The sequence below is a fragment of the Bradyrhizobium sp. B097 genome (assembly GCF_038957035.1).
GTDB lineage: Bacteria > Pseudomonadota > Alphaproteobacteria > Rhizobiales > Xanthobacteraceae > Bradyrhizobium.
Window position 1 is genome coordinate 8,139,222 of the sequence record NZ_CP152412.1, and the last position, 115,343, is coordinate 8,254,564.

Annotated in this window: 96 protein-coding genes and 2 pseudogenes (1 of these 98 only partly in view); 24 read left to right on the plus strand and 74 right to left on the minus strand. The window is 61.6% G+C overall.

Annotated elements, in window-relative coordinates:
* The first annotated feature begins 313 nt into the window (after window positions 1–313).
* A complete protein-coding gene (locus AAFG07_RS37470; protein WP_342724631.1) occupies window positions 314–2,503 on the plus strand; it encodes a tetratricopeptide repeat protein in 2,190 nt (729 codons plus the stop codon).
* A gap of 188 nt (window positions 2,504–2,691) precedes the next feature.
* On the opposite strand, the gene AAFG07_RS37475 is transcribed toward AAFG07_RS37470, so the two are convergent.
* From AAFG07_RS37475 to AAFG07_RS37555, 17 genes are all read right to left on the minus strand, one after another.
* Window positions 2,692–4,074, minus strand: coding sequence for a tetratricopeptide repeat-containing glycosyltransferase family protein (locus AAFG07_RS37475; protein WP_342724632.1), 1,383 nt, complete (start codon window positions 4,072–4,074; stop codon window positions 2,692–2,694).
* Between the two features lie 89 nt (window positions 4,075–4,163).
* Window positions 4,164–16,577 (minus strand): calcium-binding protein, encoded by a 12,414-nt coding sequence (locus AAFG07_RS37480; RefSeq protein ID WP_342724633.1) that lies wholly within the window; start codon window positions 16,575–16,577, stop codon window positions 4,164–4,166.
* A 180-nt stretch (window positions 16,578–16,757) separates the two neighbouring features.
* Window positions 16,758–16,985, minus strand: coding sequence for a hypothetical protein (locus AAFG07_RS37485; RefSeq protein ID WP_342724634.1), 228 nt, complete (start codon window positions 16,983–16,985; stop codon window positions 16,758–16,760).
* 5 nt (window positions 16,986–16,990) lie between these two features.
* Window positions 16,991–18,448, minus strand: a complete 1,458-nt coding sequence (locus AAFG07_RS37490; protein ID WP_342724635.1) for an HlyD family type I secretion periplasmic adaptor subunit — start codon at window positions 18,446–18,448, stop codon at window positions 16,991–16,993.
* Entirely contained in the window at window positions 18,435–20,561 is a 2,127-nt protein-coding gene (locus tag AAFG07_RS37495; protein ID WP_342724636.1) for a type I secretion system permease/ATPase, read from the minus strand. Before AAFG07_RS37495 ends, AAFG07_RS37490 begins: the two co-directional genes overlap by 14 nt.
* 1,211 nt (window positions 20,562–21,772) lie before the next feature.
* Window positions 21,773–21,982 (minus strand): antibiotic biosynthesis monooxygenase, encoded by a 210-nt coding sequence (locus tag AAFG07_RS37500; protein ID WP_342724637.1) that lies wholly within the window; start codon window positions 21,980–21,982, stop codon window positions 21,773–21,775.
* 247 nt (window positions 21,983–22,229) lie between these two features.
* Window positions 22,230–22,772: a carboxymuconolactone decarboxylase family protein gene (locus AAFG07_RS37505; RefSeq protein ID WP_342724638.1), complete on the minus strand. Its 543-nt coding sequence runs from the start codon at window positions 22,770–22,772 to the stop codon at window positions 22,230–22,232.
* Between the two features lie 105 nt (window positions 22,773–22,877).
* Window positions 22,878–23,303: a nuclear transport factor 2 family protein gene (locus AAFG07_RS37510; RefSeq protein ID WP_342724639.1), complete on the minus strand. Its 426-nt coding sequence runs from the start codon at window positions 23,301–23,303 to the stop codon at window positions 22,878–22,880.
* A 255-nt stretch (window positions 23,304–23,558) separates the two neighbouring features.
* Complete coding sequence (locus tag AAFG07_RS37515; RefSeq protein WP_342724640.1) at window positions 23,559–24,533, minus strand: AraC family transcriptional regulator; 975 nt, start codon at window positions 24,531–24,533, stop codon at window positions 23,559–23,561.
* A 153-nt stretch (window positions 24,534–24,686) separates the two neighbouring features.
* Window positions 24,687–25,037, minus strand: a complete 351-nt coding sequence (locus AAFG07_RS37520; protein ID WP_342724641.1) for a YciI family protein — start codon at window positions 25,035–25,037, stop codon at window positions 24,687–24,689.
* 9 nt (window positions 25,038–25,046) lie between these two features.
* Entirely contained in the window at window positions 25,047–28,532 is a 3,486-nt protein-coding gene (locus AAFG07_RS37525; protein ID WP_342724642.1) for an indolepyruvate ferredoxin oxidoreductase family protein, read from the minus strand.
* A gap of 42 nt (window positions 28,533–28,574) precedes the next feature.
* The gene (locus AAFG07_RS37530; protein WP_342724643.1) at window positions 28,575–29,972 is read right to left on the minus strand and encodes an FAD-linked oxidase C-terminal domain-containing protein; all 1,398 of its coding nucleotides are present in this window, start codon (window positions 29,970–29,972) and stop codon (window positions 28,575–28,577) included.
* A complete protein-coding gene (locus tag AAFG07_RS37535; RefSeq protein ID WP_342724644.1) occupies window positions 29,972–30,736 on the minus strand; it encodes an ABC transporter ATP-binding protein in 765 nt (254 codons plus the stop codon). The genes AAFG07_RS37530 and AAFG07_RS37535 overlap by 1 nt, the downstream gene beginning before the upstream one ends.
* Window positions 30,733–32,502, minus strand: a complete 1,770-nt coding sequence (locus AAFG07_RS37540) for a branched-chain amino acid ABC transporter ATP-binding protein/permease (protein WP_342724645.1) — start codon at window positions 32,500–32,502, stop codon at window positions 30,733–30,735. Before AAFG07_RS37540 ends, AAFG07_RS37535 begins: the two co-directional genes overlap by 4 nt.
* Complete coding sequence (locus tag AAFG07_RS37545) at window positions 32,499–33,458, minus strand: branched-chain amino acid ABC transporter permease (protein WP_342724646.1); 960 nt, start codon at window positions 33,456–33,458, stop codon at window positions 32,499–32,501. The genes AAFG07_RS37540 and AAFG07_RS37545 overlap by 4 nt, the downstream gene beginning before the upstream one ends.
* Window positions 33,459–33,585: 127 nt before the next feature.
* Window positions 33,586–34,728: an ABC transporter substrate-binding protein gene (locus AAFG07_RS37550; protein WP_342724647.1), complete on the minus strand. Its 1,143-nt coding sequence runs from the start codon at window positions 34,726–34,728 to the stop codon at window positions 33,586–33,588.
* Window positions 34,729–35,209: 481 nt separating this feature from the next.
* Window positions 35,210–35,713 (minus strand): MarR family transcriptional regulator, encoded by a 504-nt coding sequence (locus AAFG07_RS37555; protein ID WP_342724648.1) that lies wholly within the window; start codon window positions 35,711–35,713, stop codon window positions 35,210–35,212.
* 231 nt (window positions 35,714–35,944) lie between these two features.
* Here AAFG07_RS37555 and AAFG07_RS37560 point away from each other — a divergent pair, with 231 nt between their 5' ends.
* A complete protein-coding gene (locus AAFG07_RS37560; protein ID WP_342724649.1) occupies window positions 35,945–36,547 on the plus strand; it encodes a TetR/AcrR family transcriptional regulator in 603 nt (200 codons plus the stop codon).
* Between the two features lie 170 nt (window positions 36,548–36,717).
* Here AAFG07_RS37560 and AAFG07_RS37565 read toward each other — a convergent pair whose 3' ends face one another.
* From AAFG07_RS37565 to AAFG07_RS37575, 3 genes are all read right to left on the minus strand, one after another.
* A complete protein-coding gene (locus tag AAFG07_RS37565; protein WP_342724650.1) occupies window positions 36,718–37,929 on the minus strand; it encodes an alpha-hydroxy acid oxidase in 1,212 nt (403 codons plus the stop codon).
* A 130-nt stretch (window positions 37,930–38,059) separates the two neighbouring features.
* Complete coding sequence (locus AAFG07_RS37570; protein ID WP_342724651.1) at window positions 38,060–38,578, minus strand: aromatic-ring-hydroxylating dioxygenase subunit beta; 519 nt, start codon at window positions 38,576–38,578, stop codon at window positions 38,060–38,062.
* An 8-nt stretch (window positions 38,579–38,586) separates the two neighbouring features.
* A complete protein-coding gene (locus tag AAFG07_RS37575) occupies window positions 38,587–39,843 on the minus strand; it encodes an aromatic ring-hydroxylating dioxygenase subunit alpha (RefSeq protein ID WP_342724652.1) in 1,257 nt (418 codons plus the stop codon).
* Between the two features lie 526 nt (window positions 39,844–40,369).
* On the opposite strand from AAFG07_RS37575, the gene AAFG07_RS37580 reads away from it, so the two are divergent.
* Entirely contained in the window at window positions 40,370–40,627 is a 258-nt protein-coding gene (locus tag AAFG07_RS37580) for a hypothetical protein (RefSeq protein ID WP_342729357.1), read from the plus strand.
* Window positions 40,628–40,700: 73 nt separating this feature from the next.
* Here the strand turns inward: AAFG07_RS37580 and AAFG07_RS37585 are convergent, their stop codons facing one another.
* Window positions 40,701–41,624: a Ku protein gene (locus AAFG07_RS37585; RefSeq protein ID WP_342724653.1), complete on the minus strand. Its 924-nt coding sequence runs from the start codon at window positions 41,622–41,624 to the stop codon at window positions 40,701–40,703.
* Window positions 41,625–41,801: 177 nt separating this feature from the next.
* Here AAFG07_RS37585 and AAFG07_RS37590 point away from each other — a divergent pair, with 177 nt between their 5' ends.
* The 3 genes from AAFG07_RS37590 to AAFG07_RS37600 are packed head-to-tail and all read left to right on the plus strand — an operon-like array spanning window position 41,802 to window position 43,390.
* Window positions 41,802–42,170, plus strand: a complete 369-nt coding sequence (locus AAFG07_RS37590) for a hypothetical protein (protein ID WP_342724654.1) — start codon at window positions 41,802–41,804, stop codon at window positions 42,168–42,170.
* A 45-nt stretch (window positions 42,171–42,215) separates the two neighbouring features.
* The gene (locus AAFG07_RS37595; RefSeq protein ID WP_342724655.1) at window positions 42,216–42,665 is read left to right on the plus strand and encodes a hypothetical protein; all 450 of its coding nucleotides are present in this window, start codon (window positions 42,216–42,218) and stop codon (window positions 42,663–42,665) included.
* The gene (locus AAFG07_RS37600) at window positions 42,665–43,390 is read left to right on the plus strand and encodes an SOS response-associated peptidase family protein (RefSeq protein WP_342729359.1); all 726 of its coding nucleotides are present in this window, start codon (window positions 42,665–42,667) and stop codon (window positions 43,388–43,390) included. The genes AAFG07_RS37595 and AAFG07_RS37600 overlap by 1 nt, the downstream gene beginning before the upstream one ends.
* A gap of 239 nt (window positions 43,391–43,629) precedes the next feature.
* Here AAFG07_RS37600 and AAFG07_RS37605 read toward each other — a convergent pair whose 3' ends face one another.
* The 14 genes from AAFG07_RS37605 to AAFG07_RS37670 all read right to left on the minus strand — a co-directional run bounded on the left by AAFG07_RS37605 (window position 43,630) and on the right by AAFG07_RS37670 (window position 56,523).
* Window positions 43,630–44,073 (minus strand): nuclear transport factor 2 family protein, encoded by a 444-nt coding sequence (locus tag AAFG07_RS37605; protein ID WP_342724656.1) that lies wholly within the window; start codon window positions 44,071–44,073, stop codon window positions 43,630–43,632.
* Between the two features lie 40 nt (window positions 44,074–44,113).
* Window positions 44,114–44,851, minus strand: coding sequence for an alpha/beta fold hydrolase (locus AAFG07_RS37610; protein ID WP_342724657.1), 738 nt, complete (start codon window positions 44,849–44,851; stop codon window positions 44,114–44,116).
* A gap of 85 nt (window positions 44,852–44,936) precedes the next feature.
* The gene (locus AAFG07_RS37615) at window positions 44,937–45,887 is read right to left on the minus strand and encodes a transporter (RefSeq protein ID WP_342724658.1); all 951 of its coding nucleotides are present in this window, start codon (window positions 45,885–45,887) and stop codon (window positions 44,937–44,939) included.
* Window positions 45,888–46,083: 196 nt separating this feature from the next.
* Window positions 46,084–47,082, minus strand: coding sequence for an AraC family transcriptional regulator (locus AAFG07_RS37620; RefSeq protein WP_342724659.1), 999 nt, complete (start codon window positions 47,080–47,082; stop codon window positions 46,084–46,086).
* 255 nt (window positions 47,083–47,337) lie between these two features.
* The gene (locus AAFG07_RS37625) at window positions 47,338–48,666 is read right to left on the minus strand and encodes an amidase family protein (RefSeq protein WP_342724660.1); all 1,329 of its coding nucleotides are present in this window, start codon (window positions 48,664–48,666) and stop codon (window positions 47,338–47,340) included.
* 29 nt (window positions 48,667–48,695) lie between these two features.
* On the minus strand, window positions 48,696–49,379 hold the full coding sequence (locus AAFG07_RS37630) for a DUF2848 domain-containing protein (protein ID WP_342729360.1): 684 nt from the start codon (window positions 49,377–49,379) through the stop codon (window positions 48,696–48,698).
* Window positions 49,363–50,055 (minus strand): ATP-binding cassette domain-containing protein, encoded by a 693-nt coding sequence (locus tag AAFG07_RS37635; RefSeq protein ID WP_342724661.1) that lies wholly within the window; start codon window positions 50,053–50,055, stop codon window positions 49,363–49,365. The genes AAFG07_RS37630 and AAFG07_RS37635 overlap by 17 nt, the downstream gene beginning before the upstream one ends.
* Entirely contained in the window at window positions 50,055–50,801 is a 747-nt protein-coding gene (locus AAFG07_RS37640) for an ATP-binding cassette domain-containing protein (protein WP_342724662.1), read from the minus strand. Before AAFG07_RS37640 ends, AAFG07_RS37635 begins: the two co-directional genes overlap by 1 nt.
* Entirely contained in the window at window positions 50,798–51,721 is a 924-nt protein-coding gene (locus AAFG07_RS37645; protein WP_342724663.1) for a branched-chain amino acid ABC transporter permease, read from the minus strand. Before AAFG07_RS37645 ends, AAFG07_RS37640 begins: the two co-directional genes overlap by 4 nt.
* Window positions 51,721–52,620, minus strand: coding sequence for a branched-chain amino acid ABC transporter permease (locus tag AAFG07_RS37650; RefSeq protein ID WP_342724664.1), 900 nt, complete (start codon window positions 52,618–52,620; stop codon window positions 51,721–51,723). The genes AAFG07_RS37645 and AAFG07_RS37650 overlap by 1 nt, the downstream gene beginning before the upstream one ends.
* Before the next feature lie 46 nt (window positions 52,621–52,666).
* A complete protein-coding gene (locus AAFG07_RS37655) occupies window positions 52,667–53,932 on the minus strand; it encodes an ABC transporter substrate-binding protein (RefSeq protein WP_342724665.1) in 1,266 nt (421 codons plus the stop codon).
* Window positions 53,933–54,116: 184 nt separating this feature from the next.
* Window positions 54,117–54,497 (minus strand): cupin, encoded by a 381-nt coding sequence (locus tag AAFG07_RS37660; RefSeq protein ID WP_342724666.1) that lies wholly within the window; start codon window positions 54,495–54,497, stop codon window positions 54,117–54,119.
* Window positions 54,498–54,514: 17 nt separating this feature from the next.
* A complete protein-coding gene (locus tag AAFG07_RS37665; protein ID WP_342724667.1) occupies window positions 54,515–55,984 on the minus strand; it encodes a 4-hydroxyphenylacetate 3-hydroxylase N-terminal domain-containing protein in 1,470 nt (489 codons plus the stop codon).
* A 20-nt stretch (window positions 55,985–56,004) separates the two neighbouring features.
* Window positions 56,005–56,523, minus strand: a complete 519-nt coding sequence (locus AAFG07_RS37670; protein ID WP_342724668.1) for a flavin reductase family protein — start codon at window positions 56,521–56,523, stop codon at window positions 56,005–56,007.
* Window positions 56,524–56,691: 168 nt separating this feature from the next.
* Here AAFG07_RS37670 and AAFG07_RS37675 point away from each other — a divergent pair, with 168 nt between their 5' ends.
* Window positions 56,692–57,282, plus strand: coding sequence for a MarR family transcriptional regulator (locus tag AAFG07_RS37675; RefSeq protein WP_342724669.1), 591 nt, complete (start codon window positions 56,692–56,694; stop codon window positions 57,280–57,282).
* A 1,052-nt stretch (window positions 57,283–58,334) separates the two neighbouring features.
* On the opposite strand, the gene AAFG07_RS37680 is transcribed toward AAFG07_RS37675, so the two are convergent.
* On the minus strand, window positions 58,335–59,246 hold the full coding sequence (locus AAFG07_RS37680; protein WP_342724670.1) for an HNH endonuclease: 912 nt from the start codon (window positions 59,244–59,246) through the stop codon (window positions 58,335–58,337).
* 507 nt (window positions 59,247–59,753) lie between these two features.
* Here AAFG07_RS37680 and AAFG07_RS37685 point away from each other — a divergent pair.
* A complete protein-coding gene (locus AAFG07_RS37685; protein WP_342724671.1) occupies window positions 59,754–60,527 on the plus strand; it encodes a GIY-YIG nuclease family protein in 774 nt (257 codons plus the stop codon).
* Window positions 60,528–60,566: 39 nt separating this feature from the next.
* Here the strand turns inward: AAFG07_RS37685 and AAFG07_RS37690 are convergent, their stop codons facing one another.
* From AAFG07_RS37690 to AAFG07_RS37700, 3 genes are all read right to left on the minus strand, one after another.
* The gene (locus AAFG07_RS37690; protein ID WP_342724672.1) at window positions 60,567–61,433 is read right to left on the minus strand and encodes an ATP-binding protein; all 867 of its coding nucleotides are present in this window, start codon (window positions 61,431–61,433) and stop codon (window positions 60,567–60,569) included.
* A 137-nt stretch (window positions 61,434–61,570) separates the two neighbouring features.
* Complete coding sequence (locus tag AAFG07_RS37695; RefSeq protein ID WP_342724673.1) at window positions 61,571–62,470, minus strand: hypothetical protein; 900 nt, start codon at window positions 62,468–62,470, stop codon at window positions 61,571–61,573.
* A gap of 254 nt (window positions 62,471–62,724) precedes the next feature.
* Window positions 62,725–63,051, minus strand: a complete 327-nt coding sequence (locus tag AAFG07_RS37700) for a hypothetical protein (protein WP_342724674.1) — start codon at window positions 63,049–63,051, stop codon at window positions 62,725–62,727.
* A 430-nt stretch (window positions 63,052–63,481) separates the two neighbouring features.
* Between AAFG07_RS37700 and AAFG07_RS37705 the strand changes: the two genes are divergently transcribed.
* The 4 genes and pseudogenes from AAFG07_RS37705 to AAFG07_RS37720 all read left to right on the plus strand — a co-directional run bounded on the left by AAFG07_RS37705 (window position 63,482) and on the right by AAFG07_RS37720 (window position 66,668).
* A complete protein-coding gene (locus AAFG07_RS37705) occupies window positions 63,482–63,643 on the plus strand; it encodes a hypothetical protein (protein ID WP_342724675.1) in 162 nt (53 codons plus the stop codon).
* Window positions 63,644–63,919: 276 nt separating this feature from the next.
* Window positions 63,920–65,410: pseudogene (istA, locus tag AAFG07_RS37710) on the plus strand (IS21 family transposase); the annotation flags it as partial.
* 8 nt (window positions 65,411–65,418) lie between these two features.
* Entirely contained in the window at window positions 65,419–66,282 is an 864-nt protein-coding gene (gene istB, locus AAFG07_RS37715; protein ID WP_176539598.1) for an IS21-like element helper ATPase IstB, read from the plus strand.
* Window positions 66,279–66,668, plus strand: coding sequence for a hypothetical protein (locus tag AAFG07_RS37720; protein WP_342724676.1), 390 nt, complete (start codon window positions 66,279–66,281; stop codon window positions 66,666–66,668). Before istB ends, AAFG07_RS37720 begins: the two co-directional genes overlap by 4 nt.
* 225 nt (window positions 66,669–66,893) lie before the next feature.
* Here the strand turns inward: AAFG07_RS37720 and AAFG07_RS37725 are convergent, their stop codons facing one another.
* From AAFG07_RS37725 to AAFG07_RS37735, 3 genes are all read right to left on the minus strand, one after another.
* A complete protein-coding gene (locus tag AAFG07_RS37725) occupies window positions 66,894–72,998 on the minus strand; it encodes an AAA family ATPase (protein WP_342724677.1) in 6,105 nt (2,034 codons plus the stop codon).
* A gap of 165 nt (window positions 72,999–73,163) precedes the next feature.
* Window positions 73,164–73,532 (minus strand): response regulator, encoded by a 369-nt coding sequence (locus AAFG07_RS37730; RefSeq protein WP_342724678.1) that lies wholly within the window; start codon window positions 73,530–73,532, stop codon window positions 73,164–73,166.
* A 117-nt stretch (window positions 73,533–73,649) separates the two neighbouring features.
* On the minus strand, window positions 73,650–73,793 hold the full coding sequence (locus tag AAFG07_RS37735; protein ID WP_342724679.1) for a hypothetical protein: 144 nt from the start codon (window positions 73,791–73,793) through the stop codon (window positions 73,650–73,652).
* Window positions 73,794–73,907: 114 nt separating this feature from the next.
* On the opposite strand from AAFG07_RS37735, the gene AAFG07_RS37740 reads away from it, so the two are divergent.
* Both AAFG07_RS37740 and AAFG07_RS37745 read left to right on the plus strand, forming a co-directional pair.
* Window positions 73,908–74,654 carry a HAMP domain-containing sensor histidine kinase gene (locus AAFG07_RS37740; RefSeq protein ID WP_342724680.1) on the plus strand — a complete coding sequence of 249 codons (747 nt, stop codon included), beginning with the start codon at window positions 73,908–73,910 and terminating at the stop codon, window positions 74,652–74,654.
* Between the two features lie 132 nt (window positions 74,655–74,786).
* Entirely contained in the window at window positions 74,787–75,428 is a 642-nt protein-coding gene (locus AAFG07_RS37745) for a response regulator transcription factor (protein WP_342724681.1), read from the plus strand.
* Window positions 75,429–75,474: 46 nt separating this feature from the next.
* On the opposite strand, the gene AAFG07_RS37750 is transcribed toward AAFG07_RS37745, so the two are convergent.
* The 9 genes and pseudogenes from AAFG07_RS37750 to AAFG07_RS37790 all read right to left on the minus strand — a co-directional run bounded on the left by AAFG07_RS37750 (window position 75,475) and on the right by AAFG07_RS37790 (window position 83,583).
* Window positions 75,475–75,768, minus strand: a complete 294-nt coding sequence (locus AAFG07_RS37750; RefSeq protein WP_342724682.1) for a DUF1330 domain-containing protein — start codon at window positions 75,766–75,768, stop codon at window positions 75,475–75,477.
* A 35-nt stretch (window positions 75,769–75,803) separates the two neighbouring features.
* Window positions 75,804–76,319 carry a peptide-methionine (S)-S-oxide reductase MsrA gene (gene msrA, locus AAFG07_RS37755; RefSeq protein WP_342724683.1) on the minus strand — a complete coding sequence of 172 codons (516 nt, stop codon included), beginning with the start codon at window positions 76,317–76,319 and terminating at the stop codon, window positions 75,804–75,806.
* Between the two features lie 14 nt (window positions 76,320–76,333).
* Window positions 76,334–78,130, minus strand: coding sequence for a succinate dehydrogenase flavoprotein subunit (sdhA, locus tag AAFG07_RS37760; RefSeq protein ID WP_342724684.1), 1,797 nt, complete (start codon window positions 78,128–78,130; stop codon window positions 76,334–76,336).
* 104 nt (window positions 78,131–78,234) lie between these two features.
* The gene (locus tag AAFG07_RS37765) at window positions 78,235–79,236 is read right to left on the minus strand and encodes a mandelate racemase/muconate lactonizing enzyme family protein (protein WP_342724685.1); all 1,002 of its coding nucleotides are present in this window, start codon (window positions 79,234–79,236) and stop codon (window positions 78,235–78,237) included.
* A gap of 54 nt (window positions 79,237–79,290) precedes the next feature.
* Complete coding sequence (locus AAFG07_RS37770) at window positions 79,291–79,719, minus strand: cupin domain-containing protein (RefSeq protein WP_342724686.1); 429 nt, start codon at window positions 79,717–79,719, stop codon at window positions 79,291–79,293.
* A 35-nt stretch (window positions 79,720–79,754) separates the two neighbouring features.
* Window positions 79,755–80,180 (minus strand): OsmC family protein, encoded by a 426-nt coding sequence (locus AAFG07_RS37775; protein ID WP_342724687.1) that lies wholly within the window; start codon window positions 80,178–80,180, stop codon window positions 79,755–79,757.
* A 62-nt stretch (window positions 80,181–80,242) separates the two neighbouring features.
* A pseudogene (locus AAFG07_RS37780) lies at window positions 80,243–81,132 on the minus strand (enoyl-CoA hydratase/isomerase family protein).
* A gap of 20 nt (window positions 81,133–81,152) precedes the next feature.
* Window positions 81,153–82,418, minus strand: coding sequence for an epoxide hydrolase (locus AAFG07_RS37785; protein ID WP_342729361.1), 1,266 nt, complete (start codon window positions 82,416–82,418; stop codon window positions 81,153–81,155).
* Between the two features lie 112 nt (window positions 82,419–82,530).
* Window positions 82,531–83,583 carry an alpha/beta hydrolase gene (locus AAFG07_RS37790; RefSeq protein ID WP_342724688.1) on the minus strand — a complete coding sequence of 351 codons (1,053 nt, stop codon included), beginning with the start codon at window positions 83,581–83,583 and terminating at the stop codon, window positions 82,531–82,533.
* A 320-nt stretch (window positions 83,584–83,903) separates the two neighbouring features.
* Between AAFG07_RS37790 and AAFG07_RS37795 the strand changes: the two genes are divergently transcribed.
* The 5 genes from AAFG07_RS37795 (at window position 83,904) to AAFG07_RS37815 (ending at window position 87,768) form a co-directional block, all read left to right on the plus strand.
* Window positions 83,904–84,617 carry a type 1 glutamine amidotransferase domain-containing protein gene (locus tag AAFG07_RS37795; protein ID WP_342724689.1) on the plus strand — a complete coding sequence of 238 codons (714 nt, stop codon included), beginning with the start codon at window positions 83,904–83,906 and terminating at the stop codon, window positions 84,615–84,617.
* 93 nt (window positions 84,618–84,710) lie between these two features.
* Window positions 84,711–85,556, plus strand: a complete 846-nt coding sequence (locus AAFG07_RS37800; protein ID WP_342724690.1) for an enoyl-CoA hydratase/isomerase family protein — start codon at window positions 84,711–84,713, stop codon at window positions 85,554–85,556.
* Window positions 85,557–85,612: 56 nt separating this feature from the next.
* Window positions 85,613–86,035, plus strand: coding sequence for a heme-binding protein (locus AAFG07_RS37805; RefSeq protein WP_342724691.1), 423 nt, complete (start codon window positions 85,613–85,615; stop codon window positions 86,033–86,035).
* A 24-nt stretch (window positions 86,036–86,059) separates the two neighbouring features.
* Window positions 86,060–86,635, plus strand: a complete 576-nt coding sequence (locus AAFG07_RS37810) for a VOC family protein (RefSeq protein ID WP_342724692.1) — start codon at window positions 86,060–86,062, stop codon at window positions 86,633–86,635.
* A 125-nt stretch (window positions 86,636–86,760) separates the two neighbouring features.
* Complete coding sequence (locus AAFG07_RS37815; protein ID WP_342724693.1) at window positions 86,761–87,768, plus strand: alpha/beta hydrolase; 1,008 nt, start codon at window positions 86,761–86,763, stop codon at window positions 87,766–87,768.
* Window positions 87,769–88,557: 789 nt separating this feature from the next.
* Here AAFG07_RS37815 and dhaK read toward each other — a convergent pair.
* The 15 genes from dhaK to AAFG07_RS37890 form a co-directional block, all read right to left on the minus strand.
* Complete coding sequence (dhaK, locus tag AAFG07_RS37820; RefSeq protein WP_342724694.1) at window positions 88,558–89,541, minus strand: dihydroxyacetone kinase subunit DhaK; 984 nt, start codon at window positions 89,539–89,541, stop codon at window positions 88,558–88,560.
* A gap of 133 nt (window positions 89,542–89,674) precedes the next feature.
* The gene (locus tag AAFG07_RS37825) at window positions 89,675–90,097 is read right to left on the minus strand and encodes a hypothetical protein (RefSeq protein ID WP_173643818.1); all 423 of its coding nucleotides are present in this window, start codon (window positions 90,095–90,097) and stop codon (window positions 89,675–89,677) included.
* The gene (gene ptsP, locus AAFG07_RS37830) at window positions 90,090–91,709 is read right to left on the minus strand and encodes a phosphoenolpyruvate--protein phosphotransferase (protein WP_342724695.1); all 1,620 of its coding nucleotides are present in this window, start codon (window positions 91,707–91,709) and stop codon (window positions 90,090–90,092) included. Before ptsP ends, AAFG07_RS37825 begins: the two co-directional genes overlap by 8 nt.
* Window position 91,710: 1 nt before the next feature.
* Complete coding sequence (locus AAFG07_RS37835; protein ID WP_342724696.1) at window positions 91,711–92,022, minus strand: HPr family phosphocarrier protein; 312 nt, start codon at window positions 92,020–92,022, stop codon at window positions 91,711–91,713.
* Window positions 92,023–92,044: 22 nt separating this feature from the next.
* Window positions 92,045–92,437 (minus strand): dihydroxyacetone kinase phosphoryl donor subunit DhaM, encoded by a 393-nt coding sequence (gene dhaM, locus AAFG07_RS37840; protein ID WP_092118687.1) that lies wholly within the window; start codon window positions 92,435–92,437, stop codon window positions 92,045–92,047.
* Window positions 92,434–93,057, minus strand: coding sequence for a dihydroxyacetone kinase subunit DhaL (dhaL, locus tag AAFG07_RS37845; RefSeq protein ID WP_342724697.1), 624 nt, complete (start codon window positions 93,055–93,057; stop codon window positions 92,434–92,436). The genes dhaM and dhaL overlap by 4 nt, the downstream gene beginning before the upstream one ends.
* A 21-nt stretch (window positions 93,058–93,078) precedes the next feature.
* Window positions 93,079–94,104 carry an ABC transporter ATP-binding protein gene (locus AAFG07_RS37850; protein WP_207835005.1) on the minus strand — a complete coding sequence of 342 codons (1,026 nt, stop codon included), beginning with the start codon at window positions 94,102–94,104 and terminating at the stop codon, window positions 93,079–93,081.
* Entirely contained in the window at window positions 94,097–95,194 is a 1,098-nt protein-coding gene (locus tag AAFG07_RS37855) for an ABC transporter ATP-binding protein (RefSeq protein ID WP_342724698.1), read from the minus strand. Before AAFG07_RS37855 ends, AAFG07_RS37850 begins: the two co-directional genes overlap by 8 nt.
* 4 nt (window positions 95,195–95,198) lie before the next feature.
* A complete protein-coding gene (locus AAFG07_RS37860) occupies window positions 95,199–95,414 on the minus strand; it encodes a hypothetical protein (protein WP_342724699.1) in 216 nt (71 codons plus the stop codon).
* Complete coding sequence (locus tag AAFG07_RS37865; protein ID WP_342724700.1) at window positions 95,411–96,373, minus strand: carbohydrate ABC transporter permease; 963 nt, start codon at window positions 96,371–96,373, stop codon at window positions 95,411–95,413. Before AAFG07_RS37865 ends, AAFG07_RS37860 begins: the two co-directional genes overlap by 4 nt.
* The gene (locus tag AAFG07_RS37870; RefSeq protein ID WP_342724701.1) at window positions 96,370–97,344 is read right to left on the minus strand and encodes a sugar ABC transporter permease; all 975 of its coding nucleotides are present in this window, start codon (window positions 97,342–97,344) and stop codon (window positions 96,370–96,372) included. Before AAFG07_RS37870 ends, AAFG07_RS37865 begins: the two co-directional genes overlap by 4 nt.
* A gap of 73 nt (window positions 97,345–97,417) precedes the next feature.
* Window positions 97,418–98,776, minus strand: a complete 1,359-nt coding sequence (locus AAFG07_RS37875; RefSeq protein WP_342724702.1) for an extracellular solute-binding protein — start codon at window positions 98,774–98,776, stop codon at window positions 97,418–97,420.
* A gap of 515 nt (window positions 98,777–99,291) precedes the next feature.
* Window positions 99,292–99,678, minus strand: coding sequence for a cytochrome c (locus AAFG07_RS37880; RefSeq protein WP_342724703.1), 387 nt, complete (start codon window positions 99,676–99,678; stop codon window positions 99,292–99,294).
* A gap of 13 nt (window positions 99,679–99,691) precedes the next feature.
* Window positions 99,692–101,647 carry a thiamine pyrophosphate-dependent enzyme gene (locus tag AAFG07_RS37885; protein ID WP_342724704.1) on the minus strand — a complete coding sequence of 652 codons (1,956 nt, stop codon included), beginning with the start codon at window positions 101,645–101,647 and terminating at the stop codon, window positions 99,692–99,694.
* A 165-nt stretch (window positions 101,648–101,812) separates the two neighbouring features.
* Window positions 101,813–102,277, minus strand: a complete 465-nt coding sequence (locus tag AAFG07_RS37890) for a RidA family protein (RefSeq protein WP_342724705.1) — start codon at window positions 102,275–102,277, stop codon at window positions 101,813–101,815.
* 534 nt (window positions 102,278–102,811) lie between these two features.
* On the opposite strand from AAFG07_RS37890, the gene AAFG07_RS37895 reads away from it, so the two are divergent.
* Window positions 102,812–103,063, plus strand: a complete 252-nt coding sequence (locus AAFG07_RS37895) for a hypothetical protein (RefSeq protein ID WP_097673702.1) — start codon at window positions 102,812–102,814, stop codon at window positions 103,061–103,063.
* A 295-nt stretch (window positions 103,064–103,358) separates the two neighbouring features.
* On the opposite strand, the gene AAFG07_RS37900 is transcribed toward AAFG07_RS37895, so the two are convergent.
* The gene (locus tag AAFG07_RS37900) at window positions 103,359–103,991 is read right to left on the minus strand and encodes a TetR family transcriptional regulator (RefSeq protein WP_342724706.1); all 633 of its coding nucleotides are present in this window, start codon (window positions 103,989–103,991) and stop codon (window positions 103,359–103,361) included.
* A gap of 94 nt (window positions 103,992–104,085) precedes the next feature.
* Between AAFG07_RS37900 and AAFG07_RS37905 the strand changes: the two genes are divergently transcribed.
* Window positions 104,086–104,751: an O-methyltransferase gene (locus tag AAFG07_RS37905; RefSeq protein ID WP_342724707.1), complete on the plus strand. Its 666-nt coding sequence runs from the start codon at window positions 104,086–104,088 to the stop codon at window positions 104,749–104,751.
* On the opposite strand, the gene AAFG07_RS37910 is transcribed toward AAFG07_RS37905, so the two are convergent.
* From AAFG07_RS37910 to AAFG07_RS37920, 3 genes are all read right to left on the minus strand, one after another.
* Window positions 104,734–106,098, minus strand: coding sequence for a TRAFs-binding domain-containing protein (locus AAFG07_RS37910; RefSeq protein ID WP_342724708.1), 1,365 nt, complete (start codon window positions 106,096–106,098; stop codon window positions 104,734–104,736). The two genes, AAFG07_RS37905 and AAFG07_RS37910, sit on opposite strands and share 18 nt — an antisense overlap.
* 27 nt (window positions 106,099–106,125) lie before the next feature.
* Window positions 106,126–106,710: a hypothetical protein gene (locus tag AAFG07_RS37915; protein WP_342724709.1), complete on the minus strand. Its 585-nt coding sequence runs from the start codon at window positions 106,708–106,710 to the stop codon at window positions 106,126–106,128.
* Window positions 106,711–106,822: 112 nt separating this feature from the next.
* Window positions 106,823–107,962, minus strand: coding sequence for a patatin-like phospholipase family protein (locus AAFG07_RS37920; protein WP_342724710.1), 1,140 nt, complete (start codon window positions 107,960–107,962; stop codon window positions 106,823–106,825).
* A gap of 398 nt (window positions 107,963–108,360) precedes the next feature.
* Here AAFG07_RS37920 and AAFG07_RS37925 point away from each other — a divergent pair, with 398 nt between their 5' ends.
* A complete protein-coding gene (locus tag AAFG07_RS37925; RefSeq protein WP_342724711.1) occupies window positions 108,361–109,785 on the plus strand; it encodes a toll/interleukin-1 receptor domain-containing protein in 1,425 nt (474 codons plus the stop codon).
* 39 nt (window positions 109,786–109,824) lie between these two features.
* On the opposite strand, the gene AAFG07_RS37930 is transcribed toward AAFG07_RS37925, so the two are convergent.
* From AAFG07_RS37930 to AAFG07_RS37940, 3 genes are all read right to left on the minus strand, one after another.
* Window positions 109,825–110,562, minus strand: a complete 738-nt coding sequence (locus tag AAFG07_RS37930; RefSeq protein ID WP_342724712.1) for a hypothetical protein — start codon at window positions 110,560–110,562, stop codon at window positions 109,825–109,827.
* 108 nt (window positions 110,563–110,670) lie between these two features.
* Window positions 110,671–110,928 carry a hypothetical protein gene (locus AAFG07_RS37935; protein ID WP_342724713.1) on the minus strand — a complete coding sequence of 86 codons (258 nt, stop codon included), beginning with the start codon at window positions 110,926–110,928 and terminating at the stop codon, window positions 110,671–110,673.
* 115 nt (window positions 110,929–111,043) lie between these two features.
* Window positions 111,044–112,021: a nitronate monooxygenase gene (locus AAFG07_RS37940; protein ID WP_342724714.1), complete on the minus strand. Its 978-nt coding sequence runs from the start codon at window positions 112,019–112,021 to the stop codon at window positions 111,044–111,046.
* 87 nt (window positions 112,022–112,108) lie between these two features.
* Here AAFG07_RS37940 and AAFG07_RS37945 point away from each other — a divergent pair, with 87 nt between their 5' ends.
* Both AAFG07_RS37945 and AAFG07_RS37950 read left to right on the plus strand, forming a co-directional pair.
* The gene (locus AAFG07_RS37945) at window positions 112,109–113,671 is read left to right on the plus strand and encodes an AMP-binding protein (RefSeq protein WP_342724715.1); all 1,563 of its coding nucleotides are present in this window, start codon (window positions 112,109–112,111) and stop codon (window positions 113,669–113,671) included.
* A gap of 109 nt (window positions 113,672–113,780) precedes the next feature.
* A complete protein-coding gene (locus AAFG07_RS37950; protein ID WP_342722065.1) occupies window positions 113,781–114,605 on the plus strand; it encodes an IS5 family transposase in 825 nt (274 codons plus the stop codon).
* A gap of 148 nt (window positions 114,606–114,753) precedes the next feature.
* On the opposite strand, the gene AAFG07_RS37955 is transcribed toward AAFG07_RS37950, so the two are convergent.
* Window positions 114,754–115,343 carry the 3' portion of an ATP-binding protein gene (locus AAFG07_RS37955; protein WP_342724716.1) on the minus strand. The gene runs 1,567 nt beyond the window's last position, so the window shows 590 of its 2,157 coding nt (coding positions 1,568–2,157); its start codon lies beyond the right edge, outside the window — the gene reads right to left on this strand; the stop codon is at window positions 114,754–114,756.

Consider the following 115,343-nt stretch of genomic DNA (forward strand, 5'->3'; position numbering starts at 1 on the left):
TGACTGGAGCAGAATAGCCCGGATCTCCGGATGCTCCTTAAGGTGACGGATCATATCGCCAAAATGGGTCCGACCCCTGAGCTTGGCAGTTTCGACGTCGCCGAACTCTTCGGAATGTCGCGAGCGGAATCAAAAACCGAATCCGGTCCACATTGCAGGCGCATCGCGCTTTACCAGCGGACCAGACAGCCGCGAGCCCTCCAAAGACACGGCCTGCAGCGAAGATCGCTAAAGTTTTAGCATCCCTATTGAAATAGCTTGTAGTTGTGGTCGGTATACAACTGACACCCACCTCAACTCACGGGCTACTACGATGATTGATGCGATCGGAACTAACGGCGCTGCAGCAGTTACGCGTCGCCGATACCCGGGCCATGTTGGCTTGACGGTCGCTCAGCCTATCGCAAAGCATTTCGGCTTGCCCCAGCTGGCCACTGTCCTCGCCCTGAGCCTCGGAGTGCCAGGTCTGGCGGCCGCGGCGGAATGGGACGACTGCGGCACGCGACCGACCGATATGACCGAGCGCGCATGCACGCTGATACTGGATGATGCGACGCGCCCGGCCTCGGATCATGTCCGAGCCTATGTGAACCGCGCCCATGCGTTGTTGAACAATGCACAGGTGGACCGAGCCTTGTCGGACGCCGATGCTGCGTTGAAGATAGACCCCCGCTCGGCGCCAGCATTGCTCGAGCGAGGTCTCGCTCACGAGCGGAAAAAGGAGCTGGACGCTGCGCGACTGGATTTCGACGGCGCGATCGGCATCGATCCCAAGTTTGCCCGAGGCTACGTCTCGCGCGGCAATCTGAGCCTGGACCAGCGGAATTGGTCGGAAGCAGGGAAGGATTTCGAGGCGGCTCTGCACATCATGCAAAGTTCCGCTCCGGCACACGCCGGCCGGGGGAGGGTCTATCTCGAGACCGGCGAACTGGATAAGGCCCTCGCCGAGCTGAACACCGCTATCGCGATAAATGTCAATTATTCCTATGCGTACTATTGGCGAGGGCAGATCTATCGGCGCATGGGTGACCTCGACCACGGCATCGCGGACTTTACCCGCGCAATCGCGCAGGGAAACAGAAAGGACGTTTCGAACCTTCTCGCGCGCGGTCGGCTTTATGTCGCGAAAGGTGACTACGAGAAGGCTCTCGCCGACTTCCATGCGGTTCTGGAGGTTGATTCCAATAATGGAGAGGCGCGTCAGTCGATCCGATCGGCGGAAGCGATGCAATCGGAAATCGGCAGATCGCAAAGCAGGCCGCCGAGCGACCACGCCGCCAGTTCCGTCATCGACCTCAGGACGCCGGGCACCAGCGCGGCGGCAGATTCGAGCGTTCAAGACTTGACCGGCCAGGGCAAGCCTGCGGGGCTGAACCTGCCGGCTTTGATCGCCCAGGGAAAGCAACTGCTCGATCAGGGCAAATTTGGCGAGGCAAGCGACACGGCGAGCCGAGCTCTCGCGATAGATCCGCATAACAAAGCGGCCCTGATGTTGCGGGTCGTCGGCCAGATCGGTCTCAATCACGCGCCCGAGGCGCGGGCCGACCTGGACGAACTGCTCCGGATCAGTCCGAAAGATGCGTTGGTTTTGTCCATGCATGGTTGGATCCTCGCTTCCATGAAACAGGTGGAAGCAGGAGTGCAGGACATCGACCAGGCGATCGCGCTTGATCCGCGGATTCCTGCCGTTTACCTGTACCGCGGATTGGTCGAGCGCCAGCTTCACAAATATCCCGAGGCGCTGGCCGATTTCGATCGAGCAATCACCATCAATCCCAAAGACAGCTTCCTGTACTCGCAACGAGGGCAAACCCGTGTTGCGATGGGTGCCTTCGGTAAATCGCTGGTCGATTTCGATCAGGCACTGGTCCTGAATCAACGGAATGAACAGGCTCGCGCGGCCAGAGGTCTTGCGTTGCTGATGCGGGGCAGTGCAGCGGAAGGAATTGCCGATCTTAATGCGGCGCTCGAACGCGATCCCAACAACCAAATCGCTCTCCTTGGGCGTGGAATAGCCATGCTCACGTCCGGCCAACCCGACAGGGCTATCATCGCTTTCAATCAGGTTGTCGCAAAGGCGCCCGACAACACCGGCGCCAGGCTGCTCCACGCAAGAGCGTTGCTGCAAATGAAGGACCTGAAGAATGCGATGGCGGACGTCGAGGCAGTATCGGCTGTCCGCGCCGACGATCCGGATCTGTTCATGGTCCGGGGACTGATTCTGCTCGACATGCACGATTACCAGAAGGCGCTGGTCGATTTCGACCAGGCGATCGGAAAGCGGGAATCCGCTGAGGGCTACATCGCGCGCGGCAGAGCCTATGAGGCCAGCAATGATCCCGCGAAGGCCGCTTCTGATTTCAGGCGCGCCTTGCAGTTTCCACCGAAGAACGTCTTCGACATCGCCGCACAGACGCTCATCAGGCAGAAGGTCGAGCAGCTTTCCAAGCGCGTTCCTTGTGGCACGTCGAACGTCTCAGATACCGCCGGCACCTGCCTTTGAGGCCGACCGGATAGGTGCTCTTTTCGGTCACGAAGACGCTACCCAAGAGTTTCCCGAAGGCAATGACAGATTCAGTTCGTGTCGCCGCGCTTCATCGGGTCGAGCTGATCGGCGCGGACAATCCATAATTCTCTATCTCACACCTCATTGAGGGACCGGTCGTCGATCACATCGGCATTCAGTCAAGGCTAGAGCCTGGCAAGAGACATCAATTCGGCCGACACTTTGTCGAACACATGATCCCAATCACCTCCCGCCCTAGGCCTGAAGAGGCGCATGGAAGGGTACCACGGACTATCGGTGCGGTGCGTTAGCCACAGCCAATGCGCGTTCCTGCCGAGGAGCACCCAGACCGGCTTACCGAGAGCGCCGGCCAAATGCGCAACCGCGCTATCGGTCATAACAACGAGATCGAGTTGCTCGATTGCGGCAGCAGTGTCAGCAAAGTCATTCAAATGAGGGCTGAGATCGATGATCGGCCAACCCTGAGGAAGGGAATGAAGCTCGGCCGACGGCTCGCCCTTCTGAAGGCTATAGAGCTGGACACCCGGCAAAGCACAGGCTTGGAAGAAGCTGAGCAGAGGTTGCGCACGGCGGCGATTGTTTCCAAACGTCACACTTCCCGACCATACGATCCCGACCTTGAGAAGCCCAGCAGTTGCGGGAATGAGGGCCTTGAACCTGTCACGCCGGTCGAACGGCGCTGCAAGATACGTCCGATTGGGGATTGACGCCACGTCCTTTGTAAAGAAGCCCGGCAGGCTGCAGATATAACAGTGCAGGTCGGTTTGGGGTAAAGACGATCCCCGCGGAATGATGCGATCTGCCACTCCCAAATGCGCAATGAGGGATATGAGCTCCGGCCTGCACTCGATAACAAGCTCACCACCAAGCGCCTTCACCTGCGCAAGATAACGGGCAACCCAGAGCATATCCCCGAAGCCCTGCTCGCAAATCAGTATGAGGCGCTTCCCACCATATGGCTTGCCGTCCCATTCAGAACCCGGCAGTTTGCGCGCGGGGAGCTGACCCGTCACTTTGCGGATCTCATAATCGGGCCAGCCCTGCGCGTAGTTCCCGAGATGGAGATAACTGAGCCCGCGGTCCCAGCGAGCGGAATGATAAGCTTCATTCAATTTGAGCGCGTTGCTGAACGAAATCACCGCCTCGCTATGCTCTCCCGCCTCGGCAAACGAAGTCCCAAGATTGTGGTAGAGGAGTGGATCTCGTCCTTGCGAAAGCGCGATCGCCCGACGATGGCAATAGATTGCCGAGTTCAAGTGATTGAGCCGCGCGAGCGCGTTGCCGAGATTGGTCCATATGCCCGTTATGCTTCCATCGTAGGCGAGCGCTTCGCGATAACAGCAAACCGCGTCGAGATAGCGGTTCATCGCCGCAAACGTTACACCCCGTGCGTTCCTGAGCCGCACGTTGGAGGGGTCGCGCGTGATCGCATCACGCAATACGATCTCGGCTTCGGCAAATCGACTGGCATCGTGCAGGGTCGATGCCTCCGCAAAGGCCCATTGAGAATCGTTTGGATGGACGGTGACACCCTCGGCCGTATTCATGGCGGCGACATAGTTGCGCGATTGCTCCAGTGCTCAGTTCAGCAGAAACATCAAGCCCGACCCGGGGATCTCGAATGGCACGGCGCTCATCAGTGCCAAGCTGCACCAACCGCATTTTGGAGACTCGCATCGTTGGGAATGGTGGTGATGCTCGACGACGTCGGATCAAAGCCGGCATTGCTTGCGGAATAGGTCGCCATTGCCTGGACAAGCTGGGATATCTGGCTATCGATTTTCAATCCCGCGGCATTGATTTCCTGTAACTGGCTTGCGCCACCATTAAACCAGCCGGCGATGTTGACCTGAGTGTCGGTTCCCAGAAGATCGATCTTCAAATCGTTCCCGGATTGCTGGAACCACAGATTTTCGTCGGTAATCCCTCCAACAAAATCGAGTTCGTTCGTCGATCCCGGACTCGCGTTGGCATTGATCGTGGCCTGACCGGTGCTCGACGAAACGACGTAGGTGTTGTTTCCGTTGCCGCCGCCGCTTGTAGTCCCGCCAGTCGCCGATTCACTGCCGGGCCCCAAATCGAAGATGTTCGCTCCGTAGCTGCTGCCTTGCATCGACGCATTGCCAACACCGATCCAGGTGAAGGTTGGCGATGTCCCTTGCCCGATGTCGATGCCGGAGCCATCGGCAAACCGGATTTGACTGATCCCGCTGGACACCGTGCCACCGTTGTCCGTCAGATCATGGTTCACGGTAATTGTGTCGCCGGGATCACCATCAATACCTATGACAAGATCACCACTGTTGTCGGTCTGCAGGTACACGTCGCTCGCCGATAGGCCGGACCCTATATCGATCTCGCCGGTCCCACCGTCCAGATTGATAGCGGCCTGTCCCGAACCGGCGGCGTAGTTCACGATGTTGGTGCCGGCAACGGCCGGGGCGCTTGGGAAGTCGACGACTGCATGGCCGGCCGTGATGTCATAGACGTTCGATCCAAACCCGCTTCCCGTGAGCGTGTCCCACGACTGGTTCGCAAGCCAGGTGAAGGTCAACGGTCCGTTTTCACCGGGGCTCGAGCCGAGATACTCGACCGACCCGTCGCTGAAGCGCAGCTTGTTGATGCCGCTGGTGAAGGTCCCGTTGCCCTGCGCGACCAGGTCGCCATTGACCTGGATGGTGTCGCTGCTGCCGGCAACCCCGATCGTGAGGTCGCCGGAGCTGTCCGCCGTAAACACGAGGTTCGAGGCCGAGATGCCGGCACCGAAGTCGATCTCGCCGGTCCCGCCGTCCAGATTGATAGCCGCCTGTCCCGAACCCGCAGCGTAGTTCACGATGTTGGTGCCGGCAACGGCCGGGGCGCTGGGGAAGTTGACGGCCGCGCGGCCGGCCGTGATGTCATAGACGTTCGATCCGAACCCGCTTCCTGTGAGCGTGTCCCACGACTGGTTCGCAAGCCAGGTGAAGGTCAGCGGTCCGCTTCCGCCGGCGCTTGACCCGAGATATTCGACCGACCCGTCGCTGAAGCGCAGCTTGTTGATGCCGCTGGTGAAGGTCCCATTGCCCTGCGCGACCAGGTCGCCGTTGATCTGGATGGTGTCGCTGCTGCCGGCAACCCCGATCGTGAGGTCGCCGGAGCTGTCCGCCGCAAACACGAGATTCGAGGCCGAGATGCCCGCTCCGAAGTCGAGCTCGCCGGTCCCGCCGTCCAGGTTGATGGCCGCCTGTCCCGAACCCGCAGCGTAATTCACGATGTTGGTGCCGGCAACGGCCGGGGCGCTTGGAAAGTTGACGGTCGCGCGGCCGGCCGTGATGTCATAGACGTTCGATCCGAACCCGCTTCCCGTGAGCGTGTCCCACGTCTGGTTCGCAAGCCAGGTGAAGGTCAACGGTCCGCTTCCGCCGGCGCTTGACCCGAGATATTCGACCGACCCGTCGCTGAAGCGCAGCTTGTTGATCCCGCTGGTGAAGGTCCCATTGCCCTGCGCGACCAGGTCGCCGTTGATCTGGATGGTGTCGCTGCTGCCGGCAACCCCGATCGTGAGGTCGCCGGAGCTGTCCGCCGCAAACACGAGATTCGAGGCCGAGATGCCCGCTCCGAAGTCGAGCTCGCCGGTCCCGCCGTCCAGATTGATGGCCGCCTGTCCCGAACCCGCAGCGTAGTTCACGACGTTGGTACCGGCAACGACCGGAGCGTTGGGAAAGTCGACGGTCGCGCGGCCGGCCGTGATGTCATAAACATTCGATCCAAACCCGCTGCCCGTAAGCGTGTCCCACGTCTGGTTCGCAAGCCAGGTGTAGGTCAGCGGGTCGTCCAGGTTGATCGAGCTGCCGTCACTGAAGTTGAGCTGTGTGACACCACTGGAAATCGCGCCATTGCTGAAGCTCAGATCCTTGTGGATCGTGATCTTGTCGCTGCTGTTGCCAGCGAATGTGATCGTCAGGTCGCCCGTGCTGTCCTGAGCCTGGAAGAACAGGTCCTGTGCCGAGATCCCGCTGCCGAAGTCGATGACGGTTGTGCCACGGTTCAGCGGGACATCCAGCGCACCATCGCCCTTGCTATAGTTCACAATGTTGGTGCCGACGATGACGACATTTGAGCCGATTGTTGCACTATCCCATGTCGTGCCATCCGCGAACGTGATCGTTGCAAGCGAGGTCGTTTGGCTGCTGATGTTCAAGTCCCGCAGCAGCGTGATACTGTCACCCGTGTCGAGCAGCTTGATCGTAAGATCACCGGCTTGGTTGGCCTGCAGTACAACGTCCGATGGTGCGATTCCTTCCGCCATCTTTACCGTTCCACCGCCTGCAAGTGTCACGATGGCTTGCCCATCACCCTTGCCGAATTCGAAGACATCGTTGGCGGTCGTAGCGGTTACCGTGTCGCCGCCAGCTCCCAGAATGAAAATGTTTGGACCGAAATTGCTCCCTACGAGGTTTGTATCGCCGGCCGTCCCGATCTCGGTGAAGGTCAGGGGCTGATTCAGGTCGATCGAAGATCCGTCGGCGAATTCGATCGCGCCAACAACACTGCCCGGACGGCTGGCAATATCCTTCCGGAGATCATGCAGCAGGGTAATGCTATCGCCGGTAGCGACAAGCTCGATGATGAGATCGTTTTCGGCATTGGACTGCAGGATCACGTCCGACGGAGCAACATCGGCGGCCATCTTGACAGTTCCGCCCCCATCGAGTGTGACCGTCGCCTGACCATCGCCCTTGTCGAAGTCGAATTCGTCGGTTGCAGATCCTGCGGTGACGGTATCGCCGCCGGGCCCGAGATCGAAGATGTTCGAACCAAAGGTGCTCCCGACCAGCGTCGTATCGGTCGGTGTGCCGGTGTACGAGTACGTCAGGGGCTGATTTAGATTGATCGAAGATCCGTCAGCGAATTCAATCGCGCCAGCAACGCTGTTCGGCCGGCTGGCAATATCCTTCCCCAGATCATGCAGCAGGGTGATGCTGTCACCGGTGCCGACCAGCTTGATGATGAGATCGTTTTCGGCATTGGACTGCAGGATCACGTCCGACGGAGCAACATCGGCGGCCATCTTGACGGTTCCGCCCCCATCGAGGGTAACCGTCGCCTGACCATCGCCCTTGTCGAAGTCGAACTCGTCGGTTGCAGATCCCGCGGTGACGGTATCGCCGCCGGGCCCGAGATCGAAGATGTTCGAACCAAAGGTGCTCCCGACCAGCGTCGTATCGGTCGGTGTGCCGGTGTACGAGAACCTCAGGGGCTGATTTAGATTGATCGAAGATCCGTCGGCGAATTCAATCGCGCCTGCAACGCTGTTCGGCCGGCTGGCAATATCCTTCCCGAGATCATGCAACAGGGTAATGCTGTCACCGGAGCCGACCTTGATGATCAGATCGCCGTTGGCGTTGGACTGCAGGATCACGTCCGACGGAGCAACATCGGCGGCCATCTTGACGGTCCCGCCCCCATCGAGCGTGACCGTCGCCTGACCATCGCCCTTGTCGAAGTCGAACTCGTCGGTTGCAGACCCCGCTGTGACGGTATCGCCGCCGGGCCCGAGATCGAAGACGTTCGAGCCAAAGGTGCTCCCGACCAGCGTCGTATCGGTCGTTGTGCCGGTGTACGAGTACGTCAGGGGCTGACTTAGATTGATCGAAGATCCGTCAGCGAATTCGATCGCGCCAGCAACACTGTTAGGCCGGCTGGCGATATCCTTCCCCAGATCATGCACCAGGGTAATGCTGTCACCGGTGGTGACGAGCTTGATGATGAGATCGCCGTTGGCATTGGACTGCAGGATCAGATCCGACGCCGTGATGCCGGCGCCCATTTTCAACAGGCCGCCGCCGGCGAGATTCACGGTCGCCTGGCCGTCGCCCTTCCCAAAGACGAAGAGATCGTTGGCCGTCTTGGCGTTTACAACGTCGCCGCCAGGTCCCAGGTTGAAAATATTGGGACCATAGACCACCCCCGTAAGCGTTGTGTCAGTTGCAGTGCCTGTCCAGGTGAAGGTCAGGTTCTGCGGCAATGTCCACGTCACCCCGTCCCCAAACGCGATCGTGCTCAAACGGGAATTCGTCCGGCTGGCAATATCCAGCCCGAGCTCGCCTTCAAAGGTGACGCTGGTCCCGGTATCGAGCCGCTTGATGATAAGATCACCCGCTGTGTCGGCTTGTAAGATGACATTTGATGAAGCGACCCCAGTCATCATCAAATTCGCCCCGAAGCCGGTATCCCCGACTATGTCGTTGCCGCCATCTGATGAGTAAACATACAGGTCGCCCACTCCTCCAGTGATTGTCTTGTCACCGGACCCCATGAAGACAACACCCCTTGTCGCTCCAATTGATATCGCTCCGACTGCCGCCCCCTCGTCATAGATGTTGACCCCGAGCGCGGTAGCCGCAACTTTCTCGACGGTCGAGGTAACCCCCCGGCGTGTGAGATCTGTCAGCGCCTGGGTTGCCAGCGCCAGCGTGTCGCCTGCGAACAGATCTTTGCTCAATCCGCGCACAACCCGGAACGTGAGGTCGTAGTAGTTACTACCGGCGGTCGCCGCATCCGTCGGCGCGTGCGAGACAATCGAAGTCACAAGCTCATCAAAATTGACGGATATGTCGTCCGTCGTGGGATCGTAGCCAATATCAGAGAGGGCCACGAACGGGTTCGACTGGAGCGATGCAATGTCGACGCCGTTCGCAAAAAGGCTGTCGATGATTTGGCTGGCGAAGCGGACTTCAATCGCTCCTACCAGTCCCTGATAGATCCTCTCCCATTGTGGGCCCGTGTGAGAGTTCGGGTTGAGAGCATAGGCTGGCTGAGACGTGGGATCGATGCCGTAATATGCATAGACAACGGCCAGCTGGCGGGCGTCAATGTAAGGGCCGCGGCTGGCGGGATCGATGCCCGAAGCGCCGGCCCATTCGTACAGCAGCACCTGAAACGCCGCGTCGAATTGCGCGCCGGTCATCTGCCCTGCATAGAGAACGACATTCTTGACGTCGGAGAGCAACGTCGCGTTCTGCGACATCGCGACTTGCAGACTTGGAAGCTTTCCAAAACCCGCGAGATCTGGCAGATTCAGTGCTTCCGGCGTGTAGGTAAAGTCGGCCGGCGGTGTATAAATCGTATTGACCGTGTTGGTCGAGAACTCGACTTCCGAGATAACGTGCGCCACCCCGTTGATCATGACCGTCGCCTGCTCGACGACCTGATTGCCGCTGACCGTCAGATTAACAGGCGACGTCGATAACGATATCGAGGTGATTCCAAGATCACTCAGCGATTCCAGTTCACCGGCGTCGAGCTGCCCGTTGAGGTTCTGGTCCGTCCACACCTTGAGCTGCGAAAAAGCGGCATCGTTTGCGTCGATGACGCCATCATGATTGCTGTCGAGCGCCGCCAGATCCTGAAAGCCGTCACCGGATTTTGCGCCAAGCAGCTCATCAGGCGTGATCGTGCTTCCTCCCTGACCATTGTCGAGGATGAGAATACCTTCATTCGCGCCGATCCAGCCGGTCTGGGTGGCGAAACCCGAGCCCGTAAAGTCGAAGTGAGCTTGCGAGTTGGCCAGAGAGGTAAGCTGGAGATCTCCAGTACCAAAGTTGATCACCAGTGGATCTCGCGGATTGGGCGGCGGATCATCCGGCCAGTGGATGATAATTTTATACGTCCAGTGACGGTCCGGTCTGATCAAGTGTCTCTTACCGTCAGGGCGATACTCGACGCTCATATCGCCATTGGACGCCAGCACGTTGGAGGTGATCTGCCCTTGGAGTCTCGACAGGTCGAGGACGACATCGGCCCGGGTGATGCTGCCGGCGGCGAGCTGCGATGTCCACGTATTCAGCTCGGCATCACTCGCTTGCCGGCCGAACGTATTCTGATACATCGAGCTGACAAAGTCGGCGTCGCCGTAGTCGAGGCCCGACATTGAAACCCCGACACCGAGATCACTCGTGAAATTCGAGCTGAAGCTCGGCGTAGAATCTCCCGATCCCCCCGACGAAGGCGTCGTGCCGAAACCCACGGTAGCAAGCAAGTCACTGGCCAGTTGCCTGACGTCAAGCCCGGATGGCGTCAGGTATTTCAGCCAGGTCTGCCCTTCCTCCGGTTTCATCATGCGCCCGAGCGCAACCCAATAGATGCGCTGTATTTCTGCCAGATCAGCGGCCTCCTGCGATTGCGCAATTTTGTAGGTGGTCTCGATTCCGTTCTGGGTGAGAGAGACAGTGTCGATACCGTTGCTGTCCACCAGATGATCGGCGACGACCACATAGGTTCCGGTGCTGTTCTGTTCGGTCCAGGAATAGCTGCACGAGCCATCGGCACTGACGAGCGTGGTCTCTAGCGTATCCGAGGCCGGCTTTTGCAGGTTGTTGCGAGCGATTGTGACGTCCCGTTGATCTGCCGACGTCGTGGTAATTGTCTGGTCCGTGATGCGACCAAGGAGATCGTAGTCGGTATCCGTCACCGTAGTGACGCCGTTCGCCGCAGTTTTCGAAGTTTTGACCTCGTCCGGGCTACCGTCTCCGTAGGCATAGTGGGTCGTAGTGACGGACTTGCCGTCAGCACTCGTCGTCGTGTCGGTCGAACCGACGACTTCCAGGTAAAGCCCAACGTCCGGATCTGAGGCCATGGCCTTTTGCGTGATCGCAACAGTCGTTGATCCGTCGCTGTTGTTTGTCTTTACGCTCGTCGTCTGCCGGTTGAGAACATCGCCTATGTATATTGCTGTCGTCACGCTCAGGCCGTCCGCCGACGTGGTCGTCACATGCTGTTCGGTCCACGTTTCGGAGGAATCGCCTTCAATACGCTGGAACGTGTTAACGAGTGTAACCGTCCGGCTACCGTCCGCGTTCAAGACTGTCGTGTTCGTCTCGCTCTCGTCGACTGTACCGTCCCCGTTTGTGTCGATGCCGATCGTATCCGAGAAACCGTTTGCGGAACGGGTCTCGGTAACCTTGCTGATCAGCGTTCCGGACCCATTCGTGTTGGTCGTCACCCTGACCGTATCGCCATTGGTGCTCGGCGTTATGCTCGTGACGGCGGTGTTGACCAGGCCATGCTCACTGGTCATGTCGGAGATCGTCTTGGTACGGCCGTCCTGGCTGACGTTGATGGTCTTGAACTCGCCCGTGCTGCCGTCCGCGTTCAGGTTCGTAATTGTCTCGGTCGTGCTGCCATCGAGGTTCGTCGCCATCACGTCGACATGATCGAACACACCGTTACCGAGCGTCGACCATTCCTTGGTGACCGTCAGGCCGGTACGATCGACGGTGGTCGCGGCAACGTCCTGTGCGGCGCCGACCGTCTCGGTGTCCGTCGTGGTCTGGCTGCCGTCGGCATTGATCACGGTGGCGATGACGGCCGAATGGTCGAGAGAGGCTTGACCGTTCGTCCCCGTCGTCGTGATAGTCCTGGATAGACCGTTCGCGGACGTCACCGTGACGACGGATGCGGATTCGGTGTATCCGCCGGAGATCGCATGCAGCGCATTGCTGCTGTCCGAGAACGTTTCGGTGACGCTTCCGTTGACTCCGATGGACTTGACGTCACGCTCGGTCTCGTCGACCGAACCATCACCATTGTCGTCGAAAGCCGTTGTAACCGACAAGCCATTGGCCGATGTCGTCGTCAGGGCCCGCGCGACCAAAGCCCCTAAAGCGTCGTAGTCGCTGAGCGTATCGACAATAGAGCCGTCCGTCTGCGTCGCCCTCGTTTCGATCGAGCTTCGGGGCGTCGGACCGTAGGTGTTCTTCTGAACGGTCGTCGTCTTGCGATCGGCGCTGGTCGTCGTAACGGTCGTGCTCTGCGTCGTGCCGTCACCGCTCTTGACGGTTACGGTCTGCGTTCTGCTCCCATCGGAACCATAGCTGGTCACCGAGGAATCGATTTCCTGCAAGACGCCGTCAGTCGTAGTTGTCGACGTTGTCGACGTCCGGTCCGCCGAGGTCGTCGTCACGGCGCTGCTGACCGTCGTGGTTCCCACCACGTCGGTAACAGTCTCCGTTCGGCTGCCATCGGCGTTGAGCACGGTCACATCGGTGCGCGTCTCATCGAAGATGCCGTCACCATTGGCATCGGTCTGCGTCGTCCGCGACAGGCCGTTTGCCGACATCGTCGTGACGGTTGATCCAACGAGGCTCCCGTCCTGGTTCTGGATCGACGTCGTCTTGACCACATCCCCGTCGGTCAGCGTCACAACCGACACAATGCGATCGATGGCGCCGTCGCCGGTCGTATCGGAATCGGCAGTGCTATTGAGGCCATTCGCCGATGTCGTCGTCACGGTCTGGTTGCGCAACGTGCCGTTGGCATTGGTGTTGGTGATCGTTTCGGTGCGGCTGCCATTGGCCCCGATCATGACACTGTCGGACCGCGTCACGTCCGTGACCCCGTCGCCATTCTCGTCGATCAGCGTGGTTGCGGAGAGGCCGTTCGCGGAGGTCGTGGTTGCGGTCGAGCTGATCTTGGCTCCCGTCGAATCGAACGAAGAGACGGTTTCGGTCCGGCTCCCGTCCGCGTTAAGAACCGTGATATCGCTGGTCGTGCCATCGACCTTGCCGTCGATGTTCCGGGTCACCGTGCTCGAGAGGCCGGTCGCACCGACGGTCGTAACGGTCTGGCTGACCTGGCTGCCGTCGTTGCTGGATCGCGTCACGGTCTCGGTCCGGCTGCCGTCGGCATTGAGAACCGTGCTGTCGGTCGTAGTCGAATCGACCTTCCCGTCAACATTGCTCGTGACCGCCTTGGACAGACCATCGGCGCTGGTGGTGGAGACCGTCTGAGCAACAAGGGTCCCGTCGGACGCATAGCTCGAGACGGTATCGACCACCGAGCCGCTGCTCTGCTTGACGATGGTCTCGACCTGGTCGACATGCCCATCGCCATTGAAATCGCTGCTGACGGTCTCGTTGTTGCGATCGGCGCTGGTGACAGTTACAACTTGGCTCTCGAGCGTGCCGTTGGCACTCGCAACCGAAACCGTTTCAGTCCGCACCCCGGTCGAGGCGTCGACCGTCGTCGCATCGGTCGACCTAAGGTCGTCTCCTCCTACATCGCTCTGAGTTGTGATCGTGAGGCCATCGGCCGACGTCGTCTTGACCGTTGAATCGACGATCGTGCCGTTACCAGCGGCGTCGGTCATTGTAACGGTCGAGCCACCGCCGGCAATCGCCGCCGTTGTGGTCGTCGTCGTCCAGTCTATGGTTCCGTTGCCATCGAGATCGGCCTGTACTGTTTTGGTCAGGCCGTCCGCGCTGGTCGTAATCACCGTGCGGCCGATGAGCGTCCCATTCACCGCGTAGGTCGATGCCGTATCGACAATCGAACCGGCCGCGCCAACGGCAACCGTCTCGACCTTGTCGAAAACGCTGCTTCCGGAGTTGCCGATTGAACCGGTCGTGTCCAGCTCCGTGGTGCGCGAAATTCCGTCGGTCCCAATGATCGTGAGCCTCTGGTCCAGCAGGGAGCCGTCGGCATTTCGATCGATCACCGTCTCCGTGCGAGTGCCCGTTGTCCCATCCACGACCGTAACATCGGTAGTGGTACGGTTGAACACCGGCGCTGCGCTCGTTCCGGCACCGGTCGTGTCTGATTGCACAACCTTGATCAGGCCATCATTGCTCTCGAACCGAACGACCTCGCTAATCAGCGCACCGTTCGCAGCGGTCTCAACGATGGTCGTCGTTGCGCCCAGAACTCCCGCGACGATGCCCGAGCTCGTTCCCTGGACGATATTCGACGTTGTCGTCAGGTCGACCACGCCGTCACCGTTGAGATCGCTCGTGACCGTCTTGGACTGGCCATCGGCGGATGCGACGGTGACCGTTTGATCTCGCTCGGACCCGTCGGCGTTCCTGTCCGTCACCGTGGTGGTACGAGTTCCGGTCGTTGCGTCGACGACGGTCGCCGTGACCGTGGTCAGATCGAAGACGCCGTCGCCATTGATGTCGTACTGGACCGTGCTGATCAGACCACCCTCGCTCGGCGTCCTAGCGGTCTGATCCTTGATCGAGCCATCCGGATTGAGATCCTGCAGCAGGACGGTCGTCAGCCCGTTGCTGGTCGTGTCGACCTCGTGCTGCGAGGAGACGTAGACCCCACCGACAATGCTGCCATTGGCATCGCGGTCGATCGTCACCGTCTTGATACCCGTCGAGGGGTCGACGGACGTCACGGTGACGGTCCGGTCGATCAAAACGCCGGCAAGCGTCGCGTCCGTGAGCGTCTCGGTCGTCACCCCAGCGCTGGTGACGGTATTGTCGGTCTGGACCACATCGATCTGGCCGTCACCATTCAGATCATACTCGACGGTCCTGGTCTTCCCATCGGCGCTGGTGATAGAAATCGTCTCGTTGGCGAGACTTCCATCACTGTTGAGGGCCTTGTTGTCGACGGTCACGACACCCGTCGTGGCATCGGTCGAGGTCGTCGTGCGGACGGCATACCCCTGCGAATCGTAGGCAAAGGTCACCGTAGCGGCAGTCCCGGTCGCCCCCGACGTCGTCGTGTACGTCGTCTCGCCGTCGATCGAGGAGCCGTCCGACAGCTGCTGATGGACATTATTGGCCGAAAGATCGATCGACGTTATGCCGGCATCGGCCAACGATATCACGCTCTGAGTGCCATCCGCGTTAGTGACCATCAACTTGAAGTCGGCAAAGCCCGCATCGCCAGCATCCAGCTTGCCGTCGTGATTGGTATCGAACACATCGAGCAACGCCTGCATGTCGGTCGTTGCCGTCGGATCCCAATCCTTGAATGCGATCTGGTTGGCCTGCGTGATCGTATTGGTGTTGTTGGGGTCAAAGAACAGCACGGCATTGCCGGCACCCGCCCACGCCGTCCGGTTCTTGAAGCCGTCACCAGTCGAATCGACGAAAGTGTTCGACGACGTCAGCTTGGTGATGTTGATGCCATTGCCGGTGAGGTCGAGAACGACCGGACCATCACCTCCATCGCCACCGCCGTCTCCACTGCTCTGACCGTCCGTCGGATTGTCCGTGCCGCCGTCGTTCGAATTGTTGTTGTCCGGATTACCACTATTCCCGTTGCCTGAGTTGGATGTCGGCTTGCCACTCGGATCAACTGTGACAGGGTTTTGCGGATATGTGGTTTGGCCAGACGTTGTGTCGCTGGTCGAGTTAGCCGCGTTCGACCATTCGTTGCTGATCGTCTGATTGGTCGATCCAATATTGTCGATTGCTTGTTGGAAGACGTCATCGGTTGATTGAGCGGATTGACTCGAAGAGAGATTCGAGTCGCCCGGATTGCCGGTGCCAGACGTCAACTGCTGATAAAGCTGAAATTCTGGAAGGTCCGCGACAGGTTGAAACGAAGGGCTCTGACCCGAAGAGCTTGAAGTCAGATTTCCTAGTTCCGAACCAATATCTACACCAGTGCTACCGCTGAGCGCACTCTGCTCATATTGCTGATACTCTTGAAGATAGGGAACGGACGGAAAGTCTGGGTTAACCGGCCATTCTGCTGGCGTCGGTATTGCTCCGTCGATCTGGAGGCCGGCGCCAGGAATTGATGTTAGAGGGACTTGATCACCAGGCCACGGTCCAGGGGAGAACGATGGGTCCGTCCACGAAGAACCATCGAGATTCGCGCCAGTGAGCGGGAATGGCTGCGTATACTGAACTTGCCCAGTCTTGATGTCGAAGCCTAATCCCAACGTTAGCGTAACGGAGTAACCATTCAGGCCGCCTGAACCTTCCAGGGGACTGCCTATGTATAAGCCAGCCACCCCGAGATGAAATCCGTAGTAGGCAGAGAAACCACCCATATCGTTGGCGTTGCCGAAGATAAGTGACGCTTGTTCGCCGAACTCAGCGCCCGGTATGGCGACTCGGCCAAGGCCATTCGACTGCGTTTGTGGTCCACTTAGGGATAGGTATGCACCGAATCCATCGTTCGCGTTCCCACCGAAAGCTGTGACATATCCGCCGGCCCCTGCGTCATATGTCTGTGGTCCCTCGCCAGGTTTGGCCTTGTCGATACCACTGAGATAATAACTGCCACCGTACGAGAGCGTAAGTCCGCGAAAGCTTGAATCCACCACTGCTTGCTTCCTTCTGTTGCGCCATCCCTAGCGCTACGGTTTTGTCTACGAATTACGCCGAAAGAGCTGACAATTGGTCTCGCGAAACGCGCACTTGTCGAGTTGCGGTTGGTAGAAATTCCATAGTGGAAATCCCGCGAGCACTTGGTTGCTAAAGCGAAAATCTTGCTTGCGTGAGAGCTAGCTCAGGAAGGCGGCGATGCCGATGATGATCAAAATCACAGCGAACGCGGCAAGGCCAAGATAGAACTCCCGTGCTGAGAAAGCCTTGGGGATGTTCTGCCAAGATGACGGGGAGATAGAGATGTCGAGTTTTCGTCTAAGACGATCTTGCATTAGCGCGTAGAAGCCGAGCGCCACACACAATGCGACGGCCAACGCTACACCCGTGAAGCTGTTAAGCAACATCTCGTCTATCTTTCCCTCAAGCTTTCCTGCCGATAGCGAAGCACCGGTGACATGAGATATTCGATGATTCGTCTGGTGCCGGTCTTGATTTCCACTGTGACAGCCATACCGGGCGCAAGACCGACGAGCTTGTCATCGATCTGCATCTGGGTTTCATCGAGCGCAACGCGCGCGGAGTACACGAGCTCCTGCCCTTCCGGCTCACTGGAGTCCGACAATGCGCCGCTTGTCTTGCCCGCAGATGCCTTTTCATTCGGCTTGTCGCGCACTATCGCATCCTGCGATACGCTGGTCACCCTGCCATGCAGCAGACCATAGCGCGTGAAGTTGAAAGTATCGATCTTGACTTCAGCGAACTGGCCGGCGCTGACAAACCCGATATCCCGGTTCGAAATCATGGCCTCCGCCTCGAGATGGCTGTCGGCCGGCACAATCAGCATCAACTGCTGCGCTGGAGTTACGACACCACCCACGGTGTGAAGGATGAGTTGCTGAACGGTCCCGTCGATCGGAGACCGCAGAACCTGTTCATCCATCTTTCGCTCGGCCTTGACGAGATCCTGTGCGAACTCGTCGACCTTCTTCTGTGCATCCGCGAGATCACTGAGCACCTGGCGCTCGTAGCCGGCCTTGGTTTGGCCAAACTGCTGCTCGAGCGCCTGTTTTGCAGCCGTCAGCTCCGCCAGTTTTCGCTGCTGAACGATCCGTTCATTTTGCTGGTCGACCAAATGGGTCTGCGCATCGAGATAGGCGATACGGTTGCCATACTGGATTTCCATGGCCTTGCGCCGGACGGTCGCAGTTTCCTCGACCATTGGCATCGACGCATCGATCTTATCAATAGCGGCGTCGATCGATCGGGCCTCGGCGACTTTTTGCTCGATCTGTCGCGTGATCGACGCCAGCTTTGCCGACTGTTCGGCCGCTTGCGCCTGCTCCGCCAATCGAGCACGCGAGACATCCGTCGCTGGTGCAGCTGCCGGCGCGACTAGGTTAAGGGGTGCCTCGCGGGCATCGAAGCTGTCACGCAGGGCTTCGAGACGAGCGACATCGAGCTGGCTCGCGGTCAGGTCCTTTTGTACATGCTGGCGTTCAGCCTGGGTCACCGTCCGATCCATTTCGACCAGGATCTGGCCCGACACGACGTGGTCGCCATCCTGGACATGAATAGCGGATACAATTCCCGTGTCGAGCGGCTGTATCGTCTTGGTGCGCCCCGTTGGCACGATCTTGCCCGGCGCGGTCGCAATGATGTCGACATGCCCGAAGGTTGCCCAGGCGATCGCAATGGCAAAGAACAGAATGATGGTACCGGCAATGGCGCGGCCGACCGGAGAGGCCGGCGTCTCCAGTATCTCGAGCGCCGCGGGTAAGAACTGACGCGCGGTATCGCCACGCGGCCGCCGGAACGGGAGAATGTTCGCGCTCACTTTGTCCTTGGCAGAGCTCTCAGCCGACAACATGAAGCCCCGCCTGGATCTGGTGCAATGTCGCGTAGCGGCCGGCCCTGGTCATCAGCTCATCGTGGGTGCCGTCTTCGACAAGACGTCCGCCTTCAATCGTGATGATACGGTCGGCGTGCCGCACGGCCGACAGCCGGTGCGCGATGATAAAGACGGTGCGTCCAGCGGAGATCCGGCGCATGTTGCGCTGAATGATGCTTTCGCTCTCATAGTCGAGCGCGCTGGTCGCCTCATCGAAGATGAGGATCCTGGGATTCATGACCAGCGCCCGGGCGATCGCAATGCGTTGGCGCTGGCCGCCCGACAGGCTCGCGCCCCGCTCCCCGACCACCGTGTTGTATCCATCCGGCAGTCCAAGAATGAACTCATGGGCGCCCGCGAGCTCCGCGGCGGCGATCACCCGCTCCATCGGCATGCCCGGCTCGGCCAGCGCGATATTCTCCCTGATCGTGCGGTTAAACAGCACGTTCTCCTGCAGGACTGCCCCCACCTGCCGGCGCAGCCAGGCGACGTCGGCCACCGTCAGATCGATGCCATCGATCAGCACCCGGCCCGCTTCGGGGACATAAAGGCGCTGCAACAACTTTGTGAGGGTCGATTTTCCCGAGCCCGAGGGGCCAACGATGCCGATGACCTGGCCAGCAGCGACTTTGAGCGAGATGTCGTGCAGCGCAAGTGGGCCGTCGACCCGGTAGCGGAAGTCAATATGATCGAAGGTGACGTCGCCGCGGATCGCCGGCAGCACTGCTCGGGAAGCATCGAACGCCGGTTCCGGCGTGGCGTTCAAGATATCACCCAGCCGCGCGATAGAGACCCGCGCCTGATGAAAATCCTGCCAAACCTGCGCCAGTCGCAACACCGGTTGGGCGACGCGCCCGGCCAGCATGTTGAAGGCGATCAGTTCACCGACCGATAGCTGACCTTCGATGACCAGATGGGCGCCAAAATAGAGCGTGAGCGCCGTAACAACCTTGCTGATGAACTGAACGAATTGGCTGGTCCAGTTGCCGAGCGACAGCACGTCGAAGCTGGAGCCGACATACCCGGCAAGTTGCTCCTCCCAGCGCCGCTGCATCTGTGGCTCAATCGCCATCGCCTTCAAGGTCTGGATAGCCGTGACACTTTCAACCAGGAACGCCTGATTCTCGGCGCCGCGGTCGAACTTCTTCTCAAGCCGGCGTCGGAACACGGGGGTCACCCCGGCCGACAGCGCGACATAGAACGGGAATGACCCGACCACGATCCAGGCGAGAAGTGGTGAATAGTAGAACATCACTGCGAGGAAGACGATGGTGAACGCGAGGTCGACTACCAGCGTCAGCGCGGAGCTGGTCAGGAAGTTGCGGATGTTTTCCAGTTCCCGCACGCGCGCGACCGAATCGCCCGCCCGACGCGCCTCGAAATAAGCGATCGGAAGGGCGATCAAATGCTTGAAAAGCCGCGTTCCCAGTTCGACGTCGATCCGATTGGTCGTGTGCGAGAACACATAGGTGCGAAGCGCGCCCAGCACGGTCTCAAAAATCGAGACTGTGATCAGCCCGACCACCAGAACGTCGAGTGTCGTAAAGCCACGATGGGTCAACACCTTGTCGGTCACGACCTGAAAGAACAGTGGTGTGACCAATGCGAACAGCTGCAGGAAGAACGAGGCCACCAGCACTTCGCCGAGCAAGCGTCGATACTTGTGCATCGCCTGCAGGAACCAAGTGATGTCGAAGCGCCGTGCGAGGTCAGCAAGCGATGCCCGGCGCGCCATCATGACCAGGCGACCGGTCCATTTGTCGAGAAATTCTGCACGCCCGAGCCGTTGCGGCCGACCGACGACGGGTATCTGCACGAGCACGTCGTCGGCTGTCGCGCGGCCGAGGATCAGAAAGCCGCCGTCCTTCAGCTCGGCAATTGCCGGCAGCGGAAGCGCCGCGAGCTGCGGCCATTTTGCCGACACCACCTTTGCCTTCAATTTCAGCTGCTTGGCACAGCGAAGCATTTCGGTGACGCCGATCGCTTCACTCGAGAAACGATGCCTGATCTGTTCCGGATCGATGGAAATCTGATGGAAACGAAGCAGCAACTGCAGTGACTGCAGCCCCGAATGATTGTTGATCGCTTCCATCGAACGATTTCCAAAACCTCGCCCGACAAGCATCTGTCGAGCACGTCCCACCGCCAGGCGTGGAGGTACCTTGCCTGCCACACCCCAAACTCCTTCGATGAGCGCAAAAGATCACCGCTCGTCGGACGCAACGTCCACGAGTGTCAGATTCTCACTTGTCCTATCGAAGGAGACATGACTCAGCGACCGCGGCAGAGCACTGCCGTGTCGTCGCGCCGGTCACACTGCCAACGAGTGGAAGAGAAACGTGGTATCTTTAGAGACGCCCCAGCGCCGATCGCATCAACGACCCGTATTCCTGACCCTAGCCACCATCAACTTCAGTTTCTAACTGCGGCAGTTTGTCACGCAAGAGACACGCTGACAAGTTGCAAATTACAGAACGCTCACGCGGGCTCTGGACAATGGCGGTTCCACAAAAATTGGAACCAAGCGCTCAGATGACGCGCTACATTTCGATGCTCGGAAGTCGCACCGTGTGGCTAATGCGGGCCGAGGCGAAGCGCGCATCCTGCTTGCTTCGACGTTCCGGTGGATGGAGCCCAATGCAACTACGTGGAGCAGCGGATCATTTTGCCAGACCATTACAGGGCCCCGACAAGTACGGCGGCCTCGCCGAGCGTTGTCTCGGTTGCTGCAGCATTGCTGGATCCGTCGACCGCCGTTACCGATGTCGCGGGCGTCGCGTTCTGTGCATAAGGAAGGCCGCTGTCGCGGGAGAGCCGGAGGAGATCAGGCAATCCCTGCGCGCGTACGTGGTCGAGAGCTGGATCCGCAACGTAGACACGTTGCATGTCCGCCCGAACGACTGTCGCCGTGCGTGTATCCGGCCCAAACTCCGCCGCCACGCACGGCACGATCTCCAGGAGCTGCACGAAGCAGGCGACTTTCAGCAGGCGTCCTGCGGAAGTGGATAGCGATCTCATCATACTCCGCGCCACCCCAGGCGACCCGCCTTTGCAAAATTCGGCCTCGGCACGAAGCCCTTAGAATTGAGCTTAAGCGAAACTGATATCAGGGTAGGCCGGATCCTGGATTGCCAGTTCGCGCCAATCTCACAGGACGGTGACAGCTGTGCGCAATACAGTCGCCGTTAGAGCACATCAAGGGAGACGTTCCGGGACGTCCGTTGGGCGAGTAGCGTGCGGAAACAGCCAAGGAGCACGCAGAGACCAGCTGACTGCTATCAGGAGTGCTCAAAGGGGGCCGACTTACCGGATCACTCTGCAAACTTGCAAGAACCCGCTGGCATAGAATTCGGCATGTCCTCGCTTCATGGTTTCCACGTGCTCAGGATGCGTGCGCCAGGCTTCGAGCGCCTCCTCTGAAGCGAAGCGAAACACAGTCAACTCCTCGCCATCAGCCGCCTTGAACGACTTGACCGACAGGAATCCCGGAAGATCGCTGACAATCTTGTACATGCGTTCGGCTAGCCGGTCATATTCGCTGAGGGGGCGTCATCGCGTCGTTTGAGATCGCCAATCACAATCACTTCGCCAATCATGTTGTCATCCATTCGTTCAGTGAGTTCCCGCCGGCTTGAGAGCAAGCGCACCCGAACGATAGTTCGATTTTGCGATCGGTCTTGTTACACCTTCGCGCGACGCCGTCGACGTCCGCTCCCAACGCGCGAGGCGCCGCGGACAGGCGGATTGTTCAACGGCAGGCTCACGCCTGCGCCGGCACGACGTCAGGGAAGTCGAGCTCGACCTGGGAGATGTTGCTCATGAAGTTGGTGTACAGGAACTGCGCCGTGAGGCCGGCGATGGCGACAATGTCGCCGTCGGTGAACCCGGCCGCGCGCACATCGGCGAGCTGCTCATCGCTCACCTTGCCTCGCCTGTCTGCGATGGCCTTGGCGAAGCGAACAGCGGCAGCGCGCTTCGGGTCGCGCGATTTGCCTTCGCGATTGAGATCGAGCTCCCCGGCGTCAAGCTTCGCGAGCCAGGAGCCCAGGAATACGTGCGACTGCGCGCAATACTTGCAGCCGCTGTCTTCCGAAACGGCCAGGCCCATCGATTCGATGGTCGCGACGTCCAGGGTTCGGGAAAGCGTCCCCGATAGGGCCACGAAGGCAGCGAGTGTATTGGGGCTGAGGGCCATAAACCGGAACAGCGCCGGCGTCCAGCCGAGCCGCTTGGCAACCCCTTCAAGGGTCGCATGAGTCTCTGCTGGCGCCTCGGCCAGACTCGGAATCGCTATACGTGACATTGAAGTTCTCCTTTGCGATGCAGGCGGATTCTCTTTGCCATGCCGGCCGGATGTCCGCGGCGAGCCGTCCTTGCTTCGTCTTCGCCCAACCTTGACCCGGGTCGGTCAGGCTTTGTTCAGGGCGCCAACAAGGGTTTGGAAGCCAACCCATCCCCAATAAACCCGGTGATGGGCGATCAGGCCGTTGGCAATATCCATGACCTCGACCAAATCCACCTGGTCGCCCTTCGGAGTCTCGCGCGGATATTCCCAGATCAGCTGCCGTCCGTTGGAATAGAACAGCCCGGTGCGATACCAGTTGGCGAGCTCGTTTCCGAGCTTGCGAAATCCGGCCTCGAAAAATGGCCTGATCTCGCTCTTTCCCCGCAGAACCCCCGCCTTCCGATCCTTCAGCGTGACCAGGATCGCAGCCGTCTCAAATATGGCATCTTCTGCATAGAGCGCGATCAGCCCATCCACGTCCTTCTGGACGATGGTTGTTTGCCATCGATCGTAGATGTAACGGATCTGCGCATCGGTATTTTCGGTCATGGGTGGCTCCCTGCAATTTCTGCAAGGAACATGGGTCAAGCCGCTCGAAACCCCAATCTCAGAGCGTTCGGCGTTTGTCGCAGATCATCCGGAAATCGCTTGTCTTGGCTGCCGACAAGCAGCTGAGGTGACGCCGCTAACGGATGGATCCGGCCGTCGGCTCCCGCCGCCAGCGGTCGAGGCGATTCCGATGGCGTGGTCCGCACTGTGGGAGCACATCAGCGCGGCCCTACAGGCATCGCGCTCCATCGGCGGCTAGGCGGCGCTCGGATTGCGAAGTCTCCTAAGGTAAGCGTACGGCGTGGTCCCATGGACAGCCTGGAACGCGCGAAGGAAGCTCGTGCGCGCGCTGTAGCCGCAGTCTTCGGCGAGCTGGTCCATCGACGTCTCGCCAGAACCGAGGAGCGCCACCGCCTGGCGCATTCTCAGGTCCCGTAACGTCGCCATGGGCGCCTTGCCGAACAGCCGCGTAAACCGCTCGGCGAAGAGAGTTCGGCTGAGACCGGCCGTCTGGGCCAGGCTCTTTAGCGAATGCGGTGCGCTCGGCCGAGCGACCATGTCGGCGAAGGCGCGAGCGATCTGCGGATCGCTCAACACCGCGAAGCGCTCGACCCAAAGGTTCATCGAGCTCAGCGAACGGCGTAGCAGCGTCACAAGAACCTGTTTCAGGAGAGCGTTCGACATAGCGCCCGCCCCAACCTCTTCGGTAATGAGCTCGGCCAGGGCAGTCTTCAGCCGGACATCGAGGTGATGACTTTCGTCGAACTGCTCGACGATTGGCGTCATGAGGTCGGAAAACAGCTCGACGTTCGCTCCGTACCGCGCGCAGAAGTACCCGCAGATGAGGATCATCCGATATGGGCCGCCCCCAACCTCGTAGCGGCGGATCGCCCCTGGCGGAAAAACCTGATCCCGACCGCGTAACGTCGTGTCGGGGCCAGCGGCTGCCTCCCCTCCGGCCGCCTCAATTTGGAACAGGAGCCCTTTCGGCATGACCATGAGAGTGTGCGGCTTCACCGCCATCGGCTCCTGACCTGCGATCCGGAGGAGCCCCGAACCCGCGAGGCAGTAGTGGATGGCCGGCCTGGGGGGACCGCCACCGAGCTCGAGCCGCCAGCCCGGACTCACGAGGCATTCGGCCAAGCCCAGGAATTCGACATCCAGCGCCGTGACCAGATCATCGAGATCGGCGCGAGACTGTCGAACGAGGAGTTGCACGCCCGTTCTCACCCTTCAGCTCCTCCACTGCCGCCCCCTCGGCGTCCGGCATGCGTCGAGGATCAGCGCGTCAATCATAACATTTTCAAAGCGGACCGTCCCTTGTGATGAACGATGAGACGATGCAAGGCTAAGCCGTCAGTTTGCGCCCAACCTCGGTCGGTGTCACACTCGCGAGCGAGCATTTCGCAGGATCCACTCGCGGGCAGCCATGAGCAGCTTCTCAAGAAAGCGTGGATCGGCATGCGGCACGAACCGGTCGAAACATTCGATCGTGGTGGCCTCAAACAGTCCTGCGCGGGTATAGGGTTCATTGGCCATCAAGCCGTCGACTTCGGCCCGGTTGCCCCGCAGGATCAGGAACATGCCTTTGACCGTGCCGTCCTCGTCCATCAGCGCGCCGCCTTGCTCCAGAGAGTTCCGGTTCGCGATCATATACTCGAGGTGAACGTCACGGATACTCAGCCGCGCATCCGCGCCGCCGGGCCTGTAGAGACATCGCACAACCGTCAGCATCGGATTACCCTACGCGGCTCCCTTGTTCTCTCCGGGGAGCGGCGCGCGGATCGCATCGAACTGCCCGATCAGGTGCTGCTGCTCCCGCTCCACTGCGACGAGACTTCTCGCTTTGACGTGACCAAAGCCTCTGATCCTCTCAGGCAGCGCCGCCAGCCGCACGGCAGTATCGAGCGTCGCCGGTGACAAGCCGGCTAGCAGATGTTCGACGAGCGTCCGATAATCGCCGATCAGGCGACGTTCCGTCTTGCGCTCGTGGCTGTAGCCGAAGAGATCGAGCGGCGTCCCCCGCAGGAATTTCAAGCGGGCCAGCAGCGCAAACAGACGTATCATCCAGGGGCCGAAGGTGAGCTTGCGTGGCTCGGCACCGCTTGACCCCGGCTTTGCAACGAATGGGGGCGCAAGATGGAAGCGGAGCGTGAAGTCACCGTCGAACTGCCGGCTCAGCGCCGCCGCGAATTCCGGGCTCCGGTAGAGCCGGGCGACCTCGTATTCATCCTTGTAGGCCATGAGCTTGAACAGATTGTTCGCCACCGTGCGGGCGAATGGCAGACCGGCGCGAACGCCGAGCCGCCGCTCGGCCGCGGCGCATCGCTCGACCAAATCGCAGTACCGCGCCGCGTAGGCTGCGTTCTGATAGTCGGTCAATTGTGTCATGCGCCGTTGCAGAAGCACGCGCCAATCCTCCGGCTGGGCAGCGACGACGGCCATTTGCGCTGCCCCGGCAGCCACTACGCGCCCAAAGGCGAACGCGCGCCTGTTGGACTCGACCGCCACGCCGTTCAGCGCGATCGCCTGAAACATTGCCGCCTCGCTGACCGGGATCAACCCTTGCTGCCAGGCATGACCGATCAGGACCATGTTGACGGCGGTCGAATCCCCGAACTCATCCTGTACGCGCTTGTGCGCGTCGAAGCTCGTCAGCATCTCCCCGCTCGAGGCATGGCGCACCTTCTTCAACAGCTCGTCGGCGCGGGAGTCGAAATCCGGGTCGCGGGTAAATTCCGCTGTGGAACCGATATGGGTGTTGGCGAGCACCCGCGTCGAACCGTGACGGATAGTGCCGAGGCTATCGGGCAGGCTGCCGACGATAAGATCACCCACGATCACGCCGTCGGCCTCGCCCCAGTCGATGCGCGGCTGGTTGATCCGCGTTCCGGGGCGGCCGAGCCGCAAATGACACATCACCGAGCCGCCCTTCTGGGCCACCGCCGTGAAATCAAGCTCGGCGACCTCGAGGTGATCGAGATGCGCCGCCATCGCGACGATGGCACCAACGGTGATGATGCCGCTACCACCGACACCGGCGATCAGCAGATTGTGCGGCCGGCCTTCGGGCAGTGCGAGCGACGGCTTCGTCAGGCGTTCGGCGCGTGCGATCCAATCCGTGGCAGAGGCTTGCGGCTTACGGAGCTTGCCGCCGATCACGGAGACGAAACTCGGGCAGAAGCCGTCGACACAGGAGAAATCCTTGTTGCAAGAGGTCTGATCGATGGCACGTTTCAGGCCAAGGTCAGTCTCCAGCGGCACGATCGAGAGGCAATTGGAGGCCTTGCCGCAATCACCGCAGCCCTCGCACACCGCGCTGTTGATGAACAGGCGCTTGTCGGGATCGGGGTAAGTGCCCCTCTTGCGGCGGCGGCGCTTCTCCGCCGCGCAGGTCTGGTCGTAGATCAGGACGGTGACGCCCTTGATGGCGCGCAGTTCGCGCTGGATCGCATCCAGCTCGTGGCGATCGTGCACGGAGACACCGGGCTCGAGCGCGACGCCGGCGTAGCGCACGACGTCATCGGTTGCCACCACCACCTTCTTCGCGCCTTCACTCAGCATCTGGCGTGCGACCTGCGGCACGGTCAGCTGGCCGTCAACCGGCTGCCCGCCGGTCATCGCCACCGCGTCATTGAACAGGATCTTGTAGGTGACGTTGTTGCCGGCCGCGATCGACTGCCGGATTGCAAGATAGCCAGAATGGAAATAGGTGCCCTCGCCCATATTCTGAAACACATGCTGCGTCGTGGTGAAGCTGGCCTGCCCGACCCAGTCGACGCCTTCGGCACCCATCTGGGTGAGGCCCGAGGTCTGCCGATCCATCCAGCTCGCCATAAAGTGGCAGCCGACCCCAGCCAGTGCCACGCTGCCCTCCGGCACCTTGGTCGAGGAATTGTGCGGACAGCCCGAACAGAAATACGGCAGACGGCGCATGCCGTCCGCCGTATTGCTGAGCGCCGGCGGCTTCTCGAACGCCGTCGCGGCGCCGGTCAACGCGAGGTCAGGCCGGACCGCCGCCAGCCACATCGACAGCGGGCCAAGCAGCGAGGACGGCCTGTGCTGTCCAAGCGCCGAGATGAGCGGCGCGCCATGCAGATCGCGGCGGCCGGCGATGCTCGGCCTGCGATCGGCCGGGCGGTTGAACAGGATGTCCTTGACCTGATCTTCGACGAGACTGGTCTTTTCTTCGACGACCAGGATGTGTTTCAATCCAGCGGAAAATGTCTCGAAACCATCGCGGTCCAACGGAAACACGAGCCCGGGCTTCCAGATGCGCACGCCCGCTTGGGCCAGTCGTTCGGGCGGAAGACCGGCGCGCGACAAAGCTTCCACCACGTCGAGCGCGGTCTTGCCCGCCGCGACAATGCCGATTTCGGCGCGCGGCGAGCCGATCAAGAGCCGGTCTAGCGGGTTGGCACGCGCAAAGGCCGAAATCGCTTCGAGCCGGCGCATCATGCGGACTTCGATGGCCGGGGTCAGAAAATCACGCGTAGCATAGCCAAGATCTTCGCGCGTCAGGTTCTCCAGGTCGGGACCCGCAAACCGCGGCAACGCTTCAGAGCGAAAGCTCCGGCTGCTCTCGACGGTCTCAGAGATCGCCTTGAAGGCGACCCAGGCTCCGGAAAAGCGCGACGCCGCCCACCCCCAGAGGCCGAACAAGACGAATTCATCCACGCTTCCGGGGTGGATGACCGGCATGCTCCATCCCAACAGAGAGCAGTCACTCGCGTTTGGAATGGTCGACGACGTCGCGGCATGGTCGTCGCCAACGACGAGCAGCACACCGCCCTTCTCCGACGCGCCTGCGGCATGGCCATGCCGGATCGCATCGCCGGCCCGGTCGAGCCCGGGCCCCTTGCCGTACCAGAGCGCAAACACGCCATCGACCGTGCGATTGGGGTCGCCGCCGACGCGCTGCGTGCCGGAAACGGCGGTCGCAGCGAGATCCTCGTTCACCGCAGGTAGAAATCTGATCTCGTGCTGGCCGAGCGCAGATTTCGCCCGCCACAGTTCCGTATCGACGCCCGCCAACGGCGAGCCGCGGTAGCCGCTGATGAAGCCTGCCGAGCGGATCCCGTCACGGCGATCAGCGAGCCGCTGCATGACCATCATGCGCACCAGCGCCTGTGTACCCGACGCAAAGACGCGCCCTTCCGGCCGGGTTACGGCATCCTCGAGGCGATAACGGAGATCGACGCCGCCTTGGTCGGGTTCGAGTAGAGACATGACAAGCTTCCCTGTTCGTTTGCTGTCACGTGCATCGCGCCGCTACTGGTAGGGACGATACGCGCCGACATCCAGGATCTTCCCGGGATTCATGATGTTGCGGGGATCGAGCGCACGCTTCACTGCGCAAAGCGCCGCCATCGCTTCGCCCCGCTCTGCGGCGAGATAGCCGATCTTGCCGGTGCCGATCCCGTGCTCGCCCGTACAGGTCCCGCCAACCGCGTGTGCGCGCGCGATCATGCGGGCGTTCAGTTCGGTGACGCGCGCCTGCTCGTTGTGATCATCTGGCCCTACCAGGACGCAGAGATGAAAGTTGCCGTCGCCCACATGGCCGCACATCGGGGCGATCAGCCCAAGTTCGGCAACATCCGCATGCGTCTGCGCAACGACCTCGGGCAGCGCCGAAATCGGCACGCAGATATCGGTCGGGATTCCCAGCGAGCCCGGACGCAGGGCCAACGCCGCCCACCAGATATCGTGACGCGCTTGCCAAAGCCGGTTTCGTTCCTCGGTCGCCGTAGCCCATCGGAAGTCACCGCCGCCGTACTCTTTGGCGATCTCGGCCATCATCTCGACCTGCTCGTCGACCGCACGATCCGTGCCGTGGAATTCCAGGAACAGCGTCGGGCAAACGGCAAGGTTAAGTTTCGAGTAACGGTTGCAGGCTTCGACCTGCAACGCATCCAGAAGCTCGGCACGTGCAAGCGGAATAGCGCTCTGCAGTGCTGCGACCACGGCCGATACAGCAGCTCGTACGGTCGGAAATGTGCAGACGGCAGCGGCGATACGCTGGGGGATCGGCGCAAGCCGCAGCGTCGCCTCGGTGATGATGCCGAGCGTTCCCTCCGCGCCGACGAAAAGGCGCGTCAGGTCGTAGCCGGCCGACGACTTCCTCGCCCGCGTTCCGGTTTCGATCAACTGACCATCGGCGAGCACCACGGACAGCGACATGACGACCTCCCGCATCGTTCCGTACCGCACGGCATTGGTACCGGAAGCCCGGGTCGATGCCATGCCGCCGATCGATGCATCGGCACCAGGGTCGACCGGAAAGAACAATCCGGTATCCCGCAGTGACGCATTCAGCGTCTTGCGCGTCACGCCTGCTTCCACCCTGCAATCGAGATCGTCGGCCGACACACGCAGGATGCGGTTCATGCCGGAAAGATCGATGGTGACACCGCCCTGCTCGGCGCTGATCTGCCCCTCGGTCGAGGTACCCGTGCCGAAGGGCACGATGGGGCAGCTATGTTGATGACAGATCCTGACCGCATCGACGACATCCGCGGTGGCGCGTGCGAACAGTACGGCGTCAGGCGTCTCGGTGCGATGCGCGGTGACGCCGGTGGCGTGATGGCGGCGGATTGCGTCAGCGGTCGTGAACTGATCGCCGAAGCGGCCGCCGAGACGGGTGATCGCCTGCGTCGTGTTCTGCTTCACTATCGCCTCCCCGAGAGCCGCTGCCGGCCATCGTCAGCCGCCGTCATCGACCCACCGAGATAGGCGTCAATGATGCGCGGGTCGGCCGCAATTTCACTTGCCCCGCCGGCAAGATGGACCGCTCCGTTCTCGAGCACATAGGCGCGATCGGAAATCCCCAATGCGGCACGCGCGTTCTGCTCGATCAGGAGAATAGAGACGCCATCATCCTTCAGGCGCTGTATGATGCGGAACATCTCGGCGACGATCAGCGGCGCAAGGCCGAGGCTCGGTTCATCAAGCATCAGGAACGACGGACGCAGCATCAGCGCGCGGCCGAGCGCCAGCATCTGCCGTTCTCCGCCGCTCAATGTGTCGGCGCGCTGCTCGCGCCGCTCGGCAAGGCGTGGAAACAGCTTGAAAACCTCGGTAAGCCGCGACGCCATGTCGAAGCCGACCTCACCGCGCAGCGCGAACGCGCCGAGCCTTAGGTTGTCGAGGACGCTCATCGGTCCAAACAGGTCGCGCGTCTCAGGCACCAGGGAAATGCGTGCCCTTATCCGCGCCTCGATCGAACGCGCCGCCGAGGGCCAGGCTGGAAACGCAAGGCTGCCCTCGAAAGGAATGAGGCCCATGATCGCATTCACCAGCGAGGTCTTGCCCGCGCCATTCGGCCCAATTACCGCCGTCACCTCGCCTGCATGCGCCTCGAGCGAGACATCGCTCACCGCGAGCAGCCGGCCATATCTGACCGAAAAGCGTTCGATCCTCAGAAGGGCCGTCATGCTGCCGCTCCGAGATAGGCTTCCTGCACGCCGGTGTCGGCGCGAACGTCGTCGGGACGACCGTAGGCGATGCGGCGGCCGAAATTCATCACCATCAACCGATCGGCCAGGCGGAACACGAAATCCATGTCGTGCTCCACCAGCACGATCGCGAGGCCCTCGCGCCGCAACTGCGCGAGAAGCTCGGCCAACGCGACCTTCTCATTCATCCTTAATCCAGCCGCAGGCTCGTCGAGCAGCAACAGCACGGGATCGGCCGCAAGCGCGCGAGCAATCTCAAGCAACCGCTGATGGCCGAGCGACAGGTTGCCGGCGAGCTCGAACGCCTTGTCCGCAAGCCCTACGCGATCGAGCAGATGCCTCGACCATCCGAGCAATTGCCTCTCTTCGGTGCGATCGAGGCGGAGCGAATTGGCGAACAGGCCGCAGCGACCGAGATGGGTCGCCCCGATTGCAACATTCTCCAGCAACGTCATGTCTTGCACGAGCGCAGCATGCTGGAAAGTCCGAGAAAGGCCGCGCCGGCACATATCGCGCGCGCTCGCCCGCAACAGCGGCGCGCCGAGGAAGCTCAGCTCGCCCTGGCTGGGCAGCAGCGCGCCGCTGATGAGATTGAACAGTGTGGTCTTGCCCGCACCGTTGGGGCCCAGAATGCCGAGAATCTCACCGCTCTTGACATGGAAGCTGATGTCGTCGACCGCAACCAGCCCCCCGAACCGTCGCTGAAGGTGACTTGCCGTAACCACGGTCAGGCCATGTTCGGGCTTTGGCCGCCGATGCGGCAGAATCACCGGTTCGATATCCAGGGCCGGAGCGGCCTTCGGCGCGATCCACTGTTCCAACAACGGCCATAGGCCCTTCCGCGCCTTCTGCAGCACCACGATCATGATGGCTGCGAACACCAGGAGCTCGAGCCGTGTGGTCGGACCGAACACGATTTTCAGGAGATCCTGCAACTCGTGCTTGATGATGGTCACGAGGCCCGCGCCTAGCACAGCGCCCCATAGCTGGCTGCTTCCGCCGATCACCGTCATGAAGAGATAGTCGATGCTGGCGGTGAGCCCGAAGGGCGTCGGGCTAAGGTAGCGCTGCGCGTGGGCGTAGAGCCAGCCCGCGATGGCGCTTATGACGGCGGCGAGCACGAAGGCCGTCAAGCGATAGCGATAGGCATTGGCGCCGAACGTCTCGGCGATCGCCGGCCCGGTTCGCAACGAGCGCAGGACGCGCCCGGTCCGTGACGCCAAAAACTGACGGCACCAGGCCATTACCAGGACGATTGTGACCAGCGCCAGATAGTAGCCCTGCCGCTCGCTGCGCAGATCGAATCCGCCGACGCTTACCGGCGCAATCCCTGTCAGGCCGTTGAAGCGGCCGAGCATCTCGGAATTGCCGACCAGAAAGTAGAAGCTGATGCCGAAGCAGAGCGTGGTCAGCGCAAGATAATGTCCGCTCATGCGTACGGTAACGGCGCCGATCAATCCGGCAACGACGCCAGCAGTCATCACGGCGCCGACAAGCCCGATCCAGGCCGAGCATCCAAGGCGCGTCGACAGATACCCGGACACATAGGCGCCAAGCCCGACGAATGCCGCTTGGCCGAACGATACCATGCCGGCGACGCCTGTCATGAGCACCAGGCCGAGGCAGGCGATGGCGGCGATCATCACATACGTGATGACCTCGACCTGATAGACCGGCAACAGCACCGGCGACGCTGCCGCCACAACGAGTGCAAGCAAGGGGGCAAACCGGATCAGGCGCGTCATTCGAGACCATCCTCCGGCGCAACTGTTGAGACGGAGCGCCAGAACAGCACGGGAATGATGACAAGAAAGACGATGACGTCGCGATAGGCGCTGGCCCAGAACGAAGCAAAAGCCTCCACCGTGCCAACCAGCAGTGCGCCCGCAGCGGCGAGAGGATAGACCGCCATGCCGCCGACGATGGCACCGACAAAGCCCTTCAGGCCGAGGAGGAAGCCGGAGTCATAATAAAGTGTCGTGGTCGGCCCGATCAGCAGTCCGGAAATCGCAGCGGCGATCCCCGTCAAGAGAAACACCGTCCGGCCAGCCGCCACCGTGCTGATGCCCACGATTTCCGCACCGCGCCGATTGTGCGCTGCCGCCAACAAAGCGCGCCCGCGCAGCGAGAAACGGAAGAAGAGGTAGAGCGCTGTGACAACCGCGGCGCTGCTGGCGAGCACGCCGGCGGCCTGCGGTGTCACGATCATTCCGAACAGGGCAAACGGAGCGCCGGAAAAGCCTTCGGTGCGCACGCCCTCCGCACCGAAAACATGCAGCCCAATGCTGCTCAGCCCGAGATGCGCCGCGACCGCTGCGATCAGCAGGACCAGCGGGGAGGCCGAGGCAAGCGGCTGAAAGACAATCCGGTAGATCAACGGACCCAGACAGGCGATCAAGGCGGCACTTACGGCCATCTTCCAGGCCAGCGGGGCCGTCTTCGGCACCAGGAACAACGCTGCCATGACGATCGCCGCCGGCACCAGGCCAAAGCGCAGCAGCGACCGCATTGCGTGTAGCCGATCCCGCAACCTCACCGCTTCGATGACATCGAGTGCGAGGGCGATCGCGGCGGCGACGATCAAGATCCAAACGGTGCCCGGCGGCTGACCGGCTTCGAAGGCGGACAAGGTCAGCGCGGTGAATGCAACCAGATCGCCCTGCGGCACGAAGACGACACGGGTGACCGAGAACACCAGCACGAGCGCAGTCGCCAGCAGAACATAGACTGCGCCGCTGACCAGTCCGTCCTGCAGAAGGATCAATGCAACGTCGGTGTTCATGCTGCTTCGCGTGATTCTCGGCGACAAGCCAATCGGCAGAGGCGCATCACTGCACCAGACGCCATTTTCCGTCGACAATCTGCGTCATCACGCGCGAACGTTCGTCGAGGCCGAGATGATCCGCCGGCGACATGTTGTAGACCCCGTTCGGCCCGGCAACGTTCTTGACGTTCTCGATGGCGTCGCGCAGGGCCACCCGAAACTCTTCCGTTCCAGGTTTGGCGATGTCGGAGGCGACGGAAATTGCCCTGTTGAGGATAAGCTGCGCGTCCCAGAGATAGGCAGCGAAGGTCGAGCGCGCGCCTGCATCCGGGATCGCCTCGTAACGTTCGATGAAGTCGAGGCCAGCCGCTTTCGCCGGATGGCCGTCGGGCAACTGCTCCGCCACCAGCACCGGACCGGCCGGCACGAAGGTCCCTTCGAGCGCCTTACCGCCGATGCGAAGAAAGTCGTTATTGGCGACGCCGTGCGTCTGATAGATCAGACCCTTGTAGCCGCGCTCGACCAGCGTGGTTTGCGGCAGCGCCGCGGGCGTGCCCGATGCGGCGACAAAGACCGCGTCGGGGTTTTGCGAGGTGATCTTGAGAACCTGGCCAAGCACACTCGTGTCGGTGCGCTGATATCGCTCGGACGCCACAACCTTGATGCCGGCGCCATCGAGGAGACCGGTCAGCACCTTGATCCAGCCTTCGCCATAGGCGTCGGTGAAGCCAATGAGACCGACGCTTCTGACGTTCTTGCGCTTCATGTGATCGAGCACGATGGAAGCCATCTGCGCGTCACTCTGCGGCGTCTTGAACACCCAGCGGCGCTTGTCGGTCGGCGGGTCGACGATCAGCGCCGATCCGGCAAGGCTGATCATCGGCGTCTTGCTCTCCGCCACGATGTCGAGGAGCGCCAGCGAATTCGGGGTGAGACTCGGGCCGACGATCGCATCGACTTTCTCGTCCGTGATCAGCTTGCGAGCGTCCGTGACAGTCGTCGACGCGTCGGACGCATCGTCGAGCAGGATGTAGCGGACATCCTGCCCGCCAAGTTTTCGCGGTAGAATGGTCACGGCGCGTTGCTGAGTGATGCCGACGGACGCGGCCGGCCCCGTCGCCGAAATTATCACCCCAATCCTGACCTCGGCATGAGTCGGAACCGCCTGGGTCAGCATTGCGACCACGGCGATGATCAATTTCTTCATGGATCCTCCTCAAGGCCGTTTTTTTTCCGCTCGCCGACGGATCGCCGCCTCGCGCGCGTGCGGCCCCACTTCACAGAGACCGTCGAGCTCTTTCTTAGACCAAACGGTCGGACTAAGAAAGAAAAAAATGAGAACCCGCGACGTTTGTTGACTCGATCCTGGTGTTGAGAAAGCGCCGTGCGCAAACGACCGGGAGGACAACATCGTTTCACGCCGATGTTGAAACCCTGGATTTTCCGTCAATGCGCGGCTTGCAACGCAGAACGCTGTCGGAAGTGGCTCGAGGGACGGCCCGACTGGATGCGCATATCGCCTCCGCCTGGATGCAGGCCGCCCGATCCCGCCACCCACAGGCAATACCGGCTGAAGAGTGCGGCCTTCTCCCGAGCGAAAGAGGCAGCTAGCCGGCCACCCTCATTCCCAATGCGACAGGTTAGGCAGCCCCCCTGAGACAAGCTGGGCCGGATGAGCACAACTTGTATCATGGGTTTATTCGCTCCCGTAACGCATGCCAGCCAGCCGCCTCGATGCGAGCGCTGACCACCTCAAGGCTCGCTATCGCTTGACTGAGCAATCGACGTTCGGTTGCGGCGAGCGGACCAAGCAGGTCATCCTCAATGACACGCGCCATCGCCGCTATCTCGTCGAATGCAGCTTTTCCAGCCGACGTAATCGTCACGGACGCGTACCGTCGATCGGCCTTCGCACTGCTTCGCTCGGCGAAACCGAGGTCAACGAGCTGACTGATGCCGCGGCTCACCGCGAAGGGATCAAGTTCGCAAGCCCTGGATATCTCCGACGCATTCACTCCGCTTCGATCCGCAGCTACTGCGAGCACGCGCCAGGCCCCCTGACTCAGGCGGAAACGCTCACCGTAGAAGGCCTCCAGAGGGCGGGCGACCCGTCCCGCAATGATGGAAAGACGATATGGCAGCCATTCGCCGAGGCGAAGCGCCGGGAGTGCCTCCTCCTTCGCTTTCGTCATGAGACGTCCTTTCAGATTACTATCATTGCGCAAATAGATTGCCCGCCCCTGGCTTCAATGCTTCGTGGGGTTTGGCGCAAGCAACTTTGCTGCGCTACCGGGCCAAAACGACGCGTGTCCAGCATTGACCGGAATTGCTCAAGCCTCGATGGCTGCACGACCTGCTCGATTGCCCCGAAGCAGGTGCGAGGGTATATAGTCCGATCGTTCGAACGATAGACAGGAAAGCTTGTGACGAGACCGCGCTCGCCCGACTACGACAACATACAGGAATCAATCGTCAAGCAGGCTGCCTCGCTGTTCGCCCACCGCGGATATGCCGCCACCTCCATCAACGATATCGCCGCGGCGTGTCGCTGCTCGAAATCCCGTCTATATCACTATTTCGAATCCAAGGACGCCATCCTCGTCTTCATGCTGACCGAGCATGTCGACAAACTGCTGGCAGGCTGTAACGACATCCTTGCCGGACGCGAAAATGATGTGGCGCGCTTTCGCAGATTGATCCGCTTCTTCATGGAGATTTACGCCGTATCAAGCGACAAGCATGCGGTGATGCTGACCTGCCTGGAATTCCTGCCAACCAACGTACGCAAGGATGTGATCAAAAAGCAGCGGCAGCTCATTCAGATCGTCACCGACATCCTCGCAAAAATACGCCCCGATCGCGCAAGGGACGCATCCAACGCGCATATCGATGCAATGCTCTTCTTTGGCATGATCAACTGGACCTATACCTGGTTCAAGCCCGACGGAGACGTACTGCCGACCGAGCTTGCCGATCGTGCGGTCAGCCTGTTTCTCGACGGTTACATCAAGTCCAAGGCCTTCTGAGCCGCTCTCCATTTCCAGGCTCCGCCTCTCGTCGAACAATCGCTCTTCAAATGAAATAGTTGAGCCCGATCTCGCGCGACGTTGACGGAGCGAGCTGGTGCAGGAGCGCGCGGACAACAGACAGGCTCGGTATCACCGAACAGCGCTTTGCTGCCACGACCCTTCCTAGGCTAAGAACGACCACTCGAAGCCAGGACGTCACCACCTGTTGCGGGGCCGGGTGCGAATGGGCTTGTTACCGGTCGCCGGATCATCTCTGGACGAAGATCCTCGATCCGCGCGGCGCCGAGGAGCGCCTGAGCGACGTCGAGTTCGGCATGCAGGAGGCCGAGCGCATGGAACACGGCGTCCTCACCTCCGGCCGCGAGCGCATAGAGCGTGGCACGCCCGATCTGGACAGCATTCGCGCCAAGCGCGATCGCGCGGGCGATATCAACGCCGGTCCGGAAGCCGCTGTCTACCAGCAACGTCAGCTTCCCTTGCGCCTGCGCTACGAACTCCGGCAGAACATCGATCGGCGCCACCGCCCCATCGAGCTGCCGCCCGCCGTGGTTTGAGATCACCAAACCATCGACTCCCACGGCCAGAGCCTTGGCGACATGTGCGGGATCGAGCACCCCCTTGACAATCAGGGGCTTCTTCCAGCGATCACGTAGCCTTGCGACGTCGTCCCAACAAATGGACGCATCGAACTGGCTCTGCATGAGCTCGGCGATCGTGTCGGTTTTGCTAAGCCCGAGCCCTTCGGCCATGACCTTGAGCTGTGGAGCGCCCGTTCGCGCCATCCTCAAACTCCAGCGGGGATGCGCGACGAGGCTCGCGAGCTTTGCCGGGGTCCACCGGAACGGCAGGGAGAATCCGTTGCGCGCGTCGCGTAGTCTCTTGCCGGCAACGGCGTTGTCGACCGTCACCTCGATCGCGTCGAAGCCGAGTGCGTCTGCCTTCTCGACGATTCGGTCACTGAAGGCGCGATCCTTGAAGATATAAAGCTGCATCCATTTGGAGCCGTCGCCGGCCGAAGCGACTTCGTCCTGCGTGCAGGTGCCGGCGCTGCTCATGACAAATGGAATACCGGTCCGACCGGCCGCTCGGGCCAGACCTACGTCCCCGTTCGGCCAGGCCGCTGCGGCAAGGCCTGTTGGTCCGATGATAAGCGGCATTGCGTAGGTCTTGCCGAAGAGCTTCACCTGTTGACTGCGACTGCCTACGTTGACCGGTGCCGAAGCGAGAAGCCGCCTTGCATCCAGCGCAGCCCGATTGTGTGCAAGTGTATTTTCACCATCGGCCCCGCCATCGAAAAAGTCGAAGATCATCGTTGGCAACGCGCGCCGTGCCAACTCGCGATACTCTTCGATCGAATGGACGCGGACCTGGGGTTTCATCAACCGCCCTTCCCGGGCCGATTGAGCGTAAGCGTCGCAACGTTCGCGCGGTAACTGAGCAGCACCGGTCCGTCAGGAATCCAGGTTTCGCGATCCGCGGCAATCGATGTCATGCATAACTCGCGATTGGTTAGATGAGGAAGGACAGCGTGGAGATCGGCTTGTGGTTGTTGACGAGCGACACCTTCTTGCGAACCATCATGAATCCCGCGTCCGATACGCGCAGCCGATATTCATTGCGCGCCGCCCACAGGGTCTCGCCGCGCAGATTATCCTCAAAGATAAACACGTTGGCACGCGCCTCGACTTCGCCTCGGGTCTGCTCGACCAGTTCGACGTTGGAGACGATACGGGCGAGTTCCGATCGTGGCGTTTGCGTGTGATGTCGGCCGGTTTTGAGCTGACTGATCCGCACCCCTATCCGCGAGCGATTGTCGTAGATGATCGACATTTGCGTCTCGGGGTTCGTCGCACCGTTCGCGGGAACCCAATAGATCGCGTCTTCGGTCCACAACGCCTCCCATTCGTCATAGGCGTGCGTATCCTGCAGCCGCGCTTCCATGAACAGGAATTGCTCGACCCGCTCGAGCAGGCTGCCTTTCCTGCTCCCGGATGGTTCCGGGACCGTCGAAATCTCCTTCTGATCCATCGTCGACCTCAAGCCGCCATCAGGCTGGCATAGTGCCGCCAGATACCTCGTTGCGGCACCTCGTCGGTCGAATGTCCGATGAGATATCCGTTCTCGTCCCGGCGCTCGCGATGCAGGCCGCGGCTGAGGGTCAACCACTCCGGGTCACTGATCAGTGCGCCGCGGTGGTTACGCTCATACATCTCGGTGTCGTCCGCGAGCAAAAAGCCGGCGGGGCCGACGGACCCCATGGTTTGCTGGCGCAGGCGGCGGTTGAAAGCGGGGGCCCCCTTGAACTGGAGCGCGGTGACGTGCTGGATGGTCTCGTCGACAGCAATCGGCTGCAGAACGAACAACTGAATTTCGGCGATGAACAGGTTCGGAAAGATCATGGTGTGTGGCGAGCCGTCGATCATGATCTGGCGCGCCCTCTCCGCGCCGTAGCTTGCCTTCATCGCCTCGGCATAGTCGGGCAGTCGGTCCTCCGTCGTGCCGAACCAGGCAAGTGGCTTGTCGAGACGCCGCCATTCCGGCCTCAGATCAAACTCGGTGTGGCCATTGCCGAAGTCGCGGGTCAGCGCACTGGACTGCGGACCATAGAGCTTGCCGATGCTGCTGTCGGTAACCTGGAAAACGGAGCCGTGAACGAAGGCCGGATGGTAGCCGTCGGTCTCGTTCTCCAGCAGGAACTTCCAGTTTGCCTTCGTGCGATGTTGCAGGAAGCCAGCAGTGAGTTCGAGCTCACCTTCGGGCGAATTGTCTAGCAACTGGTCGAGCGATGCCTTGGCGCCACCTAGATAGTCCTCCAGAGAGGGTCCGTCGCTGGCAAATGAGCCGAACACGAAGCCGCGATAGACCGCAACACGCGGCACCCGGCCAAGCGAAAACCGACTCTTATCTGCTCCATTGTAGCCATCGGCATAAGCGAAACCGGTTAGCTCGCCGGTATTGCTGAACGTCCAGGAATGGTAGGGACAGGTGAATGTGCTGCGATTACCCTCTCGATAGGCGCAGAGCTGATTGCCACGGTGAGGGCACTTGTTCAGCAGCAGCGTGATTTGTCCTGTTCGATCGTGGACGAGCAAAACTGGCGTCGGCCCGATCGACTTGGTGACGTAGTCGTTACGGTTCGGCACCTCGCTGACATGGCCGACATAGACCCAGCTTTTGTGCCAGATGCGCTCAAGCTCCTGCTCGAAAATGCCCCTGTCATAATATAGACGGCTGTGAACTCTGGCCGGCTCGATCAAGGCACGGCAGTCGTGGCTGTTTGCGAGGGACGTCATTGCACTCACTTTCTTAGTCCGATCGTTCGGACTATAAATACTGACACAGCTTCGAAGTCAAGTTGATTCGATTGGCCCGAACTGACTCGGACCAGTATTCCCTCTTCTGTTCGGTTTCCTGAGTGGCCAATCACATGAGCACCGCGAGCCTGTAGTGAGTCTGGCGCCCCAGCGGGCCGACTACGATCTGCGCCAGCACGGCGAGATGAAGCAGCCGATGCGATACGGACGAGGGACGGTCGAGCAGCAGCGAGCCGTAGCACCGGTGCAGGACGTTTCGTGCTCAGCCGAATGGAATCCCCGGGAGAGCGATCATGGGCAACGGCCACCGCTGCTCAATGCAGCAAACAGCTCTCAGACTGAAGGATGAGAACGCGCGCTGCGCCGGCCTCAAGTCCAGTGGCGACGTCCAGCATTTGCGCCAGCTCCGGTGCGGCTATCGCCACACACGCCTGGACAAAGCACGATGACCAAGCTTGACGAACAATGGCGGACACAGCGATTCGTCCTGCCAGGAGTGACGTCGATGCTGATGACCAGGCAGCGGAGGCCCGCGATACGGACGTTGCGTGGATGGGCGGTCCACGTCCTACAGGAAGCGGCCGCCATCCGCGAGTGCGAGGAGCACGGCTGGATGCAGGATCGCGCCGATCCGCATGCACAGGATCGAGCCTTTGACATCGCCCGCCGAGACCCGCCGACAGGGATGTCCGCGCAAGAAGCCGTGGCCGAGGTTCGTGAGATGCTGGACTCGATCGGCGATACCTGCCCGGAGTGCCCTTGATTCAGGAAATAAACGGCTATTTGAGCCCGCGAAACATCGGAATCCATCAGCGCATGTTCTGGATCAGCGGAACCTAAGCTGATTTCCGCTGCGGCTTTGCTGCCGGCTTCTTTGCCGCAGCTTCCTTCGCCGGCTTCTTGCCGGTGATCGGCATGAGCATTTCCTTCTGACCGCTTGCGGCCTTGCGCGGCCTCCTGGCCGCCTTGCCGTTTTTTACCGCCTTTTCGCCGCCAATGCTCTTGCGCAACGCGTCCATCAAATCGACGACGTTGTCGCCACGCGGCCGCTCCTTCGCGGTAATCGGTTTGCCGGCGCGCTTCTTGTTGATGAGGTCGATCAAGGCGGTTTCATACTGGTCTTCGAACCTGTCCGGTTCGAAGTGACCCGACTTTTGATTGACGATGTGCCTGGCGAGATCGAGCATCTCCTTGGTCACTTTGACATCCTGGATCTCGTCGAAATATTCGGCCGCTGAGCGCACCTCATAGGGATAGCGCAGCAGCGTTCCCATCAGGCCCTTGTCCATCGGCTCGAGGGCGACGATGTGCTCACGGTTGGTCAGCACTACGCGCCCAATGGCGACCTTGTTCATCTCCCGGATGGTTTCACGGATCACGGCGAACGCATCGTGCCCAACCTTGCCGTCAGGACACAGGTAGTAGGGCCGGATCAGATATCGCGGATCGATCTCGCTGCGGTCGACGAACTCGTCGATCTCGATGGTTCGCGTCGATTCCAGCGCGGCGTTCTCGAGCTCCTCCCTGGTCACCTCGATGAAGGTGTCGTCGTCGACCTTGTAGCCCTTGACGATGTCCTCGTTGGCAACCTCCTCGCCGGTGTCGGCATCGACCTTGGCGTATTTGATCCGGTGGCCTGTCTTGCGGTTGAGCTGGTTGAACGAGACCTTCTCGGATTCGGATGTGGCCGGATACAGCGCGACCGGACAGGTGACGAGGGAAAGACGCAGGAAGCCTTTCCAGTTGGCGCGGGGGGCCATGGCGGGGGAACTCCGATACTGATAACCGGATTCAAGACGATCCGCAGGCCCTGGTTCCGACATCCCGGCGCCCCCCCCCCAACAGGACGATTTTTCTCCGCGGCCGCCTGAGCGGACTCGACATTTGTTCTTGTTATGTTCTAATTCGGCATAACCGACCGACCCGCGAGCTGGCGCATGCCGACCCCGAAGCAGATGGAAAAGCTGGCCGCCGAGGCCACTCCCAGGCCGGCTCCTTCCGCTCCGGCTCCTGATGCATCACTCCCGGCCGAGTACTGGGAATCGGTGCTCAAGGATCCTCGCGCCGATACGACCGATGCCCAGATGCGGCAACGACGTCTCTGCGAATTTCAGCGCCACATCCTTCGCGTCTCCTGCCGCCGCTGCGAGCGGATCGTCGAAATCCAGACCGCCGATGCGGTCCGATTGTATGGCCGCAACGCGATCTGGAAGGATGTCGCGCAGCGGCTGCTCGACAACACCTGCCGGCAACGAACCGGCGGGCATGAGGAAGACGGGTGCTGGCCAACGTTCGAAACGCCTTAGCCCGCTCCAGGTCGCCGATCCTCTTCTTCGCGCCGGGATCTCTGGATGGCTCCGAAGTATCACCCTATGCCGCTATCGGGTGGCGACCGCAGGGCTCTGAACAACGAGCTTGGCAAGGCGCGCGCGTTGGCCGTCGTCCTGGCCACCCGATCGGCGGAGATGCGGGCCAAGGGCGAAGCACTGATCCGACAGGCGGACAAGCTACTGTGCGAGAGCTGGAACGCGCGCATGTGGTCCGACGGAGAGCCGATCGACCCGTCCCCGGCGATCGACCAGGCCGTGAATGGAGGCTTCCCCTGGCTTGAGATCATGTGCGAACGTTGCAAGACGTCGAGTGACGTCGACCTCGCAACGATGAAGCATCCGCCGACCACCTTCGTGCACGATCTCGCCAGCCGGCTGCGCTGCCGCAAATGTGCCACGTCGGGCCGGCGCCCCTCCGCAACTCTGCTACAACTGGCTGGGCAACCGCGCCACCCTCGGACCGAAACCTGATGTGCAATCTCTACTCGATCACGACCAACCAGGCCGCCATCAGCGCGCTGTTTCGCGTCGTGAACCGATATGTGGGCAACCTTGCGCCGATGCCGGGGGTGTTCCCTGACTACAAAGCACCGATCGTGCGCAACGGCACGGAGGGACGCGAGCTTGCCACCGCGCAATGGGGGATGCCTTCGTCTCAGCAAGCCCTGATGGAGGCAACGAAGAAGCGCGCGGCAAAGCTCGAGGCGAATGGTAAGCCGGTCGATTTCAAAGAGCTGTTGCGCATGGAGCCGGACGGCGGCACCACCAACATCCGCAACGTGAAGAGCAAGCATTGGACAAGATGGCTTGGTACCGAAAACCGGTGCGTGGTGCCGTTCAATTCCTTCAGCGAGTTCAACAAGGCCGAGGGCGGTGATATCTGGTTCGCGCTCGACGAGAGCCGTCCCCTCGCCTGCTTTGCCGGCATCTGGGCCAGCTGGACGTCTGTCCGGAAGGTCAAGGAAGGCGAGACGACCAACGACCTCTACGCGTTCCTCACAACGGAGCCAAACGCCGAGGTCGGCGCCATCCACCCGAAGGCGATGCCGGTGATCCTGACATCGCCGGACGAGGTAGAAACCTGGATGACGGCCTCCCCGGATGAGGCCCTAAAACTGCAGCGGCCGCTTGCCGACGGAACGCTCAAGATCGTCGCCCGCGGCGTCAAGGAAGATACGGCTGGGCTGCCGACGTGACCACCGAGAACGATGACGACCGGACAACCGTGCCACAACCTGGATCTGCTCAAAGAGCTGAGACGACGTCGACAGGGTGCGCGACTTGCTTTAACAAAATGCCTGAGGACGGTACGCCCGAAGGCTGACCTCGCAATCTAAAAAAGCGGCGTCACGCTTTCTCGTGACGCCTTCCAGTCGGCCCTTGGAGGCTGGGAGAAATGCTCGACGATCCGCTGAGCAATGTTCCAGATGATCCATCATTTGCTCTTGGCGACCGGCGCTACGACCGGCTTGGCGTCACCGAACATCGCCGGATCGATCGTCAACTGGAAGCGCTTGAAGCGCCAGCCTTCCACCGTCCGCTTGACGATGCAATCACCACCCGCGGTGGCGATCGCGACCGGCCCGGTCGCGATGTTCATCTTGGTGATGTAGAAGCGATAACGTGCCCCCTCCTCGTGAGCATCGACGACGTGGTTGGTGAGGAAGTGCCGCACGCCGTCTTCCTTGCCGGCGGCGATGTGCTTGGTGATGAATTCCTTCACCGCGGCGGGGCCGACGAACTCGCCGTAGGGGGCGACGAAGACGCCGTCGTCGGCAAAGCCGGAGGCGAACCCGCCGGCGTCCTCGCTGTCGAGCCCGATATAGGTCCGCGCGGTGAGTTCCTGGATGTCGATCTTGTCTTCGGTCGTGATGGTCATCGATAGTCTCCCTTGGGTTTCAGTTTCTGAATGAATGGACTCAGGCGGACGCGATGTGCCGTAGCAGCAGTGCGTTGAAGGGCTCGCCAACTTTCTGGACGGCGTGACCCGCACCTTGCAGGCAGTGGCATTCGACGTCGAACAGGTCGGCGAGCCGCCCGCTGATGCCGTCGAAGGCCTCGCTCCAGCCGCCGGTGACGACGAGCTTCGGGAAGCGCGCGTCGGCGACCGCACCGACCGGCACATCGACGCTCCAGGGACGCTCGGTGACGAGGACGCCGGCCGCGGCATGAACCGGCGGGGGAAGCGGATCGGGCATCGGCATGTTCATTTCGAGCGCCGCCAGGAAGCCGGTCACGAAGGCGTGGCGTTTCGCCCGATCGGCGGTGGCCCAATGCTTGCGCATCGCCTCCGCCACGCGGCGCACCGGGGCGAGATCGGATGCCAGCGCAAAGGCGGGCGGCTCGATCACCGTGAGAGAACGCACGAGGTCGGGACGCCGGCCCGCGGCGTTCATCGCAACGATCCCTCCCATCGACGTACCGACCAGATGGGCGCCGTCGCCGAGCAACTCGATGACGTCAGCCGCATCGCGCACGACATCCACCGCATCGATCGGTGCTGTGTCGCCGTAGCCGCGGCGGGTCATGACTGCAAGGGCGAAGGTGTCGGCCAGCGGTTTCTGCTCCCCGAATGCGGCGGCGCCGACGCCAAGGCTGCCATGAACAAGGACGATCCGATCCCTTCCACCGCCCCAATTTTCAACTGCATAGGACATCAATGGTCTCCAATTTTCGATAGCGTGATGTGCGGTCGCACGCCCGCGCAGCGCGGTGTCGCGCGTTGCGCCGGCGCGAATTCTGCTATTTGCGAAACGATGTCCGCGTCGGCACGGCGGCTGGAGCATCAGGCGCCCACAGCCGGTAGCTGAGATTGGCGAACACCGTGAAACCGCGTGAGACGGCCGCGCTGTCGATGCCGGGCACCGCCGTCCCTCCGGAAACGTTGGCCGACAGCTCGTGCGTCACCCACACGTTCAACGCGGCGGGACCGAAATTGTATCCAACCAGCGCGCCAGCGGCCCAGATGTCGTAACGCTTGAGGTTCACCGCTCCGCCATAGAACGCGCTGGACTTGTCGTCGCTCACCTGTCCGACGTAGTAGCCGACCGGACCGAATGTCCAGTTGCCGATGGTTCTGGTCGCGGTGAACTCGGCATGGAGCACGTTGCCGCTGGTGTAGCCGGTCACCGAGCTCGCGGTGTTGATTTCCTCGAACATGTTGGCGGTGAGATTCCAGCCGTCCTTGAAATAGGAGACGACGAGGTTCGGCTGGAAGGTCCACCAGGGCGCACCGACATTTCCGAGCCCGTTCGGGCCCGACGTGGTGCCGGTCGGCATCCACATGCCGAAGCCCGCCTTGACATACACACCGCTGTCGCCGAGCTTCCAGCTCAACTCCGCGGGCGCCAGGAACGTATTGTGCATGCCGAGCGGATTGACGTTCAGCGGCGAGCCGACGTCAAGCATCATGAACGGTTGCACGAGCACCGCATCGTAGGTTGCGCCGAACACCGTCCATCCGGGCACCCAGAGCAATCCTGCGGCCCCGGCCGCGATGTGAACGTCGGTCTTGCCGCCGCCTGCGGCGGTGGGCGCACCCGGACCGACGATCGATCCCGAATAGGCCACCGCCTGGTCGAACAGGTAGAGGCCGGCCGGCGGCGTGATCGCGGCATTTCCGAGCACAAGGCCCGGCTTCTGCGCCGAGCCGATGTAGCCGGCCTCGAACGCAGAGACCTGCGTGCAAGCCATCGTCAAACCGACCGTCAATGCTGTGGTAAATATCCGTGTAGAAAACATGTCCCCTCCGATCCCAAGCGTCCTGCTCTCATCACCGGATGGCGGCGGCAGGTTTAGTTGGCCGGACTGTTGGACAGAGGGCGGCGTGGCGCTATCGCGTGCGCGAAGACGATTATCGGAATCGCGAAATTTTCGTTGATGTGCGGCGCTACGAGCGACGCTTTGCCAGCACGGCGGACGGCTTCTCGCCGAACCGCTCCTTGAAACGCATTGAGAAATCGCCAAGGTGGAAGAAGCCGCACTGCAGCGCGACGTCGGTTACCGCGACGCTGCCGGGTTCAGATGACAACAGAATGGCGTGCACCCGGTCGAGCCGTTGCGCGCGCAGCCACCGGCTCGGCGACGTCCCGAGATCGCGCTGGAACCCGGCCTGGAGGCTGCGCAGGCTGAGCCCGCAGTGCCGAGCGACCTGCCCCAGGCTGACCGCATCGGCGATGCGCTGGCGCATATAGTCCATCGCCTTGCGCACCTGCGCCGACGGCGCTGCCCCGTTCGCCGCAGCAATCGCGGCGCTGAAATTGTTCGGCTGCGCCATCAGCAGCGATTCGATGATCATTTCCTCGAGCCGCACCAACATCGTCGGATGCGCCAGCGCCTCGCTGAACATCGACAGGCTGGCGGCAGCCTCGAGCAGCTTGTGCCAGAACGCCGGGACGTCGCGCAGCGCGAGATCGAAATGAACCGGCATCGCCTTGTCGAGGCCGAGCAGGTTCGCGCAAACGACCTCTACGCGCCGACGGTCCAGCCGCAGCAAGATCTGGTCGAAGGTACCTTCGATGTCGAGGCGAAATTCCTGATATGGCCCAACGATCGTGCCATGACCCGGTGTCACGTCGGCGGCCGCCGAACCGTAGCGAAATTGCGCACTGCCCTGCACCGGCAGCGTGACGAGGAAATTCCCCTCCTCCGACAATTCGGGCACCACGGTGACGTCGCCCCCATAGCGCAGCCGGTTGAGCGAAATCGGCCCGATTGGCAGATGATGCAAGCGCGCGGCGAGTTTCGCGCGCCGCCCTCGCATAGTCAGCTCGTGCGGCCGCAGCATTCTGCTGCATCCGTCGACGACCTCGTCAAGGTCACCACTTGCAAGAACCAGGTGCTTTGCGTCGAACAGACGATCTGCGATGAACGAGGTCGATACAGTCATCACTGCTCCTCTCCAATCGTCGGCGGCACCGCGACACTACAACCATAGCCCAATCGGCTGATCCACGCACGATATCGCGGCTGCCGGCAGCGTGGCACTGCCGCATCGCAAAATCCGCTGTTGGGCCGCCGCACCATCAGCGCCCTTGCTTCCGCGCCCATCGCCTTATGTCGACAATCGGCAAGCTGCAGCTTCACATGCGCTTTTGCACAATCCCCTCACTTGAGCGGATCTGGCGCCCCTTTCGCGAAAGTCCTAAACGGCATGCGAATGGCCTCGCAGCATCGTTTCTACACTGGTCGCGATCTCCAGCAAGCGCCGGTCGGCGTTCCTGCGGCCGATCAGCATAAGGCCCACAGGCAGGCCGTCGACCGGCAACGGCGTCGAGATCGACGGACAATCGAGCATGTTGGCGATGCGGGGATTGCGAAGCACCAGTCCGTTGAATTTATGGAACGCGCTATCCTCCTCTAGCGCCGACAGAAGCGGCGCGCGGATTGGCGTCGTAGGTAGAATGAAAACCTCATCATTGCTGAAGGATTGCTCAAAAGCCCGGACTGCGGCGTGCCGGAGCCGCAGCATGCGCACATAATCGACGGCGAGGATGCCGGCACCCGCTTCGATGCGAACCCGGGTTTTCGGATCGATCCCATCCAGCCGCGATAGCCCGAGACTGCGCAGCGTAGCGCCGACCTCGATCGACGGAAAAGTGCCGATCCTGTCGATCTCTGCAACGCGATCGAGAGCAGGGTCGATCGATCCATCCTCGATCTGCAGGCCACACGATCGAAGCCGCTCCAGGGCATTCTCAAACGCGTCAAGGACTTCCGGCTCGCAGCCGTCGAACAAGCGACCGCGCGCGACAGTGAGACGAAAGGTGTAGGGGGAGGCAGCTTGCGGCCGCGAGACCACATCGCCACCCGACAGCACCTGATCGGCAGCGAAACAGTCCGCGACGCTCGAGGCAATCGGCCCGATGGTATCGAGGCTCGACGACAGCGAGAATGCGCCGGCGGTCGGCACGAACCCGCTCGTCGGCTTGAAGCCGGTTGCGCCCGACAGAGCCGCCGGAATTCGGATCGACCCTCCCGTATCGCTCCCAATGGCGATTTCCGCCATGCCATCGATGACCGAGACGACAGCCCCCGACGATGATCCCCCCGGGGCGCGGCGGCGGTCGCGAGGGTTGCCCGGCACCCCATCATTCGGGTTGGTGCCCAGCGCCGAAAAGGCAAACTCGGTCATCTGGGTCTTGCCGATGATCACGGCACCCGCCGCGCGCAAACGCTTCACGGCCAGGGCGTCTTCGGCGGCAGGGGACAAGGCGCGCAGTACAGCGGACCCCGAACTCGTCACGGTGCCGGCGACGTCGAAGAGTGCCTTGACCGAGACGATGCGACCATCGAGCGGGCCGCGCCTGGTCCCCGCCACGGCTCGCCGATCGGCAGCTTCAGCCTCGCACCGGGCGCTCTCCGGAAACAAAGCGGTGAAAGTATTCTCCGCGCCGGATGAGTTCGCGAGCGCGAGGGCGGCCTCCAGCCTTCCCACGGCCGTGGGTTGGGGTTGATCGGATGCTGACGTCATTCGTCGAAGCTCCTCACCGGGGTTGGCGGTCAAGCGATAACCGGCAGGACGTCTATGTCGTAGCCGTGGATCAGGGAGCGTTTGAGAACCGGATCGCTCAGCTCCATCTCGAAGCGCGCCCCCGGGCGAATTCCGCCGATCGCACCCGGCGTCCCGCAGAACATCAGGGTCCCGGCAGGGAGGAGATCGGCGCTCGCGTAACGACGAATGAGATCGCGCGGTGTTCTTAGCGACGAGACAGGACTTTCCTGATACAGCACCCGCTTGCCATCGATCGTCGCCCAGGAACGAAGGACCAATTCATCCCAGTGCGGTTCGACATCAGCGTAGCTCCAGAGCTGCAGGCCGACCGGCTTGCCGCAGAGCTGCTTCGAAAGTGCGATCCCCATAGCTTCCGCCCTGCGATCGGTGTGGTCGGATCCGATTCCGATCCAAAGTCCATCGGCCATCGCGACCAAGACCGGCTCGACCTCACCGGAACTGTCCGGACCGAGCACCGTCAGGCGATCCGCCTGCGTCAGTATCTGGGCTGCGACACGGTAGTAAAGCGGCGTCGTCGACGGGCGCGGGATTCCGAGCGCAGCAAGCTCCTCGATGTGGTGCTCGATCGTCGCCGCGTCCCTGCCCGCCCAACCCGCGATCACGAGCGATTCGATTTCGACGCCGACATGATCGGTTCGATCCTTCGCGATGCGGTCAAACTTCATGAACATGGGCTTTTTCATCCTTGGTAGTTGGAACAAGAATCTCGCCGCGCTCGATCTGCAATGTGCGGTCGGCAACGCGGTCGAGCAGAACCGGCGAGGATTCCGTGATCAGCAACGCGAGTTCGGGCCGGTGCTTGCGCAGCTCGCCGAGCGTCCGCGCATATTCGAGCGCGAGGGCCGGCGCCAGGCCCTGGAAGGGTTCATCGAGCAACAGGACCTTGCGCGCCACAGTCAACGCACGGCCCAGCGCAACCATCTTGCCCTGCCCGCCGGAAACACCGCCCGCAGGTCTCGACCGCATCACATGCAGTTCCGGCAGGAGCATATAGATTTCGTCCAGCCTGCGACCGATTTCCGCCTTGTCGAGGTTGAGCGCCAGGGCCGGAAGGCGGATGTTCTCCTCCACGCTCAGCTCCGGTATCAATCGGCGGTCTTCCGGGGCATATCCGATACCGGCCCGGGCGCGGGTGTAGGCCGGCATATTGCCGAGATCGTCGGAATCGAGGCGGATCGAGCCCTCGTCGTGCGGGATGAGCCCCATGATTGCGCGAAGCGTCGTTGTCTTGCCGGCACCATTGCGGCCGATCAACACTGTCGTCTTGCGCGCGACGACATCGCAGCTGACCTTGCGCAGCACACGCACGCCTTCGATCGAGACGCTGACCTTGTCGACACAGAGCATCATGCCACTCCCACGACGCGCTCGCGCACCAGCGCATTGCTGAACACCTCTTCGGGCCGTCCTTCGGCCATGATGTTGCCGGCGTTCCAGACCAGCACGCGGCTCGCATAGCGAGCGACCACGTCCATGTCGTGCTCGACGAACAGCGCCGTAATCCGGCGCTGGCGCAGCGCACTCATCAGCGCTTCCATCAGTGGAAACCGCTCGATCGCGCTGACACCACTTGTAGGCTCGTCGAGCAGCAGCAGCCGCGGCTTGAGCGCAAGCGCGACCGCGATGTCGAGCAGCTTGCGATGCCCCTCGGGCAGCGTGCTGCTGATTCGTTCACTGTCGCCGGCGAGCCCGACAAGGTCGAGCAGCGCTTCGGCCTCCTCGCGCCGGCTTGCGATCTCGAGCGGACGCACCACGTTCCACAAGCCGTCCTTGGCGGCTAGCGCCAGCATCATATTGTCGATTACGCGCTGCGCGGAGAACAACTGCGGGATCTGGAAGGCACGCGCCATGCCGCGCCGCGCGATCGCTCGCGGCGACATTCGGGTGATGTCCTGCCCGTCAAGTCTCACGCTGCCCGATCGCGGACGAATGTAGCCGGTGCAGATGTTCAGCAACGTCGTCTTGCCCGAACCGTTTGGGCCGATGATGGCGAGAAACTCGCCGTCGTAAATCGAGATGCTGACGCCGTCGGCGGCCTTGACCCCGTTGAAGGCGACGTGAAGCTCTTCGGCCTCAAGGATCGGACGCGTCATAGGCGCGACGCCTCCTTGCGCGAGAACAGCCCGTAGAACCCTTGCGGCATGAACATGATCACCACGATCAAGGCCGCTCCGACGATCATGTTCCAGGCATCAGTCACGGTGACGGCCGCGCTGTGCAGCAACTCCAGGAACAGCGCACCGAGAAACGCGCCGGGCACGCCGCCGATGCCGCCGAGCACGGCGACCAGCACAAGATGACCCGACGCGGTCCAGAACGCGAAGTCGGGCACGACCCGGCCGATCGCAAAGCCGGCAATCGCGCCGCCGAGCCCGGCCAACGCCGCCGAGATGATATAGGCGATCAGGAGCACGGCCCACACTGGAATTCCCAGATACTCAAGCCGGATCTCATTGGTGTGGACCGCCGATAGAGCTTGCCCCAGCGGGCTGTTCAAATAGCGCTGCACGGCAAGCCCCACCAACACCATCAGCCCCAGGCTGAGATAGAACAGAATGTTCTTGAAGACAGGCTCGGCGACCACGACCCCGAAGATCGCGGGAATCGGCACCGGCATGCCGTCGGTGCCGCCGGTAACACCGTAGAGCTTGGCGCACAGCGCGTAGAACACCATCGAGACGGCGAGGTTCAGCATCGCAAAGAAGATCGCGCGATAGCGCACCAGGAACGATCCGGCGATGGCGCCGACCAGCGCTGCAGACAGCACCGAGAGGATCAGCAGCACGCCGAAATCGTTGATCCCGGCCCGCGCCAGGAACGCAACACCATAGGCGCTGGCGGCAAAGAACATCGCATGGCCGATCGAGATCAGCCCAGCGCGCAGCAACACGGCGACGCCAAGTGCGGCAAAGCCCTTGGCGACGGCCAGAGTCAGCACGAATTGCAGCCAGGGCGCAAACAGCGGAAGTGCAGCGAGAACGAGAACTGCGGCGGCGGCAGGAATGGTGCGCATCAGATCCTCCGCGCCGTGACTGAGCCGAACAGGCCGTAGGGACGGATCAGGAGCACCGCAAGCATCGCCGCATAGGGCGCAACCGCATCCAGCGACGGTGCCAGATAGATCGCAAGCACGCGCGCCACGCCGACGATCAGTGAGGCAACCGCGGCGCCTTCGATCTGCCCGAGGCCGCCGATCGCCGCCACCGCAAAAGCGAGCACCATGGTGTCCGCGCCGAGCCCTGGCGCGATGCCGGAGGTCGGGGTCGCCAGCGCCCCGCCCAGCGCCGCCAGGAATACGCCGAGCGAGAACGCCAGGATGAATATCCGGTTGGTGTCGATGCCGATCGCCTGCGCCATCTCGCGGTCGGTCACGACAGCGGTGATCAGCCGCCCGAGCCTTGTGTGATTGATCAGGAGCCGCAGTCCGATCACGACGAGCAACGCCAGTCCGATCAGCAATATCTGGTAGTTGAGATAGACGACCCCGCCGATTTTCGACGTGCCGAGCAGCCGCGTCGGCGTATCCTCGTAGAAGGACTGTACGCCGAAGATCATGCGCTGCAGATCCTCAAGGATCAGGAAGATCCCGAAGGTGATCAATATCTGCACCGCCTCCGACTTGCCATAGGTCCAGCGGATCAGGCTGCGCTCAATCAGCGGGCCGAAGATTGCGGCGACAAACACGGCGCTGAACAGCAGCGCAACGAACGACAAATACGGGTTGAGCTGCTTGCTTGCGATGAACAGGCAAGCCGACGCGGCAGCATAACCACCGATCGAATAGAGGCTGCCATGGGCGACGTTGAGCACGCGGAGCACGCTGAACACCAGCGTGAGGCCGACCGCCGCGAAGAAGATCAGCGCAGCGCTGGCCAAACTGTCCAACAGCAAGGGGATGATTGTATTCGACATCGGGCTTGCGCTTTCTGAGGCGAAGACAAGTGACGCGGACGGCCGCCTATTTGTAGCTTCCAGGCTTTGACAGTGTCTTCGCGAACTCCGGCTTCAGCGTCGAAACCCAAGCAATCGGATCCTGTCCCGGCGCCGGCATCAGGCTGTCGCCCTTGTAGCGCGCCATCTCGCCGATCAGCGGAAAGGAACGACCTTCGGTCTTCATTGTGACGCCGACGATCTGGTCGACAAGACCATCATTGTCCGCGCGGGTCTTTGTGGTGCCGGTCAGGGTCGCCACGCTGCTCCCCTTCATCGCCTCGGCGATTTCCGCCCGCGTTGGCCACTTGCCGCCGTTCTTCTGCATCGCGGCCTGATAGGCGGCTTTTACGTAGATCAAGGCGTTGGCCATCTTGATCGACGGGAAAACCGGATACTCGCCAAAGCGCTGCTTGTAAGCCGCCGCGAACTTCGTGGTCTCAACATTGGCCTTGGCGTCGGGTGACATCCACCAACCGTCGCCGAGCACGCCAACGATCACGCCGTCGGGTAACGGAACGCGCTGCAATACGGTCTCGCCGAGCGCGAGGACCACCTGGCTGGACGAGAACAGCCCGCGTGGTGTGGCCTGACGCACGAAATTCTCGAGGTCGGCTCCCCATAGATTCGAGAAGACGACATCGGGATGCGCCGTGGTGAGGCGGGAGATCTCGGTCTGGTAGTTCGGCGAGCCGAGCTTGGGATAGAGCTCGGCAACGACCTCGATATCGGGCTTCAACGCCTTGAGCGCCGCCTTGAAGATTGTCGCCGCGTCGTGGCCGAAAGCGTAGTCTGGATTAATGATTGCGACCGTTTTCACATCGGGCTTGCGCTCGAGCAGGTAGGCCGCATAGGCGACAAACTCCGGCACGGTGTTGCCGCTGGGCCGGAACATGTACTTGCTCTTGCCGTCGAGCAGGAGCTGATGGGTGTCGCAGTTCCAGCCGACGGTCGGGACCTCCAGCTGTTCGGCAATTGGAGCGAGCGCAAGGCAGTTCGCGCTGGACAGTGCGGCCACCATCACCTGGTTCCTGGCCTCGCCAGCAAGACGACGGTACTCCGCAATAACACCCTGAGCACCCTGCGCCTCATCGACATAGATCGCACTCACCGGCACGCCCCCGATACCGCCCTTGGCGTTGATCTCATCGATCATCAGGTCGGCCGCGTTCTTGCCGGGCATGCCGTAAGCGGCGGCTGGCCCCGACGTGAAGGTGAAGATGCCGAGCCCGAGAGAACTCGGCTTCTCCTGCGCCGCGGCGGGCATTGCCGCAGCGATACTGATCGCGAGCACTGCCGCGAGACCATCAGCTTTCGATTGAAGAAATGTTGGCTGAGGCCGACAGCACGAGCTTGAGAAAAGCGAACCCCTTGGCCAGCGCCAAGATGCAATCGTAGAAAACGCGTTCTTAAGCTTCATGATTTCCCCCGAGATAGATGAGATCCGCAGCCTACTCAAACCGTGTGCGAGCGAGACGTCACACCGGATCGAAGTAGTGGATCTCCATCAGCAGGCAGCCGTTGACGGACTTGAACGGCCCATGCGCCGCGTGCGGCGGACGGCAGGCATAGGTGTTCGGCGGAAAACTCTTGCCGCCTTCGCCCTTCGCGTCGTTGCCGACGATCAGGTCGCCCGAGACCAGATAAACCTCCTCCCAATACTCGTGGGAAAACGGCGCTGTCGTGTAGACGCCCGGCGCGAAGCGAAGCAGCCGCGTGCGCGTGCCTCGCCGATTCTCCTCGTCCAGCCCACCTGAGAGGATCTTCTGCTGGATACCAGCCGGATAGCCTGCCGGCACTTCCCAGCCGGTGTTCATGTCAAGCGTGTAGAATTCGTCGTGCTTCTTGTTGACGGGCATTGGATGTTCTCCCTGGTTCAGGCAGCTTTGCTGGTGGACGAGACGCCGTTGAGGTCGTAGGAATCGAGCATGCCCTGGACCAGCCGGTCGGCGCCGGCCCAGTCGTAGGTGCGATAGGAATGGCCCTTGGTGACGAAGGTCGCGCCGGCGTAGAACATCTCGTACTGCTGATGGCGCGAGCCGAACTCGGAGCCCACGGCATCCCAGGCGAGCTTGTAGAACTTCACACGGTCGTGCGAATTGGCCTTCGGAGACTGCTGGGTCTTGCTGATCAACGCCGCGATCTCCGGATTCTCGAAGTCCGCAATCGACGATGGCAGCATGATCATGCCGCCGCCGGCGAGCTCGCGCAGCGTGTTGACGATATGCGCGTAGAGTTGCTGGGTCAGCACCTGCGCGGAGTAGAGCGTATGTCGGTCAGGGATGAAGTAAGGCCCGGCCTGCGAACCTTTCGCTTCCATCGCCGCCACAAGCGCGTCCACCATTCCGGTCTCGGCCGCAAGCTGGCCCAGCATCTCGCGCACCTGCGGAAACTGAGTGACGCCGTTCATCTCGGCCGTTCGGTGCGCCAGGCCGCTCAGGAACTTGAGCTTCACGCTGAGGCGCACCATCGCCTGGTAATTCTGGTAGACGTGGCACGGCGTTGCGTGGAACTGCTTCTGGCACATCTCGACATTGCCCTCGACGAAGACGCGGTCCCACGGCACCTTCACGTCGTCGAAATAGAGAACCGAGTCGTTTTCGTCGAAGCGGCTGGACAACGGATTGTCGAACACTGCGCCCGCGGCATCCTCGTAGGATTTGCGGGAGAGCATCTTGAGCCCCTTGCTGTTCATCGGGATAGCGAAGGACATCGCGTAGCGCTCTTCACCTGGACGCATGGGCTGGATGGTGGTGACGAAAACCTCGTCGGCAACGACGCCGCCGGTCGCCAGCATCTTGGCGCCGCGGATGGTGATCCCCTCGGCGTCGCGATCGACGACGCCTGCGGTCAGGAACGGATCGGCTTGCTCCGCGGCGCCCTTCGAGCGGTCGGCCTGGGGATTGATGATGACGTAGGTGAGATAGAGATCTTTGTCGCGCGCGTAGCGGTAATAGCTTTCCAGCGCGCCGGCGCGTGCCGGATCGTACGCCTTGAAAACATCGAGCCCCATGTAAAGGCCGGAGATGCAGGACGCGACATGGTCCGGCGCGCGGCCCATGAAGCCCGCATGCAAGCCGGCCCAGGCCTCCAGCGCCTTGCGCCGCTCCACAAGCTCGGCGTAGGAGGCCGGAAGCTGCCAAATGCGGTTGGCACGACCGGCGCCGGTGTCGAACGTCATGAGCTCGGCATTCTCGGGAGCGCTCGCGAACTCGAACAAGCCCGCCATGGAGCTCGCAAGATTGCGGAAAGCATGATGTGTGGTCACATCGCCGACCGAGGCGCCATTGATGTAGATGGTGCGGCCGTCCTTCAGGCCCGACAGAAATTCCTTCGCACTGCGCATCGCGGTTCTCCGGTTCGAAGCTAGTAATGAATGGGAAGCGGCCAGGTTGGCTCGCGCTCGGTTTCGTCGACAAGATCGCGGTAGCGGCCGCGAAAGAAGATCAGCGGCGCGGTCGGCTCACTGCGCGTGGTGTGACGAACGACGCGAACAACGAAAATGACGTGATCGCCGCCGTCATAATTTCCGAACGGTTCGCATTCGAAATGCGCCAGCGCGCCGGAGATCAGCGGCGCCTCGGCGTGACCGACCGAGGTCTTGACCTGATCCCATTTGTTGGAAAGCGCGCGCGCAAACTGGTTGGAAATCTGCTCCTGGTCGCGCGCGAGGATATTGACGGCAAAGCCCTTGGCTTCGCGCATCGCCGGCAGGCTTTTTGCCTTGCGGTCGACGCTGAACAAGACCAACGGCGGATCGAGGGAGACGGAATTGAACGAACTCATGGTCATGCCGATGAGTTCTTCGCCTTGGCCCCGCGCGGTCACCACCGCAACGCCGGTCGCGAATTCTCCCAACGCCCGCCTGAATGCACGGTCCTCCATGGGACGCCTGCCTCGCTGCTTCGACCCTGATTTATCATTCTCAGATAGCTTTCTGACAAAGCTATTTGGCAATGTCAAGCCCTCTTGCTGGGCACGCGCATGCGTGCTTCTTAAGCAAGTTCGCAAGACTATGATTTCGCGGAGGGAACGACCGTGACTGAAGCGCTTTTGACGGCGTCGAAGCCCGAGCTGCTCGAAAAGGAAGGAGACCGAACGCTTCGCGGCCTCCTCTACGACTATTTCGCGTTCGGACGCAGCCTGGAAGCCTGTCGTGAAATATTCGCGAACTTCGTCGATCTGTCGACCACCCAGTATCTGATCCTGATCGCCATCAAGAACTCGACGGCGGATGAGCCGATGGGCGTCAATCAGATAGCCGAACGGCTGTATCTGAGCGGCGCCTTCGTCACTAACGAGATCAACAAGCTGGTTGCGGACGGCCTCCTCGAGAAGAGCCCCCATCCGGAAGACCGACGGCGCGTGCAACTTGCACTCACCCAGCACGGCGTCGGCCTGTTGATCCGTCTTGCCGCCCTGCAACGCCCCGTCAACGACGCGTTGTTTGGAATGCTGACGCGCGACGAGTTCAAAATGCTGTCCCAGCTGCTGTCACGTCTTGCGTCGAGCGCGGACAGCGCGCTGAAGCTCGCCGAACATGTCAAAGCGACCCTCAAGTCCCAGGAGGATCAGCGAGCTCTCACAACGAATTCGTCGGCGCCGCGCAGGAAGGGACGCGCGGCGCTTCGCAATACGCGGTAAACACCACAACGGGATCATAAAGTCTGTTTCACGCTGACCGGCAAGGGACCCGGGAACGTAGTCTCGACGCGGCTGAGCGCATGTTCGCGTACAAGGGCTACGATGGCACCGCTCTTCGGGACGTTGCCGCTGAGGCCGACGTCCAGCTCGCCAACATTGCACATCATTTTGGACCGAAAGAGAGCGTGTTCGAAAAGTCATCGAACGGCGAGCCACGGTCATGAGAGAACTGGGGCTCAAGGCGAAAAATAACCTCGCGATTGATCCATTCGGGACTTCGCGTCGGAGCCGGGTTCGATTCCGGTCGGGGAATTCCTGGAGCTTGGAACGGCATAGGCGCGCCCGCTGCCGGAAGCCCGCTGTTTTATTTTTGTTGGCTAACCGCCCGGCATCCTGTTGGTATTTGTGATGGTATCGATAGCAACACAAGAAAAAAATCTTGTTCTAATTCAATATGTTATGGCACCAGGCGACTGTCGGCCAGGGGCACCACATCGAAAATATCCGCAATAACAATAACTTACAGCACTGGTTCGATTCCTGATTTTTCAGTAGAATTTGGGCGGCGCATTTGAAAACGTTAGTTAAAGTTCGCGAAGCACCCGCCGCAGCCGATCGTTTTGCTGGTATTTTTGCTGGTATCGAGGGGGCAAACGTTGACGACGAATTTCGCTATTCCCGAACGAGGGAATTGAGCAGAATGGCTCGCAAGAACGATGGCGCGAGCGCCAACCTGAGCACGTCGACGGCCGCGATAGCGTCGACCAAAGCCATTTATCTCATGCAGAGTTGGTCCTGGCGTACGCGTAGCTGAAATGGCACCCGTGCCGCGTGAGCATAACGACGGCGAAGCCAGCATGCGATTGACGACAACACTGCCATCGATTTGCGGGCATTCACGAGCAGTTCGTGTTCAATACCCAGGCGCTGCATCCGAGCTTTGTCGAAGAGCCGCACGCGCCTGAACTGCATTTGGTCCACTCGCAGGACGCCTTCTATCTGGTTTAGTGGGCCATCGGATTTCCCACCGGCTACCCGGCTCACAACGTTCTCTATGCGCGCTTGCGACGAGCACGTTGACTGGCAATCAGAGCCCTCAGCTCCTTGAGGGTTAGCGGGATTTCGCGCCGATGAACCATGCGGTGGCAATTGGCGCAGAGAACGTCAACGTCATGGACCGTCGAAACGCGGACCTCGCCGCCGGCGATCGGGCGTTTGTGATGGATCTCGACGTAGTCCTCGCCGATATCTCCGTAGACATCCGCGAAATTGAAACCGCATCCTTGGCAGGTGGTTCCGTGATGATGCTTTGCCGCCTTCACCAACCCTGCATTGCGGGCGAAGTACGACGCTTCACGCGATGCACGCTGGCCCTCCTGGAACGCCGTCTGATCCGTCTCGCCGGTCCCGTTGGGCTGTGCGCCCCTTCGGACTAGATCGAAGTTCTGTAGAAACCGTTCATAGTTCGGATTGCCTGCCGGATAGAAGATGTTGCGCTGACCGATGAACCCTCGATCGATCCGCCGGGTCTTTCTCGGTACCTCGAGATCGCGCTCCGTGGCCGGAACGAGATGAGCATCGACGGACGAGGCCTGAAAGTAGTATTCCCAATCGCCGCGAATTGAGCCCTTCTTCGCTGGTTGCAGCTCGCGAAAGACGATCGCGTTCTCGTACCAGCCAACGACTCTCAGATTCATACTGAGCTTATCCACGGCGCAGAATACGATGGTGACTCCATCTATGGATTCATCAGCCGGGTTGGCTCCCAGATTTTCAAGTTTGACGTTTTGGCCTCGGTTCTCGACGAAGCCGAACACCGAGCCTTTCTCATCGGCAAAATTGAGCTGCTCAACGGCGAACTCGTGCGTCGCCGGGTAGCTCATATTGCCCGCGAAGATCTTCTCCTTTTTCGATTTGTATTCTTCGGCCCAAACAAGCCGGCACAGCATTATCTTTTGAGGCATATCCACAAATATCCGGCAATCAACAGACTTGAGAAGGACCTCACGAGATCGCAACTACAACGTTTGATGGACTTTACCTACACGAAGTGCGTATGTATGTCACCCCGCGCGCCGCATCGTGGCTACGTGGTTTGATGCGGCGCGGGGCGAAGCCATCTATATTGGCAATGCATTTTGCGAGAGGGTAAGCGAGTGACCGACGGTCAACGAACTCATGCAGCTCACACAAGATGAACTTTGCGATCTCGCCGGCAGGATTGAGGGCACTCTCTCAAGCTTCGAACCGGGCACGGCCGAGCGCGTGAACGCCCTGACCAGCCTCAACAACATCCGGCGCGTGATGGTGAGCAGGGGTTTGCACTATTAGTTGCAGATCCCTGCAATCCACCCGATGTTGTCTCCAGCAAACAGGATGCGCGCAGATCGTCGAGCGGCCAGAATTGGCATATCTTGGAGTGATTCACTGACATTCGGAACGATTTCACGCCTCGAGGGACGGAGTGGGTTATGGCCGAAAGCGCAGAGGCCGTTTACGCATTGGCTAACGTCTTGGAGCACCTCGGCGCCCCTTGGGGCTTGCCGGAAGACTGGATCATCCTCTGCGACAACGATGATCTGCGCCACATGCCACGGGCAACAGCAAAGAGACTGCTCGCGAAGGCAAGGAAGGAAACAGCGCGCCGATGGCTATTCGGTCGCTTTGATCCAAGCGAAATGGACCTGGAGCTTTCGGAAGAATCCGAAGGCGGTGACGGCACCGAGATATTTGACGACAGACTCTTGAAGCGGCGGGCCATCAACTCGATCGATGATGTCGTATCAACGGTCAAGTCACTGCGAGACCTGTACACAAATCGTGCGATTGATCCGGACCAGGCGACGGCTCACCAGGCTACGGTGGCGGCGCGCTTGGAGTTTGGCTACCCGAAGGAGCCGCCATCTCGAACGGATTGCTTCGATGAGGATGTGCCTCGCCAATGTCGCCGTATCATCAACGAAATTTACAGCCCCAAGGTGAGATCCTCCGAACCGTTGGTCTATTTGATCAGCACCGACAATCCTGAATTCGTAAAGATAGGATTTACGACCCGCCTTGAGCACCGATTGAAATCCCTGCGGACGGCTTCGCATGTCGAGCCTACAGTTCATTTGACGATACCAGGCACACGGACACTTGAAGGCGAGCTTCACACGCGGTTCGAAGCGGCCCGCTACAATCGAGAATGGTTTCGGATGACGGACGAAATCAAGACATTCATCGCCTCGGAGAGAGACATCTGAAGCTCGCGCCTCGGGCGTATCGCGCCAACCGGCAACGGTTCACGGGTATTCGTCGATGATCTTTTCGAGCTTGCCGGCAATATCGCGTGCCCGAAGCTCGATCTCATAGAGCTTCCGTTTCAGGGGTTCCGTAAGGCGGGCATTCTCGCGCTGTCCCGGATCCACGGTCTCAATGATCGAATTGTACTCGTCGATCTCGTGAACCAGTTCGGCAACGGCCTTACGGTCCGACTTTTCAAGAAAGATGACCGCCTCGCCGGCTCCCCTCAATTCGCCTGAAACGGCAATCATGAACGTCGTTCGCGGGAAATAGTCGCTCCCTGACATCTTGTGACGTTCGCCGGCCGCAGCCCGCAAACGACGAATTTCGACGACCAGGCTCCATGCCAGCCCGAACTTCCGCCCATAGGCGATGCTGCGGCGCATGGCATCGCGGACTTCATAGTCGTGCATCGGCTCCGCCTTGAAGTTATGCCGGCGGTAGTATTTGTGGTCGGACACGTTCTGATGTGGGGCCATCGCGGTTGCCTGTCCGATCCGGATGACAAACGCGACGCGGTCCTTGCCCTTGCTCGGCAGATCAATTGCCGCGATTTCTAGCTGCTCGATCTTCGGCTGCACGCCGGTCGTAAGAACATTTTCAATCCATTCGCGATTGTAGACCGTTGCATCAACGCCGCTATCGATGCCAACCGGATCGTGGTTGTTCTCGGCGATCCCATAGATGATCATGCCGCCGCCGGCGTTGGCAAAAGCTGATACGTCCTTGCACAGCTCCGATTTTTCCGTGCTCTGCTTACCGAGGGCTGCGGACGCCTTGTATTCCAGCGACTGGCTTTCCCTGAGTTTTCCCTGGACAAACTGACGATCGAGATAGGCCTCGTCCCAATCCTTTAGCGCATTCATTGAAAGCCGCCTCCCCGAACGGCCTGACACACCTGGACAAGCTTAGATTGATCTAAAGGCCGTTACCAGCGTGAATGCACTTGGTCAGACCCAAAGCGAGCGACGCTGCCTGACCGGCCTCGACAACATCCGGCGCGTCATGCTTTGGCGAGGCCCGTCACCGAACTGACAGATGCATCGGCTGCCTCTTCTGCCGCCGCCGACGCCTCTTCGAAACGCTTGATGTCGTGGTGATAGATATTCAGCAGATTGCCTGTGGTCTCGTAAATCTGTTGGGCCCTCCTGTCCTCGCTCAGGAATCCATCGAAATACGTCGCAAAGGCAGCAATCATCGCATCGATGATCTGGTTGCCTATGTTCTTCGACGACGCTCCCTGCGCACCTCCTTCCTTGATGCAGCGGAGTGCCACCACATAGCCCGCAACAGCGTAGCGAAAGATGAATGCGTTGGACAATGTCCGCGTTGGAGGCTGTTTCTTGAAGTAGCCATGCGCCATGAACATGTTGTCGGCAAGCGCGACGATCCCTCCCGTGATCTTGTTGAACAATTCATGAGGGATCGGCTCGCCCTTCGTCAGAATGGTGAGCTCGGCCTCCTTGTACTTCTTGGCATGCTCAGCCAGGTTGGCGGTGTAGGTCTCCTGACCCTTCCGCAACTGCGCGATTTGGGCGGCCGCGGCAGCCGATTTCTGCGCCAGGAGCCTTTTGGCGGCTTCGTTGCCGTCTCGCGCGAGCTCGAGCGTTGCATAGAACCTCTTGAAGTTAGCCGTTTGATCCCGCTCGATGAGGCGCTTCTGAAGACCACGGCTTCGCCGCTTTGCGCGCAAGCCGCTGATAGCGTGGGTTGACTTCAGTATCCTGACCTGGTCGGGGTATTCAGCTAAAATCTTGAACCGTTCGCAGATGGAAGCCGCATCACCACTGGCGAGCGCTTCCATCATGACGTAATCGGGAATGACGACGATGTTAGCGGGATCGGCTAGATACTCGCGCAGCTTCTCGGATTTGAGATAGTTCGTATCGACGAGCTTTCGCATGTCCCCCTCCCTCAAATGGCCCATCTTTAGCACGCAGGGCAGAGAAAAGCCCCGGCCAGAAGTCCGACCGGGGCCCATTTAGCTACTTCATCTGCGACCGAAGACTAAGTGCGAAACGCCTCCATGCGCCGCGATCCGTTGCGCCCTCGTCCGGGACGCCGTGTCGGACGTTTCGCCACCTTGGCCAACGCTTCTTTGGCGCCAAGGATTTCCGCGATGACGGTCTCGGCCTCGGTGAGCAGGAGCTTGCTCTGCTATCCGCCGGTCAGGTCCCGCCATTTGAGCCGTGTCTTGTAGGGCTTCGCTGGCTTGAAGTTCTCGGTCGGTTCAAAGGTCTCGATCCTGAACACGATGGCCCGATTGACGGCAACACTGTCCTCGGTGAACAGGTGCAGTTCGTGCTCGCTTGCGAACTCCTGCGGCGTCTGTTCGGTAAGGACGATGTCCCGATTGAGCATGACAATGCGGCCCTTGTAGTTCTTCTCGGGCTTGAATTCCGGATTGGCTGAAGGATCGAACGGCTCGACGAATGCGACTTGCTCGACAGCGACCAGCTTCTTTCCGATGGTGATGACTTTCATGTGGATCTCCCTGTGTTGGTGAAGGAAATCCAGGTGTACCGAAGCATCGGGTGACAAACGACCGGAAGGATTCGTAGTCGAGCTAGACAGATTGCGAATGATTGGTAGTTGTCCGGTCGTCAGCGAGACTGGCCGGCGGTTGCCACCTCACGCCTAAGCCACACGTTCGTAGTCGCGCGTGGCCCACGAACATGCAAGCGCATGCCGATGACGTCGCGCCGCCCGGATAAATCCGGAAGGTTTCGCAGTCGCAGCATTTTGAAATTGACTTGCGAGCTACCAAAAAAAGAAAATGGATCATTCTCACGGTGCTGATCGCCAGCAATCAGCACCAGAAAACGCGGCCGAGCCCAAAAAATGGTAGCGGCCTCGAAACTAAAGAAAGAATCTACCTCGCAACGAAGAGTAGGCAACCCGCAAAGGAGAACCAATGACGGCGAATTCCGCAGCGCAGACAGAACGACACAATCTTGCCGACGACATACTCGAAGGTGCAGATGCAATCGCCGAATTTCTGCTGTGCGCGCGCAAATCGGTGCTGCTTGCCTTCATCGCCAGTCAGGAAGAGCGCGCGTTGCCTGCCGAAATCTGATCGACCGCAAACTGGTTCCCCTCCACGATCCCGTCGAGCATTGTACGTATGTGCGCACTCGGGAGAACAGCAAAACGATCGTCGCGCGCGTTCGTGACAATTCCCTCGAACCTGAGGTGACGATCTTTCAGCTCGTCGTGAACGATCGAGAAGACGGGGGAGTGTCATTCGGCCTGCAATATTGACCCCCTAAGCCGGGGGATCGGCGTCCAAAATTGACCCCCTGTAGGTTGGTCTGTTGCGCTGCCTGCTTTGGAATGAAGCAGGTGGTCGGGGATGCTGGTCGTGGAGACGATTGCGCGGATTCGGCGCGAGCACTTCATCAAGGGCAAGACGATCAAGGAGATCGCCCGCGACCTGAAGGTGTCGCGGAACACGGTCCGGAAGGTGCTGAGGTCCGGAGAGACCTCCTTCGAGTACGAGCGGCAGGTGCAGCCGCGGCCAAAGCTGGGGCGGTGGGCATCGGAGCTCGATAGGCTGCTGGCGGCGAACGCGACCAAACCGGCTCGTGAACAGCTGACGCTGATCCGGATCTTCGAAGAGCTGCGCGGGGGCGGCTACGACGGCGGTTACGATGCCGTGCGGCGTTACGCCAGGCGGTGGAGCAAAGAACGCGGGCAATCGACCGCGGCCGCTTATGTCCCGCTGTGCTTTGCCCCCGGCGAAGCCTACCAGTTCGACTGGAGCCACGAGGTGGTCTTGCTGAGCGGCACCACGGTGATGGTGAAGGCCGCCCATGTCCGGCTCTGTCACAGCCGCATGCTGTTCGTGCGGGCCTATCCGCGGGAGACGCAGGAGATGGTGTTCGACGCCCACGACCGGGCGTTCGCCCTGTTCAAAGGCACCTGCACCCGCGGCATCTACGACAACATGAAGACCGCCGTAGAGACGATCTTCGTCGGTAAAGGGCGTCTCTACAATCGCCGCTTCCTGCAGATGTGCAGCCACTATCTGGTCGATCCGGTCGCCTGCACGCCAGCGTCGGGCTGGGAGAAGGGCCAGGTCGAGAACCAGGTCGGGCTAGTCAGGGAACGCTTCTTCACGCCGCGGCTGCGGTTCAAAAACCTCGACGAGTTAAACGCCTGGCTGCTCGACAAATGCATCGCCTACGCCAAGGCTCATCGCCATCCGGAACTGGTCGATCAGACGATCTGGGAAGTGTTCGAAGCCGAACGCCCCAAACTCGTTCCTTATGCCGGCCGCTTCGACGGCTTCCATGCGGTGACGGCATCGGTCTCCAAGACCTGCCTGGTGCGCTTCGACAATAACAAATACTCGGTCGCAGCCAGCGCAGTCGGACGACCGGTCGAGGTTCAAGCCTATGCCGATCGCATTGTGATCCGTCAGGATGGACGCATCGTTGCCGAGCACCCGCGATCCTTTGGCCGCGGCGATACCGTCTACGACCCCTGGCATTATGTGCCGGTGCTCGCCCGCAAACCCGGCGCCTTGCGCAACGGTGCTCCCTTCAAAGACTGGGTGCTGCCGGCCGCGATCGAGCGGATCCGGCGCAAGCTTGCCAGCACCGACGATGGCAATCGGCAGATGGTCGACATCCTCAACGCGGTGCTGACTGACGGTCTGCCCGCGGTGGAAGCAGCCTGTGCCGAAGCGCTCAGTCACAGCGTCCATTCCGCCGATGTCGTGCTCAATATCCTGGCCCGTCAACGTGAACCCGCCCCACCGGCCAACATCATGACGCCGGCCGCACTGACGCTCCGTCATGCGCCGATCGCCGATTGTGCCCGCTACGACAACCTCCGGAGGACCATCTAATGGAACGAACCCAAATCTTCGACCTCATGGGCGAACTCAAGCTCTACGGCATGAAGGCTGCCTTCGACGAGATCATGGCAACTGCCGTCAAACGCCAGCACGAACCTCAGCGCATTGTCGGCGACCTGCTCAACGCCGAGATCAACGAGAAGCAAGCCAGGTCGATCAAATACCAGCTCACCATTGCCAAGCTGCCGCTTGCCAAGGACATTGCCGACTTCCAGTTCGACGGCACGCCGATCAATCAGACTCTCGTCAATGATCTCGCTGGCGGCGGCTTCATCGCCCAACAACGCAACGTCGTGCTGGTTGGCGGCACCGGCACAGGCAAGACCCACCTGGCCATTGCCATCGCCAGAAGCTGCATCCGATCCGGAGCTCGCGGCCGCTTCTTCAACGTAGTCGACCTCGTCAATCGCCTCGAGACCGAGACCCGCAACGGACGGCAAGGACGGCTCGCCGAGCATCTGACCCGGATGGACTTCATCGTGCTGGATGAACTCGGCTATTTGCCCTTCGCCCAGTCCGGTGGCCAGCTTCTCTTCCACCTCGTCAGCCGGCTCTATGAGCGCGCCTCTGTCATCGTGACCACCAATCTCGCCTTCGGCGAATGGCCGAGCGTGTTCGGCGACGCCAAAATGACCACCGCGCTGCTCGACCGGTTGACCCATCACTGCGACATTGTCGAGACCGGCAACGACAGCTGGCGGTTCAAGAGCCGAGACGACGATCACGCCACCCGCGCTCGTCTCGCCTCCGCTATCCCGGCCAGCTCCGACGAGACGAGCGCTACCAGCAAAGCCCGCCGCGCAAAGGGGTCAAAATTGGACGCCGATGAGGGGTCAAATTTGAACGCCGATTGACAACGGAAGACCCTCGTGCATGGGGCATCGTGCAGCACAATCTCGGCTGCGCTTACATCGGGCTCTCGAAAGTCCGCTCCGAAGAAGCCCAATCGATCCGCGATATAGAGAGTGCGATCCGCCACGCAGAACTGTCGTTCGAGGTCAGGAACCCCGAAGACAGCCTGCAATACTGGCTCGCGTCTTGCCGGACGCTGGGAGAAGCTCTGCTGGACCTGTCGGCCCATTCAGGCATCGAAAACCCCGACCAGTATGCGCGCCGGGCAGAGGAGGTTCTGCGGGCGGCCGCCGTGAGAATATCCGCAAGCGAACATCCCCATCAGTGGGCCGAAATTCAGGATCAGTTGGCGAAATGCGGAGAACGGGCAGCCTCTACGAAAACGTGAGTTCTCTAGCGAGGATGGGGCGCCTTCTTCTGAAAAATCGACATAGGCAACAATCACATAGGCGTTCCCAGTTCCATCCTGCCGGGCGCGCCAGTTTTCTTGATTTTATAAGGCGATAAGCGGGCCCGAAGAAAAACTCCAATTGCGCCGCACTCCATCGAGTAAGCAATCTCGAGAGGAATTGCGTGCTTCCCACTCAATATGTCGGTCGAAAGACCTGCCGGTCTAACTTGCGCGACCTTCCTGCGTCTCAGTCGACGGGGGCCGATCTACAGGCAGTTCAAAAACGAACCTCGCTCCGCCCAAAGCAGACTCATTGTCGGCTCGTATCCGCCCGTTATGCGCTTCAATGATCGACTGGGCGATAGGAAGACCCAGTCCCATGCCGGTTTCCTTGGTCGTGAAAAAGCTGTCGAACAGACGTGGCAAATGCTCCGCCTTGATGCCGGGACCACTATCTTCAATGACACAACATACCGCTCCTGAATCAATCTGTTGCGCCCGAATAGCAACGCTCTTCTGCCCTGCATCCGAGTTCGTCAACGCATGCAGGGCGTTGATCGCAAGATTCACGATGACTTGTTGCAACTGAGTCCGGTCGCCGACTACCTTGGGAAGATTAGGGGTCAGATCGACGGAGATTGACACATCCCTCGCCTGCAACTCGTGTTGAAGGAACGTCATAGATTCAGCGATGATCTCGGCGAGTGAAACCTCCGACTGTTTGGGCGCCCCCCGACTTGCCATGGTTCGGATACGATCAATGATTTCAGCCGCCCGTCGGGCATCGCCGACGATCCGCTTTACGATATCGCGCGCTTTCACCAGATCGGGCTCCGGTCGATCCAGCCAGCGTAATCCCGTCTCGCCGCTTGTGACAATTGAAGCCAGCGGCTGATTGATCTCGTGCGCAATCGACGCGGTTAGCGTCCCGAGACTTTCCACCCTGCTTACATGCGCCAGTTCGGATCTGACCTTGTCACGTGCATCTTCCGCTTGCCGGCGTCGCGTAATGTCCTGAATAGCACCGAGACATTCGAGTCGGCCATCTTCGTGCCTCACCACACGCGCGCACACCCATAGATATTTGGTCCGACCATCCGGCATTCTCAGCCGCATTTCATAATCTGGATTGTCGAATCCCGCCCGCACCTGTTCGAGGTAGGCACCCGTCATTCGGAGATCTTCCGGATGGGTACGCTGGCTAAGCAGATCAAAGGTTATCACCGTGTTCGGCTCGAACTCCCAAATGCGCTTGAGTTGATCCGAAAACGTGATCTCATCCGTAGCCACATCCCATGCGAAAGTGCCAGTCAGACCTATCCTTTGACCTTGCGTGAGGTAGAATTCGTTTCGCTTGATCGCGGCTTCGGCCTGCGATCGTTCGATCGCTATGCTCGCCAGGTGTGCAACATGCGCAATGATTTCCTGATGATGCGGAGACGGACTGCCTGGCTCTTGCTGGTAGACGCAAACGGTACCGATGACGGCCCCCTCCCGTGAGCAAATCGGCGTACTCCAGACTGCTCTCAGGCCGTGCTCCAGAACATGGGCCCGGCACGGCGCCTCCATCCAACGAGGGTCAGATCCAATATCTTCAGCGATCACCTGGGTCTTTTCGCTGATCGATTGGCCGCGTGGAGAGTCATCCGAAGCAACCGATACCCCCTCGATTGGATTGGTGTAGCTGGCGGGAAGAGAGGGCGCGACGCCGAATTCGAACCCCTTGCCCCGACCGTCGATCGGATAAATGCCGCAGTGGCAATCCGACGCAGATTCCTCAAAAAAACCGCATAACGCCGTGAGCACTTCCCGAAGGGGCCGCCCCGAGGCGATCATCTCCAATACATGCTTCTCGCCTGCCAGATAGTTCTCAGCCTGCTTCCGGTGCTCGACCGCTTGCGCCAGATCACCATACAGATAGGTATTTTCGAGAGAGATTGCCGCTTGCAATGCCAGTAGCCTCAGCACCGTGGTTCGACTCGGCGTAAACACACCGGAAGCGAGATTGTTCTCAAGGTAGAGCACGCCGTTTATCTTGGACTCGTTGACAAGCGGCAGGCACAGAATGGACCTTGCTTTGCATCCGCGTACGTACGTATCCGCAGCATAAGTCGGATGAATCGAGGCATCGTCGAGGATCACGATTTCCCGAGTTCGCATAACGTATTGGACGACCGTATCGGGATGGGCCGCCACGGGCCCATCTGGTCGGCGAACGACGGTCCCGTCCCCGTTGGTGATCGCCTCCGCTTCTTGCCGCAGCTCGTGCCCACGTGACAAAAGCAATACCCCTCGTTCGGCACCCGCATATTCAATGGCCAACCGCATAAGCGTATCGATCAGCCTCTCGAGGACCATTTCGCCTGACAACGCCTGCGACACCTTGGTCACGGTCGCGAAATCAAGCTGCTCGAGCTGGGTTGTGATCGTCGCAGCACCGCTCTGGGCCGGCTCCGTACTCAGCAGGTGAGGATAGAGGGCTTCCATCTGGCGCACTTTACCTTCGGCCCCCCAGCGTCGATAGCAGGAGCGAGCCTCACGCAGATAGGCATTCGCCATGGTCTCGAAGCCGCGAGAGGCTTGAAACCGCGCAGCGAGTTCGTTAGCGAGTGCCTCGTTGTTCAGAAAACCGTTTGACCGGGCGGAATTGATCGAGCGTTCATACAGACGCTCGGCCTCGATCTCTCGCCCTTCAATACGTGCGAGTTCGGCGCCCATGAGAGTGGCCCGATTCTCGAAATTTTCGGGGCACTGCCTCGCCCAGGTCGCAACCTGTTCGAAATGAGACTTCAGCGCATCGACATGCTGGCGTCGCGACTCGGCCTCTCCTGCAGCGGCGGCAGCAGCATGGCAAAGCGCCGTATAGAAGTGATATTCTGACACTTCCACGCAGTCTATGCTTTCGTGCAGGCGCTGTAAGGCGACCGGCGTCGAAAGCAACCGTTTTGCCCCGCTCGCGGCGTCGAGAGCCGCAGAATAGTCCCCGGCATAGAATCGAGCCTGCAGCTTCCTGATGCGATAGAAGCATTCAGCCACCAACTTGCGCTGATCACTCGCCAAATGCCGTTCGAACAAAGACTCGCCGAACTGCTCGGAGTCAAAGGAACCAAACCTTGACGTCAAGCCGCGCAAATTGCGAATGTACTCGAGCCGCGGAACCATAAGATCAATTACGAATTCGAAGCGAGCGCCAGTGGCAAACTCAAGGCCGGTCTCAGTCTCGCGCTGAACTTCCGCAAGCGGCAGTCCAGACACCATGAGGAATCGGCTCAACGCCTCCGTACTGTACGCCGCGTAGTTGATATCACCGACCCTCTTCGAGGATTCGAATGCCCGTCGAAGCAGATCGCGCCCAATCCGAATGTGCTCATTCCAAAATGAGACGCTTTCTGCGAATACCCGATAAGTCCTTCCCTGGAAGCGATTGAGGCTCTTCTGCTCTATCAGTTCGAGCCCCAGCCGACCGAATCTGACGCTATCTTCGTGATCACCAAACAGCGTACGAGCCACCATGCCGTACCACACGTAAGCGAGGCATGATCCGTGGCTATTGCCATGCTGCAGACTGAGATTCGCCATCCGGCAAACGACAAGGCTCAGAAGGTTGCCGTCCGCGAGCAGCGTTGGCGCTATCGCTTTGGTTAGAACGTCAAGAGTTGCGAGCGAAGCTGCATCACTCATTAAGGGCAACTCAACGAGCTCCTCGATCGAACGCTCCCCGAGCCGTGTACGCACCTCCTCGTATTCGCGCCTTATTTCCTCGATGGTCGGCCTGAACGACCATTGGATGCCCTGCTTCTTGAGATAATCCAGGACGACATTGATCGCTCTTTCGGGCGGGTAGCGCGTAAGAAACAGGTCGATACGCAGGCATTCCAGGGCCGACTGCTCGACCGTGCTCTCGGCGCGGTCAGAAAGAGCCGATAATCGTTGCTCCGCAGCGTCCAGGTCACCCGTCAGAAATTCGCATTCGGCTCGATATAGCTCCAACTGAAAAACGAGATCGTGTCTGTTTAGCCAGGCGTCCTCACCAAGGAACGCCGCGGCCGCCGCGAAATACCTCAAGGCCGACGAATAGGCCGCAGAGGCCTTCGCGCGCTTGCCGGCCGCAATATTGAGTTCAGCAATGTCTTCGCGTTCGGTGGGCGAAGTCACCAGCCAAGACCCACGCTCAAACTGGGCTACGATCTCGAAAATCGTCTCTTCGCGCTTCTCCAGAGGTGTGCGTTCCAGGAGGAGCCTTCCGATCCTGAGATGGACGGCGGCGCGCCTGTCTTCCGACATCAATGAGTATGCCGCCTCCTGAACGCGATCGTGACCGAACTTGTAAGCGCCCTCCGAATGCACAACCAATTCGGCCAGTCGGGCTTCCCAGAGATCCGCATGAACCTGCTCTTCTGTCGTCTCGCCTGCGATCGAAAGAAATTGAGTGCCGGCACTGTCGCCAAGGCATGCAATCTGCTCGAGTATCACCTGGGTTTCTCGTGGAAGGCGACTTAACCTCCCGACCATGAGGTCAACGACATTATCGGTATACCCCTTGGCCTCTATGAGGCTTAGATCCCAGAACCAATGCCCTCGCGCGTGATCGAAATCGACAAGCCCTTCATCACAAAGGGCCGTGAGAAACTGAATAACAAAAAATGGATTTCCGGCAGTCTTCTCCGAAATCAATCGCGCCAGCGGTTCGGCCCGATCCGCGCTACAGTGGAATGCGTCCTGTACAAGCAGCGACAGATCGTGTGTCCCAAGGGGAGTGAGGGCGATATGCGTCGTCGTCGCGCCACTGTTGCGGATCGACTCCAGTTTGCGAATCAGCGGATGGTCGGGACCCGTTTCGTTGTCACGATAGGCCCCGATAAGGAGCAGATGGCGTACATCCAACCGCGTCAACAGGCTCTCGATGAAATCAAGGGTCGCGGAATCGAGCCATTGCAGGTCGTCAAGGAACAACGCCAGTGGATGTTCGGGGCGCGCAAAGACGTTGATAAACCGACCTAGCACGAGTTGAAACCGGGCCCCCGCCTCCTGCGGCGGCAATTCCAGAATCGGCGGCTGTTCTCCGATGATGGCTTTCAATTCCGGGACGAGATCGGTGATAAGCGAACCGTTCGCGCCCAACGCCTGAATAAGGTCTTCGCGCCATTTGTTTAGCTCGGCTTCGGACTGACCGAGAAGCTCGCGGATCACAATCTGGAAGGCCTGCACCACCGTCGCGTAAGGAATATCGCGTTTGTATTGGTCAAATTTGCCCGATGCAAACAGGCCACGCGGCAGAACCAGTACCTTGTGAAGTTCGTTGACAACGGCCGATTTTCCAATTCCGGAATAACCAGCGACCAACACCAATTCCGGCGTACCGTTCGCCAAAACCCTGTCGAACGCCGCGAGAAGTCTATCGATGTCACGGTCGCGTCCATAGAGTTTCTCGGGTATCAGCACCCGACTGCGGATATCGTGCTCGCCAAGGGGAAATGGATTAATGCGGCGGAGCATCTCCCAGTCCGCCAGGCAGCGTTGAAGATCCTTCTCCAGTCCAGCCGCAGTTTGGTATCGATCTTCTGCCGCTTTTGCGAGCAGCTTGCCAACGATTGCGGATATCGTGCGCGGCACGTCCGGCACCAGGCTTGTTGGTGATGGTGGCTGCCGCGCGATGTGGCAATGAATCCATTCAATTGCATCTACGGCATTGAAGGGCAGGCCGCCCGTCAGCATCTGATGGAAGGTAACGCCTAGGGAATAGAGATCACTCCGCGAATCCACCGACCGGTTCATCCGGCCCGTTTGCTCCGGCGCCATGTACGCAAGCGTTCCGGCTATGAATTTGGGAGGCTCGGGAGATTGCCGTTCGCGCGGCACACGCGATGCTATTCCAAAGCCGGTGAGCCAAACCTGCCCACTTCTGTTCACGAAAATATTGCCTGGCTTTAGGTCCTTGTGAACAAGACCCGCCTGATGCATCTTGCTTACGGTTGACGCGATGCCGATCGCAGCACGCAGGAAGCGCCCGATTTCCATGGGCGCATCCAGACGCTGACTGAGCAACTCGCCTCCAGGATCCTCGCGTATCAGAACGGCCTCACCGTTCTGGTCGGTCAGTTCCAGGGGCATCAGTGCCCAGTCGCGATCGAGGTGTTCCGCGAGCCCGTACTCGTGAGCGAGTCCGTTAAAGCTGTGAGAGGTCGAGCTCTCGGAGGCGGCGAGCACGGTGATCAGTCTGTTTGGATCGCCGTCGTTGCCTTGGCGCCGAATCCTGCGCAAGAGCAGGTCGCTTCGCTGCGACAAAACTTCCACTGCGCCGTCATCTTTGACTGCGTTGATCGACACCGTTTCGCTCGCTCGTGTTGAGAATTCGCTCTCTTTTATTGGCCAGCGTTTACAGCGAAAATTCCGAAGAAGTCTCCGTTTGCGAGAAACCTATCACAAGGCGGGTTCCCGGCAATCCGCAAAAAACATCGGGGAACTCGGAACCGTGTCGCCAAAATATTACGCTCAGCCCTTCACAGCTCCTTCGATGCAATCGATCAAGTCGTTTATTTCAAAAGGCTTTCTCAGTAGGCACGCCGCACCGGCGGCGGCCGCCTTGGCCGCCAAGTTCGTGTCTGAACGTGCTGTGATCAATACGACGGGAGTCGTCGAGCCCTGAGCAGCGAGGCGTTGCATCAGATCGAGCCCGCTCATCCCGGGCATATGAATGTCCGTCACAACGCAGTTGAACGATTTGCCTCCAATCGAACCAATATAGTCCTCCGCGGAGGCGTATCCGTCGGCGCCATACCCAAGGGAAGCTAGCGACTCTACGAGCGCCGCCCGAAATGACTCGTCATCATCGATAACTGCGATTTCGAGATCTCGTGTCACTCAGCATCCTTGCCCCGAATTGAACCCAGGAAACGGGGAAATGTGACTGTTGCATGTACTTGCGATGCCCAGGAATTATACAAGAGTGTTAGGTGGCCTTCAGTGAGCTCGGCACGCTCAGAAATTAGCCACGGCTTTCAGTCCGAATGCGAGGACGTTCCTGTTCGGGCTGGTCCCGTCGGGCTCGATGACATCTTGAACGTTCGGACGAACCTCCAGTCCGTTGAACGCCGGTGGCAAGCCCGGCGAGACGTCCTTCATGGCGGGCGCGCTCATCATACGATCGGCTGATCAGGACACCGGAACGTAGGATGGCGACTTCCGTAAGACAGGCTTTTCATGGGGACATGGAATAAGGACAGCAGAGGGACAGAGATGAGAACGATCGAAGGCTTCATCGTTGCACCGGCCAAGCGCGATCAAAAGCCGAAAGCCCTGGCCGCGCAGGAGCTTCAAACCACGCTCGTGGGCATGATGGGGCATGACCTCCGGCAATCCCTCCACGTCATTCAGGGCACCTACGCGCTGCTCCGCTCAAGGTTCGAAGTCATGCCGCAACAGGCATGGCTTGACCGAGGAGAGCGGGCTGTCACGAAGCTCACCGAGCAACTCAATTGCCTGGTGGATGTCTTTTACCTGGCCGAGCGCACCAATGCGCTGGAGATTTCCTCCGTCGGACTTGGGCCGCTGTTCTGGCGGCTGCGACATGAAAACGAAGATGCCGCACTTCAAAGGGGCATAGATCTTCGAGCGGTTTCAACCAGCGCTTGCGTGGCGAGCAACGCTATGCTGCTTGGCTGTATCCTCGGCAATCTGTTGACCAACGCCATTAAGTACACCGAACCGGGGGGCCGCATTCTGATCGGTTGCCGCCGCAAAGCGTCCGAAATCAGGATCGACGTCTACGATACTGGCATCGGCATTCCGGAAAGCCAGTTGCCTCGAATCTTCGATTCTTTCACGCGCCTCGCGCCCGAGCGTGGCGACGGCCTGGGCATCGGGCTATCGATCGTCCGTCGCGCTATCGAGGCGCTCGGCCATCGGATCGAAGTCCGATCGATCGTCGGGGAAGGATCGCTGTTCTCGATCTATGCGCCCACTACACCGGCAAGCGGCGCTTAAGGCACCGCCAGAATTGGATTTTTGCGCGGGAACCAGCCGCCGAAGCCTCGTCGCACCTATACACAGGTGTGATCCCCGCTCGTTCGCCGTTCATGTTAGATATTCCCGCAAAAATACGGTGTGTCTAAAGGCATGCGGTCCGCCACCAACGAAAAGCCCCTTGTGCACGTCGTCGATGACGATGAGTCCATGCGCAATGCATTGGCGGGGCTGTTCGACTCGGTCGGACTTCAGACCGAGACCTACGCCACGGCGGAGGATTTCCTTTCGGCTAAGCAGACGGACAGGCCCGGCTGCATCGTCCTCGATGTGAGGCTGCCGGACATGAACGGCCTCGAATTTCAAGGCCGCTTGATCCAGACCGGGGTCGGAATCCCGGTGGTGATGATGACCGGTTTCGGAGACATTCCGATGTCCGTGCGCGCCATGAAGCACGGCGCCGTCGACTTTCTTCCCAAGCCATTCCGTGATCAAGACATGCTCGACGCCGTGATGGCCGCCATCGAGCGTGACCGGCAACGGCGGGTCGTCGAGAACGATGTTTCGCAGTTGAAACAGCGTTTCGAGACCCTGTCGCCGCGCGAACAGGAAGTGATGATGCACGTCACAGCCGGAAAAATGAACAAGCAGGTGGCCGGCGATCTCGGGATCAGCGAAATCACGGTCAAGATTCATCGCGGGGCGGCCATGCACAAGATGGGCGCCCGGACCTACGCCGAGTTGGTCCGGATGGCCGATGCTCTTAAGCCGGAGCGCCAGAAACTCGGGCGATAGCTCCGTCCAATCGCTTGCGCGCCGCGCCGGGACCATTCGCGCGATTTCAGCCCACTCCCCCGACAATACGAACATCCCGTTCGCAGGTGTTGCCGAGTGCCTTCAGCGCCTCTTGATAGGCGGGACTATTGTGAGCTGCTATCGCCAACTCGACGCTCTCGAACTCCGTCACCGTGGCGCGCTGGGCAATCCCCTGCTCATAGGCTTCAGCGGCTTCGCCGCGCGCAAGGAAGCGGCCACCATGGGAAACGATGGCCGGCCCCGCGAGCTTTCCATATGCCGCTGGCGCCGTTGGGTCGGAAATGGAGCGATAGAAGGTGATCCAGTAACCCTTTGCCATTTCTGCTCTCCCGGAGTCGATTTGAACAACAAGGCTCAGACTGCCGACTGAACCGTCCGCTTTGGCAGCTTCCAGCCGGGGCGCACAAAGTGACAGGTGTAACCGTCCGGATAGTGCTCGAGATAGTCCTGGTGTTCGGGCTCGGCTTCCCAGAAATCGCCGGCAGGGGTGACTTCCGTGACCACCTTGCCGGGCCAGAGATGCGAAGCATCGACGTCCGCGATCGTGTCTTCTGCGATCTTCCTTTGCTCCTCCGTCGTATAGAAGATTGCCGAGCGATAGCTCGTGCCCAAATCGTTGCCCTGACGATTGAGCGTGGTCGGATCGTGAATCTGGAAGAAGAACTCCAGCAGCGTCCGATAGCCGGTCTTTGCCGGATCAAAGGTGATCTCGATCGCCTCAGCATGGCCTTCGTGATTGCGGTAGGTCGCGTTCTTGACCTTTCCGCCCGTGTAGCCCACGCGCGTCGAGGTCACGCCCGGCTGTTTTCGGATGAGATCCTGCATGCCCCAGAAGCAACCTCCGGCCAGGACCGCGCGTTCCGTTGTCATTTGATCGTCTCCATTCAATAAACCCGTTCCCTGGGCGGGATTGTCGCCACCTCGTTGGTGAGCGGCTGCAGATGCACTGGCCGGTAGTCGAGCCGGACGCGGCCGTCATCGTCAAGCCACGAGAGCGTGTGCTTGAGCCAGTTATGATCGTCCCGCTTGGGAAAATCCTCGCGCGCATGGGCGCCGCGGCTTTCGGTGCGGCCGATCGCCGAGCGCAGGCTGACATTGGCCTGCGCGAACATGTTGTCGAGTTCCAGCGCTTCGGCGAGGTCGGTGTTGAACATCATGGAACGGTCGGCAACGACGAGGTCGTCGCGCATTATGGTCAGCACGTCGTCGAGTTTGACCGCGCCGTCGCCGAGCAGTGAGCCGGTGCGAAACACCGCGCAATACCGCTGCATGGTCCGTTGCATCGCAAGCCTGATATCGCCGGCGCCGGTTTTGCCCCTTGACCAACGGATCCGGTCGAGCCTCGAAATTGCCCGGTCGGTGGCAGCCGGTGGCGGTGGCGGGTGTCCCTCATTCGGACGCAGCATCTCGGTTGCGCGATGCGCTGCCGCGCGGCCGAACACGATGATGTCGAGCAGCGAGTTGGAGCCGAGCCGATTGGCGCCGTGAACCGAGACGCAGGCGGCCTCGCCGATTGCCATAAGTCCCGGTACGGCGGCGTCCGGATCACCATCGCGCTTGGTGATCACCTCGCCATGCAGATTGGTCGGCACGCCGCCCATGTTGTAGTGCACCGTCGGCAGCACCGGGATCGGTTGGCGCGTCACGTCGACGCCGGCGAAGATCCGCGCGGTCTCGCTGATGCCCGGCAGGCGCTCATGCAGGATGTTGGCGCCGAGATGCTCCAGGTGCAGCTCGATGTAGTCCTTGCGTGGACCGCAACCGCGACCTTCGTTGATCTCGATCGTCATGGCGCGACAGACGACGTCGCGCCCGGCGAGATCCTTGGCGCTCGGCGCGTAACGTTCCATGAAACGCTCGCCTTCAGAATTGGTGAAATAACCACCCTCGCCGCGCGCGCCTTCCGTGATCAGGCAGCCCGAGCCATAGATGCCGCTCGGATGGAATTGCGTGAATTCCATGTCCTCGAGCGGCAGCCCGGCGCGCAGCACCATGGCGTTGCCGTCGCCGGTGCAGGTGTGCGCGGCGGTGCAGGAGAAATAGACGCGGCCATAGCCGCCGGTCGCGAGCACCGTGCGATGCGCGCGGAAGCGATGCAGCGTGCCGTCATCCAGGTTCCAGGCGAGCAGGCCGCGGCAAGCGCCGTCGTCGTCCATCAAGAGATCGAGTGCGACATATTCGACGAAGAACTCGGTGTTGTGCTTGACGCACTGCTGATAGAGCGTGTGCAGGATGGCGTGCCCGGTGCGGTCGGCCGCCGCGCATGTGCGTTGCGCCATCTGCTTGCCGAAGCCGATAGTCTGCCCGCCGAACGGCCGCTGATAGATCGTGCCGTCCTTGGTGCGCGAGAACGGCACGCCGTAATGCTCGAGCTCCAGCACCGCGGGCACAGCTTCACGGCACATATATTCGATCGCGTCCTGATCACCGAGCCAGTCGGAGCCCTTGACCGTATCGTACATGTGGAAGCGCCAGTCATCGCCGTCGCCCATATTGCCGAGGGAGGCGGCCATGCCGCCTTGCGCGGCAACGGTATGGCTGCGGGTCGGAAACACTTTTGTCACGCAGGCCGTCCGCAATCCGGATGCTGCCATGCCGAGAGCGGCGCGCATCCCGGCGCCGCCGGCTCCGACGATGACAACGTCATAGGCGTGATCGATGATTTCGTAGGCTTCCGTCATCGCTTCAGTTCCAGCGGCAGGCCTTGATGACATCGGGATCGGGGTCGATCCCCAGGCCCGGTCCCTGGGGCACATCAACCCGGCCCTCTTTCGTGTTCAGCCTATCACCGTAGATCGTCGTCTCCAGATCGAACCAACGCCATTCGATCATGGAATCGGCCGTTCCCAGCGCGGCGGTCGCATGAATCGCCGCCAACAGGCCGGGACCATCGTAGAAGGAGTGCGGCATCACCGGGACGTTGTGGATTGCAGCGAGCGGAAAGATTTTGCGAAGCGCGCTGATGCCCCCCCATCTTGGCCGGGCTTGGTTGGACGAAGTCCACAGCTCCTGCCGCGAGCAGGCGCTCGAAATCCATCAGCGTGTAGACATTTTCGCCGGCGGCGAGCGGGATGCCGGTGGTCCTTCTCAACGCGGCGAGACCGTCGAAATTCTCCGGCGGCCAGAGCGGCTCCTCCAGCCATTTCAGGTCAACCGGCCTGAGGTCGTCCGCCATTTGCCGCGCCTCATAGAGCGTCCAGGGACAATTGACGTCGAGTGTCAGCTCGATGTCGGGACCGGCTTCCTCGCGGGCGGCGCGAATGGCGGGAAATTCTATCTCATGAAGCTTGAGGGTACGAAATCCGGCGTCGATCGCCTGTCGAACGGCGGCGCGGACGAGCGAGGGCTCCGAATAGCGGACCAGGCTTGCGTAGCAGTCGAGTTGACCCGCACCACCGCCCAGAAGCCGGCAGAGCGGCGCGTTAGCGGCCTTGCCCGCGATATCCCAAAGGGCGATGTCGACCGCCGAGATGGCGAAGGCCAGCGCGCCGCCCCGTCCAAAGACGTGCAACTTCTTCTGAACGTCCAGCATCAGCGGTTCTATCCGCGTCGCGTCCTTGCCGATGCAAAGTGGCGCGATCAGTTGATCAATGGCGAGTTTGACGGAAGCGACTGCGCGGAAGCCAAAGGCCTCACCCCACCCCACCAGCCCGTGATCAGTCGTCACCTTGACAAGCAGCGAGTCCGCGGCCGGGAGGTTGCCGTCACCCCAGGCGGAAGAGGCGGATTTGGTTCCAGCCCTGAACGGAATGCGCAGTGGGATGGACTCGATGTCAGTGATGATCACTTTAAGGACCTCCAGCATTCGGCGGCACGATTGGCCGGACCGATCGAAAACGAGTCAGGCGTGCTGATGGCGCGGATCGTCGTGCGAGTCGTGATAATCGAGACCGAGTGGGCCGATCCCCGTAATCTGGGTGACGTATTCGCCGGATTTCGCCCAGTGGAAATGCCACGTTTCGCCGGGCAAAACGATAACGCTTCCCGGCGGATAGGCTTTCACCTTGTCACCGTCGAAGGTCTCGCCGAGCGCGATGTAAAACACCCCTGACATGACCGTGTAGATGCGATCTTCCGGATGCTTGTGCGGCATCAGCTTCGTGCCGCCGGGCGCCTTGACTCTTATGACGTAAGGACCGGGTTCGGTGGGATCGCCGACCACGACGGCCAGGCGAGCCCCCGGCGGAAACGCCGGAAATGGCTTCCAGTCGATGTCTTCGGGCAGGATCGCTCTGAAATCGGCTTGGTCAGGCTGATGATTGCGTGTCATCGTCGTTCTCCTGTTTGTGAAATCTCAGGTTCGGGTCAGCCGATCAACTTCGCGTCCAGTGTGATCGCGGCGTTGAGAACCTTGGACACCGGACAGTTCTTCTCGGCCTCGCCGGCGATGCGGGCGAACGCGGCCTCGTCGAGGTTCGGCACTTTCGCGCGCAACGTGAGTGCCGACTTGCTGATGCGGAATCCCTGCCCTTCCTGCTCGAGCGTGACGGAGGCCTCGGTCGAGAGCTCAGTCGGTGTGAAGCCCGCAGCCTGCAGACCGAAAGCCAGCGCCATGGTGAAACAACCGGCGTGGGCGGCGGCGACGAGTTCCTCGGGATTGGTGCCTTTCTCGTTCTCGAAGCGGGTCCTGAACGAGTACGGCGTTTGGGCGAGAACACCGGAATCGCTCGTGAGATGACCGCTCCCGGCGCGGCCCGTGCCGTGCCACACGGCACTTGCTTTGCGGATCATGTGCTTTTTCCTCACTCAAACCTGTTTGTTGATGCTTCTTCGCTGAGCGCTCGGCGACCTCGTCATCCTCCGAGTTGACCGACGTAGAAGCCGAGCCGATTTTCGACATCGCCAGGGCGATGGAAGCCACGGTCCATCAGCGACTTGATGCGCTTCTGGCTCGCCGGCCGCCCGAGCGCAGCAATGAACGCGTCCCATTCCGGCTTGATCTCCGCGTCGGGCGGCAGGCTCGCGACGTCGACGAGACGTTTGGTGTCGGCGATGGCCTGCTTGTCGAACGAAGCGATGCGCATCGCCAGTGCATCGACGAAGCCGTCGAGCTCGGCGTCAGGAAGGGACCGATTGACGTAGCCGTACCGCTCGGCGAGATCGCCATTGATGTCGTCAGCGCTGAGCAAGACCTCGAGCGCCCGGCCCCGGCCCATCAGTCGTGGCAATCGGGCCATCGGTCCTCCGCCTGGCACGAGGCCCGCGCCAACCTCCCACTGGGACAGGATCGCCTTCTCGCGGCTTGCGAACCGCATGTCGCTCGCGAGCGCGAGCTCGCTCCCGACACCGGTTGCGCGCCCCCTGATCGAAGCAATGGATACGACCGGAGCCCGGCTGAGGCGCACCAGCATGTCCGGTAGAGCCTGCAACCCCGTCGGTCCCGGCGGGATCTTGGCCGACTCCTCGAGCGGCGCCAAGAAATCGTAGTGCGTGATGAAGAAGCCATCGACAGCGCTGTTGAAGACCACGACTTTGACCTGCTCGTCTCTCTCGATGGCCGTGATGATCTCGCCGAGTTGCACCGTCTCCTTCGGTCCGATGATGTTGACCGGCGGCAGGTCGAACGTGACCCGCCAATATGACGGCAAGAGCCGCTCGACTCGGATTTCCCGGCTGGAGAAGGTTCTTTCGGGACGATTCATGATGGGCTCCTTGATCCGGAAAGATGCGCGAGCCGATCCAATCGGCTCGCGCTGGTTCCGCTCAAATTGATTGGCGCAGCGAGCGGAAAGCGGCACGCATTTCCGCGCTGAACAACTTGGGCTGCTCCCAGGCGGCGAAGTGGCCGCCCTTGTCGAGCTTGTTGTAATAGATGAGTTTGGGATATGCTCGCTCTGCCCAACTGCGCGGGGCCGCATAGATTTCGTCGGGGAAGGCGCTCACAGCGACCGGGATCTTGACGCCCCTGACGTCGAAGAAGCCTCCTCCCGTTGAAATCTGCGTGGTGTCCCAGTAGAGGCGCGCCGAGGAGATCCCGGTGTTCGTCAACCAATAGAGCGTGACGTTGTCGAGGACGTCGTCCCGAGTGAGCCCCTCGGTCTTTCCATCGAAGACGCGTGAGATCATGCCGTAACTGCGGATGTCGTGATCAAGCATCCAGGCGGCGAGGCCGACCGGCGAATCGGCGACTCCATAAAGCGTCTGTGGCCGGTTCGACATTTCCTGGGCGTAGGCCAGGCCGTGCCTGTAGAAATCATCGAGTTGGTCCCACGCATGCTTCTCGTCGGCCGTGAGGCCGGAGGGCATCGCTCCGCCGACCGAAAGAGCTTTTGAAACATCGGCAGGAACCGTGGCCGCCATGTTGGTGTGAATACCGAGCAATCCCGGCGGCTGCTGCAGCGCCATCACCTCCGAGACCGCGTTCCCCCAATCTCCGCCCTGCGCCACGTACCGTGTGTAGCCGAGGCGTTGCATCAACGTCGCCCAGGCGCGAGCAATGGTGACGGGGGTCCACCCGGGCGCGGTCGGCTTGCCCGAAAAGCCGTGGCCCGGCAGCGACGGTATCACCACATCGAATGCGTCGGACGCGGTTCCGCCATGGGCCGTGGGGTTGGTCAATGGATCGATGATCTTCAACTGCTCGATGATCGAGCCGGGCCAGCCGTGGGTCACGATCATCGGCAGCGCATTCTCGTGTTTTGAGCGAACGTGAATGAAATGAATGTCGAGTCCATCGATCTTAGTGACGAATTGCGGCAAGGCGTTGAGCCGCGTCGCGACTTTCCGCCAGTCGTAGTCCGTCCCCCAATATCGGGCGAGCTGCTGGATGGTCGTGAGCTGCACGCCTTGGGACGCGTTGGCAACTGTTTCGCGATCCGGCCAGCGCGTCGCCAGGACGCGTTTGCGCAGGTCGACAAGCTCGTCGTTAGGAAAGTTGACGTGGAAGGGGCGAATCTCTTCGTCTTTGGTCGCGGCAACGGCGGGATGCGCCGAAAGGAGGCTAGCCGCGCCTGCTGACGCGATACCCATCGCCGCGGTGGTGAGAAACTGGCGGCGATCCTGCTCGAGGGCGGCTGCCTTCTGGGCGGACTGATCGACTGGATATTTCATGGCGTTTGCTCCTGACGTTGGTAGACGCGTGTCAGCTTCGGCTGACGTCGATAACAGCTTGTGCGAAGGCTTCCGGTGCCTCTTGAGGCAGATTGTGACCTATGCCGCCCGTCACGAGACGGTGCAGATACTTGCCCGAGAACTTCTTGGCGTAAGCGGCCGGATCCGGATGTGGCGCGCCGTTGGCGTCGCCTTCGAGAGTGATGGTCGGTACGCCGACCTGGGGCCCTGCGGCTAATTTCGCCTCCAACGCATCGAGGCCTGGATCACCCTGGGCGAGCCCGAGCCGCCACCGATAATTGTGGATCACAATGTCGACGTGGTCCGGATTATCGAAGGCTACGGCGCTGCGAGCGAAGGTCGCGTCGTCGAACTGCCACTTGGGTGAGGCGAGCCTCCAGATCAGTTCGGCGAACTCGCGCCGATATTTTGCGTACCCCTCGCGACCGCGCTCCGTTGCAAAATAATATTGGTACCACCACTGCAATTCGGCCTTCGGAGGCAAGGGCATCTTCCCAGCTTCCTGATTTCCAATGAGATAGCCGCTCACCGAGACGATGCCCTTGACACGATCTGGCCAGAGAGCGGCGACGATATCAGCAGTGCGAGCTCCCCAATCGAAGCCAGCTATCGTCGCTTGCTTGATCTTGAGCGTGTCCATCAAAGCAATGGCGTCGACCGCTAGTGCGGATGGCTGACCCGTCTTCGGAGTTTCGTTCGACAGAAAGCGCGTAGAACCATAGCCCCGTGCGTACGGGACAATGACGCGAAACCCTGCAGATGCCAGGCGCGGCGTCACCTCACCGAAGCTGTGAATGTCATAGGGCCAGCCATGCAAGAGAATGGCCACCGGCCCATCGACGGGACCTGCTGCGACGTATCCGACATTGAGCACACCGACATTGATCTGCTTCAGCGATGGTGAGGAGGAGTCGGGCGTCTCAGCCTGGGCCAGCTGGATTGGTCTGATCAGCCCCGCGTTCGCAACTCGAGCTTGGACGAATTGCGTTGTCGCAAGGGCGCCGGCGGCAGCCTCAAGAAATCGTCGTCGTCCCAGGAGGTTCCGTCCGCTTTTCCCGATCATATGCGTCACCCATCACTTGGTCAGTCTCGTATCGGAGCAATTGACGTCACGAGACGAGCATCAGTGAGCGAATACTGTTCGCCCGCAATGCCATCGACCATCGAACGTTCGGAAAGCGCGGCTCATATCAACGTATGAGTGATTTGCGCTCAATGGGTGAGTGAATAACGCCCCGCCTGCCCGCTAAAAACAGCACCACTCGCCTTCGCGATTTTTGCGATCACCTCGGCACAAGCCGCGAAGGGACGAGATGCGCCGGAGCATCTCCATGCGATGCCTGGTGACGCTTCGTTCAATGAACGCAAACAAAGGAGACAGCCATGAAGGTGCTGATGGTTATCACATCGCACGACCAACTGGGCAACACCGGGCGAAAGACGGGCTTTTGGCTCGAGGAGCTCGCGGCGCCCTACTACACTTTCAAGGACGCCGGCGTTGAGATCACACTCGCATCGCCAAAGGGCGGACGGCCGCCGCTCGACCCCAAGAGCAACGAGCCCGAATTCCGCACCGATCTTACGCGCCGCTTCGAGAAAGATGTGGCCGCAGAAGCCCAGCTCGACAAGACCGTTCGCCTCGACAGCGTCAGGCAGGAAGACTTCGACACCCTCTTCTACCCGGGCGGCCATGGTCCGATGTGGGATCTCGCCGAGGACAAGCACTCCATCAAGCTGATCGAGTCGTTCATCGCCGCCGGCAAGCACATCGGCATCGTGTGCCACTCCACGGGCGCGCTTCGTCACGTCAAGGCGCCCGACGGGAAGGTGCTGGTACAGGGCAAGGAAGTCACCGGCTTCACCAACGGCGAAGAAGAAGAGGTCGGTCTCACCCACGTCGTGCCCTTTCTCGTCGAAGACGAGATGCTGAAACTGGGCGCCACCTTCTCGAAGACGGCGAACTGGACGCCGCACGTGGTCAGCGACGGCCTGCTCATCACGGGACAGAACCCGCACTCCTCGGGCCCGGCCGCGAAGACGCTGATGGCGGCGGTGAAGCAGAAGACCAAGCCGGCCGTCACCGCCCGGGCTTCGTAGGAGCAATATCGACCGGAGAGGCGCCTTTGTTTTGCGCCTCTCCTCACCGCAACACAGTTTGATGCCGTCGCGGAAGCGATGATGGAGGCTCCGATGCACGCAAGGACAGAGAAAAAGCAGATCCAGCTCACCCGCGCGTCGGGCGCCTGCTGGCGAATTGCATTCGACAATCCGCCGCTGAATGTCATGGGCCCGCAATTCGTTCGCGAGTTCCGGGAGATCGTCTCGGCCATCGAGGCCGACGAGCACCTCAAAGTCGTGATCTTCGAAAGCGCGGTCGACGGATTCTTTCTCAACCACAGCGATTTCCATGCCGACTTCAAGGAGCTGACCAGCATGCCTCAGGGACCGACCGGGTTGGAGGCATGGCCGGACGCCCTCGTCCGCCTGACGCGCGCGCCCGTCGTGTCGATCGCGTTGATCCGCGGCCGCGCCACAGGGAACGGCAGCGAGCTGGCGCTGGCCTGCGACATGAGCTTTGCGAGCCGCGAGAAGGCGGTGCTGTCGCAATGGGAGGTAGGCGTCGGCTTGGTCGCCGGCGGAGGCCCGATGGCGCGACTGCCGGGGCTCATGGGCCGGCAACGCGCGCTTGAAGTTCTCCTCAGCTCCAACGACATCGGCGGCGACCTCGCCGAAGCCTATGGCTATGTGAACAGGTCGTTGCCAGACTGCGAGCTCGGCGGCTTCGTCGACGCGCTGGCGACGCGCATCGCCTCATTCGACAAATGGGCGATCGCGAACACGAAGCGGCTCGTGAATGCCGCCAGCCTTCCTCCGGATGTGGAGATCGCAGCCGGCTGGGAGGCCTGCATGGCCTCGATCCCCCGTCCGGCCGCGCAGGACAGGCTGAAGACGTTCTTCGCGCTGGGATTTCATCAGCCCGGCGACGCCGAAGATCGCCTTGGATCTTTTTTGGAGCGGCTCGGCCAGGGCGCCTGAACAACGCCGGCCCCAGTTCCCCTTGAACGCAACATCAGACAGAGAGGACATCAGCCATGGACTTACTTGCTCTTGCCAAAAATATCGCAGACCGCGTCGAAGCGCAGTCGGCGCGCGCAAAGGTGCCGGTTGCCGTTTGCGTCATGGATATTCACGGCAACATCGTGCTCAAGCACCGCATGAACGGTGCGCCGGCCTTCTCGATCGAAATAGCGGAACGCAAGGCCTACACATCCGCGCTGGTCGGGCTTCGCACGGCTGACATCTCTCCACTCGTGCAGCCTGGGCAGGAGCTCTTCCCCCTGATGGGTCTCTCTGGTGGGAGATTTTGCTCCATGGGCGGCGGCGCGCCGCTTACCAGCGATGGACAATTGGTCGCCGGCGTCGGCGTCAGCGGCGGCACCGTCGCGCAGGACGTAGCCATTCTCGAAGGGGCACTTCGGGATGCCGGGACGCCTGCCCTCGCCGCGGCATCGTGACGCCAGGTATCCAGGGAGTTGGACATGACCATCACTGAGTTGCAGGAAAGGCCCGCAGCCGAAACCTTTCGCGCGGGCACGATCGAGATGAAGCTCGAAGTCGTCGTCATCCCGGTCTCGGACGTCGATCGCGCCAAGCGCTTCTACAGCGACCTCGGGTGGCGCCTCGACATCGACTACATCGACGGCGCCGACTACCGGGTGATCCAGTTCACCCCGCCCGGCTCCGGATGCTCGGTCATCTTCGGCAGGAATGTCACCACGGCTTTGCCGGGCTCGGTGCAGGGATTGCACCTGATCGTTTCCGACATCGAGGCTGCCTGCGCCGACCTGCTCGGCCGCGGCATCGCGATCGGCAAGCCTTTCCATGACCCCGGCGGCATATTCCACCATGCCAACGCGAAAGGAGTGGTCGCCGGCGCAAATCCGCAACGAAAGAGTTACGCCTCGTACGCGTCGTTCAGCGATCCGGACGGTAACGGCTGGGTGTTCCAAGAGGTCACAGCACGACTGACCGGACATATCGAGGCGAGCGACACAAGCTTTACTCCCGAGCTGACGAACTTCGTCCGGCGTGCGGATGCGCTTAAACGCACTTGAACCTCGTAAGATGGCATGAAGCGCCAAATCGTCGAGCAACGGACGCCTTCGAACACACGCCGGGAATTTGTGTGGCCGCAACCGATCACGCAATGGTGTGGCCTAATTAAAGTCGTGGAGAATCCATGTCCCGCCCTTCATCGTCGTCCAGATCATCAATGCCCGCGCATCATCAAGGTTCGGTCGACGCAACGCGACGCGCGATGCTGGCAGGGAGTGTTGCAGCCGTGAGTCTAGGAACTCCTTTATCAGCCCAAGCGTCGGTGCCGCAGCCCTCGACGGAGACAAAGCACAAATGGGTCCGCGCCGACGGCGTCGACGTCTTCTATCGCGAAGCCGGTCCCGCTGGGGCCCCCATCTTGCTCCTGTTGCACGGCTTTGCGAATTCTTCCTTCTACTTCCGTCACCTGATGCCAAGACTTGCAGACCGATTTCGACTGATCGCACCAGATTTGCCGTCGTTGGGCTTCACACAAGTCCCGGCCGAGCGGAACTATCGCTATGACTTCGAATCCCTCTCCCGCACGATCACGGCATTCGTCGACGCTCTGGAGCTCAAGCACTACTTCCTGTACGTCTTTGATTACGGTGCGCCAGTCGGTTGGGATCTGGCGCTGAAATATCCGGATCGTGTTGCCGGGATCATCAGCCAGAACGGCAATGCCTATGTCGAAGGCCTGAGGGACGAGGCCTGGGATCCGTTACGAGCCTATTGGGCCAGCCCGAGCCCGGACAAGCGCGAACCCATCCGCGCCCGCATGACGCTCGATGGAGTCAAGGCGGCTTATTTCCACGGCGTGGCCGATCCATCCAGCATCGAGCCGGAGTCTTATACGCTCGATGCAGCGATCCTGGCCCGGCCGGGAAATGCAGATCTCCAGATCGACCTCAAGCTGGACTACAAGCGCAACATCGAACGCTATCCGCTCTATCAGGCTTTCTTTCGCCAGCGGCAGCCGAAGCTGCTGGCCGTATGGGGAAAAAAAGATCCATTCTTCGCCCCTGAGGGCGCTGAGGCATTCCGGCGCGATCTTCCGGCCGCACGTATCGTTCTTCTGGATACGGGTCACTTCGCGCTCGAGACAGAAGGCGGCACGGTCGCCGACGAGCTTAGGCGCTTCTTGCTGGACTGATAGAGGGTGCTGCGCGCGCGGGGAATTCATACCCCTGAGACCTCGCCCACACACCCTAGGCGGCCAACCTACGTTCCGCTTCTCCCTCCTCTAAGTCGGCGCCCGAAGCCCTTTTCAGAAAGCGGGCCTTGACCATGACGTTCCTTCATTCCGGCCGAACCCTTCGCGTAAGCGAGACGTAAGCAGTCGACGCGACCGAAGACATGGTGGAGATCGTATCCGTGATCTCTGCGGTCGCATCGGCGTCGGTCTCACGCCTAGCGCAACCGAGTCGATCCCCGAAGTCGTCCAGCACGAGGTAAGTGTCTCAGGGCACAATCGATGGGGTACGCATGACAAGACCTTCCCTTGAGCTCTCGATATTACGTTAGGTCGACCTCGCCGGGATTTCGAGTCAGAGCGGGTTCGATTCCGGTCGGGGCGATTGTGGAGACCGGAACGGTAGGGGCGTTCCTGCTGCCAGGCAGCCTGCTGTTTATTTTTGCCAGCCAATACCGCGCGTGAGTGTGCTGGTATTCCTGCTGGTATTGGTCGTAATCGACGATGAAAATTGCTTTACATTCAGATGGTTAAATGGCCAATCGGCTATCGGCCAGGGGCACCACGCTTCGCCCTTGCGGGCTTCGCGTGGCGCAGCCGCGCCAAGACCGCAAAGGCGAAGCGTGTCCGGCGAAGCTCGAGCGACGCGAGAGCGAAGACGGACGGCCTCATTTCGGGTATGGGCCCGCGGATTCCAATATCAGTCCTTTTGAGCTGCGCCGACATACATGCGGTCGACAGCGGCGGCGATCACCATTTCAATGCGGCTGTGCGCACCGGGGCGTCCCACAGCGCCGACGTCTCGGCATCGAGCAGGCTCACGGTGAGCGAGCAACCGGCCATATCCAGCGAGGTGACGTAGCTGCCCACCAGCGAGCGGGCGATGCGCAGGCCGCGCTGCTCGAGCATGCGGCGCGCCGCGTTGTACATCAGATAGAGCTCGATCGTCGGGGTGCCGCCGAAGCCGTTGACCAGCAGCAAGGCCTCGGAGCCTGCGGGCGCGGCGAGATCGTCGGCAATGGCGGTCGTCATTTCCGATGCGATCGCGTCGGCCTCCGCGAGCTTGACGCGGCGGCGACCCGGCTCGCCGTGGATGCCGACACCCATCTCCATTTCGTCCTCGCCGAGCGTGAAGGTCGGGGTGCCTGCGGCGGGGACGGTGCAGCTGGTCAGCGCCACACCCATCGAACGCGTCCGCGCGTTGACGCGCTCGCCGAGCGCCACGCAGGCCTTGAGATCGGCGCCTTTCTCGGCGGCGGCGCCGACGATCTTCTCGACGATCAAGGTGCCGGCGACGCCGCGGCGCCCGATACTGTAGGTCGATTTCTCGACCGCGACATCGTCGTCGGTCACGATGGTGGCGGTGCGGCCTTCGGCGATCTCGGCCGCCATCTCGAAATTCATGCGGTCGCCCGCATAGTTCTTGACGATGAACAGCACGCCGGCATCGCCCGCGACCGCCTGCGCGGCCTCGACGATCTGGTCGGGCGTCGGCGAGGTGAACACTTGTCCGGGACAGGCCGCATCCAGCATGCCGTAGCCGACGAAGCCGGCATGCAGCGGCTCATGCCCGCTGCCGCCGCCAGAGACCAGCGCGACCTTCCTGCCGTTCAGCTCGCGGCGGCGAACGAATTTGCGCTCGGCGCCGAGCACGACCAGATCGGCATGCGCCGCGGCGAAGCCGTCGAGGCTTTCGCCGAGCACATTGTCGACCGCATTGATGAACTTCTTCATTGTGTCCTCCCCGCTTCGTCCAAAGCTTCGTTCCGATCAATCGGAACGAAGCTCCAGGTTGTTGTTTTGACGCGTTTTCTTCACGCGAACCGGTATCCACTTCGCTCGAAAACGCTTTGGTTGGCGTTTTCGCCTATTTTTCCCGCATGATGCCGATCAGGCGCCGCGTGAATTCCTGCAACAGCGCGTCGAGCTCGGCGTTGCGCTTGGCGCTGCCGAGATCCGGCAGATGCAATGTCAGCGTCCGCTCGTGCGAGCCTTCGCTCAGCCGGCCGACGCGGCGCGGATGCGCGCGCGCATAGGCGCGCAAGAAGGCGGTCTTCGCCTGCGGCGGAAAATGGCAGACATCGAAGATCGTGTTGAGATGCTGCACCGGGATCGGCACCGGATAGGCCGGATTGCTGATCTGGCTGACGAAGCTGCGGTTCTTGCCGATGGCATGGGCGAGGCGCAGCCGCATGCCGGACGGGCGGCTCTCCAGCACTTCCTTGAAGATGCGCTTGTAGACCGCAACCGCGCCGGCTTCGGGCGCTTCATCGGCCGCCGCGTCAGCCAACACTGCCTCCGCTGCTCAGCCGGTCGATGGTCTGCTTGATCTGCGCCAGCGCCGATGGGTTCACGGACAATTCGCGCAGGCCGCAATTCAGAAGCGCGGGAAGGCAGCGCGGATCACCTGCCATGTCGCCGCACAGGCTGACACTGACGCCGGCGCGGCGGCCGTGCTCGGCGGTCCGCGCGATCAGTTCGAGCACTGCGGGATGCAGGGGGTCCATCAGGGGCGCGAGAGCTCCGTTGGAACGATCGCAGGCCAGCACATATTGCGCGAGATCGTTCGAGCCGATCGAGAAAAACGACGCCTTGAAGCTCGAGACCGCCAGGGCCGCCGCCGGAACCTCGACCATGATTCCGAGTTCCGGGAGCATTGCGGCAATGCCGTCCGCCTGCAAGTGCTGCACGATGCCGGCGAACAGCTTCCGTCCCGCCTCAAGCTCGTCCGCCGACGTCACCATCGGGAACATGACCTTGAGATTGCCGCGCACCGCGGCACGGGCCAGCGCGCGGAGCTGGACGGCAAAGATCTCCGGCCGGGCCAGGCACAGCCGCAAGCCACGCACGCCGAGGAACGGATTGGCCTCGCCGTCGAATGTGAAGCCGGGCACCGGCTTGTCGCCGCCGGCATCGAACGTGCGGATCGTGACCGGCCGCTGACCGGCCCAGCGCAATACCGCGTCGTAGGCCTGGAATTGGGTCTCCTCGTCCGGCAGGTCGCTCCGCCCGGCGAGCAGGAATTCGGTCCGCATCAGGCCGATGCCGTCGGCATATTGCGCGTCCGCATCATCGAGGTCGTCGACCCGCTGGATATTGATCAGGAGCTTGACGTGTTCGCCGCGCCACGAGGCCGTCGGCCGCCGCAGGATCGCGCGCGCGGATGCCCTGCTCTTGCGATGGCTCTCGCGCCGCTTCTCGAAGATCCGCACCTGCTCGGCGCTGGGATCGAGCTCCAGCGTCGCGCCTTCGCCGTCGAGCAGCGCGGTGGCGCCGGCATGAGGAATAGCACCGAGCTGCACGACCATCGGAATGCCGCGCGCCCGCGCCAGCATCGCGACGTGGCTGGTCGGACTCCCATGCAGCAGCGCCAGGCCGCCGCCGCCGGACCAGTCGATCTCCAGGAAGCGCGACGGCGGCAGGTCGTCGGCACAGACGACGCCTCCGCTCGGGATCTTGAGCGGCTCGCCCTCGTCGCCGCGCAGGATGTGGACCACGCGGTCGCGCAGGTCCGCAAGGTCCGACGAGCGCGCCTGCAGATACTCATCCGCCGCCGAATTGTACTCCGCGATCTGATCGTCGAGCGTCGAGCGCCATGCGACATCGGCCGGACGCCCCTCGCCGATCGACGCGAAGATCGCCTCGATCAGATCCTCATCCTCCAGCAATGCGACCTGGAATTCGAGGATCTGCGCGGCTTCGCCGCCGGCGCTGGCGGCAAGATCGGCGATCTGCCCGCTCGCGAGATCGATCGCCTTGCGCAAGGCGAGCGCCTCCTCGACCAGCGTGCCGGCCACCCGCTCGCCGCCGGCGCCCGCATCGACGCGGACCAGCGGACCGTGGGCAAAGCCGATCGAGGCAGTCCTGCCGCGGTAAGCCGATCCTGCAGCGCCGCCCTGCATGCTAGCCTGCTCCATCCGGAAAATCGCTGGCAACCAGATCGACCAGAGCCGCGACGGCGGCCTCGGCGTCGATGCCGGAGGCCTTGATCTCGATCGTGCTGCCGTGCGCGGCGCGCATCGCCATGATCTTGGCCACGCTCTTGGCGTTGATCCACTCGGGCGCACCGGCGACCCGCACCGAGATCTGCGCCTGGAACTTCTTGGCGAGCTTGGTCAGCTTGACCGCCGGGCGCGCGTGCATGCCCACCGCATGCACCAGCCGCACATTGCCGGTGAAGATCTGTCCGTCCGCTTTATCAAGCATACTCATCATCCATCATCGCTTCGCCGACATCTCAATCGGCAGAGAGTTCTTCGGCCACGGCCTTGACCTGGGCCAGCGAGCTGCCGCCCGCTGCCTCGGTCGCCGCCATCACGGCGCCCTCGACGATCGGCGCGTTGCAGACGACAACGAGATCGCGCCGCGCGGGCTCCAGCATCTCCACCGCCATTTCGCTGTTGGTCTCGGCGCCGCCGAGATCGACCAGCACCGCGACACCCTTCGGCGACCAGGCGTCATTGATGGCGTCGATGATCAGCGGCACGCTGGTGCCCAATCCGCCGTCTGGATTGCCGCCGCAGAACGCCACCTTGACTTCGCTGCCGACCATCTGCCGCACCATATCGGCGGTTCCCTTGGCGATGTCGCTGGAATGCGAGACGATCACGATCCCCACGGTGTCGGTCATGCCCGTGCCTCCAGGCCCGCGCACACCGCCTGCACCAGCACGCAGCTCGACCGTGCGCCGGGATCGACATGGCCGACGCTGCGCGCGCCGAGGAACGACGCGCGTCCCTTGGTGGCCTGCATCGGCGCTGTCCGTTCGACCGCCTCGGTCGCGGTGGTGCGCACCCGCGCGATCAGATCCGGCTGGCCGGCTGCCGTCTTCAATGTCTCGAGCACGGGAACCAGCACATCCAGCATCGTCTTCTCGCCGACCTGCGAGCGGCCGCGCGCGCTTACCGCGTTCACGGCGCTGCCGAACACGTCGGCGAGATCCTCGGGCAGGTGCTTGTCGTGCGACAGCGCCTCGCCTGCGGCAAGAAAGAAGCTGCCATAGAGCGGCCCGGAGGCACCGCCGACCGTCATCACCAGGGTCTTGCCGATCATCTTCAGCGCTTCGTCGAGCGGCTGCGCCGAGATCGCATCGAGCTTGCCGAGCACGGCTTCGCAACCGCGCTTCATGTTGGTCCCGTGATCGCCGTCGCCGATCGCCTGATCGAGGCTGGTCAGCTCCGGCGCGCTGGCGATGACCTGCTCGGCGGCCGCCTTGACCAACGACTTCAATGTCTCTGATGGCACCGACATCTCCTCGATCCTCTCGCCCCTCTAATGAACCGCCGCGGCAATGCGCTGCCCCGCGCGGTCGAAACACAACGGATGCACCAGATGCAAGTCGACCTCCTGGCCTGCCTGCAGCGGCTGATGCGGATCCGCCAGCGTCACCAGCGTTTCGCCCTTATAGTCCAGATGAACATGATTCTGCTCGCCGAGGTGCTCGACCCGATGCACGCGGCCGACCATCTGCCCGCCATTGCGCGCGGCGAGCTGAAGATGCTCGGTGCGAATGCCGACCGTCTCGGTTCCGGCCGGCACCGCGACATCGGAGAGCAGGCGAGCCGGCAGGAAGTTGATCTGCGGCGTGCCGAGCCGCGAGGCGACGTAGCTGCTGGACGGGCTCTCGTAGATCTCGCGGGGCGTGCCGAGCTGAAGCAACTGGCCGTCCCTGATCACGCCGATACGCGAGGCCATCGTCATCGCCTCGACCTGATCGTGTGTGACGTAGAGGATGGTCGCGCCGAGCTCGATCTGGATCCGCTTGAGTTCGAGGCGAAGCTCGGCGCGGAGTTTTGCGTCGAGCGAGGACAGCGGCTCGTCCATCAGATAGATCGAGGGATCGCGGACCAGCGCACGGCCGATCGCCACGCGCTGCATCTCGCCGCCGGAGAGACGGGTGGCGCGGTTGTTCAGCTTGCTCGCGATGTGCAGCAGCTCCGCGGTCTGTTCGACGCGCTTGCGGATGATCGGCTCCGCCACCCGCCGCGCCGGAGAGCGCAGCGGAAACGCCAGATTGTCGTAGACCGTCAGATGCGGATACAGCGAATATTGCTGGAACACGAAGGCGATGTCCCGCGAGCCGGGCGGATCATGCGTCACGTCGCGCCCGTCGATCATCACGGAGCCCGTGTCGGGGCTCTCCAGTCCGGTGATCAGCCGCAGCGTCGTGGTCTTGCCGGCGCCGCTCGGCCCGAGCAGGACCAGGAATTCGCCGTCGCTCACCGTCAGCGAGAGGTCCCGGACCGCTTCGACCGCGCCAAAGCGCTTGTTGACGTTGCGCAGGGTGACGTCAGCCATGGCGCACGCCCTCCGCGCTCGCGGTCCTGATCGCAAGGCCGCTGCCGATATCGAACAGCGCCAGCCGCGCGGCGTTGAATTCGAGACCGATGGTCTCACCGATCCGCACCGACGCGCTGGACGGCAGCCGCGCCGCGACCCGCCCATAGGCCGTGTCGACGGTGACGATCTGCGTGGTGCCGAGATATTCCGCGCCGAACACCTCGCCGCGAACGGCGCCCGCGTCGGCGAAGCGGATATGCTCCGGACGGACGCCGAGCGCCAGCGGCGCGCTGGCGCGGTCCTCGCGGATCTCCGGCACCGCAAGCCTGGTGTCATGGAAGCTGACCGCGCGGTCGCCGGATCGCAGGCCGCCCTCGAAGCGCAGGAAGTTCATCGGCGGCGAGCCGATGAAGTCGGCCACGAACATGCTCGCGGGCCGGTCATAGACCTCCCGCGGCGTGCCGATCTGCTCGACACGTCCCCTGTTCATGACGGCGATCTGGTCGGCCATCGACATCGCCTCGAGCTGGTCATGCGTGACATAGACCGTGGTCGCCTTGATGCGATCGTGCAGGTCGCGCAGCTCGCCGCACATCAAATGGCGAAACTCGGCGTCGAGCGCGCCCAGCGGCTCGTCCATCAGGAATGCCTTCGGTCGCCGCACCATGGCGCGCCCGAGCGCGACGCGCTGCCGGTCGCCGCCCGAGAGTTTCGAGGTCTTGCTCGACAGCAGATGCTCGATCTGCAACATCCGCGCGGTCTCGTGCACCCGCTGGCGGATCTCGCGCCGGGCCATGCCCTGGCACTTCAGGGGGAAGCCGATATTCTCCCCGACATTCATGTGCGGATAGAGCGCGAACAGCTGGAACACGAAGGCGATATCGCGCGCGGCAGCACGGTGGAACGTGACGTCCTCGCCATCGAGCAGGATCTTGCCTTCGGTCGGCAGCTCGAGGCCGGCGATCATGCGCAAGGTGGTGGTCTTGCCGCAGCCGGAGGGCCCGAGCATCGCGAAGAACGTGCCGTCGTCGATCGTGAAGGTCGAGCCTTCCACCGCGGTGAACTGATCGAACGACTTGCGCAGGTTTTCGATGCGGATCTGTGCCATGACGCTATTCCGGAAAATGGCTGACGACGACGAAGCCGACCGTGCCGGCCAGGATCGTCACGAAGGAGTAGCTGTAGAGATCGATCGACCAGGGCTGCACCAGCATGATGATGCCGCCTCCGATCAGGGTCATCGCGACGGCCTCCCACGGCCCGCGACGGAACCAGCGCGCTACGCCACCCCGAGTTACGCCATTCCTGGCAACCACAGACCCGCTCATTTGCGCACCGCTCCGAAGGTGATGCCGCGCAGCAGATGCTTGCGCAACAGCACGGTGAACATGACGATCGGGACGACGAACAGCGTGGTCGCGGCGGCAACCGCTGGCCAATCCTGCCCGCCCTCGCCGATGATGAAGGGGATGAAAGGCGGCATGGTCTGCGCCTCGCCGCTGGTCAGCAGCACCGCGAAGGCGTACTCGTTCCAGGAGAAGATCAGGCAGAAGATCGCGGTCGCCGCAATTCCCGTGACGGCCTGCGGCAGCACCACCTTGCGCAGCGCCTGCAGCCGCGTATAGCCGTCGACCAGCGCCGCCTCCTCATACTCGCGCGGGATCTCGTCGATGAAACCCTTGAGCAGCCAGACCGCGAGCGAGACGTTCACCGCGGTGTAGAGCAGGATCATGCCGAGCCGCGTGTCGGTCAGATTGAGCTGCCGGTACATCAGATAGATCGGGATCGCCACCGCGACCGGCGGCATCATGCGCGTCGAGAGGATGAAAAACAGCAGATCGTCCGCCAGCGGAATGCGGAATCGCGAGAACGCATAGGCCGCGAGCGTGCCGAGGAAGACCGCAAGGAAGGTCGAGCCGAAGCCGATGATCAGCGAGTTGACGAAGCGCGGCACGACCTTGGACGGCCCGGCGATCACCATATCCCGCTTGCGCACCAGCTTGTCGTACCAGGTTTCCGGCGGCGGCAGCTTGGCGATGAAATCCGGCGTCTGGCGCGTCCGCACCGTGAACAGGTTCACATAGCCTTCGAGGGTCGGCTCGAAGATCACCTTGGGCGGATAGGCGATGGCGTCGCTTTGCGACTTGAAGGCGGTGGCGACGATCCACAGCAGCGGCAGGATCGTGATCACGGCATACAGGATGACGAGGCCGCCGGCGAACGCCTTGGTGCGCGGCGAGGCCTCGACGATCGAGTGCGCGGTCGATTTGGTGGCGGCAGCGGTCATCGTTGCTTCACCTTGTTGAGCGTCTTGACGTAGATGTTGGCGGCGCCGAACACGGTCACGAACAGGATGATGGCAAGCGCCGAGGAATAGCCGGTGCGCCACTTCTCGAACGCCGCGCGCTTCAGCGCGATCGACACCAGCTCGGTGGTCGAGCCCGGCCCGCCCGAGGTCAGGAGATTGACCATGTCGAACATCTTGAAGTTCTCGATCGCACGGAACAGCACCGCGAGCATCAGGAACGGCACCGTCATCGGCAGCGTGATCGACCAGAACTGCCGCCAGGCCGAGGCGCGATCGACTTCGGCTGCCTCATAGATGTAATCGGGGATCGAGCGCAGCCCGGCGAGGCAGATCAGCATCACGTAGGGCGCCCACATCCAGGTATCGACCAGCACGATGGTCCACGGCGCCAGCGACACCTGCCCGGTCATGCTGAACGAGCTCGGCGGTACGCCGGTGAACAGGCTGATCAGATAGTTGAACGGCCCGATCTGCGGCTGCAGCAGCAGCGTCCAGAAATTGCCGACCACCGCCGGCGACAGCATCATCGGCAGCAGGATGATCGTGGTCCAGAAGCTGTGGCCGCGAAACTGACGGTTGATCAGAAGCGCCAGGCCGAAGCCTATGACCACCTGCAACGCCACCGACGAGATCACGAACTGCGCCGTGGTCTGCAGCCGGAACCAGACGTCCTCGTCGGTGAGGATGTCCCTGAAATTGTCGAGGCCAACGAACCGCAGCGGCAGATAGGACATGCTGAGGTTGAGGTTGGTGAAGGACAGCCGGATCATCCAGATCAGCGGAAAGATGTTGATCGCGAGCAGCAGCGCGATCGTCGGCGCGACGAACAGCCAGGCGATAGCCCGGTCCGACAGGCCGTGGACGCGCCGTCCGGCGCGGGATTTTACAGGCTTGCTCACGCCTGGGATCGTAGCATGATCGGGTTGGAGGATCGTCGTCATCGTGTCCATCAGCGGGGCTGGGCCGGTTCGGATTCCCCGAGGCGGCCCTCGAGGAATCCAGTTCAGGTGAGGTGGGCGGGGGCTATTGCGAGGCGACTTCCTTGCCCTGCTCCTTGAACACCTTGGTCCAGTCCTTGACCAGGAGATCGAGCGCCTGCTGTGACGTGCCCTTGTCGGCGACGACGTAGTCATGCACCCGCTTCTGCATGTCGAGCAGCAGCTGCGCGTAGGACGGCTCGGCCCAGAAGTCCTTCACGATACCCATCGACTCCAGGAATTGCGGCGCGAACGCAGCGCTCTTCGGGAAGTCGGGTGCGTCGACCACCGCCTTGAGCGCCGAGTAGCCGCCGATCTGCCACCACTTCTGCTGCACGGCGGGCTGCGCGAACCATTTGATGTAGGCGAGCGCGTCGTCCTTGTGGTCGGAGGTTGCCACCACCGAGATGCCCTGCCCGCCAAGCTGCGTGAAATGCCCCTTGGGACCTGCCGGGTTGACGAAGAAGCCGATCTTGTCGCCGCCGACATTCGGATCCTTGTAGAGGCCGGGGAAGAAGGCGAACCAGTTCATCTGCATCGCGACCTGGCCCGACTTGAAGGCATCAAGTCCTTCCTGCATGTAGGCGTTGGTCATGCCCGGCGCCGTGCAGCACTTGTAGAGCTCCTTGTAGAACTCGAGCCCCTTGGCCGCGTCGGCGGAATTGACGATGCCCTGCATCTGGTACGCCTTCTTCGGATTGTCGTAGGCGAAGCCGTAATTGTAGAGCACGTTGGTCACGCCCATCGTGATGCCTTCCGAGCCGCGCTCGGTGAAGATGTAGGCGCCATAGACCTTCTTGCCGTCGATGTCGCGCCCCTGGAAGAACTCGGCGATCTGCTTCAGCTCGTCATAGGTCTTCGGCGGCGCCAGATCGCGGCCGTACTTGGCCTTGAACGCGGCTTGAATCTCGGGCCGCGAGAACCAGTCCTTGCGGTAGGTCCAGCCCACCGCATCGGCCATGGCCGGCAGCGCCCAGTAGTTCGGCGTGTTCTTCGGCCACTGCGAATAGCCGACGACCGTCGCCGGGACGAAATCGTCCATCGAGATCTTCTCCTTGTCGAAGAAGTCGTTGAGCTTGACGTACCACTTGTTCTCGGCGGCGCCGCCGATCCATTGGCTGTCGCCGATGATCAGGTCGCAGAGCTTGCCGTGCGAGTTGAGCTCGTTGAGGAAGCGATCGGCGTAGCTCGTCCAGGGGACGAACTCGTATTTCATCTCGATGCCGGATTGCTTGGTGAAGTCCTTGCCCAGTTCGACCAGCGCGTTGGCCGGGTCCCATGCCGCCCAGCACAGCGTAAGCTGCTTGCCTTGGGCTGCGGCTTGCCCGCCGCCGAGACCGCCAAGTGCTGCGGCCGCAACGACCGCGGACGCTACCGTACTGCGTAACCATCCCAATCTTCGCATATCCATTTCCTCCCTATCGTTGAAGCACCTAACTCGCCCGGCGCATCCCTGCCGGATTGACGCCGAGACTTCGAAACCGAGTTGATGAGCGATGATGGAGAGCGAGACTGAACGCGTCCGGACATTGGGGTCCGGATGGCGGGGCTCCTCCCACACATCAGCTCGATGCGCGATGTTTATCGTTTTTGTAATACTAAACGTATTACTAAATTCAGGAACCCGTCAAGCCGATTTCTTGCGAGCCCTCAAGAGGAGCTGGCAGCGCTATCCTACGCAGTCGAATCGCTGCAGTGCACCAACGCCGATAGTGGCGAGCACCCAGCGCTCGGCTCTGCCAGATGTTTAGTGGATCATTTTACTGAACGTTCAGCGCAATGACGAATGCCCTGCCCGCGTCGCCTTACGCCATCTGAAACGAACGATGGCCAACCGCCCCTGCCCGTTTCGCATCACCTCCGGCGAGGCCAGAGCGCGCCAGAGCGACGACGGAACAATCCGGCGCTTCGCGAACTCCCTTACTGATTCAAGATCGGCGGAATGTCCTTGGCCGCCTTCGGTCCCGGCAGCGAGCTGAGATAGGCGTGGATGTCGGCGGCATCCTTGTCCGACAGCACGTCGGCGGAGAATGACGGCATGTCGTTCGGCGCCTCGCGCAGGAAGGCGATGAAGGATTCCACCGGCAGCGCGATCTGCGCCAGCGCAGGCGTCAGATAATTGAAACGGCCGCCCTGCCCGGCGCGGCCGTGGCATTCGAAGCAGCCGTCGGCAAGATAAAGCCGCTTGCCGTTGACGGCATCGCCGGCCGGCGCGTCCTCGGCGCGCGATGCAACGACGGCGCCAGTAGCGAAAGCCCCCGCGATCGCGGCGACGGCGGCAAGACGCTTCACAGTTCCACTCATCATCGCCATCTCCGCTTCAACGCTGATCCATCACGACGTCGAGCAGCGCCGGCTGGCCGCTCTTGACCATGGCGATGGCGCGCTTCAGCGCCGGCGCCAGCGCATTCGGATCGCTGATCGGTCCCTCGCCATAGACGCCGAACCCCTTGGCAACGGTCGCATAGTCGACGAAGGGATCCTTGATCGTGGTGCCGATATCGGCGTTGGTGATGCCGCGGCCATGGCGCGCGGCCATCGCCTGCAGATACATGTATTCCTGATGGTAGGCGCGGTTGTTGTGCACGATGTAAAGCATCGGGATCTGATGATGCGCGGCGGTCCACAGCGTCGACGGCACGAACATGAAGTCGCCGTCGCCGCCGATCGCAACCGTCAACCGCCCGTGCCGCTTGTTGGCGAGCGCGGCCCCGAGCGACGCCGGCAGGGTGTAGCCGACACCGCCGCCGCCGGAGCCGCCGTTCCACTGATACGGCTTGGCGAAATTCCACAGGCGATGCGGCCATGACAGGCCGATCGAGGTGCCGACCAGCGACCAGTCCTCATCCTTGATCTGGCTGTAGAGCTCGGCGCACAGCCGCGCCGTGGTGATTGGGCTCGCGTCCCAGCCGATCGTGGCGTCAAGCTTCGCCTGCTCGACGGTGGCGAGCTTGGTTGCCGCAAGCTTCTTGCCACGCGCGTCGAACACGGCCTCGCGTCCCTCGTCGATCCGGCGTTTGACCTGCTCGGTCAGGGCCGGCAGGCTTGCCTCGGCGTCGCCGGCGATGTCGAGATCCACCTCCTGATAGCGGCCGAGGTCCTGGTAGTTGGCCTTCATGTAGAGGCCGCGGGTGCCAAGCGTGACGATCCTGGCAGTCTTCTTGTAGCGCGGCTCGGAGGTCCGCACGATGCGATCATGGAAATCGCTGAGCGAGCCCCAGATGTCGTTGACCTCCAGCGCCAGGATCAGGTCGGCCTGCGACAGGATGGAGCGGCGGAACGACTGGTTCAGCGGATGGCGCGAGGGGAAATTCATCCGCCCGAAATTATCGATCACGGCGCATTGCAATGTTTCCGCAAGCTCCACCAGGCGCGGCATGCCGGCGGGCGTGCGCGCCATCCGGTCGCACAGGATCACCGGGTTCTCAGCCGCGACCAGCATCCTGGCGAGCTCGGCCAGCGCTGCGTCGTCGCCCTGTGGCGCCAGCGCCGGAGTGAACTTCGGGATGCGCAGGCGGTCGCGGTTCGGAATCGGGTTTTCCTGCAGCTCCTGATCGAGCGACAGCATCACCGGCGCCATCGGCGGCGTGGTTGATATCTTGTAGGCGCGCAGCGCCGATTCCGCGAAATGCTGCAGCGAGGCCGGCTGGTCGTCCCACTTGACGAAGTCGCGGGTCAGCGCCGCGGGGTCGATCGCCGAATGCGGCCATTCGGCGCCCGGCGCGCGCTTGTCGGCCTCCATGATGTTGCCACCCATCACGATGACGGGGACGCGGTCGCACCAGGCGTTGTACATCGCCATCGATGCATGCTGCAGGCCGACTACGCCGTGGCAGATCATGGCGAGCGGCTTGCCCTCGATCTTGGCGTAGCCCTGGCCCATATGCACCGCGATCTCTTCATGCGGGCAGGTGATGATCTCGGGCTTCTTGTTGCCGCCATGATTGATGATGGCCTCGTGCAGGCCGCGGAAACTCGAGGCGCAGTTCATCGCGAGGTAATCGATGTCGAGCGTCTTGAGCACGTCGACCATGAAGTCGCCGCCGCTCGAGGTCTGATTGACCGGATCGGCCGGCGGCGGCATCGCATCCGCAGCCGCAAGCCTCGGCCCAGGGAGAGCTGCTTTGGGACGCGGTTCGGAAATGCCTGACATCGCGGTGCTGGCGGCGGCAGGGGCAGCCAGCGCCGCCGCACCGGCGACGGTTGCACCCTTCAGGAAATTTCGGCGGCCGGGATCGAGCGCGCCTGCGCGGCGCGAGTCGCTGCGTTTCGACATGGCGTCCTCTCCGGGAACTTAGACCAGATGCCTACGAGCTCATTCTTGTTGGCATCAGTGTCGTCCCGAAGTTCAGGAGCCGTCAATACACAGACGCGTAAGCGCGCAGCTTTTGGCTGAGGTGCTCCGCGAAATTGGCATGGGAAGAGGAATGCGCGCTTCGGCCTAGCGCGCCAGCGCTGCGATCAGCTCGACTTCGATCGATGCGTTACGCGGAAGCTGCGCGACGCCAACGCTCGTCCTGGTGTGGAGCCCGCGCTCCGGACCGAACAGCTCCATGATGAGCTCCGATGCGCCGTCGGCGACCGCGGTCTGACCGCTAAAATCCGCGGCGCTGTGCACGAACACGGTGAGCTTCAGGATCTGCGTGACATTGTCGAGTGACCCCAGATGCGCCTTGATCGCGGTCAATCCGCGGATCAGCGCCAGCCGTGCACCTCGTCTGGCTTCTTCCATTGTGACATCGCGGCCAACCTGGCCGACGACATGAACCTTGTCGCCGTCGCGCGGAAGCTGACCGCTGACATAGATCGTGTCGCCATGGACCACGACCGGCGCGTAGGCGCCGCCGGCCGCCGCCGACATCGGCAGCTCGATGTTGAGTTCGTTCAGACGTTGCTCGAGGTTCACGATTGCAGCCAGCGAACTGGCTCTCCTGTCGGATCGCGGCGTAGCTTCTGAAGCAACGCTGGTCTGAGCGAAGCGGAGCTCCGTCTGCCGCCGCGCTTCTGTTAACCCGGTTCTGCGTGACGCGGTACCCAGGAACATGCTCTCGGAGCAATTCTGCCGGCGTCAACGCTGCGCGCGGCCTTTCAGATATGCGCAGAGCATGTCGGGCCATGTCTCAGCCGCCAGACGGAAAATACCCGTCATATTTTGGCCATAGCCCGTTTCTTAAAGGCCCGGGCGGGCCATGTCCCGCCTCTGTTTTGCGTCGCCTGGCCGGTGCGGTCGCTTCGCAACCAAATCGCAGATCATCGCTGCGCCCCTCCCACAATCAGGATGGTCTGCCAACAACAAGAGGACTTTGTAATGCGTAAAACTCTCGCGGCTGTCGCCGTGCTCTTGGCCTTCGCTTCATCCGCTGCTGAAGCTCGCGGCCGTCATCACCATCATCGACACCATGCACATTCCGGTCGCCCCGCTGCGTGGTGCGGGTGGTTCATGCGCACGCAGGTCGGCAGCGATCCCGGTCCGCAATACAATCTGGCGCGATCCTGGGCGCGATACGGCAGTAATGCAGGCGGCCCTTCGGTCGGCGCGATCGTCGTCTGGCGTCACCACGTCGGCAAGATCGTGGGCCACGAGAACGGCCAGTGGATCGTCCAGAGCGGCAACGATGGACATGCCGTGCGCACGCGGCCGCGCTCGCTGGCCGGCGCCATCGCGTTCCGAAACGCCTACGCTTCGTTCTAAGGGAACCTCGACGCGATATACGAACCGTTCATCATCGCGACTTACGCTGAGGCGGGGTTTCGCCCTGAAGCCCTCAGACGGGCGCCGTCACCTGCGTTGACCTGGTGGCGGCGCCTTTTTCAGGAATGCATTGGCTTGCCTCAGAAACCGAAGAAAGTCGCAGCTGCTTCCACGGCCGTTTCCTGCTGGTCGGCCGCTTATGTCAGCATTTGCAATGCCGTGACGGTTTTCGCTGTGACCGGCGGCGTTCTCGGATTCCTGCTGGCTGCCAAGCGTTACTTGTGAACATCCCGGTTCAGCCCTTTCCGAGACTCTTCAGATACGCGCAGAACATGTCGGCCATCGCGTCGGCGTAGCTCTCGATCTCGGCCTGGCTTCGCGGGCTTTCTGAAAAATCCTTGCCCACCGTGCTCATCGTGGTCGTGATCAGATCGCCGGCCGTCGCGCAGACTGCGGCGGATGCCTTCGGCAATACCTCGCGCATGAAGACCTCGACGATGCGCTCGCCCGATGCGCGCGCCTCGCGGGCTTCGGGCGCATCGCGATAGAGCGGCGCTGCATCGTTGAGTGCGACGCGCACCGCGGCCTCCTCGCATTCGGAACGGATGAAGGCGTGCACCAGCGCACGCAACCGCACCAATGGCGGCCGCGTGCGGTCTGCGAGAATGTTGCGCAGCAGGCTGGAGTTCTGTCGCCACTCATCGCTCTGCAGCCGGAACAGGATCGACGCCTTGTTCGGAAAATACTGGTACAGCGAGCCGATGCTGACGCCCGCCCGCTCGGCCACCCGTGCCGTGGTGAAACGCTGCGCGCCCTCCTTCGTCAAAACCTGAACAGCAGCATCGAGAATCGCCGCGACGAGCTCGGCCGAGCGGGCCTGTTGCGGCTGTTTTCGCGAGGAAATTGAGGAACTTCGCCGTCCGGTCATGAACGCCCAGGGGAATGCGATTAGCGAATGCGAATAATTATTCGTATTTCTGGCGGGGCGCAAGGACGCACCGCTTTTCAGACCGGAGACCACCATGACCACCCTCATTTCACCTGAGCTCGCGGGCCTGCTCGACCGGCTGTTCGCGCAAGCTTCCGCCGCTGACGAGGAGACTCAGCTCGCGGTGGCGGACCTTTCAAATGAGGAACAGGCGCGCCTGATGCGGAGCAAGACCGACTACCGCGCGCTCTACGGCCGCCTGAACAATGTGCCGCTCGCGGTCTCGCGCGAGACCGGCGCGCTGCTCTACATGCTGGCGCGCAGCGCGCGGGCGCGGAACATCGTCGAGTTCGGCACCTCATTCGGCATCTCGACGCTGCACCTCGCCGCCGCGCTGCGCGACAATGGCGGCGGCCGGCTGATCACCAGCGAGTTCGAACCGTCCAAGGTGCTGCGCGCCCGGGACAATCTCGTCGCCGGCGGCGTTGACGACCTGGTCGAGATCCGCGAGGGCGACGCGCTGAAGACGCTGCGCACCGATCTGCCCGATACGATCGACCTCGTGCTGCTCGACGGCGCCAAGGCGCTCTACCCCGACATCCTCGATCTCGTGGAGCGCCGCTTGAAGCCGGGCGCCTTCGTCGTCGCCGACAATGCCGACCACAGCCCCGACTATCTGGCACGGGTGCGCTCGCCGGCGAGCGGCTATTTGTCGGTGCCGTTCGGCGGTGACGTCGAGCTGTCAATGCGGCTCGGCTGACGCGGATGGCGAAAGAGCGCGCGATGCTGGGCCCTTGATCCTGTCGATCACTGCGGACAGCCGCGCGCGTTTTGCGGCATCGTCGACATACCCAAGGCTGGCGTTGAGGTCGCGAAGAACACTGCTCACCTTCCATTTCGCTTGTCCCTCGGCAATCACCTGCACCGCCAACTCCTCGGCCTTGTCCGGGTCACCGAGATCGAACGCCGCTGCAAGCAGTGTCGGGCGCAGCCATTCGTCAGCGAGATTCAGCATCCTTGCGCGCTCACAAGCAGCGATCGCAGATCGTACGGCGTCTTGTGCAAGATTCTCATCACCCTTCTCGGCACGGGCGCGATAGAGCCGAGGCAGATTGCTCGAGCAGTAATAGGCGTTGAGATCGAGCCGCATTCCTCGTTCATAGCAGTCGATCGCCTGGCCGCGGCGCTGCTGGCGATCGTTATCGTCCGTAGCCTCGTCGGCGAGGCGTTTATACCGACCGCCCATCAGGCCGAGACGCTCCGGAGTTGGCCCTGCGAAATCAATCAGTGTTTGAATTTCAGCAATGGCGTCGACGGGGTTGCCAACTTGAGCAAGTGCAAATGCACGATTTTCCTGCACTTCGGGCTCATCGGCGAAGCGCTCAGGAAGCTTGCATATGTAATCGAGCACCACGTTCCAGTCATCCTTGCCATCGACGCAGTCGCGCAACAGCAGCAACAACGCGAGCGCCTTCGAATAAGTGGCCGGGGGATTACCCTCCGCGGCGATCAACTCCAGGGAACGCTTCATGCGGTCTTTCTCAGCCGCTGCGCGCACCGCGCGTATCTTGGTCTGGAACGCAGCCTGCTCGGCGAGCTGGTCCCGCATCACGGTCGCCTTGCGTGGATCGACTTTGTCGGGATAACCCGGGATGGACTGGTGCATCGGCGAAATCCCCGCAGCGAGCCCTTTGATCGGCTCTTTGATCGCTGCCTGCATCGCGGCAGCGGTTACCTCGGTGATATCGCCCTCCGGCAGCGGATAGCGGACGGTCCGCATCTGGACGACGTCGAACAATTGCTTGGACCAGTCGGCCGCAAGCAGGACGCATCCCGTCTTCTGCGATGCGTGGCGAATGCCGACCTCGTAATAGACGTTGCCGTTCGGAATCGTCATGTCGGCCAGCACGAGATCGGCGAAGTAGAGCCGCTCCAGCATCTCGCTGACGATCAACGCGCTGGTGTCCTGATCGGCGCGCACCGGCTGATAGCCCAGTGCCTTGATGACCGGAACGTAAGCCCGATCCCAGAGCGCATTAAAATCGATCTCGGCCGGACCAAACTTGGGGTCGGCCTGGGTCGGCTTGCGACCGTAAGGCATGATCATGAAACAAGACGGCATCTTTCAAATCCTTCAGTCCCATAATTTTCTCGTATCCAGCCAGTAAATCCACGTCGTCTTGCGCCCCGCCTCTTCCATCAAATGCTTCGCACCGCCAGGGCCATCGCCGCCCTCGCCGTTCCAGAGGCAGATGAAGGCGATCTTCTCGTCGCCGAACCGGGCGGCGCGCGCCAGCATCCATTGATTGTCGCGCTCGTAGGCGTTCTCGCCAGCCGGCAGCGGCCCGAGTTCGTCGGGCATGACGTGGAGCGTCGCTTTCGATTTCGCGGCGAAATAGCGCGCACGCCAATCGCCGCCGGCGAAATCCACCGAGCCGGCGAGGAAGGTCGGCTCATCGAACGGAATATAGATTTCAAGCCGCATGCCCTGCGCGAGAGCGGCTTCCGCAAACAGGAGATCGCCACCGCAGGCCCCGCCGCAGATTGCGAGATCGCCTTCACGGACCCCGATCCGCACAAGCGCGTCGGCGATCGCAGCGGCCGCAGCGGGCTCCTTGTCCGGGGGAAAGCGTGGCGTCTTTCGATCTGGCGCATCGATCATGTGACCGCTGAAGAGAACCACTGTGTTCGGTGACTTGGCGTCTTGTTCCGTGGCCATCGCGACACCTCGACTCATGATTGGATCATTGTGTCCAGGTGACGAACTTAGCTGATGGCGAATTCCTTGTCGAAGCCGGGATCCGCGTGTTGTGACGCCGCTGCGCGCGGCACTACGTGAGATCGAAGGCCTGTGGGAAATGTTCCGGCTTGACCTGCTCCTTCGCGGCGAGCTGTCCGATCGCAGCGAGTTCGTCCATGTTCTTCGGGGCGTCCATCGCTGCGACCTTCGCAAGCGCGTCCGGCGTCCGATCGATGCGGAGCTTCTCCTTCAGCCAAGCCGCTTCCAGCAGCACGTTGTAGTGCGCATAGGTCGCGAGTTGCGGCCCGTTCTGGCTGTCCGCGATCATATCCGTCACCGCGCGATCGATCGGCCACGGCGTCAGGCAATTGGTCAGCCATTGCAGCATGCCGTGATTGTGCCGGCTGCAATCGTCCATGAGCGATTGCAGCGAGCGCACACCCTGCTCCGCCGCCGGCATGTGAACGATCTGGTCGGTCGAATAGGTTGCCTTGAATACGCCGGTACCCGCCGAGATCAGCAGCAGCTTGTCCTTGCCGCTATGCCAGCGAAAGCCGTGGCCATGGAGTGCCGCGAGCATCAGCAGTTGCAGCGCCGGATCGTTGAACGGGCTGACGCCGCCGTCGACGAAGGCGCCGTTGACTGTGTGACCGTCGCGCGCCGAGATCGTGATCTCCTCCGGTTTGAAATAGGTTGGCGCCGCGGTGCTGGCGCGCACCACCTGGGTCAGCCGCAACGCGCCGTCCTGCTTGGCAAAGGGCGCGTCCGGATGATTGTGCAGCGGCCAGGGACTGCCGGTATCGAGCCGCTTGGTCATGATCATCAAGCCGGTGCGGATGTGGTCGCTGCCGAGCACCGTATCGGCGCCGAGTTGCGCATCGAGCGCACGCTGCAAGGCGTCGGAATTGAATTTCGGCGCCAGCAGCCCTCGCCGCCAGAACGATTCCTGAAAGATGTCCGTGCCGATCGAGCGATAGAGCTTCTTCAGGGCGTCGACGGTCATGCCGCAGGCCAGTCCGGCAGCGATGATCGATCCCGTCGAGGTACCGCCGATCAGATCGAAATAGTCGCACAGCAACAGGTCGTTGTTCTTGTACCGCTCGCGCAGCTGCGTCTCAATCGCGGCCAGATATTCGAGCGTCAGAATGCCGCGAATGCCGCCACCGTCGAGCGCCAAAATCCGCTTCGGTCCTGCTTCACGATCAAGATGCTGCTGCTTGGTCTTCGGCATGATTGCCCCCCGACTATGACTTTTGCTGATCTCGATACGGCCGGCCGATCACGGCCGAAGGCTCAATTGATCGTGCATCCAGGCGCGAACGGCGCCAGGCCATGAAATGAAGCGATGCGTTCAAATCGACACATCGGCTGAGTTTCGAAAAATTTTAGCCAGTCCGCACCGGAGCACGACAAGCATCCCGCGCCGGTCCCCTGGGTATCTTGCACATGGCACACCCTAAGGTATAGTGAGATAAATCACTGGCAGGCGTTTTTTCTTTTTCGCGCCCGGCGATCGCACAATTCAGAGACGAGCTATCATTAAGTCCGCGGCAGGACGTGCAGCCGCCGCATTCGGCCGACGAGACACGGCCAGCCGTCGCATCAAATTCATGCAGATCGGAATTTGCCATGCCAAATGATTTCTCGGTCTTTATCAGCCATCGCGCCGAAGACAGATTTCTCGCGCGCCTGTTGAAGGCGCGGCTCGAATATCTCAGCAGCCTGGACGGTCAGCGTTCGGTGGAGTGCTTTGTCTGCGAGGAAATTCCCGGTGGCACGGAATGGCGGCAATGGATGATCGACAACACGGCGAAGGCCGACTGCCTGATCTTCATTCACACCAATGCCGAGCACAATTGGACGTGGTGCGCGTCCGAGATCGCCCAGTTCGATGGCTACAAACGCGCGCTGAAGCTCATGTCAAAGGTGCTGTGGTTCTCGGTCGACAGTTCGCCGTCGTTTCCGATGCTGGCAGAGAACGAGTTTTACGGGATCGGCGAGGACGAGGTCCGGCGGTTTCTCGAAGATCTGTTCGTGCGGCCGACCTTCGGTGCCGTGCCGCTGCGGCCGAAACTGAACGCCAATCACGCCCGCGACTTCAACGAGGCGGTGAAGGACCTGCACGCGCAGTTCATGCAGATCACGCGCCCGGAAGAGCTGTTTCGTCTGCGGCTTCGCATCGTGTTCAGCGACGAGTTGTCGTTCCGGCAGAAGGCCGATGCGCTGAAGGCATTGCCGCCGTCAGACCGTGCGCGCGGATTCCTGACGGATGCCAGGCTGGAGGCGGATCCCGCCACCACCACACTGCTGTCCGGCCCCGATGCGGCTGATCTCGACTGGGAGGACCTGCTCAGCGCACAAAATCGGTATGACAGTGGCGCCTGGCTCGACGAGTTGACGAGCTACGTCGCGAACTCGTTTTCCGACGTGGACATTGCCAGCCGGCGAAACCGCGAGCAGGTCCTCAGTCCGATCTTCCGCGATTTGAAGCTGTATCAACCGGTCATCGCCCGGCTCGAATATCTCGACAACACGCCTTTCTCGGTCGTCATCATCTTCGTGCCGATGCCGCCATTCAGCGAGGATCCAAGACTGATGGTCGCGCAGAACATGCCGAAAGACATCGTCTTCCTCTCAATCCTGCTGCGACTGGCGCGGCGCTTCCGATGGTCGTTTCTCGAGCCGCTGTACAACGCGGTCGAGAACCTGGACGATGACTTCAGCGCCAAGCGATGGGACGATCTGCTGCAGCGCTACCACGAATGCCTGGAAAACCTCGATTCGATCCTGCGACAGGGCAACATGCGCGAGCTCGAGACTGTCGGCGACATCAAGTCGACGATCAACATCTCCGACGATTCTCTCTTGAAGGAGATGTTCAAGGATTGGGGGACGTTTCAGACCCGGCTTGCACAGGCCATCGAGAAGAAGTCGCCGGGCGATGTACGGCAGACGCTGGAGCCATGGCTCAAGCGCAACAAGGACTTCATGAAGCAACTGCTCGTCGAAACCCAGGGCAAGGTGGACAAGCTGCGGCCGCTGGAGGCCCATTAAAAATGGTCGGCGGCAGGTCGGCGCGGCCGACCCTTCCGCTCAGATCATCGAAGCGACGCGCTCGAGGCCGATCAGGCGTGCCAGCGAACGGACCTCGTTCTTCTGATCCTCGCGGAGCTGGAACAGCAGTGGCATCGCCGCCGACTTCAGCTGCTGGACTTCCTCGGAGTCGGGATCGATCGGCATGGTTCCCGATGCGGGATCGCCCTGGCGCTTGGCGTGGATTTTGCGCGCGACGGCGCGCAGCGCAGTCTCAACCGCCGGCCAGTAATACTGCTGCGATGACGACAGCTTGAGCCGGTCCTTGATGCCGGCGATCTGCGCGTCGCTGAGCAGGGCGTAGGTCTTCTGCGGCGCCGGCTTGGCGGCCGCCTTGGGCTTCGGCAGCGCGGCGGGGGCGGCCGGCGCCGGCGCGGCGGGCTCGGCGATCTGCGGCTGGGCTGCGTCGACGGGGTCATTGATCTTCGGCAGGCCGATATCGGCAGGCTCGGCGGAGGCATAGGCCTGGCGCACGGTATCGGTCGCGCCCGGGATCGCGGCTTGCGCCCGCAGCAGGAGCGGCGACGGACTGGCGGGCGGCTCGGCCGGCCGCTGCGCCTCGAAGGCGGCCGTCGCGAGCGTCGTGACCGCAAGCTTGTCCTGCTTGCTGGCGCGATTGGCGACCGGACCAATGTCGGCCTGCGCCGCGGGCAGGCTGTCGCGGCCCAAAATGGCTGTTATCGCGGCGCCGGCGAGGAGGAAGCAGGTCAGCGCGGCGAGGGTGATGGCTCTGGTCAAAAACTACTCCATTCCCGGCCAGTGTTGCCGCAAACTGCGCGAGAAATGCGGCGTTACCGTGCCGTGACAGCGCCAAATAGGTGAAATCGGCCCGAAACGGCCCGAAAATCAGGCCGCAGCGTCAAGCTCATATGCTTCCTGGATGTCGGCCACGATCTCATGCGCCGTCCAGAGGGCGCCGGGCTGGACCGAGTGCAGGCTGACCGTCCAGTTGGTGCGGCGGGTGCGCGGCGTGCTGACGATGTCGAATTCGACCTGGCGGCACAGCGGATGCCGCTGCAGGGCGTAGAACACACGGGTCCGGAGATCGTCGAGCGATGCCGGGGTCTTGGCCGAATCCCTGGCGAAGTGCGCCTCAAAAGCCATGTCGCATTCCCACTACTGCCGGGCGGCCAGCCGCGGTGGCGGACCATCCCGTGACGCTATTGTTGGGACTGGCATGGTTAATGCCGCGTTAAGCGGACAGGCGGGACTTGATGGGTCAGGCGAGCCGCACCCGCGCGCTCGCCACCTCGTACTCCGCGATCGTCTGGGCCAGCAGATCATCGACCGCGAGCACCCCCGTCACCCCTGAGGTGGAATGACCGCCGCTCCAGATGTCGCGCCAGCGTTTGGGGCGGCTTTCACGGGCGCCGATGTCGATGTCCTTGCCGATGTCGATCGCGCCGCGCGCCGGCAGATTGTTGGGATCGAGCCCGGCGGCCTCGATCGAGGGCCGCAGCATGTTGGTCTGCAGGCCCGTGAAGGCCGTCGTGAGCAGGATGTCGTCGGCCGTCGCTTCGACCAGCATCTGCTTGTACCTCGCCTCCGCCATGCTCTCGCGCGTCGCGATGAATTTGGTGCCCATATAGGCGAGATCGCAGCCGAGCGCCTCCGCGGCGCGCAGCGCGTGGCCGTCGCTGATGCCGCCGGCCAGCACGATCGGGCCGTCGAAGAATGCGCGCACCGCGCGGACGAACACGAACGGATTGAGCCAGCCGGTCTGCCCGCCGGCGCCCGCGGTGAGCAGCACGAGCCCGTCGGCGCCTGCCGCGACCGCGCGCTCGGCATGACGGATCGAGGCGACGTCGGCGAACACCAGCGCGCCGGCATCGTGCAGAGGTGCGAGCACCGGCGCGGGCGAGCCGACCGAGGTGATCACGAGCTCGGGCTTGTGCCGCAGCAGCACCGCGAGATCCTGCGCCAGCCGCGTGTTGGAGCGATGCACGATCAGGTTCGGACAAATCGGCGCAGCCGTCCTGCCGCTTGCGTCGGCATGCGCCTGCAGGCGGCGCGCGATGTCGCCAAGCCACGCGTCGAGCTGTTCCGTCTCACGGCAATTCACCGTCGGAAACGAGCCGATCACGCCATTGCGGCAGGCAGCTACCACCAGCTCGACGCCCGACACCAGAAACATCGGCGCGGCAATCAGCGGCAACCGGAGGCGATCGCGAAAACGCGCGAGAGGATCAGCGGACAAGTTGTTTCTTCCCTGCATCATTGTGTTAGCGTCATCGCCAACATTGGCACGAGAGAAGCCAAAGACAAAGGCGGGAGGGACAACGACATGAGCAATCCGCTCTATGCATTTCCGGCGGTGTGCGAGCAGACCTTGCGGGCACTGGCGCGCTACCCGTCGCGGACGGCCTTCGCCTGGCCGGGCGGCTCGCTCAGCTATCAGGGCGCGACCGATTTGATTGGACGGATGCAGAGCGTGTTCATGCGGCTCGGCTTTGCGCCGGGCACCCGCGTCGCGCTGCTCACCGCCAACCGCGCCGACAGCTGGTGTGCCGGCGTCGCCGCGCAATTGTCGCGGCTCGCTATCACCTGGCTGCATCCGCTCGGCTCGCTCGACGACCAGCTGTTCCAGATCGAGGACTCCGAGGCCGAGATGCTGATCGTCGACGGCATCACGTTTCGCGATCGTGGCGGCGAGCTCGCCGCGAAGGCCGCCGGCCTGAAGACCGTGTTCACGCTCGGCCCAGCAAATTACGGCGCCGACCTGTTGCAGGTGATCGAGGATGCCGGCAGCGCGACCGCGAAGAACTTTGCCTGCGAAGACGACATCTCGACCCTGAACTACACCGGCGGCACGACCGGCAAATCCAAGGGCGCGCTGCGCTATCACCGCGAATATGGCGGCTTCGCCGCCGCCATCCTCGCCGACTTCGAGATTCCGGAGACGCCGCGCTACCTGACGGTGGCGCCAATCAGCCATGTCGCCGGCACCAAGGTGCTGCCGACGCTGATGCGCGGCGGCACCGTGCACATGCTGAAGGGGTTCGATCCAGAGGCCGTGTTCAAGACCATCGCGCGCGAGAAGATCAACTTCACGCTGTTCGTGCCGACCATGATCTATGTGATGCTGGATCATCCGGCGCTGCCCAAAACCGACCTCTCCTCGCTCGAGCTGTTGCTCTACGGCGCCTCGGCGATGTCGCCGAGCCGGCTGGTCGAAGGCATCGAGCGGATCGGCCCGGTGTTCTCGCAGCTCTACGGCCAGACCGAATGCTATCCGGTCTCTGTGCTGCGCAAGGCGGACCATGACCCGAAGACGCCGGAGCTGTTCCTGTCCTGCGGCTTCCCGATCACCGCCTGCCAGGTGAAAATCCTCGATCAGGACGACCAGGAGGTCGCGACCGGTGAGGCCGGCGAGATCTGCGTGCGCGCCACGCATGTGATGGCCGAGTACTGGAAGCGGCCCGACATCACGGCTGAGACCCTGAAGAGCGGCTGGCTGCACACCGGCGACATCGCCCGCAAGGACGAGCGCGGCTACATGTTCATCCTCGACCGCAAGAAGGACATGATCGTCTCCGGCGGCTTCAACATCTTTCCACGCGAAGTCGAGGATGTCTTGTCGCAGCACGCCGACGTCGCGATGGTCGCCGTGGTCGGCGTGCCCGACGACAAATGGGGCGAGGCCGTCACCGCCGTCGTGGTGGCACGCGAGGGCACTGTGCCCGACGCCGACGAGCTGATCAGCCTCGTGAAGGCAAAGAAGGGCTCGGCGCACGCACCGAAGCAGATCCAGTTCGTCAAGGAGCTGCCGATGACCGGCGTCGGCAAGATCGACAAGAAGGTGCTGAAGGCGCGCTTCTGGTCCGGCCGCGACCGCATGGTGGGGTGACGTTCGCCGAACTCAATCCCGTCATCCTGAGAGCCTGACCGAAAAAGCAGTGAGTGATTTCAGTCGGCTGTGATTCCTTCGGATTTGCAAAGATTCGAGGGAGTGCACCATGCCATGGACCAAAATCACTCGTGCTCAGTATCTGCGGAACGGACTGCGCTATGCAAGCGACATGACCGACGCGGAGTGGCGTCTGATAGCCAGGAAGTTGCCGGGTCGGCGTCGATTGGGCCGCCCGCGGAAGGTTGATCTGCGCAAGGTGGTCGAGGCCATTTTGTTCATTCTGTCCACCGGCTGCCAATGGCGCGCTCTGCCGCGGGAGTTCCCGCCGTACTCGACGGTGCAAGGTTATTTCTATACTTGGCGCGATACTCGCCGATGGCACAGGATCGTGAAGGCTCTGGTCCGACAGGCACGGCGCAAACTCGGCCGCAAGCCGACACCGACGGCGGCCGTCATCGACAGTCAGAGCGCTTCGACGACACAAGCCGGCGGCCCGCGCGGCTTCGATCCGGGCAAACGTGTTAACGGACGTAAGCGGCACATCGTCACCGATACCAACGGTCTCTTGCTGGCCGTCCACGTTCACCCAGCCAATGTTCAGGACGTGCATGGTGCAGTCCCCTTACTGGAGCGCGTGCGAGAGCGCTTTCCGAAGCTGCGTCATGTCTTTGCTGACCGGGTTTATCGCGGAAAGCAGCTTGTTGGCGCGCTCTCCCATTGCGGGCCATGGACCATTGAGATCGTTCAGCGGCCGCCTGGGGTCAAAGGCTTCCAGCTCTTACCACGACGCTGGGTCGTCGAGCGCACCTTCGCGTGGTTCGGCAGGTGTCGCCGCCTCTCCAGAGATTTCGAGGGCTCCGCCTCAACTGAGGTCGCCTGGCTCCTCGTAGCCCATCTCAGACTCTTGACCCGACGCCTCGCTACGCCCTGAAAATACTCAGCTCATTTGGAGTCAGACTCTCAGGAGGCCGCGCAGCGGCCGTCTCGAAGGATGCACGGCCGAGATATCTCAGCGTGCGTCTCGGCCCATCGCGGCGGCAGCCGGGCCGACGCCCTTCGAGGCGCCGCTTCGCGGCTCCTCAGGGTGACGGTGAGAGAGCGCTGGGATTTGCGACAGGAGTGAGCTGACCGGCCCCCTGCGCCAGCAGCTGATCGAGCCGCTCGCGCAGCTGATCCTGGTGGTAGGGCTTGGCCAGCCGCGGCAGGTCGACCTGAGTGCCGTCGGGCAGTTCAGCATAGCCGGTGGCGAGCAGGACAACGAGATGCGGGCGCAACTCGCGCGAGGCCGCGGCCAGTTCGATGCCGGTCATGCCCGGCATCACGTGATCGGTCATCATCAGGTCGATCTCCTGGTCGCTCCTGAGGATATCGAGCGCGTGCGGTCCGGAACTGGCGCCGATCACGCGATGGCCGAGGTCCTCCAGCATCTCCGTGGTCGACATCGCGATCAGCGGATCGTCGTCAACCAGCAGGATCACCGCCGAGCGCTTGACCTTCTGTGCCGCAGGCGCCGGGGTCTCGACCGCCGGCGCTGTTGTCGCGACCGGCAGCACCAGCACGGCCGTGGTGCCCTTGCCGACCGCGCTCGACAGCTGCAGCGTGCCGCCGAGCTGCACCGCGAGCCCGTGCACCATCGACAGGCCGAGACCGGTCCCCTTGCCCACCGGCT

What these genes read in the sequence shown, in the direction of transcription:
- AAFG07_RS37650 (WP_342724664.1), bottom strand. Translation starts at nt 52,620, where the DNA reads ATGTCGAATACAATCATCCCCTTGCTGTTGGACAGTTTGGCCAGCGCT.
- AAFG07_RS37670 (WP_342724668.1), bottom strand. Translation starts at nt 56,523, where the DNA reads ATGGAGGACCGTGCATTCAGGCGGGCGTTGGGAGAATTCGCGACCGGC.
- AAFG07_RS37485 (WP_342724634.1), bottom strand. Translation starts at nt 16,985, where the DNA reads ATGTTGCTTAACAGCTTCACGGGTGTAGCGTTGGCCGTCGCATTGTGT.
- AAFG07_RS37535 (WP_342724644.1), bottom strand. Translation starts at nt 30,736, where the DNA reads ATGACGGCCCTTCTGAGGATCGAACGCTTTTCGGTCAGATATGGCCGG.
- AAFG07_RS37905 (WP_342724707.1), top strand. Translation starts at nt 104,086, where the DNA reads ATGACCACCCTCATTTCACCTGAGCTCGCGGGCCTGCTCGACCGGCTG.
- AAFG07_RS37685 (WP_342724671.1), top strand. Translation starts at nt 59,754, where the DNA reads ATGGCCGAAAGCGCAGAGGCCGTTTACGCATTGGCTAACGTCTTGGAG.
- AAFG07_RS37590 (WP_342724654.1), top strand. Translation starts at nt 41,802, where the DNA reads ATGCCGACCCCGAAGCAGATGGAAAAGCTGGCCGCCGAGGCCACTCCC.
- AAFG07_RS37935 (WP_342724713.1), bottom strand. Translation starts at nt 110,928, where the DNA reads ATGGCTTTTGAGGCGCACTTCGCCAGGGATTCGGCCAAGACCCCGGCA.
- AAFG07_RS37645 (WP_342724663.1), bottom strand. Translation starts at nt 51,721, where the DNA reads ATGCGCACCATTCCTGCCGCCGCCGCAGTTCTCGTTCTCGCTGCACTT.
- AAFG07_RS37700 (WP_342724674.1), bottom strand. Translation starts at nt 63,051, where the DNA reads ATGAAAGTCATCACCATCGGAAAGAAGCTGGTCGCTGTCGAGCAAGTC.
- AAFG07_RS37945 (WP_342724715.1), top strand. Translation starts at nt 112,109, where the DNA reads ATGAGCAATCCGCTCTATGCATTTCCGGCGGTGTGCGAGCAGACCTTG.
- AAFG07_RS37900 (WP_342724706.1), bottom strand. Translation starts at nt 103,991, where the DNA reads ATGACCGGACGGCGAAGTTCCTCAATTTCCTCGCGAAAACAGCCGCAA.
- AAFG07_RS37865 (WP_342724700.1), bottom strand. Translation starts at nt 96,373, where the DNA reads ATGACCGCTGCCGCCACCAAATCGACCGCGCACTCGATCGTCGAGGCC.
- AAFG07_RS37640 (WP_342724662.1), bottom strand. Translation starts at nt 50,801, where the DNA reads ATGACGCGTCCGATCCTTGAGGCCGAAGAGCTTCACGTCGCCTTCAAC.
- AAFG07_RS37815 (WP_342724693.1), top strand. Translation starts at nt 86,761, where the DNA reads ATGTCCCGCCCTTCATCGTCGTCCAGATCATCAATGCCCGCGCATCAT.
- AAFG07_RS37880 (WP_342724703.1), bottom strand. Translation starts at nt 99,678, where the DNA reads ATGATGAGTGGAACTGTGAAGCGTCTTGCCGCCGTCGCCGCGATCGCG.
- AAFG07_RS37555 (WP_342724648.1), bottom strand. Translation starts at nt 35,713, where the DNA reads ATGACGAAAGCGAAGGAGGAGGCACTCCCGGCGCTTCGCCTCGGCGAA.
- AAFG07_RS37680 (WP_342724670.1), bottom strand. Translation starts at nt 59,246, where the DNA reads ATGCCTCAAAAGATAATGCTGTGCCGGCTTGTTTGGGCCGAAGAATAC.
- AAFG07_RS37625 (WP_342724660.1), bottom strand. Translation starts at nt 48,666, where the DNA reads ATGACGTCAGCATCCGATCAACCCCAACCCACGGCCGTGGGAAGGCTG.
- AAFG07_RS37735 (WP_342724679.1), bottom strand. Translation starts at nt 73,793, where the DNA reads ATGAAGGACGTCTCGCCGGGCTTGCCACCGGCGTTCAACGGACTGGAG.
- AAFG07_RS37915 (WP_342724709.1), bottom strand. Translation starts at nt 106,710, where the DNA reads ATGGCCACGGAACAAGACGCCAAGTCACCGAACACAGTGGTTCTCTTC.
- dhaL (WP_342724697.1), bottom strand. Translation starts at nt 93,057, where the DNA reads ATGTCGGTGCCATCAGAGACATTGAAGTCGTTGGTCAAGGCGGCCGCC.
- AAFG07_RS37790 (WP_342724688.1), bottom strand. Translation starts at nt 83,583, where the DNA reads ATGATCGGGAAAAGCGGACGGAACCTCCTGGGACGACGACGATTTCTT.
- AAFG07_RS37520 (WP_342724641.1), bottom strand. Translation starts at nt 25,037, where the DNA reads ATGCTGACGGTTGTGCGATGTCTCTACAGGCCCGGCGGCGCGGATGCG.
- AAFG07_RS37470 (WP_342724631.1), top strand. Translation starts at nt 314, where the DNA reads ATGATTGATGCGATCGGAACTAACGGCGCTGCAGCAGTTACGCGTCGC.
- AAFG07_RS37770 (WP_342724686.1), bottom strand. Translation starts at nt 79,719, where the DNA reads ATGACACGCAATCATCAGCCTGACCAAGCCGATTTCAGAGCGATCCTG.
- AAFG07_RS37475 (WP_342724632.1), bottom strand. Translation starts at nt 4,074, where the DNA reads ATGAATACGGCCGAGGGTGTCACCGTCCATCCAAACGATTCTCAATGG.
- AAFG07_RS37910 (WP_342724708.1), bottom strand. Translation starts at nt 106,098, where the DNA reads ATGATCATGCCTTACGGTCGCAAGCCGACCCAGGCCGACCCCAAGTTT.
- AAFG07_RS37740 (WP_342724680.1), top strand. Translation starts at nt 73,908, where the DNA reads ATGAGAACGATCGAAGGCTTCATCGTTGCACCGGCCAAGCGCGATCAA.
- AAFG07_RS37855 (WP_342724698.1), bottom strand. Translation starts at nt 95,194, where the DNA reads ATGGCACAGATCCGCATCGAAAACCTGCGCAAGTCGTTCGATCAGTTC.
- AAFG07_RS37885 (WP_342724704.1), bottom strand. Translation starts at nt 101,647, where the DNA reads ATGTCGAAACGCAGCGACTCGCGCCGCGCAGGCGCGCTCGATCCCGGC.
- AAFG07_RS37775 (WP_342724687.1), bottom strand. Translation starts at nt 80,180, where the DNA reads ATGATCCGCAAAGCAAGTGCCGTGTGGCACGGCACGGGCCGCGCCGGG.
- AAFG07_RS37490 (WP_342724635.1), bottom strand. Translation starts at nt 18,448, where the DNA reads ATGTTGTCGGCTGAGAGCTCTGCCAAGGACAAAGTGAGCGCGAACATT.
- AAFG07_RS37860 (WP_342724699.1), bottom strand. Translation starts at nt 95,414, where the DNA reads ATGAGCGGGTCTGTGGTTGCCAGGAATGGCGTAACTCGGGGTGGCGTA.
- dhaK (WP_342724694.1), bottom strand. Translation starts at nt 89,541, where the DNA reads ATGAAGAAGTTCATCAATGCGGTCGACAATGTGCTCGGCGAAAGCCTC.
- AAFG07_RS37585 (WP_342724653.1), bottom strand. Translation starts at nt 41,624, where the DNA reads ATGGCCCCCCGCGCCAACTGGAAAGGCTTCCTGCGTCTTTCCCTCGTC.
- dhaM (WP_092118687.1), bottom strand. Translation starts at nt 92,437, where the DNA reads ATGACCGACACCGTGGGGATCGTGATCGTCTCGCATTCCAGCGACATC.
- AAFG07_RS37920 (WP_342724710.1), bottom strand. Translation starts at nt 107,962, where the DNA reads ATGCCGAAGACCAAGCAGCAGCATCTTGATCGTGAAGCAGGACCGAAG.
- AAFG07_RS37795 (WP_342724689.1), top strand. Translation starts at nt 83,904, where the DNA reads ATGAAGGTGCTGATGGTTATCACATCGCACGACCAACTGGGCAACACC.
- AAFG07_RS37850 (WP_207835005.1), bottom strand. Translation starts at nt 94,104, where the DNA reads ATGGCTGACGTCACCCTGCGCAACGTCAACAAGCGCTTTGGCGCGGTC.
- AAFG07_RS37595 (WP_342724655.1), top strand. Translation starts at nt 42,216, where the DNA reads ATGGCTCCGAAGTATCACCCTATGCCGCTATCGGGTGGCGACCGCAGG.
- AAFG07_RS37695 (WP_342724673.1), bottom strand. Translation starts at nt 62,470, where the DNA reads ATGCGAAAGCTCGTCGATACGAACTATCTCAAATCCGAGAAGCTGCGC.
- AAFG07_RS37565 (WP_342724650.1), bottom strand. Translation starts at nt 37,929, where the DNA reads ATGAAACCCCAGGTCCGCGTCCATTCGATCGAAGAGTATCGCGAGTTG.
- AAFG07_RS37635 (WP_342724661.1), bottom strand. Translation starts at nt 50,055, where the DNA reads ATGCTCTGTGTCGACAAGGTCAGCGTCTCGATCGAAGGCGTGCGTGTG.
- AAFG07_RS37870 (WP_342724701.1), bottom strand. Translation starts at nt 97,344, where the DNA reads ATGGACACGATGACGACGATCCTCCAACCCGATCATGCTACGATCCCA.
- AAFG07_RS37875 (WP_342724702.1), bottom strand. Translation starts at nt 98,776, where the DNA reads ATGCGAAGATTGGGATGGTTACGCAGTACGGTAGCGTCCGCGGTCGTT.
- AAFG07_RS37570 (WP_342724651.1), bottom strand. Translation starts at nt 38,578, where the DNA reads ATGGATCAGAAGGAGATTTCGACGGTCCCGGAACCATCCGGGAGCAGG.
- AAFG07_RS37665 (WP_342724667.1), bottom strand. Translation starts at nt 55,984, where the DNA reads ATGCGCAGTGCGAAGGAATTTCTGTCGGGCCTGAAGGACGGCCGCACC.
- AAFG07_RS37835 (WP_342724696.1), bottom strand. Translation starts at nt 92,022, where the DNA reads ATGATGAGTATGCTTGATAAAGCGGACGGACAGATCTTCACCGGCAAT.
- AAFG07_RS37605 (WP_342724656.1), bottom strand. Translation starts at nt 44,073, where the DNA reads ATGACCATCACGACCGAAGACAAGATCGACATCCAGGAACTCACCGCG.
- AAFG07_RS37745 (WP_342724681.1), top strand. Translation starts at nt 74,787, where the DNA reads ATGCGGTCCGCCACCAACGAAAAGCCCCTTGTGCACGTCGTCGATGAC.
- AAFG07_RS37690 (WP_342724672.1), bottom strand. Translation starts at nt 61,433, where the DNA reads ATGAATGCGCTAAAGGATTGGGACGAGGCCTATCTCGATCGTCAGTTT.
- AAFG07_RS37800 (WP_342724690.1), top strand. Translation starts at nt 84,711, where the DNA reads ATGCACGCAAGGACAGAGAAAAAGCAGATCCAGCTCACCCGCGCGTCG.
- AAFG07_RS37540 (WP_342724645.1), bottom strand. Translation starts at nt 32,502, where the DNA reads ATGACGCGCCTGATCCGGTTTGCCCCCTTGCTTGCACTCGTTGTGGCG.
- AAFG07_RS37620 (WP_342724659.1), bottom strand. Translation starts at nt 47,082, where the DNA reads ATGACTGTATCGACCTCGTTCATCGCAGATCGTCTGTTCGACGCAAAG.
- AAFG07_RS37660 (WP_342724666.1), bottom strand. Translation starts at nt 54,497, where the DNA reads ATGCCCGTCAACAAGAAGCACGACGAATTCTACACGCTTGACATGAAC.
- AAFG07_RS37550 (WP_342724647.1), bottom strand. Translation starts at nt 34,728, where the DNA reads ATGAAGAAATTGATCATCGCCGTGGTCGCAATGCTGACCCAGGCGGTT.
- AAFG07_RS37925 (WP_342724711.1), top strand. Translation starts at nt 108,361, where the DNA reads ATGCCAAATGATTTCTCGGTCTTTATCAGCCATCGCGCCGAAGACAGA.
- AAFG07_RS37805 (WP_342724691.1), top strand. Translation starts at nt 85,613, where the DNA reads ATGGACTTACTTGCTCTTGCCAAAAATATCGCAGACCGCGTCGAAGCG.
- AAFG07_RS37580 (WP_342729357.1), top strand. Translation starts at nt 40,370, where the DNA reads ATGCTGATGACCAGGCAGCGGAGGCCCGCGATACGGACGTTGCGTGGA.
- AAFG07_RS37610 (WP_342724657.1), bottom strand. Translation starts at nt 44,851, where the DNA reads ATGTCCTATGCAGTTGAAAATTGGGGCGGTGGAAGGGATCGGATCGTC.
- AAFG07_RS37525 (WP_342724642.1), bottom strand. Translation starts at nt 28,532, where the DNA reads ATGTCTCTACTCGAACCCGACCAAGGCGGCGTCGATCTCCGTTATCGC.
- msrA (WP_342724683.1), bottom strand. Translation starts at nt 76,319, where the DNA reads ATGACAACGGAACGCGCGGTCCTGGCCGGAGGTTGCTTCTGGGGCATG.
- sdhA (WP_342724684.1), bottom strand. Translation starts at nt 78,130, where the DNA reads ATGACGGAAGCCTACGAAATCATCGATCACGCCTATGACGTTGTCATC.
- AAFG07_RS37500 (WP_342724637.1), bottom strand. Translation starts at nt 21,982, where the DNA reads ATGTACAAGATTGTCAGCGATCTTCCGGGATTCCTGTCGGTCAAGTCG.
- AAFG07_RS37785 (WP_342729361.1), bottom strand. Translation starts at nt 82,418, where the DNA reads ATGGGTATCGCGTCAGCAGGCGCGGCTAGCCTCCTTTCGGCGCATCCC.
- AAFG07_RS37810 (WP_342724692.1), top strand. Translation starts at nt 86,060, where the DNA reads ATGACCATCACTGAGTTGCAGGAAAGGCCCGCAGCCGAAACCTTTCGC.
- ptsP (WP_342724695.1), bottom strand. Translation starts at nt 91,709, where the DNA reads ATGCAGGGCGGCGCTGCAGGATCGGCTTACCGCGGCAGGACTGCCTCG.
- AAFG07_RS37510 (WP_342724639.1), bottom strand. Translation starts at nt 23,303, where the DNA reads ATGACCGAAAATACCGATGCGCAGATCCGTTACATCTACGATCGATGG.
- AAFG07_RS37950 (WP_342722065.1), top strand. Translation starts at nt 113,781, where the DNA reads ATGCCATGGACCAAAATCACTCGTGCTCAGTATCTGCGGAACGGACTG.
- AAFG07_RS37705 (WP_342724675.1), top strand. Translation starts at nt 63,482, where the DNA reads ATGACGGCGAATTCCGCAGCGCAGACAGAACGACACAATCTTGCCGAC.
- AAFG07_RS37505 (WP_342724638.1), bottom strand. Translation starts at nt 22,772, where the DNA reads ATGTCACGTATAGCGATTCCGAGTCTGGCCGAGGCGCCAGCAGAGACT.
- istB (WP_176539598.1), top strand. Translation starts at nt 65,419, where the DNA reads ATGGAACGAACCCAAATCTTCGACCTCATGGGCGAACTCAAGCTCTAC.
- AAFG07_RS37615 (WP_342724658.1), bottom strand. Translation starts at nt 45,887, where the DNA reads ATGGCTTGCACGCAGGTCTCTGCGTTCGAGGCCGGCTACATCGGCTCG.
- AAFG07_RS37600 (WP_342729359.1), top strand. Translation starts at nt 42,665, where the DNA reads ATGTGCAATCTCTACTCGATCACGACCAACCAGGCCGCCATCAGCGCG.
- AAFG07_RS37895 (WP_097673702.1), top strand. Translation starts at nt 102,812, where the DNA reads ATGCGCACGCAGGTCGGCAGCGATCCCGGTCCGCAATACAATCTGGCG.
- AAFG07_RS37750 (WP_342724682.1), bottom strand. Translation starts at nt 75,768, where the DNA reads ATGGCAAAGGGTTACTGGATCACCTTCTATCGCTCCATTTCCGACCCA.
- AAFG07_RS37630 (WP_342729360.1), bottom strand. Translation starts at nt 49,379, where the DNA reads ATGTTCATGAAGTTTGACCGCATCGCGAAGGATCGAACCGATCATGTC.
- AAFG07_RS37575 (WP_342724652.1), bottom strand. Translation starts at nt 39,843, where the DNA reads ATGACGTCCCTCGCAAACAGCCACGACTGCCGTGCCTTGATCGAGCCG.
- AAFG07_RS37495 (WP_342724636.1), bottom strand. Translation starts at nt 20,561, where the DNA reads ATGGAAGCGATCAACAATCATTCGGGGCTGCAGTCACTGCAGTTGCTG.